Here is a 114004-nt window from a genome sequence, read left to right as displayed (position 1 = left end):
ATGTGCTGCAGCGGCTCTTGCGTCCCCTGCGGGTGTTCCGGCTCGACCCGGAGACGGCCGCGCTGGCGATCTCGCTCACCATCGCCATGGTGCCGGTGCTCGCGGGATTCCTGACTCAGGTGCGGGACGCGCAGCGCGCACGTGGCTTGCGACTCGGGCCGCGCGCGGCGCTGCCCCTGCTGGTACTGACACTCCGGCACGCGGATGACGTCGGTGACGCGCTCGCCGCCCGCGGGCTGGCGCGCTGAGCGCATGCACCGGCAGCTGACGCTCTGCGGGCACCGGCCGAGGTGACGTGACGATGAGCGCTCCGAGCCACAGCACGCTGGTGATCGCGGCCGTCACTGGGGTGGTGCCGGCGGCGAGCAGCACCACGACGCCAGCCACTCCCAGGACGACACCCGCTGCGGCTCGATCCGCGCGGACCGAGCCGTGGCGGACGCGCGACGCCTCTATGCGCGCCAGGGGCACGCTCAGCAGCGCCGTCAACGCCACCGCGACGGCGACCCACGCGGGACGGGTCAGCCACCACTCCGCTCCGCCCGGTGCGGGAAGGGCGCCGCCGGTCTGCTGAGCGAATAGCGCGAGAACACCGGCAAGGGCGAGCAGCACAGGCATGTGCCAGAGGTAGATGGTCATGGTGCGCTGCGATACGAACGCCGTGAAGGCTGCGAGCACGGGCCGCTCGGCGACGACGGCGATGCTCGACCGTACGAGCGAGAACAGCAGGGTGTGGGTCAGTCCGACCAGCAGCAGCGCCGTCGTCGGCGGGTTGAGGTTGGCGATCAGATCGGGGGAGTGGAAGCCGCTCTGGAACGACAGCACCAGGACGGCGACGGCAGCGGTCGCGGCCAGAGCCCGCGCCCGAGGCCCGATGCGGTCGATGCTGCCATCCGAGAGGAAGAACCCCAGCTGTTGCAGGGCCAACCAGACAAAGGCCATGTTGACCAGACCGACCGCAGTCTCGCCGGTGATGATGCGCACAGCATCCACCAGCACGGCCATCGCGGCGAGTGCGCCCAGGGCACCGGTCCGGTACCGGGCGTGCAGGCGCGCCATCAGCGGCAGCAGAGCCTGACATCCCAGGAACACGCCGAGGAACCACAGCGGCTGTGAGAAGCGGAAGCCCGCCACGCCGACGAGGTCATCTGCGACCCCGGCGTGGGTGAGCAACGCCAGGAGCACACCCGCCGTCGCGACCACGGCGAGTGCCGGACGCACCAGACGGTGCACACGCGCGGCGGCGAACGCGGCAGCCGACGTGGAGCGTCGACGCAATGCGGTGATGCCCGCGAATCCACCGATGACGAAGAACAGCGGCATCACCTGCAGTGCCCAACTCACTGGTACCAGCCAGGCGCCGCTCTCGGCCGCGTTCTCGAACACCGGCCCCTGCGCGGTGACCGTGACTCCGACCATGAGTGCGTGCAGGACGATCACGCCCAGCACGCACAGGCAGCGGACGAGATCGACCGCGGTGTCGCGGCCGGCAGCGGTGGTGGACATGGCGCCTCCTGGTCGATGTGCCAGGAGACTATGGAGCGGGTGGCGACGGGCGCATCACCTCATAGAGGCGGTTCACCCCCCTACCGGGGAGCCACTCACACAGCGGGCGAGACGAGACCCGCGTCGTAGGCGAAGATCACCGCCTGCACGCGGTCGCGCAGCGCCAGCTTCTGGAAGACCTTGCCGACGTGCGTTTTCACGGTCTGCTCGGCGATGAACAGCTCGGCGGCGATCTCGGCGTTCGACAGCCCCCGGCCGATCAGCGTGAGCACCTCGCGCTCGCGCTCGGTCAGCCCCGCCAGGGTCGGCCGCGCGACCGCGGGCCGGGGCCGACGCGCACCGAAATGCTCGATCATGCGGCGCGTCACGCTGGGGGCCAGCAGCGCATCACCGGCGGCGATGACCCGCACGGCGTGTACGAGTTCCTCGGGCAGCGCGTCCTTGAGCAGAAATCCACTGGCTCCGGCCTCCAGCGCGTCATACACGTAGTCGTCGATGTCGAACGTCGTGAGCATCAGAATGCGCGGCACCCGGGCGGCGGGATAGTCCGGGCCGAGGATCCGGCGCGTCGCGGCGATTCCGTCGAGCTCGGGCATCCGCACGTCCATCAGCACCACATCGGGTTCGAGACGCGCGCACAGCCGGGCCGCCTCGGCGCCGTCTGCGGCCTGGCCGACAACGTCGATGCCGTCATGTGCGTTCAGCAGCGCCGCGAAGCCGGCACGCACCATGCCCTGATCGTCGGCGATGAGAACACGGATCGTCACGAGAGCTCCACAGAGTCAGGGGTGGTGAGGGGAAGACGGGCATCGACGAGCCAGCCGCCGTCGGCGGTGGCCGATGCCTGAACAGTACCGCCCAGCACCGCCGCGCGTTCGCGCATGCCTCGAAGGCCGTGGCCGCTTCCAGCCGTCGGATGCGGTTGCGTTGCGCTCGCCGTGGGAGAGTCGGATGCCCGATTCGGCCCGCGATGCGCGCCTGGCGGCGCATTGCGCACGCGCAGGCGCAGGTCGCGGTCGTTGACCTCCAGGGAGATGGCGATGGGCGCGCCCGGGGCGTGTCGCAGCGCGTTGCTCAGTGCCTCCTGGGCGATGCGGAACGCCGCAAGACCGACGCCGGCGGGTGTTTCGTGCGAGCCGACGCGCTGCTCGAACGACACCGAGGCCCCCGAGCCGCGGATGCTGTCAATCAGCTCCGGGATGTCGGCGATGCCCTGTTGGGGCGAGAGCTCCGGTGCCCCCTCCTCGGTGCGCAGCACTCCGAGCAGCCGCCGCATCTCGGTCAGTGAGGTGCGGGCAGTCGCGGCGATGCCGTCGAATTCCTGCGCGGCGGCTTCGGGGAGGTCATCGACCCGGTATCGGGCGGTGGCTGCCTGCACCTGGATCACCGACATGCTGTGCGCCACGATGTCATGCAGTTCGCGGGCAATGCGCGTGCGCTCCTCGACCCGCAGCCGGCGTTCGTGCTCAGAGGCAGATACCGCGCGCTCGCGGTCGAGCTCCGCGCCCACCCGCAACCGTGCCGTGATGAGCAGGGTCAGCAGGTACACGCCGACGGCGGTGCATACTCCGACGATGAGGTTCGCGGACGCCGCCGCGGCCACCTGCGCAACCATGTCGGGGCTCAGGATGACGACCATCAGAGAGGTCGCCGCACCGACGATGAGCGGCAGGAAACCCATCCTCGCGCCGTGCTGTGCCGTTGCGACGGCCACCGCGCACAGCAGCGCGAGCATCGCGGGCACGGACCAGGGCCAAGGCGCATGCTGCACCAGCGTGGGCGATACCAGCAGCCCCAGACTCAGTTGTGCGACGACCATCATGACCGTGGCCAGTCGCGGACGGGTCAGCATGAGTAGCGGCGCCCCGCACATCCCCGCGCCGAGCAGGAACGACAGGGCGACGGGGGTTCCGTAGACCACGGACTGCAGCGGCACCAGCACGGCAAAAAGCGCCACGCACGCGACGGAGATCAACAGGATCGCGGCCTGGCGAAACGTGGGGCGACGAATGCGCACGAACATGTCCGTCATCCTGCCAGCCGCGAGGCGCGTTCGTCCTGAGGCGTCGGTACGGGAACGGGCTCGTCCTGATCGCGCGGCTTCGGGGCAGGCGCCTCGGCGTCGCCCGGGGCGCCCGCGGTGGCATCCGCAGCGCTCCGATCGAGCCGACGCCGTCGCGCGCGGCGTCGCAGCGCCGCCACCCGATCGACCATCACGCCGATCAGCAGGGCGATGGCGACGCCGAGCAATGCCGCCAGCAGCGGCTGGTCACGCACCCACGTTCCCGCGACCAGCCCGATCGTGATGCTGAAGACGCTCCAGCACAGCCCGGCGAGCGCCGACAGGGGCAGAAAGCGCCGCCACGGGTATCCGACAGCCCCGGCCGACATGTTCACCGCGACTCGGCCGACGGGCACGTACCGCGCCCCGAGCACGAGCACGGCCGCGGAGTGATCCATCGCACGTCGCGCGTGATCGAAGGTCGCGGCCACCCGAGGCCTGCGCATCCACCGGAACCGTCGCGTTCCCACGCGGCGGCCGACCCAGAACGCGATGTTGTCGCCGATCGTCGCCGCAGCCGCGGCGAGCAGGCACAGCGGCACCAGTGCGGTGGCATCCGTCATCGCCAGCACAGCCGCCGCCGCGACCAGCACGGACTCACTGGGCACCGGCGGGAAGAAGCCATCGATCACGGTCGCGACGAACAGCACCGGAAACAGCCACGGCGAGGCCACAGCCTGCGCAATGAGTTCGTTGATCAGATCCACGAGAGCACGCTATGGGGGTGGTGCCGCATCGCGCGTCGTCCGTTGGTAGCATCCGCATCCCTCTCGGGGATGAACCTGGTCATCGTCGGTGGGCGCATATACTGAGAGGCTGGCCGTTCGGCCGCCCTCCACCTTCAACGAATGGACCCTCCGCTGTGCTTGCCGTGCACGAACTCGAGATCCGCGTCGGAGCCCGTGTGCTCATGTCAGACGTGTCGTTCCGCGTCGCCGCCGGTGACAAGATCGGATTGGTCGGCCGCAACGGTGCCGGCAAGACCACGCTGACCAAGGTGCTCGCCGGAGACGTCCTCGCTTCCGAGGGCAAGGTCACCCGCTCGGGCGAGCTCGGCTACCTGCCACAGGATCCGCGCACCGGCGACCCCGAGATGCTCGCGCGTACGCGCATCCTCGATGCCCGCGGTCTGGGAACCATCCAGCTGGGCATCGCCCAGGCGTCGAACGACATGGCCTCCGATGACCCCAAGATCGCCGAGCGCGCCATGCGCAAGTTCGCCAACCTCACCGAGCGCTTCGAGGCGCTCGGTGGCTATGCGGCCGAGGCCGAGGCCGCGTCCATCGCGCACAACCTCTCGCTGCCCGACCGCATCCTCGACCAGCCGCTGAACACGCTCTCGGGCGGTCAGCGTCGTCGGATCGAGCTCGCGCGCATTCTGTTCTCGGATGCTGACACGATGATCCTCGACGAACCCACCAACCACCTCGACGCCGACAGTGTCGTGTGGCTGCGGGAGTTCTTGAAGAGCTACAAGGGCGGCCTGATCGTCATCAGCCACGATGTCGAACTCGTCGGCGAGACCGTCAACCGGGTGTTCTACCTCGATGCGAACCGCCAGGTCATCGACATGTACAACATGAACTGGAAGAACTACCTGCGCCAGCGCGTGGCCGATGAGGAGCGCCGTAAGAAGGAACGCGCCAACGCCGAGAAGAAGGCCACGCAACTGCAGCAGCAGGCAGCCCGCTTCGGCGCGAAGGCGTCGAAGGCTGCGGCCGCGCACCAGATGGTCGCGCGTGCCGAGAAGCTCCTGTCGGGCCTGGACGAGGTGCGTCAGGTCGACCGTGTCGCCAAGCTGCGGTTCCCGAAGCCCGCACCGTGTGGCAAGACTCCTCTGATGGCGTCCGGCCTGTCGAAATCGTACGGATCGCTCGAGATCTTCACCGACGTCGATCTCGCGATCGACCGCGGCTCAAAGGTCGTGGTGCTGGGACTCAACGGTGCCGGAAAGACGACCCTGCTGCGCATGCTGGCCGGAGTCGACCAGCCCGACACCGGCACGCTCGAACCGGGGCACGGGTTGAAGATCGGCTACTACGCCCAGGAGCATGAGAACCTCGACGTCGACCGCTCGGTGCTGGCGAACATGATGTCGGCGGCCCCCGACATCACCGAGACCGAAGCCCGCAAGGTGCTCGGATCGTTCCTGTTCACCGGCGACGACGTGCTCAAGCCCGCCGGGGTTCTCTCGGGTGGCGAGAAGACGCGACTGTCGCTGGCGACCCTGGTGGTCTCGTCGGCGAACATGCTGCTGCTCGACGAGCCCACGAACAACCTCGACCCCGCATCGCGTGAGGAGATCCTCGGCGCGCTGGCTCACTATGAGGGCGCCGTGGTGCTCGTATCGCACGACCCCGGGGCCGTGGAGTCGCTCAACCCCGAGCGCGTGCTGATCCTGCCCGACGGTGTCGAAGACATCTGGAGCCGCGAGTACCAGGAGCTCATCGAGCTCGCGTGATCGGCGTCAGCGGCGGGGGAGGATGAATGACTCCTTGTCGCGGATGTACGCCAGACGCTCTCCGGGATGCCGGTCTGCGAGCCGCCGTTTGAGCGCGCCATACGCCTCGCGATCAACCGGGTCGGCACGCAGGTGGTCGCGGAAGCCGAGGTAGTCCTGCCAGCCGCGCGACTGATACTCGAGGACGTGCACGTTGACGAGCCGGATCATCGGCTCCAGCTCGTAGCCGTACATGCGGTCGGGACGCACGTCCGTGGCATCGCCGCGCAGCAGCATCCCCAGTCCCGACAGCCACCCGTCGAGTGCGTCGGACGGCGTGCCGGGTCGCACACCGATTGCGATGTCCAGGATGGGTTTGGCCTCCAGCCCCGGAACCGACGTGGAACCGATGTGCTCAATGGACAGGACCTCGGTCGGCGCAGTGGATGCCAGCGCTTCGTGCACACCCCGGAATGCCCGTGCCCAGGCATCCGAAGCCGGAGCGACAGCGACGACGCCGCGCCGCAGCCCCAGGCCGGTGCCGGTGAGTGCGTCGGCGAGCCGCCGCGCGGGGTCGGAATGGGGCATCCATCCACGCTACCCGCGGGAGGGCGCGCTCAGCCTCGGACGGAGTCGAGCAGGGCGTCCTCGGCGTCGGCGTCGCGGTCGCGACGGCGACGTGGCTCCTGCTGGGGGATCTCACCGGCGTCTTCTTTCGCCCGCACGATCTCGATGCGGATGATGTAGCCGATGAAGGCGAAGCCCATGATCGCAAACAGGATCCACTGGATCGCGTACGACAGGTGGGGGCCGGGATCTTCGGTGGGCTTGTCGAATCCGCCCAGCCCGACCTCAGGTGCGGGGTCTTCCGAGACCAGTCGTCCGTAGGCCCCCGTGATCAGGTCGCCGTCGACGCGTTCGTCGATCGTCGGCAGATGGATGGTCGGCACCTGACCCTCGGGAGCGCCACGACCGGATGCCGGTAGCTGTTCACCCGGTCGAAGACGAACGATCACGGTGCTTTCACCGGCCGGGGGAGCGGGGACGGCATCCGGCCCCGGACCTTCACCGGGCCGGACCCAGCCGCGATCGACCAGGAAGAGCAGTCCGGACTGATCCTGGAACGGAACCAGCACCTCGAACGCGCTGGTTCCGCCGTGCGGGCGGTTGCGGGCCAGCAGCTGCTCGTCGGCGAGGTAGCGCCCGTTCAGCTCGACCGGCCGCCACTCATCAGCGGGGTCGAGTACACCGTCGGCGCCGATCAGATCAGACAACGGCACCGGGGCGGCGTCGTAGTTGTCCTCCACGAGCGCGATCTGCGTCGCGCGGGACTCGTTGCGGTCGAACTGCCACTGCGCCAGAAAGACGCATCCGATCGCGAAGGCGATCCCGACCAGCACATATGCGCCCCAACGCAGCAATTTCTGCCTCACGACGGCAGCCCTTCGCTGACCTCGACCGGAAATTCCCGAGTGCGCAGGTAGTCGCTGAGGAATCCGACGTGCTCATCGCATGCCGGCCAGATCTTGCGCCGATCCGCGTCATGGATGCGGGGATTGCGCCACACGATGTGGTGAGTGGCCGCTGCGCGGCAGTCGGCGCGAGCGCACTCGAGCTCCTCGGTCATCGATCCTCGTCTTTCGGGACATCGTCGCGGGCGGCGTCGGGCTGCTCGCGGATGGTGAACACGTCCTTCGCGTCGTCAGGATGCGGCTGGGGCATCGCCGACGTCGCCTCGATCTGCATCGTGGGTGATTCGACGTTCGACGGGGTGCTGTCACTCCCGGCGTTGGCGTAGACGACCGCGATGTACGGCAGGAAGATCGCGGCGGCGGCGAACACCCAGGTCCACCAGCCGAACGGCTGCACGAGGGCGATCAGCAGGAAGCAGATCGTGCGGATGCCCATGGTGAGCGCGTAGCGGCGCACACGGTGCTTCGCCTCGTCCTGCGGCGACTGCGGCAGGGAGGTGACAGAGGGGGCATGACGGACGCGTTTCACAGTGCTTCCAGCCTACGCCGCGCACGAGGGCGCGGGATCCGCGGCTGTGCGCGCACAGCGGCTGGCGGGCGCGACGGTGAGCGCGAATCGATCCCTCGGTAGGATGGCCTGCGTTCGTCCCCACAGTCTGGAGCCCGTACATGAGCGCTGATCGCGTCGTCCTCGTCACCGGTGGAAACCGCGGTATCGGCCGCGCCATCGCCGAACGTTTCGTCCGCGACGGCTACCGCGTCGCGGTGACCGCGCGCAGCGGCGAGGGGCCCGAGGGCACGCTCACTGTGCGCGCGGACGTGACGGATGCTGCCGCGATCGACGCCGCCTTCACCGAGGTGGAGGAGAAGCTGGGTCCCATCGAGATCGTGGTCGCCAACGCGGGGATCACCAAGGACACTCTGCTGATGCGTATGAGCGAGGACGACTTCGACAGTGTCGTCGCCACCAACCTCGGCGGCACGTTCCGGGTGGTCAAGCGTGCGTCGAAGGGGATGCTGCGCAAGCGCTTCGGCCGTGTGATCCTCATCTCCAGCGTCGTGGGTCTCTATGGCTCGGCCGGACAGGTCAACTACTCGGCGTCGAAGAGCGCACTCGTCGGCTTCGCCCGCTCGCTGACGCGCGAGCTGGGCGGGCGGGGGATCACCGCAAACGTCGTCGCCCCCGGCTTCATCGAGACCGACATGACTGCCGAGCTGCCCGAAGAGACGCAGAAGCAGTACAAGGCGAGCATCCCGGCGGGGCGCTTCGCCACCCCTGACGAGGTCGCCGGTGCGGTCGCCTGGCTCGCAGGTGACGACGCCGCGTACATCTCGGGTGCAGTGATCCCGGTCGACGGCGGCCTCGGCATGGGGCACTGATCCCGTTCAGTCGACTCCTACGGCATCGACGAGCAGTTCGGCGAGTCGTTGGGGCGCGGTGAACTGCGGCCAGTGACCCGAACCGATCCGCACGACGCGAGCGTGCGCGATCGAGCGGTACTCCTGACCGAACTCGCCCCATCCCTCGGACTCGGCGTCGAAGCGCGTCTGGTCGTACGCGCCCATAAGCAGCGTCACGGGAACGCCGTGCCTGCTCTCGCGCGTCAGCGGCAGGGGATCGGTCGGCACGCGCGCGGGCACGCTGTGGGTCAGCGGTAGCGTGCGTTCGCGCACGGTGTCGTCGAGATCGTAGACATCCTCGTCGGGAAAGAAATCCCAACCGGGGAACGGCACGACACCGTCGACGAGCGGGAACTCGCTGATGCTGCTGTCGGGCGCCGGGGGGACAGTGTCGACGAACACGACGTGCTGCACCTGCTCGGGACGGGCGTCGGCGGCGCCCCATACGACGTTGCCGCCGCCGGAGTGCCCGACGAGCACCACGGGGTGCTCGGCGGCGTCGATCTGCTCGACCACCGCCGCGACCCAATCGGCCATTCCGATGCCGGACGATTCCGGGGCTGGTGAGCCGACGCCCGGCATCGTGAGCGGGTGAGGGCGATGACCCGCAGCGCGCAGCGCCGGCAGCACCGGGGCCCATGAGGACGCGTCGAGCCACAGCCCGGGGACGAGGATGATGTCCATGCCCGTACGATACGACGCCCCGCCGACATCCGGCAGGGTCATCGCCGCGCAGCTGTATGCGCCCCGAGGTGTCAGGAAAGTAGTTGTGTCAGGGAAGCAGCTGAGTTAGGGAAGCAGCGGGATGACCTCGGAGAGATCCTGCGGCCCGACGACGAGCGCCGCCGCGGCGCGTACCGCGGGCTTGGCGTTGAACGCGAGGCCGAGGCCAGCCGTTGCCATCATGTGAAGATCGTTCGCGCCGTCGCCAATCGCGATCGTCGCATGCGGCGCGACGCCGAGTTCTGCCGCCCACGCCGTCAGCGATGCTGCCTTGGCGGCGGCATCCACGATCTCGCCCTCGACAGCACCGGTGAGCACGCCGTCATCGACCGCGAGGCGGTTCGCCCGCCACCGGTCCACGCCCAGCGCAGGCGCGACCTCGTCGAGGATCTCGTGGAATCCGCCCGATACGACGCCCACGACTCCGCCGCGCTGATGCACAGCATCCGTCAGTTCACGCACGCCGGGCGTCGGTTCGATGCGTGCGCGCACGCGCGCGAACGCCTCCACCGGAACTCCTCGCAGCGCGGCGACGCGCGAACGCAGGCTGTCGGCGAAGTCGACCTCGCCGCGCATCGCGGCCTCGGTGGCCGCCTGCACCTCGGCGCGGCGGCCCGCCTCGTCGGCGAGCAACTCGATCACCTCGTTGCGGATCAGTGTGGAGTCAGCATCGAGGACGACGAGAAAGCGCGCGGCGGTCACCCGTCGAGCGTACCGTCACCGCAAGACGCGGATGCCACCGCGTGACGCGCACCGTCACCGTGCGATGCGGATGCCCTTGCCGACCACCGTGATGCCGGACTCGGTCACTGTGAACCCGCGTTCGAGGTCGCGTTCGCGGTCCACTCCGACGGTGGCACCGTCTTCGAGCACGACGTTCTTGTCGAGCACGGCACGGTGCACCCGCGCGCCCGAGCCGATCTGCACCTGGTCGAGCAGCACCGAATCGGTGATCGTCGATCCTCCCAGCGCGACGCCGCCGACACCGACGACGCTGCGCTCCAGGTGGGTTCCCGAGAGCACCGAGCCCGCGGCGACGACCGAATCGATCGCGTTGCCGATGCGTCCGACCGCATCGCGTACGAACTTCGCCGGCGGAGTGTTCACGCTCTGTGTACGGATCGGCCACGCCGTGTTGTACAGGTTGAAGATCGGCAGCGTCGAGATCAGGTCCATGTGGGCATCGAAGTACGAATCGATCGTCCCGACGTCGCGCCAGTACGAACGGTCGCGCGGTGACGACCCCGGTACCTCGTTGCTCTTCATGTCGTAGTACCCGGCCTCGCCACGCTCGACGAAGTAGGGAATGATGTCGCCGCCCATATCGTGCCCCGAGGTCGCGGACTCGCCATCCGCCTCGACGGCGGCGATGAGGGCATCGGTGTTGAAGACGTAGTTGCCCATCGACACGAGCACCTCGTTGGGGGAATCGGTGAGCCCGACGGGATCGCTGGGCTTCTCGAGGAAGTCGCGGATCCGCCCGGTCTGCTCATCGGCGTCGATGACGCCGAACTGCGAGGCGAGCGCGAGGGGCTGTCGGATGCCCGCGACCGTCGCCGATGCTCCGGATGCCACGTGCGCGTCGACCATCTGCTGGAAGTCCATCCGGTAGACGTGGTCGGCGCCGATCACCACGACGATGTCGGGCTTCTCGTCCTGGACCAGATTCAGGCTCTGCAGGATGGCATCCGCCGACCCCGAGAACCAGCGCTTGCCCAGGCGCTGCTGCGCCGGTACCGAGGCGACGTACGAGTCCAGCAATGCCGACATTCGCCAGTTCTGCGAGATGTGCCGGTCGAGGCTGTGGGACTTGTACTGGGTCAGCACCACGACCTGGCGAAGCCCCGAGTTGATCAGATTCGAGATGGCGAAATCTATCAGTCGATATTGCCCGCCGAACGGCACTGCGGGCTTCGCCCGGTCCGCCGTCAACGGCATGAGTCGTTTGCCCTCGCCGCCCGCGAGGATGATCCCGAAAACCTTCTTGGGTGCCGACATGGCTCCACCATAGAGCGCCCAGGGGGCGTTGTACTAGCGTGCAGTCATGCGCGTCGACATCATCACCAAGGAGTACCCGCCGGAGATCTACGGAGGTGCGGGGGTCCACGTCGCCGAACTCGTCGCCGCGCTGCGTCGGAGCATCGACGTGCAGGTGCGCGCCTTCGGCGCCGAACGGGGCGAACCGGGTACCCACAGTTACCGCCCACCGGTCGAGCTGATCGCCGCCAACGCCGCGGTGCAGACCCTCGGCACCGACCTGACGATGGTCGGTGATATCGCCGGTGCCGACCTGGTGCACAGCCACACCTGGTACGCGAACTTCGCAGGTCACCTCGCCTCGCAGCTGCACGGGATCCCGCACGTGCTCACGGCACACAGCCTCGAGCCGCTGCGTCCGTGGAAGGCCGAGCAACTCGGCGGCGGGTATGCGGTCTCCAGCGGCATCGAGCGGCTCGCCTATGAGAACGCGGCCGCGATCGTCGCGGTCAGTGCCGGTATGCGCAACGACATCCTGCGCAGCTACCCGCAGGTCGATCCGGCCCGGGTGCGGGTGATCCACAACGGCATCGACGTCGAGCGCTGGCGGCCGGTCGACAACCCCGGCTTCCTGGCCGAGATCGGCATGGATCCGACGCGCCCCTCGGTGGTCTTCGTCGGGCGCATCACCCGGCAGAAGGGCCTGCCGTACCTGCTGCGCGCGGCGCAGCAGCTGCCGGCGGATGTGCAGCTGGTGCTGTGCGCCGGTGCGCCGGACACCCCCGAGATCATGGCCGAGGTGCAACAGGGGGTGCAGAAGCTGCAGAGCTCTCGCGACGGCGTGATCTGGATCGAACGGATGCTGCCGCGCGACGAACTGTCGGCGATTCTCACCGCCGCCACCGCGTTCGTGTGCCCCTCGATCTACGAGCCCCTCGGCATCGTCAACCTCGAAGCGATGGCCTGCGGCGCCGCCGTCGTCGGCACAGCCACCGGAGGCATTCCCGAGGTCGTCGACGATGGGGTCACGGGTCGTCTGGTGCCGATCGAGCAGGTGCAGGACGGCACCGGAACACCCATCGACCCCGATCGGTACGTCGCCGATCTGGCGGCGGCGCTCGCCGAGGTGACCGGCGACCCGCAGCGGGCCGCCGAGTACGGTGCAGCCGGCCGCGAGCGTGCACGCACGCAGTTCAGCTGGGGTGCGATCGCCGACACCACGCGTGCGCTGTACGAAGAGCTCACCTTCTGAGCCGATAGGCTGGACGACATGTCGAGCGCTTTTGAGTTCACCGATGTCGTCGTGCGCCGTGACGGGCGGAACATCGTCGATCACGTGACCTGGGAAGTGTCGGCCGATCAGCGTTGGGTCGTGCTCGGCCCGAACGGTGCGGGCAAGACGACCCTGCTGCAGCTGGCCGACACCCTGATGCACCCCACCTCGGGTACCGTGTCGATCCTCGATGAGACCCTGGGGCGCACCGACGTGTTCGAATTGCGTCCGCGGATCGGCTTCGCCTCGTCGGCCATGGCACGACGTATTCCGCGTGACGAGACGGTGCTGAACACCGTGATGACCGCGGCATACTCGGTCATGGGCCGCTGGAACGAGGCCTACGAGGGGATCGATGAGCGTCGGGCACGGCGCGTGCTCGCCGAGTGGCACCTCGAGCACCTCGCCGAGCGTCTCTTCGGTACGCTCAGCGACGGCGAGCAGAAGCGTGTGCAGATCGCCCGTGCGGTGATGACCGATCCTGAGCTGCTGTTGCTCGATGAGCCGACCGCGAGCCTCGATCTCGGGGCCCGTGAAGAGCTGTTGCACCTGCTCAGCGGGTACGCGGCATCGCCCATGACGCCGGCCATGGTCATGGTCACCCACCACGTCGAGGAGATCCCGGTCGGGTTCACCCACGTGCTGTTGCTGCGCGATGGCGCGGTCGTCGCGCAGGGGCCGATCGCCGAGACGCTCACGGCCGAGGCGCTGACCGAGGCATTCGGCATGCCGATCGTGTTGACGGCAGATGGCGGACGTTACTCCGCTCGCGCGGCATCCTGAGCCGATGGTTCATCACCGGGGCCAAGGACTGCTAAAATAGCTCCTTGGTGCAATCGCGCCACAGACTTCCCTCGTTCCTGGCAGAATCCAGGACACCAAGTAAGGAATCCCATGAAGACTGACATCCACCCCGAATACAAGGCCGTCGTGTTCCGCGATCTCGGCTCGGGCGACACCTTCCTCACCCGTTCGACCGTCACCAGCGACAAGACGATCGAGCTGGACGGCGTGGAGTACCCCGTCATCGACGTCGAGATCTCCTCGGCCTCGCACCCGTTCTACACGGGCAAGCAGCGCATCATGGACTCGGCCGGTCGTGTCGAGAAGTTCAACCAGCGCTTCAAGGGCTTCGGCGGCTCCAAGTAAGCCGCACCCTCGAAAGCCCCGCTTCGGCGGGGCTTTCGTCGTTTTCGAGGGTCAGTGACGGGTCCCGCATTCGTGGAGTGTGCCTTCAGATGTCGATGCGGATGCTGCCCTCGTGGATCGTCCACGGTGGGTCACCCGCTGCCGGCGCGGGTGCGGTGCGGCGCGTTTGACGGTCGCGCTCGGCGGCGGCCTCATGCGCGGTCGGGGAGAACACGGCGTCCAGGCCGCTGGTGAGTCCACCGGCGAGCCCACCGCCGGTGACGTACTTCTCTTCCAGAGGTCGTTCGGCGTACATCGTGATCAGACCAAATGTCCCGAGCGCGACGGGAACGCCAACCACCAGTGCGATGGTGCCCCATCCAAGCAGTGTCTCGATGACGCCGGGCTCCATTCTCCCAGCGTACGCCGGGGTGTGGGCGCGGGGTCAGCTTTCTCGCAGGGGCCAGCTGCCGTCCAGCTCTTCACTCGGGTCCAGGCGGCCGACCTTGATGAAGTACTCCGTCAGGCTCGCCGCCTGGTCGCGCGCCCATCCGATCTGCTGGGCGTGCAGCTCTGCCGCGGTTCCGGGCAGCGTGAACTCCCTGGCCAGCGCCAACGCGACGCGGCCCGCAGCCACAGCATCCGCCGCTGCCTCGTGGGCGTCGTCCAGCGGTACCGCATAGTGTTCGGCGACCACCGACAGTGTGCGCTTGCCGCGCCGGTAGCGGTCGTGGGCCTTGTCGATGACGAGCGGATCGATGACCGGCTGCGGTGCGGTCAGTTCGGGTAGACCGTGACGCCGGGCTTCGTGCGCCAGCAGCGAGAAATCGTACGACGCGTTGTATGCCACGATCGGCATACCCTGCGCGAACAGCATCGCCAGCGCTTCGGTGACCTCGGCGACGACCTCGCGCGCGGGACGCCCGTGCGCCCGCGCGTGCTCGGTCGTCACCCCGTGCACGGCGGCGGCGCCGTCGGGGATCGGGATGCCAGGATCGGCCAACCAGTCGCGTGCGGCGATCGGCGTGCCGTGGCGGTCGAGCACGCCGACGTGCGCCGTGACGATCCGATCGTGGGTGACATCGACGCCGGTCGTCTCGAGGTCGAACACGCCCACGCGGGTGAGCCAGGTCGGCGGAGGCGTCGTGGTGGTCATTCCTTCACGGTAGGGGAGGGCGCCGACAGTCCCGCGATTCCACGCCGAGCGCCCGCGATCCCTACACTGTGCTGGTGACGTGGACCGTTTGGCTGTCGCTGCTGGCGGCGTGCGTGGTGATCAGCTTCACTCCGGGTGCCGGGGCGATCAACACGATGAGCAATGCGCTCAATCAGGGATGGCGCCGTTCGATGTGGGGAGTGCTGGGTCAACAGGCGGCGCTGGTCGTGCACGTCGCGATCGTCGCGGCGGGTGTCGGTCTTCTTGTCTCGCGTTCTCCGTTCCTGTTCGAGGCGATCCGCTACGCCGGTGTCGCGTACCTGGTCTATCTCGGCATCCGCCTCATGATCGCGCGACCCGAGCCCGCGCCGGACCCCGACCGTCCCATCCCGAGGGAGCACGCCTGGTCGATCTTCCGCCGCGGGTTCTGGGTGAACCTGCTCAATCCGAAGGCGATCGTGTTCTTTCTCGCGTTCGTGCCGCAGTTCATCGATCTCGATCGCGATCCGCTGCCGCAGTACGTGATCCTGATCGGCACGGTCATCGTCGTCGACATCCTGGTGATGTGGTTCTTCTTCGCCGCGGCGGCCCGTCCGTTCCGGCGCTATACCCGTCAGCCGCGCGGACAGCGGGTGCTGAATGTGGTGTTTGGCCTGCTCTTCATCGTGGTCGCGGGTCTGCTGCTGATGGTGCACTGATGAGCCGGTCCGCTCGGCGCCGGGGGAGCGTGAGGGGCGTAGCTTAGATGTATGGAAACCTACGTGCTTGCCGGCGGTTGCTTCTGGTGCCTCGACGCCGCCTATCGTCCGCTCCGGGGCGTCCGTTCGGTCGTTTCGGGATACGTCGGCGGTGTCACGCCCTCTCCCTCCTACGAGCAGGTCTGCACCGGCACCACCGGCCACGCTGAGGCCGTCAAGGTGACGTTCGACCCGGAGGAGATTCCGGGCGAAGTCATCCTCGACGCGTTCTTCACGATGCATGACCCACGTCAGCTCAACCGCCAGGGAAACGACATCGGAACGCAGTACCGCAGCGCGATGTTCCCCGCCGATGACGCGCAGCGCGCATTGTTCGAGGCGGCCCGAGAGCGCGCGGCGACGATGTGGGACGCCGACCCGGTCACGACGATCGAGCCGCTCGGCGACTTCTACGACGCCGAGGAGTATCACCAGGACTTCTTCGCGAAGAATCCGACCCAGGGGTACTGCTTGGCCGTCGCCGTCCCGAAGGTGAACAAGGTGCGTGCGCGGTTCGCGCAGTACCTGCGCTGAGCTCACACAGCGGCGTTGTCCGCTTGTTCTCCACAGACTTCTGATCGACGTGAGTTCTCCACGACCCGTGGGAATCCCGCCTGGAGCGTCGGATGCCACCGTGCACGCTGTCATCAGCCGGGCCACGTCCCGGGAAGACAGAGGAGCAGGACATGGCGATGAGAAACGACGTCGTGACGATCACCGGGAACATCGGCAGCGAGCCGACGTACAACACCACGCGCAACGGTGACGCAGTGGTGAACTTCCGTGTGGGATCGAGCACGGGCTACTGGAACCGCGCGACAGGAGCGTGGGTGGACGAGGGGACGAGCTGGTACGCCGTGTCGGCGTTCCGCGCCCTCGCCGAGCACGCCCGGGCGTCGCTGCATCGGGGCGATCCGGTTGTCGTGACGGGTGCGCTGAAGATCCGTGAGTGGGAGAACGACACGCGCAAGGGCATCAGCGCCGACATCGTCGCCGAGGCGATCGGACACGACCTCAACCAGGGCACCAGTGCGTTCGTCCGACGGGCGCGGCCTGCCGCGAACACCGATCGACCGCAGCCCGAGGAGGTGGCTCCGCAGGAGGTCGATTCCCACGCCGACGTGGTGTCCGACGAGCACCTGGCGGCATGGGGCGAGCATGGTCTGCATGCGCCGGACGCCGGCGGCGTAGACGCTGACGCCGCCCACTCCGATCACTCGGAACCGGCGATGGCCTGAATGCGGCGACGCGGGTGCGCCGGCCCGTGTGCAGTGCGAGTCGGCGCATCGCGGAAGCGGTCGGTCACGTGAACGCGCCTAGACTTCAGAGCGTGCTCCGAGGGTCAACTGCTTCCGCCGCCCGTCCGCGACGTTCGGTCGTGTCGTTCGCGGTGAGCATCGTCGCGCTCAGCGGTCTTCTCGTCGGGTGCGGCGCTCTGCCCTGGCTGACCGCTTCCGAACCGGCACCGGTGGCGACTTCCGAGCCGAGCCCGCCCGTTGAGGGCGACGAGTCGGACGCTCAGGCGTCGCAGCCGATTCCGGACGGGACCGCCGCCGATAACCTGCCGCTGTTCGCGCAGGTCACGGCCCAGGTGTGGGCAAGCGAGCAGCGTTCGTCGGGGCGAGCGTACATCGACGCACTGGTGGCAGTCGGGTTCCTGCGCGAGCACATGCAGGTGACCGCTGACATGAGTACGGTCGGCAACCCCGCCGAGAGCCTGCAGTTCTCGGTCGCGTGGGGTGAAAGCGAGTGCCTCATCGGCCAGGTCGGGCCGTCCACAGGTGAACCGGTGACCGCGGTCATGCCGCAACTCGCCGAGGGGCGCTGCTTGATCGGGCAGACGCGGCCGATCGACTGGTGATCGCGTACCTCGGCTCTGCCGCGAGCGCCCGCGAAGACCGGTAGGCTGGAGAGTCGATCCTCCCGGGGGTCTTTTCCGCGTGCCTGCTGACAGAAGGAGAGCTGCTTCGTGGCCGAGTACATCTATTCCATGGTGCGAGCCCGCAAGGCTGTGGGCGACAAGCTCATCCTGGACGACGTGACCATGGCGTTCCTGCCCGGAGCGAAGATCGGCATGGTGGGCCCGAACGGTGCCGGTAAGTCGACGATCCTCAAGATCATGGCGGGCCTCGACACGCCCTCCAACGGTGAGGCCAAGCTCACCCCCGGCTTCAGCGTAGGCATCCTGATGCAGGAGCCCGAGCTCGACGAGACCAAGACCGTCATCGAGAACATTCAGGACGGCGTGGCCATCAAGGCCAAGGTCGACCGGTTCAACGAGATCTCGGCGCTGATGGCCGATCCCGACGCCGACTTCGACTCGCTGCTGGCCGAGATGGGTGTGCTGCAGGAAGAGATCGACGCCGCCGACGGCTGGGACCTCGACTCGCAGCTCGAGCAGGCGATGGATGCCCTGCGCACCCCGCCGGCGGACGCGCCGATCGGTCCGCTCTCGGGTGGTGAGAAGCGTCGCGTGGCGCTGGCGAAGCTGCTGTTGCAGAAGCCCGACCTCCTGCTGCTCGATGAGCCCACCAACCACCTCGACGCCGAGAGCGTGCTGTGGCTCGAGCAGCACCTCAAGGACTACAAGGGTGCCGTTATCGCGATCACCCACGACCGGTACTTCCTCGACAACGTGGCCGAATGGATCGCTGAGGTCGACCGCGGCCGCCTGATCGGCTACGAGGGCAACTACTCGACGTACCTGGAGAAGAAGGCCGAGCGCCTCGACATCCAGGGCAAGAAGGACGCCAAGCTCGCCAAGCGCCTCAAGGACGAGCTGGAGTGGGTCCGTTCCAGCGCGAAGGGCCGTCAGACGAAGTCGAAGGCACGTCTGGCCCGCTACGAAGAGATGGCGGCCGAGGCCGAGCGCACCCGCAAGCTTGATTTCGAAGAGATCCAGATCCCGGCAGGGCCGCGACTGGGCAACGTCGTCATCGAGGCGAAGAACCTGCAGAAGGGCTTCGGCGACCGCAAGCTGATCGACGGTTTGGGCTTCAGCCTGCCCCCGAACGGCATCGTCGGCGTCATCGGTCCCAACGGTGTCGGAAAGACGACCCTGTTCAAGACCATCGTCGGACTGGAGCCGCTCGACGGCGGCGACCTGAAGATCGGTGAGACGGTCAAGATCAGCTACGTCGACCAGTCGCGCGGCAACATCGACCCCAACAAGACGCTGTGGGAGGTCGTCTCGGACGGACTCGACTTCATCACCGTCGGCAAGACTGAGATCCCCTCGCGCGCCTACGTGTCGAAGTTCGGCTTCAAGGGACCGGACCAGCAGAAGAAGGCCGGCGTGCTCTCGGGTGGAGAGCGCAACCGACTGAACCTCGCGCTGACCCTCAAGGAGGGTGGCAACCTGCTGCTGCTCGACGAGCCGACCAACGACCTCGACGTCGAGACCCTCAGCTCGCTGGAGAACGCGTTGCTGGAGTTCCCCGGTTGCGCCGTGGTCATCACCCACGACCGGTGGTTCCTCGACCGCATTGCCACGCACATCCTCGCCTACGAGGGCACCGATGAGAACCCTGCTCAGTGGCACTGGTTCGAGGGCAACTTCGAGGCCTACGAGGCGAACAAGATCGAGCGCATGGGCCCCGAGGCTGCGCGCCCGCACCGCACGACCCACCGCAAGCTCACGCGCGACTGATCCCTCGCCCCACTCCGGGCATCGCTTCGCGCTCCCCGGAGCCTCGGGGGCGTGGGGCCCGCCGCCGACTGACGTTCTGAGAAAGCGAACCCCATGCGCCTGCACATTCCCATCCACCTGCGGTGGGGAGACCTCGACGCGTTCAACCACGTCAACAACACCTCCATGCTCAAGCTGCTCGAAGAGGCGCGCGTGCGCGCCTTCTGGCAGCCCGAGCCGGGGGAGCAGGCCCCCGACACCGCCGTACTCTCCACCGGGGTCGATCAGGGTGTGCTCACCCTGATCGCCCGGCAGGAGATCGAGTACCTCGCGCCGGTGCCGTACCAGCGGCGTCCGTTGGATGTCGAGATGTGGTTCGGCAAGCTCGGCGGTTCGAGCCTGCAGGTCTGCTATGACGTGTTCAGTCACGCCGAGAGCGACGAGCGCGTGTTGTACGCCCGGTCGACTGCGGTGATCGTGCTCGTGGATGCCGTCACCGGCCGTCCGGTGCGGCTGAGCCCTGAGATGCGCGCCGCGTGGGAGCCGTACGTCGGCGAGCCCATCGCGTACCAGCACCGCTGACACCGCCTGCACGGGCATGTGCTGGCGGCGGTGACTCAGTCGCTCTGCGGCACCCGCACCATGATCTCTTGCGCGACCGTCGCCACCAGTACGCCGTCACGGCTGTAGATGCGTCCCTGAGCGAGTCCGCGTCCGCCGCGCGCGTTGGGAGATGACTGCACGTAGAGCAGCCAATCGTCGGCTCGGCCGGGGCGGTGCCACCACATTGCGTGGTCGAGGCTCGCGACCTTCAGCCCCTTCAGATTCCAGCTGACGCCATGACGTCGCAGGATCGACTCCTGGATCGTCAAGTCGCTGAGGTACGCGAGCGCTGCCCGGTGCACACGTGGGTCATCGGGCAGCGGCGCGCGCATACGCACCCAGACCGCCTGCTGCGCCACGTGCGCCTGCGCCGCCTGCTGGTAGATGGGGCCCTCGACATGCCGGATGTCGACGGGGCGCACCCCGAGCAGTGCGCCGGCGTCGAGGATGGCATCGCTCGACTCGACGTCCTCGGGTGCCGGGATGCCGGTGGGCATGGGCTCGGCGTGCTCGATGCCGGGACCGGCGTCCTGGAACGAGGCGATCATCGAGAAGATCGGCAGACCGCCCTGGAACGCCTGCGCCCGCCGTGTCGAGAATGAGCGGCCGTCGTGAATGCGATCGACCGAGAACGTGATGCCCTGGGTGGCGTCGCCGGGGCGCAGGAAGTAGCCGTGCATCGAGTGGACCGCGCGCTCTTCGGGGAGCGTCCGTTCGGTCGCGATGAGTGATTGTGCCAGCACCTGACCGCCATACACGCGACCGGTCGGCATCGGCTGCGAGCTGCCGGTGAAGATGTCTTCCGTGGTGCGGGCACCGGACGAGGTCAGGTCGAGCACCGACAACAGCGCGTCGACGGATCTGCGGGCGGGCTCGTCGGCGGTCATCCGACTAGTTTAGAAGGAGTGACCAGACCTCTCGTTCTCTCCGATGCCGACACGGCACGTGATGTGCTGACCTTCGCCGGGCGCGCCGCCACGGCATCCGCGGAAGGAGTGCGCCTTCAGGCCGCCGACGGCATCCTCGTGGTGACGGCCGCCGCGCTGGCACCGCAGGGATTCCTCGATCAGACGCCGACGGTTCTGGCGATGCGCATCGTGCGTGCCGACCCCGAGCTGCGCTGCGACATCGTCGTCGACGAGCTCTCACCGGGAGCGTCGCCCGCCGAGCTCGCATTGCCCGAGACCGGCAGGGCGCCGGCTTGGGCGGGCGTCTCACCGCCGCGCGACGGCTGGGAGCTGATCGGAGAGCTGTCCGACCGCATCATCGGCGACCGCGCGCAGTGGGGCATTTCGGCCGTCGCTCGCGGCACCACACCGGGCGCCGGGGAGGACGCCGTGCGCGCGCTGCGTTCGCGGGTATGGGGAGAGCCCGATGAGGACCTCCTGGGCCTGCCGCGCGGTGTGGCCTTCGCCGCCCACGCGTTCGGGTTCATCGCCTCCGACCGCATGGGCACGGCCGTCACACGGGAGGGTGAGCAGGTGCGCGTCACGCGCTCGGGCCGCTGGACACGCCTGGCCTTCGCGCGCGGGCACATTCTCAGCCGAGGGCCGGCCGTGACGGGCCTGACCGCTGTCCGGGGGACCGGTACTGCGGTGGGAGCCTAACGCGAGGCCGCACGCCCCGCCTGCCGGCCCGAGAACAAGCATCCGCCCAGGAACGTTCCTTCCAGCGCGCGATAGCCGTGCACGCCGCCGCCACCGAAACCGGCGGCCTCGCCCGCCGCGTACAGGCCGGGGACCGGCACGCCATCGGCGCCGAGGGCGCGTCCCTCCAGGTCGGTCTCGATCCCGCCGAGCGATTTACGGGTCAGCACATGCAGGCGCACGGCGACCATCGGCCCGGCCGCGGGATCTTGCAGACGGTGCGGTGCCGCGGTGCGGATCAGCCGGTCGCCGCGATATCCGCGCATGGAGCGCAGCATGGCGATCTGGGCGTCTTTGGTGAAGTCGTTGTCGATCTCGCGGTCACGCGCCGTGACCTCGTCGCGCGCACGATCCACATCGAGGACGTCGCCACCGGGCGTTGATCGCATGCGAGCGAGCAACGCCTCGAGGTCGTCCTCGACGATGAAATCGGCGCCCTCGTCGAGGAACGCCCGCACCGGGCCGGTGGGCCCCTTCGCCAGCCGGGACTTCACCAGCAGCTTCAGATCCCGGCCGGTGAGGTCGGGGTTCTGCTCACTGCCCGAGAGCGCGAACTCCTTCTCGATCACCTTCAACGACGTGACGAACCAGGAGTGGTCGTGCCCGGTCGTGCGCAGGTGCGCGAGCGTGCCCAGCGTGTCGAAGCCCGGGTACAGCGGGACGGGCAGTCTGCGGCCGGTGGCATCGAGCCACAGCGAGGACGGACCGGGCAGGATGCGGATGCCATGGCCCGGCCACACCGGATCCCAGTTCTCGATCCCCTCGACGTAGTGCCACATCCGGTCACCATTGATCAGCCGTGCGCCTGCCGCGGACGATACCGCGTGCATCGAGCCGTCGACGTACGCCGGCACCCCGGTGAGCATGTGGGCGGGCGGCGTGCCCAGACGCGCGGGCCACGCGGCGCGCACCAGATCGTGATCGCCACCGATACCGCCGGATGCCACGATGGTGGCATCCGCTCGGATCACGAACTCACCCACCGGCTCGCGCGACGATGCGATCCCGCGCGGGGTGTCGCTCGGCGCGAGCACTGACCCGCGTGCGCCGACGACGGCGCCGCCGTCGACGAGCAACTCGGTGACGCGGTGGCGGGGGAGAACCGTCACCCTTCCAGCAGCCTCGCCCGCTTCGACAGCCGCCGCGAAGGGCGCGACGATGCCGGGGCCGGTTCCCCACGTGATGTGGAACCGTGGCACGGAGTTGCCGGGACCGATCGCTCCGCTCCCGCCGCGTTCGGCCCAGCCGACCACGGGGAACAACCCCACTCCGCGCTCGCGCAACCAGCTGCGTTTCTCGCCCGCGGCGAACTGCAGATAGGCCTCTGCCCAGCGCCGCGGCCATGCGTCCTCGGGGCGGTCGAACCCGGCGTTGCCGAACCAGTCCTGCCGTGCCAGATCCAGGGAATCCTTGATGCCCATGCGACGCTGCTCGGGTGAGTCGACCAGGAACAGCCCACCGAACGACCACCAGGCCTGCCCACCCAGGTCGACGCGCGCCTCCTGATCGATGATCGTCACGCGTCTGCCCGCGGCGATCGCCTCGCTGGCCGCGGTGAGGCCTGCCAGCCCCCATCCGATCACGAGTACATCGGTGGCTGGGGAACTGGCTGCAGTCATCTTCAGGTCTCCGTCGACTCCGTGGGGATGCGGTGCTCAAGCGTGGTCCGGCCCGCCGGGCCGCGTCCGATGCCGGATGGCTCGAACGTGTTCACCATGGCATACGCCGCCCGCTCCAGGTAGTCCCACAGCGTCGCTTCGTGTAGAGGCGACAACTTCACCTCGTCCAGAGCGGTGCGCATATGTGCGAGCCAGCGATCACGGGCATCCGGGTCGACGTGGAACGCCGCGTGCCGCATCCGCAACCGAGGATGCCCGCGTCGCTCGCCGTACGTCGTCGGCCCACCCCAGTACTGCTCCAGGAACATCGTGAGTCGTTCGGCGGCGGGGCCGAGGTCCTCTTCGGGGTACATCGGTTTGAGTACCGGATCGAGAGCGACCTCGCGGTAGAACACATCGACGATGCGTCGGAACGTGTCGTGGCCGCCGACTTCGTCGTAGAACGTCATTGCGTTTCGCCTTCCTGCGGAGTGGACTTCTTGCGACGCCAGATGCCGCGTTCGGCGACCGGCGGTACGCCGGTGATGGCGTTGGGGCGTGTCATCGGCGGGTTCGCTCCCCTTACGCGGCGGGCACTGTCGGGCCCCGTGACGGTGACCGCGGCCATGCTCGGTACAGCGACCTCCTGCGCCAGCAACGCGGTGCGCAACCGTCGGCGGAGTTCCTGCGAGACGTCGTCGCGGGCGTTTGCCCTGGTCTTCAGCACGACGCGCACCACCAGTGCGTCCCCGTCGATCGACTCCAGCCCCCAGACCTCGGGCGCCTCGATCACGCGGGTGCGCCACTTCGGGTCCTTCGCGAGCTCTTCGGCGGTGTGCAGCAGTGTCTGCTCGACCTGATCGAGATCGGCATCGGCGGCGACACCCAGGTCGACGATCGCGCGTGCCCAGCCCTGCGACATGTTGCCGATGCGGGTGACCTCGCCGTTGCGCACGTACCAGAGCGTGCCATTGACATCGCGCACCTGGGTGATGCGCACGCTGACATACTCGACGACGCCCGAGGCCAGGCCGAGATCGACGACGTCGCCGATGCCGATCTGATCCTCGGCGACGATGAACATGCCGTTGAGGACATCCTTGACGATGTTCTGGGCGCCGAAGCCGAGACCGGCACCGATAGCGGCCGTGATCAGCGTCAGCGAACCGAGGATGTCCTGATCGATGGCCCTGACGATCAGGATCAGGGCGACGATCACCAGAATCACGTTGACCATGTTCTGCAGGATCGTGCCGAGGGTGCGCGTGCGCTGCACCAGACGCATATCTGCCAGCGGTGAGCGTTCCAGCGCCACGGTGTCGGCGACGTCGGCTTTTGACTTGGCGTTGCTGACGATCCGATGAACGATGCGTCTGATCACCAGGCGCAGCACGAACGACAACGCGACGCAGATGGCGATGATGATCGCGATCTGCGCGAGCTTTCCGCCGATCGTGCTCAGCGCGGCAACGGACGACTCCCACAGATCGTTCCAGAAGCCCAGGTCGACGGGCGCCTCGGGGGCCGTCGTGAAGGGGAAGGGCAGCATGTCCCTGAGTCTAGTGAGGGGCTCTTTCCGCGCGCTGGACGCGGAAAGAGCCCCTCAGAGTCGATGTCAGCTGTCGGCGTCGCGCTTCTGCGCGGCGAGAGCACGCTCGACGTCGGCGAGGTTCTCGTGCACCAGTCGGCGCAGCGCGGGCGCGGCGTCCTGGTTGTCGGACAGCCACGCACGCGTGGCGTCACGCAGCTCGACGCTGGCGAGCGAGCGCGGGTACAGACCCACGACCAGGTAATCGGCGATCTGGTAGGTGCGGCCCTCCCAGATCGGCAGCAGCATGTCGAAGTACGGCTGGATGAAATCGCCGAGCACGTCGACACCCGAGGGGTGCACGAAGCCGAATGCCGTGGAGCGCACGATCGTGTTGGGCTGGTCGGCGTTGTCGATCAGCGACGCCCAGGCGGCCTTCTTGTCGGCCGTCGTCGGCAGGGTCGCGCGAGCCTGTGCGGCCAGTTCGGCGCCCTTGGACGTGTTGTCGGCGGCGAGGGCCGCATCGATCGTCGTGGCGTCGGTGGCGCCCGCCGCGGCCAGACCGATGAGCAGCTGCCATGAGAGGTCTGCGTCGACGTCGAGCCCCGGCAGGGTGTCCTCACCCGAGCGCAGGCGTCCGATGATGCCAGCGTGCTCGGCAGTGGTGGCGGAGTTCGCGAAGGCCATCACCAGCTGCAGCTGGCTGTCGCTGCCGGACTCTGCCTGCTGAGCAAGCGCCCACAGTCCGTCGGCCACCTTTTCACGGGCCGCCGAACGCGTGGCCGGGTCGACGTACGATCCAGCGGCGAGCTGCAACTGGGCGAGCGTGGTGCGCACCGTGGTCGATTCGCTCTCGCGGCCGATGTTGCCCAGGACGAGGTCGATGTAGTCTCGTGCCGCGGTCTCGGCGTCGCGGGTCTGATCCCAGGCGGCGCCCCACACGAGCGAGCGCGCGAGCGGGTCGCTGATGTCGGCGAGGTGCTCGATCGCCGTGGCCAGCGACTGCTCGTCGAGGCGGATCTTCGCGTAGGCGAGGTCCTTGTCGTTCAGCAGCACCATGGCCGGACGCTTGAGGCCCTGCAGCTCGGGGATCTCGGTGCGGTCACCGTCGATGTCGACCTCGACGTAGTGGCTGCGCACGAGCGCGCCGCCGTCGAGGTCGTAGAAGCCGATGCCGAGGCGGTGCGGTCGGATCGTCGGGTAGTCGGCCGGTGCCGTCTGGGTGACGGCGAAGCGCGTGATCGTGCCCGAGGCGTCCTCGGCGATGACCGGGCTGAGCGTGTTCACGCCGGCAGTCTCGAGCCACTTCTCGGCCCAGCCGGTCAGCTCGCGGCCGCTGGTCTGCTCGAGTTCGACGAGCAGGTCGCTGAGCTCGGTGTTGCCCCAGGAGTGCTTCTGGAAGTACTGCGACACACCGGCGAAGAACGCCTCGATGCCCACCCAGGCGGTGAGCTGCTTGAGTACGGAGCCGCCCTTGGCATAGGTGATGCCGTCGAAGTTGACCTGCACGTCCTGCAGATCATTGATCTCGGCGACGATCGGGTGCGTGGAGGGCAGCTGGTCCTGACGGTAGGCCCAGGTCTTCTCCATCGCGTTGAAGGTGGTCCACGCCTCAGTCCACTCCGTAGCCTCGGCCGTGGCGATGGTCGACGCCCACTCGGCGAACGACTCGTTCAGCCAGAGGTCGTTCCACCACTTCATCGTGACCAGGTCGCCGAACCACATGTGTGCCAGTTCGTGCAGGATCGTCACGACGCGACGCTCCTTGACGGCGTCGGTCACCTTGCTGCGGAAGACGTAGGTCTCGGTGAAGGTGACGGCGCCGGCGTTCTCCATCGCACCGGCGTTGAATTCCGGTACGAACAGCTGGTCGTACTTCTCGAACGGGTAGGCGACGCCGAACTTCTCCTCGAAGTAGGCGAAGCCCTGGCGGGTCTTGTCGAAGATGTAGTCGGCGTCGAGGTGCTCCCACAGGCTCTTGCGGCCGTACACGCCGAGCGGGATGACCTTGCCCGACGAGCTGGTCAGCTCGGAGAACGTGGACTCGTAGGGGCCCGCGACCAGCGCGGTGATGTACGACGAGATGCGCGGCGTCGGCTCGAAGCCCCACGTCGCGGTCGCCGGGTCGTCATGCACGATCGGCTCGGGGGTGGGTGAGTTCGACACGACCTTCCACGCCGACGGCGCGGTAACGGTGAACTGGAACGTCGCCTTGAGGTCGGGCTGCTCGAACACGGCGAAGACGCGGCGTGAGTCGGGCACCTCGAACTGCGAGTACAGGTAGACCTCGCCGTCGACCGGGTCGACGAAGCGGTGCAGACCCTCACCGGTGTTGGTGTACAGGCAGTCGGCGTCGACGATCAGCACGTTCTCGGCCTGCAGGTCGCCGAGGGCGATGCGCGAGTCGGCGAAGGCCTGGCCGGGGTCGATCTGCTCGCCGTTGAGCGTGATCTCGCGCACGTCCTTCGCGATCAGGTCGATGAAGGTGTAGCTTCCGGGGGTTGCGGTGAAGCGCACGACGCTGCGGGAGCCGAACACCTCGGCGCCCTTCGTGAGGTCGAGCGAGACCTCGTAAGACTGCGTGTCGATGACGGAACGGCGCTCCTGCGCCTCGCTACGAGTGAGGTTTTCTCCAGGCACTGCTGTTATCTCCCATGGGTGGAGGGGTGTCGGCGTGCGTCGGCACTGCTGGCGCCGACGGCAACCATGACAGCCTACGCCAGCGGCGTGGTTGCGCCAGTAGGGACGCTCGCGCGCGCCGGTGTTCCGCGCTGTTTCATAGGAGCGGGTGCCATCATGGCGCCCGTGAACTCCCCAGAATCGGATGCCGTTTCCCATGCGTCCCCGGCTGCGGCCGCGGGCGCTCCGCACATCGAGACCCCTGTCGCCTACGACGCGATCCTGCTCGCGGGCTTCGGCGGGCCGGAGGGTCAAGAGGATGTCATTCCCTTCCTGCGCAATGTGACGCGGGGGAGAGGCATTCCCGATGAGCGGTTGGAAGAGGTCGCGCACCACTACCGCGCGTTTGGCGGAATCAGCCCGATCAATGCGCAGAACCGATCGCTGAAGGCAGCGTTGGAAGCCGAGCTCGCGGCCCGTGCCATCGACCTTCCGGTGTACTGGGGCAACCGCAACTGGGCGCCTTATCTGGAGGACGCTGTCGCCGAGGCCGCAGGCAACGGGCACACCTCACTGATCGCGTTCGCGACGAGTGCCTACAGCTCGTTCTCGAGTTGCCGGCAGTACCGCGAGGACTTCTCGCGTGTGCTCGATGGCACCGAGTACGACGGTGTGGTCACGATCGACAAGATCCGCCCGTTCTTCGATCACCCCGGGTTCGTGCAGGCGTTCGTCGAGGGAGTCGACGATGCCGTCCGCGCGCGTCTGGATGAAGGCATCGCGGCCGAGGCGATTCACGTGCTGTTCTCGACGCACAGCATCCCCACCGCGGATGCCCAGCGCTCGGGGCCGCGCGATGTGGACTGGGGCGACGGCGGCGCATACGCCGCGCAGCACGAGGCGGTCGCCGCCTGGGTGATGGAGCAGGTGGCTCGGCTCACACCGGCCGCGGCGGATGTGCCGTGGGAGCTCGTCTACCAGTCGCGTTCCGGCCCGCCGACCCAGCCGTGGCTCGAACCGGATGTGTGCGATGTGATCTCCGAGCTCCCGCAGCGCGGTCGCAGTGCGGTCGTGGTCGTGCCGGTCGGGTTCATGAGCGACCACATGGAGGTGCTGTGGGATCTCGACACCGAGGCGAAGGAGGCCGCTGACGAGGCGGGACTGCTGTTCGCCCGTACGCCGACGCCCGGCGTCTCGCCGGCGTTCGTTGCGGGAATCGTCGACCTGGTGCAGGAGCGCCTGGAAGGCCGGCCGGCTGGCGAGCGCGCCCATGTCACGGGTCTTGGACCCTGGTACGACGTGTGTCGCCCCGGATGCTGTGAGAACATTCGGGCGGGCTTCAAGCCGGCTGCCGCCGGGCTCGCCCCGTAGGCGGTGGGAGAGTCCGGCGTACGTAGGATGGACGGTATGCGCATCCATATCGCCACCGACCACGCCGGACTCGACTTCTCGACCCGCCTGCAGCAGCACCTGAGCGCCGCTGGGCACGATGTGATCGACCACGGCCCGGTGGAGTACGACGCGCTCGATGACTATCCCTCATTCTGCATTCGTGCGGCGCAGGCCGTCATCGCCGATCAGTCGGCGGGTGTCGAGGCGCTCGGCGTGGTGTTCGGTGGATCCGGCAACGGTGAGCAGATCGCGGCGAACAAGGTGCAGGGCATCCGCGCCGCCCTGGTGTGGAACGAATCGACGGCGGAGCTGGCACGCGAGCACAATGACGCCAATGTCATCTCGATCGGCGCGCGCCAGCACACGTTCGACGAGGTGACGTCGTTCATCGATCTGTTCATCGCGACCCCGTTCACGGGTGATGAGCGCCACGTGCGACGCATCGGCCAGATCGCCGACTTCGAGAAGGACGGGTCGCTGCTGCCCGATCCTCGTCGAGGAGAGGCCGGCGCCGCCGACGGGCCGCGCGCCTGACATGCCTGAGGGGCATTCCGTCCATCGCATCGCTCGGCAGTTCAGCCGCAACTTCGTGAACCTGCCGGTGGGTGCGTCCAGCCCCCAGGGGCGATTCGCCGAGGGCGCGAGTGTGCTCGACGGTCGCGAGATGCTGCAGGCGATGGCCGTCGGCAAGCAGATGTTTCTCGAGTTCGAGGATGCCGTGTGGTTGCGGGTGCACCTGGGACTGTACGGAGCGTGGGACTTCGCCGGTGAGATCGTTGCGGATGCCACCATTGCATCGGCGAACGGCCGCATGGGGCAGACCAACCAGCGCGGCACCGAACTCGACGCGGAGCCGGCTGAGGACGCGATCTTCGACGACGCCGGTGAGAACTCGTTGCGATCCATCGGGGCTCCGCGCAAGGCCCGTGTGCATGTTCGCATGTCGGAGCAGACGCGTGGGCTCGCCGACGACGGCGACGAGTGGCCGCCGCCCGTGGTGGGACAAGTGCGGTTGCGCTTGCTGACGAAGAGCACCTGCGCCGACCTGCGTGGGCCGACGGCGTGCGTACTGCAGACCCCGGATGAGATGCTGGCGACGGTGGCCAAGCTCGGTCCCGACCCGCTGGTCGGTGACCCGGCCGAGGGAGAAGAGCGTTTCGTGCGCGTGGTGCGACGCAAGCCCACACCGATCGCCCTGCTGCTGATGGATCAGGCGGTGGTGAGCGGGATTGGCAACGTGTACCGCGCCGAGATGCTCTTCCGCGCGCGCCTGGACCCGCACACACCCGGGCGCGAGGTGCCCGAGGAGGTCGTGCGCGAACTGTGGCGCGATTGGGTGAGGCTGCTGGCGATCGGCGTCGAGACCGGCCAGATGATGACCATGGATGGTCTGACGGGCGATGACTACCGCGCCGCGATGGCGAGTCGTGACGACCGTCACTGGGTTTATCATCGGGCGGGCCTGCCCTGTCGGGTCTGCGGTACCGAGATCGCGCTGGAAGAGATCGGAGCGCGCAAGCTCTACTGGTGTCCGTCCTGTCAGCGGTGACGGGAACCTGATCGTCGTCTGTGAGTAGGCCTGGGCGTCGGCTGTGAATAGGATGGCGTCATCCACTCGCAACGACGCGTCAGGAGAATACATGGACCTGTCAGAAATCGAGGGTTTCCTCGGATGGCTCAGCGGTGTCATCTGGGGACCCTGGGTGCTCATCCCGCTGCTGCTCGGCACCGGGCTCTACCTCACCATCCGCCTGGGTGGCATCCAATTCCTGCGACTCGGCGCAGCACTGCGGCTGGGGCTCTTCACACGCCGCGACCCCGGAGCCGACGGCGACATCTCGCAGTTCCAGGCGCTGACGACCGCGCTGGCAGCGACGGTCGGCACCGGCAACATCGTCGGCGTGGCGACCGCGATCGGAATCGGTGGCCCCGGTGCGCTGTTCTGGATGTGGATCACTGGGCTCGTCGGTATGGCGTCGAAGTACTCCGAGTCGTTCTTGGGCGTGCGGTTCCGCACCACCGACTCCGCCGGCGAGAAGAACGGCGGTCCGCAGTACTACCTTGAGCGCGGCATCCCGAACGGCTTCGGCAAGTTCCTCGCGATCTTCTTCGCCGTCGCCGCCGTGATCGCCAGTTTCGGTATCGGCAACATGACGCAGGGCAACTCGATCTCGGCGAACCTCGAGAACAGCTTCAGCGTTCCCACCTGGGTGACCGGTCTGGCGTTGACGATCTTCGCGCTGCTGGTGCTGGTCGGCGGCATCAAGTCGATCGGTCGCGTGACCGCCGGACTCGTGCCCGTGATGATCATCTTCTATGTACTCGGCGCCCTGTACATCCTGATCGCCAACATCAGCGGTGTGCCCGCGGCGTTCGCGCAGATCTTCACCGATGCCTTCACCGGTACCAGCGCCGTCGGCGGCTTCGCCGGTTCGGCGATCATCATCGCGGTGCAGTTCGGTGTCGCGCGCGGTATCTTCTCGAACGAGTCGGGCATGGGGTCGGCGGCCATCGCGGCTGCGGCGGCGAAGACCAGCCACCCGGTGCGTCAGGGCCTCGTGTCGATGACGCAGACCTTCATCGACACGATCATCGTCGTCACCTTCACCGGCCTGGTCATCATCACCACCGGCGTGTGGAACATGACCGATCCTGAGACCGGTGAGCAGATGAGCCCCGCTCTGATGACGGGTGAGGCGTTCTCGCACGGTCTGCCGGGCGAGTGGGGGCACTACATCGTGACGGTCGGTCTCGTGCTGTTCGCGAGCTCGACGATCCTCGGATGGTCGTACTACGGCGAGCGCAGCATCGAGCGTCTGCTCGGGCGTCGCGCGGTGATCCCGTTCCGCATCATCTTCTCGCTCGTTGTGTTCATCGGCTGCACCGTGCAGCTCGGTGTCGTGTGGGCGTTCTCGGACGTGATGAACGGCCTGATGGCACTGCCGAACCTCATCGGCTTGCTGGTGCTGTCGGGGCTGGTGGCACGCGAGACGAAGAAGTATCTCGACAACGACCCGAAGCTGACGGCCACGCCCGAGCAGGTTGCGGCGTTCATGCAGGGCGATCCTTCGTACGAGAACTGGAAGACGCAGGCGATCCGGGTCGTCGGCGGCAAGTAGTCGGATCCCGATCGGTCGGGTCGGTCATAGGCTGGGACGGTGCGCCAGAATCCCAGTTTCGCTATGACCGACCCGACCGAGATCCGTCGGGTGATCCAGCGCCACCCGTGGGCGACGATCGTCAGTGACGGCGATGACGGGCTCGTCGCCTCGCATTACGCGATCCTTCTCGATGAGGACCGCGACGACCTGACGATCGTCGGTCATGTCGGGCGCCCGGACGACCTGATTCATGGGCTGGGTTCCCGCGAGCTGCTGGTGACGTTCCAGGGCCCGCACGGCTACATCTCGCCGGGCTGGTACGGCGATGTTGCGGGCGTGCCTACGTGGAACTTCGTCTCGGTGCATCTGAGTGGGGTCCCCGAGATCCTCTCGGACGAAGAGAACTTGCGGGTGCTGGAGCGCATGACCGCCCTGTTCGAGAGCCGCCTGGCGGATCCGCGCGGTATGTGGACGCCGCCCAACGATGAAGCGTACGTGCAGCGGCTGGCCGCGGGGACGGTGGGTTTCCGGCTCACACCCACGAAGGTTGTCGCTAAGCGAAAGCTCAGTCAGAACCGTCCGCCTGAGACGGTCGAGCGGGTGCTGGAGCAATTGGAGGGCGACGGGCCCTACGCAGACGCTGCGTTGGCAGCTGAGATGCGTCGGGCGCACATCGCGCGCGTGGAGCACCGTTCGTGACGGCGCGTGGCGACCGGATCGACGTCGTGCGTGCTGTGCGGCTGACCGGCCCCGCTGCGCTCGCGTTCGGCGACGAGCCCGTCGACCTGATGATCGAGCGCGGGCGCATCGCCGATATCGCCCCGACCGGTGACCTGGCGGCCCATGGCGTCGTGCTGGACGGCCACGGGAGCCGGGTGCTGCCCGGCTTGTGGGACCACCATGTGCACACGGTGCAGTGGGCGCTCGATGCGGAACGGGTGCAGCTCGGCGAGGTGCGAAGCGCTGCGGAGGCCGCCCGTCTGATGGGCGCGGCCGCGCCGCTGTCGGATGGTCGGGTCGTCGGAGCCGGCATGCGTGATGCGCTGTGGCTCGATGCGCCCTCGTTGGCGGTGATCGACGCGGCATGCGCCGACCGGCCGACCTACCTCATCAACATGGACGTGCACAGCGTCTGGCTCAACTCCGCTGCATTCCGCCGGGAGGGCTTCGCCCCGACACCCGACGGGATGCTGCGTGAAGAGGACGCGTTCGAGATCTCGCGCCGATTGAACACGGCAGATGACGCGATGGCGGATGCCGCCGTGCGCCGCGCCGGAGAGCGCGCCGCGAGCCGCGGAGTCACCGGCATCGTCGACTTCGACATGGCGTGGAACGCCGACGCGTGGCAGCGGCGGGCGGAGGCCGGATTCGATGCACACCGGGTGGAGTTCGCCTTCTACGCGGCCAACCTGCAGCGCGCGATCGACGCCGGGCTGCGCACGGGGAACATCCTCGGCGGTACCGATGATCTGGTGCACGTCGGGCCGCTCAAGCTCATCACGGACGGGTCGCTCGGCACCCGCACCGCGGCCTGCTCACATGCGTACGGTGACGACCCGCAGAACTTCGGGGAGTTCACGATCGACCCCGAGCAACTGCGCGACTATCTGACGACGGCGACCGGCGCCGGTATCGAGGTGGCCGTGCACGCCATCGGCGACCGTGCGGTGGCATCCGCCCTCGACGCGTTCACCTACACGCAGGCGCGCGGCACGATCGAGCATGCGCAGCTCGTGCGTCACGCCGATCTGGCGCGCTTCGCGCGACTGGGCGTCGTGGCGAGCGTGCAGCCGACGCACGCGGTCGATGACCGCGACCTCGTCGGCTCGCTGTGGCAGCACCAGAGCGCGATCAGCCATCCGGTCGCCTCGCTGTTGAGTGCGGATGTCGCGGTGCGATTCGGGTCGGATGCCCCCGTGGCACCGCTGGACCCGTGGGTCACGATCGCCGCCGCCGTGCACCGCACGGGGGACGAGCGCGCTCCGTGGCATCCCGAGGAACAGGTACCGATCGGGACGGCGTTGCGCGCCAGTAGTCGCCATGGCATGACGGACCTCGAGATCGGCGGCACCGCGGATCTCGTCATCTGCTCCGAGGACCCGCTGACGGCCGACCGGGAGAGCCTGCGTCGGATACCCGTCGCAGCCACGCTGCTGGGCGGACGCCTGACGCACCTGGGCTGAGGGGCGGCCCCAGAGACGCGAACGCCCGCCTCGTGGAACCACGAGGCGGGCGTCGGCGTCTGTGCGTGTCAGGCGGCGATGTGCGAGATGAGGAACCAGCGGTCCTTCTCCAGACCGCGCTGGATCTCGATCGCGACGTCCTGGCTGGTCAGATCGACCTCGTCGAGGCCCTCGACAGCGGCCTTGATCTCGACCAGGGCGGCATCGATGTCGGCGATCACTGCGCGGACGAGGTCGTCCGAGCCGGCGAATCCGGCCGAGACCTGCGTCGGCGCTGCCTTGGCGGCGACCGTCGCGACGCGGGCGTCGATGGGCAGGCCGAGGGCGACGATGCGCTCCGCGGCCGTGTCGGCGAAGTCCATCGCGTGCGCGACGAGCGTGTCGAGGAACTCGTGCACGCCGACGAAGTTCGCACCGCGCACGTGCCAGTGCGCCTGCTTGCCGTTGACCACGAGAGCCTGCATGCTGTGCACGATCGGCGACAGGAACTGGGCGGCTGCCGCTGCGACGGTGGGGTCGACGGCGGTGGCGGGGATGGTCTTCGAATCGGTCATCGTGTTCCTCCTGCGTGGGTTTCCGGTGTCCACTGAAGACAACGCTACTCACCCTGAACCATTCCGCAAGCAAGCCTAGGCAAGGCTTACACGCCTGTTCAGCCGCGGAATTCCGCGGTTCTGAGGGTAGTCTCACCTACATGACCATCTCAGCCGCAGCCTCCGTCATCGCTCTCGCCGACCGCACACCCGCCCTCGCCGACGATGCCTTCGTCGCTGACGGTGCGCGTATCGTCGGCGCGGTCACCCTGGGGTCGCGTGCCAGCGTCTGGTACAACGCCGTCCTGCGCGCCGACTCGGCACCGATCACGGTCGGCGCCGACAGCAATGTGCAAGACAACGTCTCTGTGCACGTCGACTCCGGGCATCCGGCCGCCATCGGCGACAACGTCTCCATCGGCCACAACGCCGTCGTGCACGGTTGCACGATCGGCGACGGATCACTGATCGGCATGGGAGCCGTCGTGCTCAGTGGCGCCGTGATCGGCAAAGGGTGCCTGATCGCCGGAGGAGCGGTCGTGCTCGGCGGCACGGAAGTGCCAGACGGTTCCCTGGTCGCCGGCGTGCCCGCAAAGGTGCGTCGTGCCCTGACTGACGACGAGCGCGCCGGGCTGATCCGCAACGCCGAGATCTATCTCACGCACACCACGACTCACGCCACCGCCGTCGCACCGCACTGACCGTCGGCACCGCTAGGCTGGAAGATCTCGGGGCGGTGGCCAAGCTGGTGAAGGCAGTGGGCTCATAACCCAACGATCGCGGGTTCAAGTCCCGCCCGCCCTACAAATCCCTCTGCTCGAGTTTTTGCTTTCGGCGTAATGGGTCCATTCGAGACTTGGCTATGCGCCTGCAACGTTCGTGTACGACCGCATCCGGGAAGAGGCAGTACAACGTCTGCCGCGGGGCTTCGTTGGATTTGATTCTCAGTGGAACCCGCGATGTGGAAGCGCAACAAGAGCGCGGCTGGCTGGATCACCGGCAAGCGCAACTGATTGACTGATAGAACAGACATATTCTTCTTGTCAAGAATATGTCTGTTCTGTAATGTGTAGCCATGGCGGAGATGACCAGACTGCAGTTCGACATCCTGACGGCTCTAGCGCCGTCTCGGCGGCACGGGTACGCGCTTATCGAAGAGGTTGAGCGGATGACCAGGCGGAGGCCTGGTGTGGCCACCATGTACGCGGCATTGAACAAGTTGGAGAGCGCGGGCCTTGTCGCCCCGGCTGGCGACGAGATCGTGGCCGGGCGCGTACGGCGCTATTTCATGCTCACTCCTTCTGGCGTCGATGCCCTCGCCGAAGAGGCGAGTCAGATGGCCACCAGGTCACAGATCGCGATGCGATCCCTTGGCTCGAGAGGGGCAACTGCATGAATCTCCCTTCCCGCACCGTGGAGATGCCCAACGATCGCGTCCTGCGGGACATGCTCGCCGATGCAGAACACGATCGCCCAGAGCGGGCGTGGAAGGAATCAATCATGGCTGCAACATTCAGGGTTCGCTGGGTGGTGCCCGTTGTCTTGGCGGTGCTGAGCGCTGTTGTATCGACCGTAGCTGTCGCCTTCATTGCAAGCCCCGGTTTCCGTGATGGTCCAGAATCGTACGCGCGCATCGCTCTTGTGGGGATTGTGCCGGCGCTCGCCATTCTTGCGGTAGCGTGCGCCGCGCAGGCATCGTCGCGCGTTTTGCATGTTCGATGGCTGGCCGTGCTGCTGGGCGTCCTCGGTGCGGTCGCCACCAGCTTCACGTCCGAGCTCTGGTATGCCGGAGTCGACGGCGCGTGGATCCCGAACCCAGCACTGCTGATCTCGCTAGGTGCGTCAGTTCTGCTGTACGGCGGTGCATTGGCCGTCTTGATCGCACCTGCGCTCAAGGGGATGCCTGCCGCACTCGCCATTACTGTTCTTGGGCTGATCGTCCTCGCCGGCGGGAGCTTCGCCGTGTTCTTCGTCTTTCCTATGTTCGCCACAGTGCTCGTTGCAGTGGCGGCTATCGTCACGGTGCTTCTGATGCGTCGTGGCGAGCAGCGAAAGGTGTTCGTGGCGTCGGTGTGAGGCACTGCTTGTCCTGTCTGGAGCCCGCGCTTCTGTGATTGAAGACCCTTGTCTCACTGATCTTCACACGACGGCTCACCCACGTCTAAGACGCAGACAAACCAACCGCAGCCTCTACGCTCCAGGGGGATCTGCTTTCGATAGAGGTCTTTCGAGAGCTGTGCTGTGACGGTTGAGCGATTGCTCTTAGGCTTCGGGCATGGAGCAACCTCAAGAACTTGGATCTCGTCGAGTTAGGACGGAAAACACTCAACTGCGGGATGCCGGTGGGGCGAGATCTTCGCGGATGGCGGCTGATATCAAGACGCTGCGTGGTCTTAGTCATCCCGTGCGGATGGCTCTCGTCGATGCACTCCTTTTGGGGCCGTTGTCCGCGACTGACGCCGGTGAGGCGATCGGCGAGAGCGCCACCACGTGCTCGTTTCATCTTCGCCAGCTTGCGAAGTACGGGATGGTGGAGGTTCACGAGACGGGGCCGGGCAGGCGCAGAACGTGGAAGCTCATCGAAAAGCGCTGGCGGGTACCATCAGCCGTGCTCCGCGATGAGAGCGACCCGGTCGGGATGTACGAGGCAGTCCTTGACCGTTTCTTGGAGCAGGCGAGGAGCGCCGTGCTCTCTCTTGCCTACATCGACTCGAGCTGGGACGAGGCCTCGACGACATCACGGTCCCCGTTCTACCTCACCAAACAAGAGCTGGCTGACTTCAGCGCACATCTGACTCGACTTGTGCAGGCGTACAAGTCAAAGGTAGGCGAGCGAACACAGAATCCGGAGCTGCGGCCCCGCGGCAGTCGCCCCATCGAGGTGATCCTGTTCGCTGTCCCGGCAGCGGAGGAACCCAGTGAGTAGGCCGATCGCGCGAGTCTTGCACAATCGGCCGTACCTCATCTTTCTGGGGTCTCATGCGGCCGGCTCCCTCGGGCGCTCGATGATGCTGCTCGGCGCGGGGATCTGGGTGCAGAAGCTCACGGGAAGCGATGCGGGCGCCGCGCTGACCATCCTGTTCGCGCTTCTGCCCACGCTACTTTCACCTCTTGCGGGAGCAATCGTCGACCGAGTCTCTCGCCGCAAAACGCTCATCCTGCTGAACTTTGCCAGCGCAGCTTGCGTGCTTCCCTTGCTCTTTGTCCATGAGCCCGATCAGGTAGCCATTATCTACGTCGTGCTATTCGTCAACGGTATGATCTCCATGGCGATTCAACCCGCGCAGTCCGCCCAGCTCGTAGAACTGTCCTCCACGGAGGAGCTGCCTGCGATGAACGGGCTGCTTCGAGCGACATTGGAGTCTCTCAAGCTCGGCTCTCCCGCACTTGGGGCAGGGTTGTTTGTCCTCGCAGGACCTCAGACCGTCGTTGTCGCCCAGATCTCCTGTTCTGCAACGGCTGCGATCCTGATCTCATTGCTCCCACGCACTCCAATAGACTCGCTCGGCAAGCGTGCCGAAGGTGGAGCACCGGCCGTGTTCGGCCGAACGTTCTTTGACGGCTTTGCGCTCATCTTTCGGGATCCAGCGCTCTTGCGCTTGAGCACGGTCAGTTGCGTCTTCATGGCCTCAGCCGGCGTCAGTGAGTCCATCCGCTGGTCCGTTGTCTCACAGGGACTCGACGCCGGCTCGGAGTGGATGGGAGTGCTCCAAGTGGTGATGGGCATAGGGTCGATCACATTCGGAGTGCTGTCGATGCGAATCGTTGCCCACCTCGGCTCTCTCAAAGCAGCGGCGTTCTCTCTTGCACTCTTTGCAATCGGAACAGGCGCATGGACATCGAGCGCAGCACCGGTCATCTACCTCGGAGCGATCTTGGTGGGAGGCGGCGTGGCTATGGTCGTCGTATCGTCACTGGTTCTGCTTCAATCAACTGCAGCCGCAAACGAGCAGGGGAGAGTCTTCTCAGCATTTGAGCTTCTGACGACGGGGCCGCAGCTAGCTAGCATCGCCCTCGGCGCCTACCTCATTACTGTGGTCGACTACAGACTCATCGCGCTTTCCCTTGCGCTGATCAGCGCAGCTCTAGCCCTTGCAACGAGCATGCCGCTTCGGAACCGAGCGAAGTCATCGCGCATCCAAGGACGGCTGCGTCGTCCACGCTGATGACGCCACGGATTCGGAGTCCTTGGACTTGGATGGAGACGTCATAGCACTCGTGTGCTCAGACAGAGAAAGAGGCCGACGTAGCTATTCACTCCGTCAATCACCGAGGAAGGGCGCCAGTATCGCGGGGTGGGCCGAAGGCGGCGATGGCAGGGGGAGACAGTCGTGGAGGACACGGTAGTCCGACGAGGGCCAACCGCGGTCCCATCCACGCGGGCAGGTGCGTGTGGCCAGGAGCCAGTTCTAGTGGCGCAAGCACATGAGGTAGGGACGCGCGATGGTGGAGCGGATCGCTGAGAGCGTGCGTGGATTCGTCGTGTTGGCTTCTGCCCCTAAGGCAAGAGCCCCGCGGCATGGTGTCCGCGGGGCTCCGTTCCTCTGAGGTTGGGACTACTTGCTGTCTTCGTCGACCCAGTCCATCGACTTCGTGACGGCCTTGCGCCAGTTGCGCAGTTGGCGGTCGCGTTCGTCGGTGTCCATGGCGGGCTCCCATCGACGGTCTTCCTGCCAGTTGGCGGAGAGGTCGTCGAGGCCCTTCCAGAAGCCGACCGCGAGTCCAGCCGCGTAGGCCGCGCCGAGTGCGGTGGTCTCCGCGACGACCGGGCGAACCACCGGAACGCCGAGCACGTCTGCCTGGAACTGCATGAGGGCGTTGTTGGCGACCATTCCGCCGTCGACCTTCAGCTCGGTGAGGTCAACGCCGGCGTCGGCGTTGACCGCGTCGAGGACATCCCGGGTCTGAAAGGCGACCGCTTCGAGGGCCGCACGGGCGATGTGATTCTTGTTGACGTAGCGCGTCAGTCCGACAATGGCGCCGCGCGCATCGGGGCGCCAGTAGGGGGCGAACAGGCCCGAGAACGCCGGAACGATGTACACACCACCGTTGTCGGGAACGCTGGCGGCCAGCTCTTCCACCTGAGGTGCTTCGTCGATGATGCCGAGCTGGTCGCGGAGCCACTGGATCAGAGATCCGGTGACAGCGATCGACCCTTCGAGCGCGTAGTGCGCCGGGGCGTCGCCGAGCTTGTAACCGACCGTGGTGAGGAGTCCGTTCTTGGAGTGAACGATCTCTTCTCCGGTGTTGAAGATCAGGAAGCAACCGGTGCCGTAGGTGTTCTTGGACTCACCGGCCTGGAAGGCGGCCTGTCCGAAGGTGGCTGCCTGCTGATCGCCGAGGATGCCCGAGATCGGCGTCTCACGCAGCAGGGACGAGTCTTCGGCGTAGCCATAGACCTCGGACGACGACTTGATCTCGGGCAGCATCGAGCGCGGAACCCCGAACACCTCGAGGATGTCGTCGCGCCATTGCAGCGTCTCGAGGTCCATGAAGAGCGTGCGCGAGGCGTTGGTCACATCGGTCGCGTGAACGCCGCCGTCGACGCCACCGGTGAGGTTCCACAGCACCCAGCAGTCCGTGGTGCCGAAGAGAAGGTCTCCGGCCTCGGCAGCCTCGCGGGCTCCTTCGACGTTCTCGAGGATCCAGGCGATCTTCGTGCCCGAGAAGTAGGTCGCCAACGGAAGTCCGACGACGTCCTTGAACCGGTCGGTTCCACCGTCAGCGGCAAGGCGGTCGACGATGTCCTGGGTGCGGGTGTCCTGCCAGACAATGGCGTTGTAGACCGGTACGCCGGTCTTCTTGTTCCACACCACTGCGGTCTCACGCTGGTTGGTGATGCCGACCGTGGCGATGTCGTGACGCGTGAGATCAGCCCGTGCGAGGGCGACCCCGATCACCTCCTGGACGTTGTGCCAGATCTCTGCCGCGTCGTGCTCGACCCAGCCCGCCTGGGGCATGATCTGCTCGTGTTCCTTCTGACCGACCGAGATGATCGAGCCGGCGCGATCGAAGATGATCGCACGACTGGACGTTGTGCCCTGGTCGATGGCGATGACGTACTTGGACATGGAGTTCCTTTCGATGTGGCGGCGCCTCTCTGCGTCGCCGTGTGGAGAGTTGGATCGGACTCGGCAAGTCTTGGCCGAGCAACTGTCGCGGCCCCACGCGGGGGCGTGAGGTTGGCTGGAGCACGGGGGTCGTCCTCCAGCCAACCTGAGGATTACAGGGAGAGTAGCGCGGGAGCGGCGAACGCGGCGATTGCACCACCGACGAGCGGCCCAACCACGGGGACCCATGCGTAGCCCCAGTCGCTTGCGCCCTTGCCCTTGATCGGCAGGATTGCGTGGGCGATGCGCGGACCGAGGTCGCGAGCGGGGTTGATGGCGTAGCCGGTCGGTCCACCGAGGGACGCACCGATACCGACGACGAGAAGCGCCACGGGCAGCGCGGTCAGCGGGCCGAGGCCGCCGGGCACGCCGACGTTGACGTCGCCGTAGTCCGCGAACGCGAGGATGACGAACACCAGCACGAACGTCGCGAGCACCTCGGTGAGGAAGTTGGCGCCGTAAGAGCGGATCGCCGGTCCGGTCGAGAAGACTCCGAGCTTGTTCGCCGCCTCCGGTTCCTCATCGAAGTGCTGCCTGTAAGCCACCCAGCACAGGATCGCGCCGATGATCGCGCCGACCATCTCAGCGGCGAAGGCGACGAAGAACATCGTCGTGTCGATCGTGCCCGCGATGAGCAGACCGATCCCGACGGCGGGGTTGAGGATTGCGCCGGAGTACGCCGAAACGAGAACACCCGCGAACACGGCGAGGCCCCAGCCCCAGTTCACCATCAAGAAGCCGCCGGCGTTGCCCTTCGTCTTGGCGAGGGCGACGTTCGCCACAACACCACAACCGAGCAGCACGAGCATGCCCGTGCCCACCATTTCGGATAGGAAGTACAGTCCGAGATTGACGTCCATAGCTGTCGTCATTGACCTTTCGAGTTTGACCTCCCCGATGCCGTCAGGGCACGTCGAAGAGGCAGAAAAATGAGTAGTGATGGAGCCCGCACGACGAGGCGCCGGTGTGAGCAACCGCTCACGCGGAGATGACCGCACCTCCCTTCGCTGGGGCGGCGCGATGCGCTTCGCCGCGGAGGGTGACCGTGCGGTCGCGGAACTGCTGTGCGGCGGAGCGTGTCGTCGTTGAATGCTCGTTCATTCCGGACCTTTCGAGACTGTTCTCGAAACCATGCCGCGCCGCTGCACAGAACCGCAATTCTGATGCACGAACGTGCACGACACGCCTTTGTGCGACGGTGCGGCGCCCGTTCGGCGCTGAACGCGCCGTCATTTCGACGCGGAACGGGCACATTCGTGCACCAGCTATCGCCACGCTCGCGGGCTTCGTCTGCGATGCGCGGACCGGGATCGAGCCTGGGTCGCAGGCGCCGGAACGGTGCGGATGATCATCGGAAGCGACGAGTGGGTATCTCGAGGGGTATTTTGCGGGATCAGCGCAGTACTGCACCGATATTTCGGTTGGATGGGAGGCGCTGTCGGAAATCGGGGGCGGGGATTCTCCCTGCTTGCGGGCTGGTCATCCGACGCGCGGTCTGCGTGAGAATGAAGAGGGAGCATCGTGTCTCGAATGTGGGGGACCCGTCCGGATCGATCCGGGCATGTCGGCGAGGAACGACGCACCAATCTGGTTCGTGCGCTCGCACAAGTCGTCGTCGGAACGCTCGTCGTCGGGATGACCTCGGCCGCGTCGTTCGCCGTCGCCTCGCCGGCTCGGGCCGCCGAGGATGCGCTTCCGGTCGTGACCTGCACCTCGGATCCCAACATCTTCAATACCGGCTACGACGCTGCGACCGGTGGCGCGCTGCCGGCCGGCGCCATGGACGCGAACTGGCAGGTCGCCGGCGGTGAGGAGGGCTTCTTCCACCCGGATGGCACCGTCCCGCCCTCGGCGACGTCATTGCCTCCGTCCGATGCGCTCTGGGCTGACGCTGAAGTCGGAAATGTCGTTCCGCACGCATGGGTACAGAGCCCGAGCGCCAACGCGCAGTGGATCAGCGCGAACTTCAACGGCGTTGGCGGGGGGAACCAGACACAGGGCAATGGCGACTGGTACTACCGATTCCAGTTCGCTCTCGACGACACGGTGAACCCCGACGCGTTCGCGCTCACGATGAAGTGGTTCGCCGACAACAGCGTCGCGGGTGTCTGGGTGAATGGCATTTCGCAGACGGGCGCGAACCTGCCCCAGAGCCCGACGAATCCCTACTTTCACCCCGGTTTCCGTGCGGGCAACGAAGCCACCACCGTGCTCGACAACAGCTGGCTGACCGGTGCGAACACGATCATCGTGCAGATCAAGAGCTACTGGACCGCCGAGGGCTTCAACGCCCAGGTCGTGCCGACTCCGCTCTGCGCGGACTGGGGCGACGCCCCCGACAGCTATGGAACAACCGTCGAGCAGGATGGCCCGAACCACGCGCTGCTGGACGGCCTCACCCTCGGCACCACGATCGACGCCGAACTCGACGGACGCCCCGGTCCCGGCGCCGATGGCGATGACACCACGGGTATCGCGGACGAGGACGGCCTCGTCGGCTCGGTCGGGGTCGTTCCCGGCGAGCCGACCGACGTCAGCCTCGTCGTGACGAACGACACCGACGAGGTGGCTACGCTCGCCGGCTGGATAGACCTCGACAACAGCGGCACGTTCGATTCGAGCGAGCTCGCGACGATCGGCATCCCCGCCGGCAGCGGCACGGCCGAGCACACCCTCACGTTCCCCGCGGGGGCACCCTCCGGCGAGACCTTCGCCCGCTTCCGCTTGTTCACCGGCGCCATCGCCGCTCCGCTGCCGAGCGGCTCCGCCGCCGCCGGAGAGGTCGAGGACTACCCGGTCGGCTTCGCAGACCGAGCCCTTGAGATCGAGAAGACCACGACTCAGACGACAACCAGTCGCCCGGGCGACGTGATCGAGTACACGATCACGGCGACGAACACGGGCACTGCGGCCTTCACCGCTCTCAACCCCGCCGTTGTGATTGACGACATCCGGGGCGTTCTCGATGACGCGGTGTACAACAATGACGCCACGGTGTCCGTTGCAGGCACACCGTCGTACCTCGATCCCGGCTTCCTGTCGTGGAGCGGGGCACTGCCGGCGGGTGCGTCGGTTGCCATCACCTATACGGTGACCCTTGCGGGCGGCGGCGACGGCATTGTGCGCAACGTCGCCTGGCAGCCCGAGACACCTCCGACCCCGGGAACACCGCCGACGGACGTCCCGACCTGTGACTCCACGGACGACGACGGCAACGACGAGGCGACCGGTGAGCGCTGCGCGGCCACCGAGAACCTTCTGCCGCGCCTCACAGTCGAGAAGTCGGCCGACACGGTTGATCTGCCGACGGACGGGACGAGCGTCACCTACGAGATCGTCGTGACGAACGAGGGCCCCGGTGCCTTCACCGATGCTCGCCCGGCGACCTTCGTCGATGATCTGTCGGCTGTACTCGATGACGCGGCGTACAACGCTGACGCCTCGGCGACGTCGGGCGACGTCTCGTTCTCGGCGCCCGAGCTCAGATGGGAAGGAGCACTCGGCGCCGGTGACTCAGCGACGATCAGATACACGGTGACGTACGATGCATCGGCGGGTGACAACGTGCTCGTCAACACCGTGTGCGTGCCCGAGAGCGATGCTCTCGACCCGGCTGCCGCGTGTGACGTCGTGCAGATCCCCGCAGCCGCGCTCGAGACGGGCAAGACGGTCGACCCGGCGAACGGTACGGCCGTCGTCGCGGGTCAGGAGCTCACATACACCCTGTCGTTCACCAACGTCGGCCAGGCTCCTGCAGCTGTCGACGCGCTCGACACACTCACCGATGTGCTCGACGATGCCGAGATGACCGCAGGGCCGATCGCCGATGACGGTCTGACTGCCGCACTCGCCGACGATGAGCTTGCGATCACAGGAGAGGTGCCGGTCGGTGAGACGCTGACGGTCCGCTACACCGTGACGGTCAAGGCGTTCGATGAGCAGGGCGACCACATGCTCAGCAACGTTCTCAGCACGGGTGACGGAACCTGCCCGCCCACCGGTTGCGAGACCACCGAGAACCCGGTGCGGCACTACGCAGTGTCGAAGGGTATCGCCGCGTCGACACCCGAGACCGTGAGTCCCGGCGACATCGTCACCTATACACTCACGATCACCAACGACGGCACCGCCGCCTACACCTCCGCCACCCCCGCGACGTTGAGCGATGATCTGTCGGCGGTGCTCGACGACGCGACTCTTTCCGGCACACCGACCGCCTCGGTCGTCGGCCAGCCCGGAACCGTTCTGCCGGCACCGGCTTTCACCACCCCGAACCTGAGCTGGTCGGGACCGATCGCCGTCGGCCAGACCGTCGCCATCGCATACTCGGTCACCGTGAACGATCCGCGCAGCGGCGATGGCTCGCTCAAGAACACGGTCATTCCGACCGGCCCCGGTGGCGAGTGCTCCGCGGGCGAGTGCAGCACCGTCACACCGCTCCAGTTCCACACGGTGACGAAGTCGTCGTCTGCGACGAGTGCGGTGCCCGGCGACACCGTCACCTACACGATCACCGTCGACAACGACAGTGCGGTCGACTACACGGCGGACGCCCCGGTATCGCTCACCGACGATCTGTCGGAGGTGCTCGACGATGCGACCTACAACGATGACGCGACGAACGGTGCGACGGTTGCGGGCAGCACTCTCTCGTGGGAGGGGGCACTCCCTGCGGGATCGCGGATCACCATCGTCTACTCGGTGACGATCAACGACCCGATGACCGGCGACGGCGTTCTCACCAACACGGTCGTCCCGGAGAGCCCCGGCGGCGCATGCCAGCCTGAGGCTTGCGACACGGTCACAGCGGTGCAGGCGTACACCGTGGTCAAGACGGCTTCAGCCGACACCGCAGAGCCCGGCGGCACGATCACCTACCGGGTGACGGTGACCAACACGGGCACCGTCGACTACACCCCCGAGAATCCGGCCTCGTTCGCCGATGATCTCTCCGCGGTGCTCGACGATGCGACCTACAACGACGACGCCGACAACGGTGCGATCTACGCCGAGCCGACGTTGTCCTGGTCGGGCGCGCTGGCAGCCGGAGACGCGATCACGATCACGTACTCGGTGACGGTCAATGCGCCGAACACCGGTGACAACGAGATCACGAACGCGGTCGTCCCGACCGGGATCGGCGGATCATGTGACGCAGCGGGTGGATGCTCGACAACCACCGATGTGCAGTCGTACACCGTTGCGAAGTCGGCGTCGGCGACGTCCGTCCAATTGGGCGGAACCATCACCTACACGGTGACGGTCGTCAATACTGGTGCGGTCGATTACACGGCCGCGGCTCCGGCATCCTTCACCGACGACCTCTCGGCGGTGCTCGACGACGCGACGTACAACGGCGACGCGACCAACGGCGCGACGATCACGAGCAACACGCTCGCGTGGTCGGGGGCGGTGGCGGTCGGCGAGTCGATCGACATCACGTATTCGGTGACCGTCAACGCCCCGAACAGCGGAGACAACGTGCTCACCAACGTTGTCTTCCCGACTGGTCCGGGCGGATCGTGCGACCCCGAAGAGGTGTGTGAGGCGATCACCCCGGTGCAGTCGTTCACCGTGACGAAAACCGCGGATGCCACCGACGTGACTCCCGGTGACACGGTGACGTACACGCTCGAGATCGTCAACACCGGCCAGACGGCCTACACGGCCGCCGATCCGGCGACCCTGACGGATGACCTGTCAGCGGTGCTCGACGACGCGACCTACAACGGCGACGCGACGGGCGGCGCCACATACACCGCACCCGAGCTGTCATGGGAAGGCGCACTGGCGGTCGGTGAGGCCGTCACCGTCACGTACTCCGTGACCGTCAACGATCCGATCACCGGGGACAGCCAGCTGAACAATGCTGTCGTCACCGAGAACGGTGGAAACTGCGCGTCCGGATCGACCGACCCGGCATGTGTCGAGAACGTGCCCTCGGGGTCGTTCACGGTCGCGAAGACGTCCTCGGCCGTCACCGCGCTGCCCGGCGACGTCATCGTCTACACGGTCACCGTCACCAACACCGGCGCGATCGCGTACACCGACGACGAGCCGGCTTCCTTCGACGACAACCTCGCGAACGTCCTCGACGACGCGACGTACAACGATGACGCCTCGAACGGAGCCACTGTCTCCGCTACGACGCTCGCCTGGGAGGGGCCGCTTGCCGTCGGCCAGACCATCGAGATCACCTACTCGGTCACCGTGAGTGAGCCGGGCGCAGCGGCCGGCGACCTCAATCTCGGCAACATCGTCGTCCCGACGTCTCCGGGTGGCGGGTGCGACCCCGAGAGCACGTGCACCACCGGAACTCGTATCGGTCAGTTCCAGGTCTCGAAGACCTCGTCGGGTTCTGGCGAGGTGATTGAGGGGGACGTGCTGACGTACACGATCAGCGTGGTCAACAACAGCGCCGTCGACTTCACCGACGCCGACCCCGCCTCGTTCAGCGATGACCTGTCGGCCGTGCTCGATGATGCGACATACAACGAGGACGCCACAGAGGGGGCGTCGGTCGATGCCGCGACACTCCGCTGGGAGGGGCCGCTCGCGGCCGGGTCCACGACGACGATCACCTACTCGGTGACTGTCAACGCGACTGGTGATGGCGATGGCATCCTGACGAATGCGGTCGTGCCTGGCAACGGCGGGACCTGTGTCGGCGAGTGCTCGACAGTGGATGCGCTGCGGGCCTACACGGCTTCGAAGACGTCCTCGGCCGCAGGAGAGGTGACCGAGGGGGATGTGGTCACGTATGCGATCACGCTCACGAACACCGGGGCTGTCGACTACACCGATGCGATGCCGGCGTCGTTCAGCGATGACCTGTCTGCGGTGCTGGATGATGCGTCGTACAACGACGATGCATCCGCCGGCGCGACCGTTGTCGGCGACGCGCTGACGTGGTCGGGTGCTCTCGCCACCGGAGCAACGGTCGAGATTAGCTACTCGGTGACCGTTCTCGCTGCCGGGAATGGCGACGGTGTGCTCACGAACGCGGTCGTTCCCACCGGTGTCGGCGGCGGCTGCGAGTCGGCGGAGGAATGCTCGACCACGGACAGGATTCGCTCCTTCACCGTCGACAAATTGGCCTCGAGCAGCACGGTCGGCAGCGGTCAGGTGCTCACCTACACGGTTGTCGTGACGAACACGGGTGCCCTGCCGTTCACGGCGGAGAACCCGGCCGAGTTGACCGATGATCTCTCCGACGTCCTCGATGATGCGTCGTACAACGGTGACGCATCCAACGGCGCGATGTACGCCGACCCGGTTCTTTCGTGGGCTCTGACGATCCCTGTAGAGGAGAGCGTCATCGTCACCTACTCAGTGACAGTCGCGGAAGAGCGCAGCGGAGATCTCCGGTTGGTCAATGCGGTAGTCCCGGGTGTCGGCGGTGCGTGCCTCGATGAGGGGTCGTGCACTACTGTCACTCCGGTGCGCGGTTACGTCGTCACCAAGACCGTCGACGCGACCTCGACGGGGCTCGGCCAGGTTGTGAGCTACACGATCGAGATCGAGAACACCGGAGCAGTCGATTACACCGAGGCGGCGCCCGCGTCGTTCGCCGACGACCTCTCTGAGGTGCTCGACGACGCGACCTACAACCACGACGCGACGGCCGGTGCGACCTACGCCGAGCCGGCGCTCAACTGGTCGGGTCCGCTCGCCGTCGGCGAGGTCGTCACGATCTCGTACAGCGTCACGGTCAACGAAGCCGCGTCCGGGGACCGGGAACTCGTCAACTCGGTCGTTCCCGGTGACGGACAGTCCTGTCTGGATGCCTGCCGGACGCTGACGGAGATAGATGTTCCTGGCGCACCGCCCCTGGCGACCACGGGCATGAATCCGTGGATCCTGGGTGGCGGGCTGGGGATCGCGGCGCTTGCGATCCTCGCCGGACTCTCTCTGCTCCTCGGTAGCCGCCGTCACAACACGACCGCATAATCGAGAAGCGAAAGGACAGGTGACGGGTGGAACCCGAAGGATCCACCCGTCACCGAATCCGTGACATGTCACTCACACATCTCCCAAGGGTCGTCTCCCGTGCGGCCGTACTCACATTCCTGCTCGCGATGCTCGGGTCGACCGGGATCGGTGCCGCCCACGCCGCGGCCGACGAGCAAGCCACGCCGAGCATCGCGGTGACGCTGACCAGCGGCGTGGAGTCCCTGGGCGCCGGGGACGAGCTCACCTACAGCGCTGAGATCACGAACCGGGGTGAGGCGCTGCAGGTGAGGGTGGTGCTGACCCCACCGGAGTTCGTGACGGTCGGATCTCTCGCTGGCGCTGAGGTCGAGGACAACGAGGTGACCTGGTCGCTCACGCTCGCCGCGGCAGAGGCGACGGCGATCGAGATCCCCGTGACAGTCGGCGACATTCCCGTCGGCGAGCGGCGTGCGACCGCGCTCTTGAGTGTCTACCTCGGTGATTCGACGCGCCCGCTCGTGCGCACTGCATCTGCTGACCTGATCGACGGCGTCGATGATGAGCAGACCGTCGCAAGCTCATGGCCGACCGTGCTGTTCTGGGGTGGCACCGGGCTGGCGGTCGTGCTCGCGATGGTCGCGATCGCGCTCATTCTGCTGCTGCGGCGGCGTCGCGCTGAGGTGCAGGTATAGGAAGGGTGCCGGGCGTAAGACAAGGGCTTGCTCATCGTGCTACTTTGCGAGGCGCGATCCTGACGTCACACTGATGAGATGAGTCGTGAGCAGAAGGCGGGACGAGCGACCGGATCAGCCCATGCAGGTCGCCGTGACGCGGCCGGTCTCATCCTGAGACGCGTCGCGCGCGGCTTCTTCCGCACGGCCGCGCCGGATGCCGCAGCCGGGCAGACTTTCTACGCGCTGCTCAGCATCGTGCCGACGCTCATCGCGGTGTTCTCACTGATCAGCCTGGCGGGCGACAAGGATGACGGTATGCGCGCGGCGCTGGATGCCGCACGCGAGATGTTGCCCCCGGATGTGTACGCCGGTATCGATGGCCCGCTGCAGGAGGCGGCGACCGCCGCGGGGTCGGGGTGGGTGCTCGTCTCGGCACTGGTGATCGCGTTGTGGTCGGTGGCACGCTACGTCACAGCGCTCGGACGGGCGATCAATCGCATCTACGGTGTGCCGGAAGGGCGGATGCCCTGGAAGGCCAAGCCTGTGCACCTGCTGGTGACGGCGGCGGTATTCGCGCTGGTGTCGGCCGCGGGCGGTGTCGCGGCGCTCAGCTGGCCTCTCGTGCAAACGCTCGGTCGCACCTTCGGTGTCGGCGACCTGGCACTCCAAACCTGGCGTTTCGCGCGGTGGCCCGTTCTCGTCCTGCTGGTGGTACTGATCATCGCGATTCTTTACTATTTCGCGCCCAACATCGCCCACGCGCACTTCCGGCTGGTGAGCGTGGGCGCGATCATCGCGGTGGCTGTGTTCGCTGTAGCATCCGCCGGTCTCGGTTTCTACGTCAGCAACTTCGCCGACTACGACCGCATCTACGGGTCGTTCGCCGGCGTGATCATCTTTCTGCTGTGGCTCTGGATCGGAAACATGGCGCTCCTACTCGGAGCGCTGTTCGACGCCGAACTGGAGCGCGTGCGCGAACTGCGCGCGGGGATTCCCGCGGAGCGCGACCTGCAGGTCGCGCTCCGCGATACCGAGCGGATCGAACGAGCCGCGGCCCGCGACGTCGAGGAGGAGCAGGCCGCCCGCCGTCTGCGACGCTCGCGCCGCTGACGGCCGCGCGGCGTCAGCGCACCGCGCGGCCGTCAGCGATGTCGATCAGACGTTGCAGCACGGGTCCCGAACGCAGCCCGTTGTGCTCGTGCTCGTTGGTCACCCACGGGTGCACACCGGGCAGCAGCCGTGCGGTCTCCATCGAGAACTCGTACGGCACGTAGACGTCATTCAGATACACAGCGGCAGCCCCGGTCACGCCCGACGCCGCAATCGCCTCCGCGTCGTAGATCTTCGGCCACTCGTGTTCAGCCAGACGCATGGCGACACCGCGCCAGGGCCGGAACGCCGGAACCGTCTCGGTCCACGAGCTCTGAATGTGCTCGCCGGTGAACAGAGTGGGGTCCTCATCGAAGGCGACGGGCGTCATGCGCTCTGCCGACCACCGCGTCGCCTGCCCCGAGGCGTAGCTGGACTCGTGGAACACGTAGTACAGCGGATTGCGGCCGCCGTACGGCATCGCCGCAGCGAGGTCGTAGCGGAACGCGTTCGTGCGCGGGTCGAGCTCGAGCAGTGACCACAGCGTCTGCCAGCCATCGTTGGTGCCCAGCGCCGAACCGACCGAGCGCAGCCGCGAGACCGAGACGATCTCGCCGTCGGGCAGCACGAGTTCGCCTGCGGCGGCGAGATCGACCAGCGCGCGCATCCGCTCGCGATGCTCGGGAAAGCGTCGGTAGTACTGCTCGGATGCTGTCTGCATCTTCTCGTAGCAGAGCGCGTACACCTCATCGGGGTGGCGGTCGATGGTGCTGAGCCCGCCGGTGATGAACACGCTCTGCAACGACGACGCATCGGTGGAGAGGTACGCCAGCGTCGTGAAGCCGCCGAATGACTGGCCGAGCAGGCTCCACCGCTCGATGCCCAGAGCCTCGCGCAGTGCTTCGGCGTCGCGCACGATCGAATCCGCGCGCAGGTGGGTCAGGTATTCGGCCGCGCGCTCATCGCCGAGCGACAGCAGGTCGTCGCTGACCGGCGTGGAGCGTCCGGTGCCGCGCTGATCGAGCATGACGACCCGGAAGTGCTGCAGCGCTGTGTCCAACCAGGCCGGCGCTGACGGTGCGTGAAACGGGCGAGGAGCCTCGTGCCCCGGACCACCCTGCAGGAAGACCAGGTGCGGCAGGTCCTCTCCGCCGGGGCGCGAGATCACTGCGGCGAACACCTCAAGAGTGCGCTCGTCATCGGCATCCGCCCATACCAGCGGAACCGTCAACCGATGCTCGGCGACGGTGAGATCCTGCATCCGGCGGACAGTTGTCTGAGCAGTGCGCATCACATCACGTTCCCTACGTAGGAGTACTTCACGAACACCTCGGCGGCGATACCGGACTCCTCCAGCACCCCCTGGAGTGCGGTCATCATGTAGTGGGAATCCCACCCCATGTACAAGTGGTGCGCGGCATCGAGCGAGTCCCACTGACCCTTCCACGCCATCTCGTCGTAGATCGGCCCGCCGTGCTTCGCGCTGTAGGCGAGCGCCGCGGACGGATCATCGGTCCATGCGCGTCGGAAGACACGGTTGAACAGGGCGCGCACATCCTTGATCTCCCAGTGCTCGCCCCGATACTCGCAGTAGTCGAACTCGCGCTCCCACCCCATCGGCCACCCGCGCCGCCGCACGGCATCGAGCACCGGGGTGAGTCCGTCGTCGTCGATCTCGGGCAGCGCCGGGCGTGCCCAGATCGTCACGAACTCGTCGATCAGGCGGACGGTGCGCGCCGTGATCGCCGCGGTATTCCAGCTCGCCACTGCGGCCAGCTCCCGCGTGGCGGGCACCGCACTGCGCGCATAGGCATCGTCGCGTTTGGTGGGGAACGAGGCACCGAACACGCGCTCGGTCAGCGCGGACTCCAGCAGCGTCAGGTTTCCCAGCGTCGGTGCGAGCGCACGATGGCTGTTCTGCTCGTCGTCGCTGTAGTCCTTCCACACCCGGGAACCGTCTCCGCTCCAGCCGTCGGCGGGGACCGCCGGCACGATGCTCTCGATGTCGTAGGCGTCGAGGTCATCGACCTGCTCGAGTCGGCCGAGCACGTACGCGGGGTGGGGGAGCTCCCCATACTTGAGCACGGCGCTCACGCGCTCATCCGACGGCGTGATGCGCGCGACGGCGCGCATCAGCTCATCGCGTCCCGTCTGACGGGCGCGGCACAACCGTGCGATGAGCCGGTCGGTCGGCAGGCCGACGATCGCGCGGCGCAGGAACATCGCCTGCGTCCACTCCAGCACCTCGATCAGCTCGTCGCGCGTGATCGCGCCGCGACGGTGGTCGCCGTACGCGCTCATCACGAGGGGGTACGTCGCCCGCCCGAAGGTGTTCAGATGGTGCAGATGACGGCGGATGCCGGCATCCGATTCGCCTTGCGGGTCCAGGAGGATGCCGTAGATCTCGGCATACTCGCGCCAGACGGTGGCATCCGCACGCAGACGCGCGGCGTCGAGTCGGGGGAACGAGCTGCGGAACGCGGCGTACACGCCGTGCTCGCCCGAGACGTCGATCTCGCGGCCGAGTGTCATCACCAGGAAGTGACGCCAGAACGCGCCGATGCTCTCACCGGTGGCCTGCTCGATGGGCAGCCAGAACTCCTGCTCGATGCTCAGCTGCTCGGCGTGGGAGAGGCCCATCAGGATGTAGTTGTGGATGAGCTCGTGGTCGCGCAGCGGCTGCCCGGTCGAGTTCAGGCTCTCGAAGATCTGCTGGGCGCTGGCGCTGGCGCCGAGCGTGATCGAGACGTGCTCGAGCTTCTGCAGACCACGCCAGATCACAGCTGCCTCATCGGCATGCACCTGACTGCGGAAGAAGGCGTAGTTATCGTCGAAGCGCGACTCGCGGTCGGCATCATCGCGCCGGTCGAGCACGACCGACTCGTACAACTCGGCCCAGGCGTGGTGCGGGCGCAACTTGGTGCGGGACGCGTCATCGGCGCGGACGAGGACGCGTTCGAGCTCGGCGGCCATCGCGGGATCACTGCCCTGCACCGCGTGGTGCAGCGCGGCGATCAGCAGCATGACCGTCGTGATGCGCTGCTGCCCGTCGATAAGGATCAGGTCGCCGCCCGAGGCGTCGCGGCCCGACAGGATGGAGCCGATGAAGTGCCGGTGCTCGTCATCTTGTGCGGCGACCGCACGGATGTCCGAGAGCAACTTCTCGCATCCGCCGATGTCCCAGCGGTACTGACGCTGATACACCGGGACGACGATGTTGGTCGTGGGAGCGGCGAGCCACTCGATGGTGCCGGTTGCGGTCGCTTCGACATTCGTCGCCGTTGCCATGACTGGGTGATTCCTCCGAGCGGCGGTGTGACGGAACCCGCCGCATCGAGTCTAGCCGTGGCCAGATTTTTCCTGGCCGGGCTCTGGGGAGTGTCCAGGGTGCGCAGGTAGGCTTGCCTAAGTAGGGCCTGTTAAAACGTGCTGGCCCGCTACGAAAGGACATGACTCAGATCATGGGATACATCAAGTCCGCAGCCCTTGAAGACAAGGGGTTCGTGATCCTCGACAGCTACGGCGCCGAGATGGACCCCAAGGAATGGCTCGACATCGAGTACGTCGACTGGAAGTCTTCCGGCGACACCCGCTTCGCCCCGCTCGCCAGCGCCAAGGGCGAGATCGAGTGCAACGGCTTCTGGAACCACAAGCCGCCGCGCACCGACAAGGACGGTGTCTGGATCGACTCGCAGACCGCGATCGCTCCGACCCTCACCGCACGCGCCCAGGAGCCCGGTGCGAACGTCGGCCGCTGCCGCATCATCGAGCTGCAGCCGACCCCGTACGGCGAGTGCCTGTACAACCTGCACCAGGACGACAACAACCGTCTGAACCCGGATGGTACCGGATGGGTCGTCCGCGGCTTCTTCAACCTCACCGACGACAAGGACAGCTACTTCGTCCTGCGTGAGAACCGCACCGACCCGAGCATCGAGTACCGGATCGCCCTGCCCGCCGGCGCCCAGCTGATCGTCGACACGCAGCGCCTGTGGCACGCCGCGACGCACAACGGTACCGAGCCGCGCTACTGCCTCATCACCTCGTGGGAGTCGGGCCCCGAGCTCGACGCCTACATTGAGAAGTACAACGGCACCGACCAGCACACCCAGGTCGAGGTCGCGCAGGACGTGCTCGAGGCGGGCTACGCCGAGCAGGCTCGCAAGGATGCCGCGCGCGCGGCCTACTACGCCGCGAAGGGCCAGCAGGTCAAGCTCGCGATGAGCGAGGCCTGAGCCTCTGAACGCCTGAGGATCCGGGCGGATCACATGCTTGTGATTCGCCCGGATCTGGGTGATAATCGCCGTACAACCACATAGTTCGCCGGATTCTCGGTTCAGGTCGTAGGGGAAGACGTACCTGATGAAACGGAGAGATCATGGCGACGGGATACGCACGCGGGGTGGTGTTCATCCACTCCGCACCACGCGCGCTTTGCCCGCACCTCGAATGGGCGGTCGGAGGCGCCATCGGGCGCGCCGTCAGCTTCGACTGGAGCGATCAGCCCGTGCAACAGGGTACGCGCCGCGCCGAGTTCCACTGGGACGGTCCGGTCGGTACGGGGGCTGCTCTCGCAACAGCCATCCGCGGGTGGGAGCATCTGCGCTTCGAGGTCTCAGAGGACCCCACGCCCGCCAATGACGGCGGACGCTGGCTGCACACGCCCGATCTGGGCATCCACTACGCGCAGACCGATGCGTCCGGCAACATCGTCATCGGCGAGGACCGCATCCGCTATGCGATGGAGATCGCCGCCGGCAGCGCGATCGAACTGCAACGTGAACTCGACGTCGCGCTGGGCTCGGCGTGGGACCAGGAACTGGAACCGTTCCGGCATGCCGGCGACGATGCACGCGTGGTCTGGCTGCACAAGGTCGGCTGAGTCGGATCATGAAAACCTGCGGAGGAGGCGCGAGTACCGGGGTCCGGTGAGTCGCTCCCGGAAGCCGAGAAAACGAATCCTCCGTGAGACGACTGAAGCCCCCTGCGGGGAAGCAGGGGGCTTCAGTCATGCGTGGCCGACTCAGTCGGCGCTGCGGAACGCGACAACGGCGTTGTGCCCGCCGAAGCCGAACGAGTTGCTGATCGCCAGCAGATCGCCGTCGCCGAGCGGCTGCGGTTCACCCGACAGCTTGAACGGCACAGCCGGGTCGGGCTCAGACATGTTGATGGTGGGCGGTGCGACCCGGTCGCGCAGGGCGAGCACCGTGTAGACGGCCTCCAGCGCGCCGGTACCACCCAGCAGATGGCCGGTCGATGCCTTGGTCGCCGAGACCGGGATCTCATCGATGCGGTCTCCGAAGACGCGCTTGAGAGCCTCGTACTCGTTGGGGTCGCCGACCGGGGTGGAGGTGGCGTGGGCGTTGATGTGCGCCACATCGTCGGCAGTCGCGCCGGCCTGAGCGAGCGCCTGCTCAACGGCGCGGGCAGCACCGGCGCCCTCCGGGTCGTTGCCGGTGATGTGATACGAGTCGGCCGTGACGCCGCCACCGACCAGGTAGGCGTAGATCTTCGCGCCGCGGGCCTTGGCGTGCTCCTCGGTCTCGAGGACCATGGCTGCACCGCCCTCGCCCATCACGAAGCCGTCGCGGTCAATCGCGCCAGGACGTGAGGCACCGGCGGGGTCGTCGTTGCGGCGCGAGAGCGCCTGGGCCGAAGCAAACGACGCCATCGTGATCGGGTGGATCGCCGACTCGGCGCCTCCGGCGATCACGACATCGGCCAAGCCGTCCTGCAGGTGCTCGTACGCGTTCACCAGCGACTCGGTGCTCGACGCGCACGCACTGACGACGGTGCGGGCGTACGCCTTCGCTCCGAAGTGCAGCGAGAGATTTCCGGCGCCCGCATTGGGCATCAGCATCGGCACCGTCAGCGGCATGACACGCCGCGGGCCGCGCTCGCGGAGGGTGTCCCAGGCGTCGAGCAGTGTCCACACGCCGCCGATGCCGGTCGCCCAGTCGATGCCGAGACGTTCGGGGGCCACGTCGGGCTCTCCGGCATCCGCCCATGCCTCACGCGCCGCGATCAGTGCGAACTGCGTGGACGGGTCGAGACGCTTGGCCTCGTGGCGCGGCAGGACCTCCTCGGGGCGCACGATGGCCTCAGCGGCGAACTTCACCGGGATCTCGTACTGGTCGACCCACTCGTGGGTCAGCGTCCGGGCACCGGGCTTTCCTGCGAGCAGGTTGGTCCAGTTCTCGGGGGCGGTGCCGCCCAACGCGGACGTGGCGCCGATACCGGTGACGACGATGCGCTTGGTCATGGGGGTCCTTCGTGAGGAGGGGAGGGATCAGGGAAGGAGGATGCCACGCCCCGCGGTCCGCGGGGGTGGCATCCGCAGGGTCTTACTCCTGGCCGGCGACGATGAAGTTGACGGCGTCGGCGACGGTCTTGAGGTTCTTGACCTCGTCGTCCGGGATGGTGACGCCGAACTTCTCCTCGGCGTTGACGACGATCGTCATCATCGAGATCGAGTCGATGTCGAGGTCGTCGGTGAACGACTTCTCCATCGCGACCTCGGATGCGTCGATGCCGGTCTCGTCGGTGACGAGCTCTGCAAGGCCAGCGAGGACCTCGTCGTTGGTGAGAGCCATGTTTCTTCCTCTTTCTCGGAGTGGTTTCGGAACCGGTGAACAGTCTAGGGAAAAGGGGCGCCCGGTCAGGGCAGCACGACGACCTGTGCGCCGAAGACGAGACCTGCGCCGAAGCCGATCTGCAGTGCCAACCCGCCGCTGAGCTCGGGGTGCTCCTCGAGTAGGCGGTGCGTCGCGAGCGGGATGGACGCGGCCGACGTGTTGCCCGTCGTCTCGATGTCGCGGGCGATGACGGTCGTCTCGGGGAGCTTCAGCTGCTTGGCGAACTCCTCGATGATCCGCAGATTCGCCTGGTGCGGGATGAAGGCGGCGAGGTCGGATGCCTCGATACCGGCCTTCTCGAGCGCTTCGCGCGCGGCCTTCGCCATCTCCCAGACGGCCCAGCGGAACACGCGCGGGCCCTCCTGGCGCAGCGTCGGCCATGGCGCGGTGCCATCGCGGAACTCCACGAGGGTGTGGTTCATGCCCACCAGGTCGGCCTTGGAGCCGTCCGACCCCCAGACGGTCGCCGAGATGCCCGGCGTCTCGCTGGGGCCGATCACGACAGCACCCGCGCCGTCGCCGAGCAGGAACGAGATGCTGCGGTCGGTGGGGTCGACGATGTCGGAGAGCTTCTCGGCACCGATGACGACCGCGTGGCGGGCCGTCCCGGTGCGGATCAGAGCATCGGCCTGGGCAACGGCGTACGCGTAACCGGCGCAGGCAGCGTTGATGTCGTAGGCGGCCGCCGGGGTGGCGCCGATCCGGTCTGCGACGATCGCCGCCACGGACGGCGTCTGCTTCGGGTTGCTGATCGTCGCCACGATCACGAGGTCGATCTCGGCGGGGTCGACGCCGGAGCGCTCGACCGCTTCGGCGGCGGCCGCCGCCGACAGGTCGACGGCCGATGTCTCGGCGATCGCGCGGGTGCGGGTGATGATGCCGGTGCGCTGGCGGATCCACTCGTCGCTGGAGTCGATCGGGCCGATCAAGTCGTCGTTGGGCACGGCGTTCTCGCCCCGGGCCGCGCCGACCGAGTAGATGCGGGTGTATGCGGGGCCCGATGGCGGGGCGGTGATGCCGGTCATGCTGCTGCTCCGTTCAGCAGCTCTGCAGCCGCATCGAGGTCTTCGGGGGTCTTGACCGCGACGTTGGGAACGCCGCGCAGTCCACGCTTGGCGAGGCCCACGAGCGCCCCGGCGGGTGCCAGCTCGATGAAGCCCGTGATGCCGGCCGCAGTGAACGACTCCATGCACAGGTCCCAGCGCACCGGGGACGAGACCTGGGTGACGAGCCGGTCGAGGGCGTCCTGGCCGGACGAGACGGCGGCGCCATCTCGGTTGGACCAGAGCGTGTGCGTCGGGTTCTGGGGTGTGACATCGTCAACCGCGGCGCGCAGGGTGTCTACGGCCGGGGCCATGTACGAGGTGTGGAACGCGCCGGCGACCTGCAGGGGCATGACCCGCACGCCGCGCGGTGCGCGCTCAGCCAGCTCGGCCAGCGCGGGAAGCTCGCCGGCGGCGACGATCTGGCCCGCCACGTTGTAGTTCGCGGGAGTCAGACCGAGCTCGGACAGCAGGGCGAGCACGACATCGGCGTCCCCGCCGAGCACAGCGCTCATGCCGGTCGGCGTCTGCGCGGCAGCATCCGCCATCGCCCGGCCCCGGATGCCCACCAGACGCATTGCGCTGTCTGCATCGATCACACCCGCCGCGTTCAGCGCCGCGATCTCGCCGACCGAGTGCCCCGCCAGACCATCGGCCGTGCGGCCCGCGCGCTCCACGAGCTGCGTCATGGCGACGATCGAGGCGGCGACGATCAGCGGTTGGGCGATGCGCGTGTCGCGGATGGTATCGGCATCCGACTCGGTGCCGTGCGCGATCAGGTCGACCTCCGCCGCCTCCGAGAAGGCAGCCAGCTGTGCGGGCACGCCATCGAGCTCCAACCACGGAGCGAGAAAACCGGGGGTCTGTGAGCCCTGTCCAGGGCAGGCGGCGACAATCACCCATCCAGTTTGCCAACGAATCGCGCGAGACGGTGGATGAACCATCACAAGAATCGACGCATCGATTGTGCGTGGCGCACAGATCCTTCGTGCGATCAGCGCCTCGTTCGTGTGATCAGCGCCGACGCGTCGTCGCGCGCCGCCGCGCGGGGTCGACGGCGCCGATGGATCCGAGGATCAGCGCTGTCTGCAGAATCAACGCCTCGCGCGGACCTGTCGCATCCCAGCCGATCACCTCGGTGACGCGCTTTAGTCGGTAGCGCACGGTGTTCGGATGCACGAACAGCTCGCGCGCCGTCGCCTCCAGCGACCGGCCGTTGTCGAGATAACTCCACAGCGTCGTCACGAGATCGGGGGAGTGCGCCTCAAGCGGGCGGAAGATCCGCTCGATCAGGGTCTGCTTCGCCAGCGTGTCTCCGGCCAGCGCGCGTTCGGGCAGCAGATCGTCGGCCTCGACAGGTCTGGGGGCTCCGCGCCACGCTCGGGCAACGGCGAAGCCGGCCAATGCCGCGCGAGCGCTCTGCCCGGCATCAACCAGAGCGGTGACGGGAGGGCCGAGCACGACGTACCCCGGACCGAACGACGGCTCCAGGCGCTGCGCGATCTCACTGAACGGCAGCTCGACCTCGTCGACCTCCTTGCCCGGCACACGGGCGCGACCGATCACGAGCACCAATCGGGAGCCCTGAACCCCGATCAACACATCGACCGAGAGCCGGCGCGCCGTGCGGCGCACCAGATCGACGTCGAACTGCGGCGGCGTCGTGCCGACGAGCACACATACCTCGCCATGACCGTGCCAACCGAGCGCGGCGATGCGGCTGGGTAACTCCTCATCGGCCTCGCCGGTGAGGATCGAGTCCACGACCAGCGCTTCGAGTCGGGCATCCCACAGGCCGCGGGCTTCGGCGGCGCGAGCGTACACGTCGGCCGAGGCAAAGGCGACATCGCGGGAGTACAGCAGGATCGCTTCGCGCAGATCCTCGCCGCGCCCGGCGACGCGCTCCTCAGTGACCTCGACGGTGACGCGGATCAGCTGCAGGGTCTGCTGCAGGCTCACGCTGCGCAGCAGCTCACGGGGAGCCGCGGCGAAGATATCGGCCGCGATCCACGGCGTCGACGTCGGGTCCTCGTACCACTGGATGAACGAGGTGATCCCGGCCTGGGCCACCAGCCCGACCGCAGAGCGGCGGGCCGGTGGCATGTCGGCGTACCAGGGAAGGGTGTCCTCGAGCCGCTTGATGGTGACCGTGGCGATATCGCCCGAGATCTTGCGCAACCAGGCGAGTGTGGCGGCCTTATCCATGGCCGGGTTCGAGGATCCGGTCACGTGTCAGCTCTCGCCGCCCGCGTTCCCGCTCGATCCGGCGTTCACATCGAACAGGCGGTACTTCGCGATCGCCTCGCCGACCCGGGCGCGATCGATCTTGCCCTCGTCGGCGAGCGCCTGCAGAGCGCGCACGACCATCGAGGGCCCGTCGATCTTGAAGTAGCGACGAGCCGCGGCGCGCGTGTCGGAGAACCCGAAGTCGTCGGCGCCCAGGGTGTAGTAGCTGCTGGGCACCCACGGGCGGATCTGGTCCTGCACGGCGTGCATGTAGTCGCTGACGGCGATGACCGGGCCCTCGGAACCCTGCAGCTTCTGCGTCACATACGCGGTGCGGGGCTCTTCGTCGGGGTGCAGGAAGTTGTGCTCGTCGACGGCGAGGCCGTCACGGCGCAGCTCGTTCCACGAGGTCACCGACCACACGTCCGAGACGACGCCCCAGTCCTGCTTGAGCAGCTGCTGGGCCTCAAACGCCCACGGCAGACCGACGCCCGAGGCGAGCAGCTGCGTGCGCGGACCCTCGCCCTCGCCGACGGAGACGCGGTGGATGCCGCGGATGATGCCGTCGACATCGACATCCTCGGGTTCGGCCGGCTGCACGAGCGGCTCGTTGTAGACGGTGATGTAGTACATCACGTTCGGGTCGGGGTGGTTGCCGCCGTACATGCGCTCCAGGCCCGAGCGCATGATGTGGGCGATCTCGTAGCCGTATGCCGGGTCGTACGACACCGTCGCCGGGTTGGACGACGCCAGCAACGGCGAGTGGCCGTCGGCGTGCTGCAGGCCCTCGCCGGTGAGCGTGGTGCGCCCGGCGGTGGCGCCGATGATGAAGCCGCGAGCCATCTGGTCGCCAGCGGCCCACTGGGCGTCGCCGGTGCGCTGGAAGCCGAACATCGAGTAGAAGATGTAGATCGGGATCAGCGGTTCGCCGTGCGTCGCGTACGAGGTTCCCGCCGCGGTGAACGCCGCGAGGGCCCCCGCCTCGTTGATGCCGACGTGCACGATCTGGCCCTGCGGGCTCTCCTTGTACGCCAGCAGCAGCTCGCGGTCGACCGAGGTGTACTGCTGGCCGTTCGGGTTGTAGATCTTCGCCGTCGGGAAGTATGCGTCCAGACCGAAGGTGCGGGCCTCGTCGGGGATGATCGGCACGATGCGGTGACCGAAGTCCTTCGACCGCAGCAGGTCCTTGAGCAGTCGGACGAACGCCATCGTCGTGGCGATCTCCTGCGTACCGGAGCCCTTCTTGGGCAGCGCGTAGGAGTTGTCTCCGGGCAGCGACAGCGGCACGTGCGTGGCGCGACGCTCGGGCAGGAAGCCACCGAGGTTCTTGCGGCGCTCGAGCATGTACTGGATCGTGTCGTCCTGCGCACCCGGGTGGTAGTACGGGGGCAGGTAGGGGTTCTCTTCGAGCTGCGCATCCGTGATCGGGATGTGCATGGTGTCGCGGAAGGTCTTGAGGTTCTCCAGCGTCATCTTCTTCATCTGGTGGGTCGCGTTGCGACCCTCGAAGTGCGGTCCGAGCCCGTAACCCTTGACGGTCTTGGCGAGGATGACGGTGGGCTGACCCTTGTGAGCCAGAGCGGCCTGGTACGCGGCGTACACCTTGCGGTAGTCGTGACCGCCGCGGCGCAGCTGCCACACCTGGTCGTCGCTGAGGTCCTTGACCAGGTTGAGCGCGCGCTCGTCCTTGCCGAAGAAGTGCTCACGCACGTAGGCACCCGACTCGGCCTTGTAGGTCTGGTAGTCGCCATCGGGCGTGGAGTTCATGATGTTCAGCAGCGCGCCCTCGGTGTCGCGGGCGAGCAGGTCGTCCCACTCCCGGCCCCAGACGACCTTGATGACGTTCCAGCCGGCGCCGCGGAAGAACGACTCCAGCTCCTGGACGATCTTGCCGTTTCCGCGCACCGGGCCGTCGAGGCGCTGCAGGTTGCAGTTGACGACGAACGTCAGGTTGTCGAGGCCCTCGTTGGCGGCGACCTGAAGCTGGCCGCGGCTCTCGATCTCGTCCATCTCGCCATCGCCGAGGAAGGCCCAGACGTGTGAGGCCGAGGTGTCCTTGATACCGCGGTTCTCGAGGTACTTGTTCGACATCGCCTGATAGATGGCGTTGATCGGACCCAGGCCCATCGACACCGTCGGGAACTGCCAGTACTCCGGCATCAGACGCGGGTGCGGGTACGACGACAGTGCGTGCGGCGCGCGCGACTTCTCCTGCCGGAACCCGTCGAGCTGCTGCTCGTCGAGGCGCCCCTCCAGGAACGACCGGGCGTAGATGCCGGGTGAGGCGTGGCCCTGGATGAAGATCTGGTCTCCGCCGCCCTCAGCGTCGGCACCGCGGAAGAAGTGGTTGAAGCCCACCTCGTACAGCGAGGCGGACGACGCATAGGTCGAGATGTGCCCACCCACACCGATGCCGGGGCGCTGCGCACGGTGCACGGTGACCGCCGCGTTCCAGCGGATCCAGCTGCGGTAACGACGCTCGACCTCTTCGTCACCGGGGAAGGTCGGCTCGTTCTCGGGGGCGATCGTGTTGATGTAGTCGGTGGTCGGAACCATCGGCACGCCGAGGTGCAGCTCCTTCGAGCGCTTCAGCAGGCTGAGCATGATCTCGCGGCCGCGGCCGTGCCCCTTGGCATCCACCAGCTCATCGAGCGACTGCTGCCACTCGCCGGTCTCCTCCGGGTCGCTGTCCAGTGGTGCCTGGGAGTACGGGTCCTGATCGTGAACAGTCACGGTGGAGCCTTTCGTCGATCTGGCAGGTCGTGCCAAGGAAACGGGGGAGCGACACGGGGAGCCTTGTCGGCTCGGCACAACGCGCGCTGTCCTCAGCCTATATCCGTTCGGGCGTACGACGACGCAACCGATCACCGATACACTGAACGGGTCAGGGCCTTTAGCTCAGCTGGTAGAGCGCCACGTTTACACCGTGGATGTCGTCGGTTCGATCCCGGCAGGGCCCACATCATCACCGGACTCCGCGTCGTTGTCGGAGGTCGCGTCATCGCCGGAAGCCGTGCCTGCGGCATCCGACGTCTTCGCGGTGGGGACCGCGTCACGATCCCCGGAGAGCCAGCGCGACCACGTTGCGCGCGGGTCGGACTCGAGCAGCAGCATGCGGCTGAACAGGGTCAGCGGGATCGACAGGATCGCACCCAGCGGGCCGATCACGAACGTCCAGAACACCACCGAGAAGAACGTGATCGTCAGGCTCAGCCCCACCGCGTCACTGACGAACTTCGGCTGGATCAGTACCTGCAGCGTGACGTTGACGATGCAGTAGATCGCGACCACACCGAGCATCAGCGGCCAGCCGCCGACCAGGAACGCGAGAATAGCCGGCGGCACGAGCCCGACGATGAAGCCGATGTTGGGGATGAAGTTCGTCACGAACGCGAGAACCGCCCAGACCACGGGCGCGGGCACCCCGAGCCACCACAGGGCGAGACCGTCGATGATCGCCACGATCGCTCCGAAGACGGCGTTGACGACGTAGTAGCGGCGGATGCCCGAGGTGAGGTTCGAGATGCGCGCCATGGTCGGCCCCTTGGCCGCACCGAACAGACGCGGGGCGTCGCGGTACCGCGATCCGTCGACGGCCATCATGATCACGTACGCGCAGACGAAGAACAGCGCCGTCGCGGTACCGAGCGTCGCGCTCCATGCGCTGCGGGCGATGCCCAGCAGCAGCGAGGGGTCCAGCAGTCCGGATGCGGCCTCCGCGAGACCCGCGCCGAGACCAGCCGTCTGCAGCAGGGCGATCAGCTCGTCGAGCGGCTGGGGCATCCCGGCGCTCGCGAGATCCTCGATCATGCGCACGAACTGCGCCCCGGCGATCCACAACAACAGGCCCATCAGCGCCAGAACGAGGTAGGCGAGGGCAATAACGGTGGTCGATGCCGCCCAACGCGGCCACCCGCGCCGCTCCAGCGGGCCCCGCACCGGCTCGCAGATGATCACGATGACCAGAGCGAGCGCGAGGGGCGTGATCAGATCCTGCGCCAGGTGCACGCCCACGAGCGTGACGGTCGCGGCTGCCAGCAGCAGAAGCACCCGCGTCGCGGGCGAGAGAATCGGTGCGGGGTCTTGTGCGGGGGTGGTCGTCACCTCGTCAGGGTAACGCCCTGCACTCGCCCGGGTGGGATGACGCGTCTCGCACGGCGATCGGATGCCCGCGAGAATGTGGGTATGCCGACTCGCTCCGTACGCCCCGACCTGCTGACTGTTGCGCGTTCGAGCGCCAATGAGGGCACGAGGGAGCGCGCACGAGAGGCCATCGGCCTGCAGATCTCGATCTTCGCCTTCGTACTCGTGGCGCTGATCGCCCTACCGGTCTTCGGCTTTCGGCCCGCACCCATCGCCGGAGCGGGCTCGCTCGGCCAGTTCGCCGCTGTCTCGGCGGCGGCCACCGCCGCCGTGGTGTTCGTGCTCGGACGGATCGTGGTGGCGGAACCGCAGAGACGCGAACGGCTAGCGGCGCTGGATCTCGTCGACGTCGCCGCGCTGGCCTTCGCACACGCGGTGATCGCGCTGCTGGGCTGGACGCTGGTGGCGGTGATTCTGGAGGCCGGACTCATCGGAGCGGTGGTCTTCCCCTTGCCGGTGCTGCTGCTTTCGGGTGCAGCGGCAGCGCTCACCGCTTATGTCGTCTTCGTCTCGGCCACCCACCTGGACCTCCAGCTGCTCGCCGTCGTGCTCGCCCTGTTCCTCGTGGTGGGAGTGCTCGCAAGCATGCTCACCGCGAGCGACCCGACGTGGTGGAAGGACAACCTCAGCGCCCTGGGTATGACCGATGACCTCTCGGCGCGCACGTTCAACCTGACGCTGATCATCGCGGGCATTCTGGTGACGACTCTCGCCCGCTACGCGACAAACGCGATTCCTGGGCAATCCGGGCGCGGAGTCGTCGCGGTGCGCACCTGCCTCATCATCGTGGGTGTTTTCCTCGGCATGGTGGGACTGTTCCCGGTGGATCAGTACTTCGCGCTGCACACGGGCGTGGCTTCGGGCATGGCCGTGGCCTTCGGTGTGCTGGTGGTCGGACTGAAATGGTGGCTACCCGGTGTGTCTCGCACGTTCCTGTCGATCGGCTACCTGTTCATCGCGGTGATCGTGCTGCACGCGGTGCTGTTCGCGACCGGCTACTACACGTTGACCGCCGTCGAGCTCGTCGCCGGTGTTGTCGTGTTCGCGTGGATCATCCTGCTGATCCGCACCGTGGCGGCTCTCGCACAGGATGCGAGCGCCGCCGATGCCGTGTCGGACGCGAGCGAGGCCGCGGAGCGAACCGCTTCGTGAGAGCCACCGGGCGTCGTGCTCTGGGCAGGACACGCGCTTCTGGGTAGGTTGTTCGCATGGCGCCTGCGCGGGGGAGTGTTCCGGTGGGATCGAACGTGCGATTCCGCGCCCCGATGCCTCGGCCTGAGAACGTGCGCCGCCCACGCGTCACCGCCACGATCGACGCGGCGCTCGCCCGCTACTCGTTCTGCATCGTGAGTGCGCCGAGCGGCTACGGCAAGACCACCGCAGTCGCTGAGTGGGGCGCGAACGCTGACCGGCTCGCCTGGCTCACGCTGAACGCGCTCGACGCGGATCCACGTCGCCTGGCGCGCGGCGTGCTCGACGCGCTGGCGGTCGCCACGGATGGGCGGGGCGGCGCGCCTTCGCATACGACCAGGTTCGATCCGCGTCGCGCCTACGCTGCCATCATCGACAGTCTGGAGTCTGCAGAGGGTGTCGTGCAGTTGGTGGTCGATGACGCGCATCGTGCCGGGGAAGCGTGGCGCGAGGGGCTGCTCGGGATGCTGTTGGAGCAGATGCCCGAGAAGCTGCGTATCGTGCTGGTCGGCACCACACTGCTCGAAGTCACCTCCGCTCGCGAACGGCTCATAGCACCCGACCTGTTCCTGTGCGCGGATGTGCTGCGGTTCACAGCGGACGAGATTGCTGAGCTGCACGCTGCCGGATCGCATACGCTCACCCCCGTCGCGATCCTGGAGGAGACGCAGGGATGGCCGATCGCCGTGTCGATGGTGATGATCGCCGGAGCACGGCCGGACTCGGACGCCACGTCGGCATCGGCCTTCCTCGCCGACTACGTGCGCGACTACGTGCTGGCTTCGTTGCCCCCTGCGTTGGCTCGGTTCATGCTCGATGCCAGCGTCTGCGCTGTTCTCGACGCAGACCTCGCGGCCAAGGTCACGGGCGAGGAGCATGCCGCGCGGTTGCTGGAGGAATGCGCGCGTCTCGGACTGTTCCTCGACAGGTTCGCGGTCCCCGAGGGCACGCGCTATCGGTGGCATGCGACCTTTTCGAAGACATGTTCATCGCTCCTCGCCGCCGAGGATCCCGCTCGGTTGGTCGAGCTCCACCGTCGAGCAGCCGCGCACCTGAGCCGCCCCGAGCCGATCACCGCGATATCGCACTCGATGCGCGCCACTGATATCGGCGCTGCACGCAGCACGCTTCTGGGGTGCTGGCTCGGCTTGAGCATGAACGGAAATGCGGCCGAGGTTGAGACCGCCGCGACGCGGATCATGATGCACCTGGCCGAGGATGCTGAGCTACTCCTGATCCGCGCATGCGCCACCGACATGCTCGGCGACCATCATTTGGCACACGACCTCTTCGTGCGCGGGCAGGCGCAGATCGCGACGTCCGGCGCGGCAGACGACGACGTCGTGCTCGACATCGCACGTCTCGTCATCTCGGATGAGCCCGAACGCGTGTCCGCTGCGCACGAACGGGTGCGCGAGAGGATGCTCGCGGGTGCGGCCGCCCCCGCACTCGCAGATCAGGTCGCCGTGAACACCCTCCTCGCATGGGCGGAGATCCGTCACCCCACCAATCCGGTGCTCCCGGCCGAGCACTTCGCGGCTGTGGCGAGGGAGATGCGGGGGCAGGAGCCGGATCTCTGGCCGCGTGCGCTCGGTGGAGTCGCCTTCGGACATATGTGGGCAGGACACCTGCGCCGGGCACGACATGTGCTTGACGAGATCAACGCCATGTCGGACTCGATCGATGCCAGTTCAGCGCGCGGCGGTCTCGATGTGAGCTCGATCATGGCGGAAGGACTCGTGGCCCACCTCTCCGGTGATCCCACGACGACCTCGCAGCTGTTCGCCGCGTTGACGGCGGGGGATGCCGACCCGTCGGTGGCATCCGTGGCGCGATTGATGCTCGCGTGCGCCGCCGCGGAGGGCGGCGACGTCGCGGCCTGCCGACGCGCCGCGATCGGAGCGCAGGAGATCCCGGTCGAGACCCTGCACGGTGTGCCGTGGGGTGTGATCCGGGAGACGGCCATAGCTGTGCTCGAAGAGGCCATCGGCAACCGCGATCGTGCACTGCGCATCGCGCGTCGACACGTGCGTCGCACGGACCTCCCGCTGGTCGCGCTCGCACTGTCCGGCGTGCTCCGTCGTGCGGAGGAGTACAGTGAGGCGCTCATCCAACTGCGCTCGCTGCGCACGTTCGCCGAGGTCTCGTACATCAAGGTCAGCACGCTCATCACAGCGGCGGTGATGAGAAGACACAACGGCGATCACGAGGCCGCGCACGATGTCTGTGAAGCTGCGCTCGCCGTGGCCGCATCCGAGGGCATCCGACTGCCGTTCGGAGTGCGGGAGACCGCCGTGCGCCGACTGCTCGGCGAGCATGTGCATCACGGAACCCAGTACGAGGACTTCATCAGCGAGTGCCTCGCGGACGACGCGGCTGGATCCGTTGCCGGGGTCTTGTCTGATCGGGAGCGAGAGGTGTACCGGCAATTGCAGACCTCGCGCACTCTGCCGGAGATCGCGCGGGAGCTTGGAGTCTCGGTCAACACCATCAAGACCCATCAACGCTCGATCTACCGCAAACTCGACGTGTCGTCGCGTCGCGACGCCGTGCGCGTCGGTCTCTGATCAGTTGCGGTGCGCCCCACCGTTGCGTTCACGCCACCGGCCGGCGTGATCGGAACGCACGCCGGCCGGGCACAGCGCCGGACACCGCCCTGGCCCGCGCTGCCTCCAGCACAAGGTCTGCGGCAGATACCGGGACCGGCCAGACGCCGATGAGCCGAGCACGCAGCGCGGTCGGCGGCCAATCCGCAGGCTGTGCAACGGCGGGATGTCCGACAAGGATGAGCGCCGCGGCAGCACCGATGCTCACATGCGCGCACAGCGTGGCAGCATCATCGACACCGATCATGCCCGGCACCGCGAGTGGGAGCCCCATCAGCGCGAGGTCGTCGTGGTCGACCTCGTAGAGGACGCCGCTGCTGATGGTGCGACGCCGCACGATGACCAAGTCCAGCAAGCGGATCCCGCCGCTGACCGCGCCACTCACGAGCGCGCGCAACAGAGCCGCATCGGGCCGTTCATCATCGACTCCGGCGAGCATCAGCGTGGTCTGTCCCAACGGCATGTCTCGGGTCTCCGTCCGCATCACAGAGCTCGCATCACAGGGTCCTGCGATGGTGACATCCCGTCCGAGCCAGACACGACTGCTGCTCACCCTGATCGGGCGACGCGACGATCCACGGTCTCACCCGCTGAGTAGCGTGAGGCGCGTGAGGCAGAAGAAGACCGCCGTCCCATCGCAACGCGCGCACGAGCGCCCCCGTGCATTGCGCTTCCTGCCCGCGCACCCTCTGCTGTCGGGGTTCACCGTCGCCGTGGGCGTCCTCCTGGCGATCGCGCTCGCCGCGACGATCGCCGGCATCTCGACGGTGCTGATCTCGATCTTTCTCGGACTGTTCCTCGCGCTCGGGCTGGATCCTGCCGTGCGCGCGCTGGAACGTCGCGGACTAACCAGACCTGTCGGGGTGACGATCGTCGCCGTGCTCTTCCTCGGGATCGTCGCGATCGTCGTCTTCCTCGTCGTTCCCGCGACCGTGCGGCAGATCTCAGCAGCAGTCAACGCGGCACCGCAGACGATCGCCGCCATGCAGCAGGCGGACTGGTATCTGAGTCTTGAACGCAGCCTGGGGGTCGACCTGGAGGCAGTCATCGCCGACGCGCTGCAGTCGTTCGCCTCGCTGAGTTCATTCCTCGCCATCTCGGGTGGCGTGCTGCGGGTCGGGTTCGGCGTCGTCGGCGCCGTCTCCAGCTTCATGATGGTGGTCGTCCTCACGCTCTACTTCGTCTCGTCGCTGCAGTCCATCAAGAACGCGCTCGCCGCTCTCGTCCCCTTCTACCGTCGAGACAGGTTCTCGCACCTGCTCGACGAGATCACCCGTTCGGTGGGAGGCGTCGTCGCCGGTGCCATCACGCTCTCGTCGCTCAACGCCGTCGTCGTACTGGTGCTGCAACTCGCGCTCGGTTCGTCGGCCCCCGTCGTGCTGGCGCTCGCCGCGTTCTTCATCACGCTCGTGCCGATGATCGGATCTGTGCTCTTCCTCGTGATCGGGAGCATCGCGACGCTGTTCGTCAGCCCCGTCGCCGCGGTGATCTTCGCGATCGCCTACCTCGCGTACATCCAAGTCGAGGCGTACGTGATCACCCCGCGCGTGATGGGCAGGGCGGTTGCCGTGCCCGGGGTGCTCGTGATCATCGGAGCGATGATCGGGGCGACGCTGATGGGTCTGCTCGGCGCTCTGGTGGCCATTCCGATCACGGCATCGGTGCTCATCATCATCCGCCAGGTCTGGATCCCGAGGCAGAACAGCCAGGTCACCGCTCCCGAGGACTGAGATCACCCGGCCAGGGTGATGCACGCCGTCCGTGGGGGCGACCGCGGTGCCAGCATGGCACCACGCACGTGATCGAGTCGGCGCGCGATGACCGTGGTAGAGAGGTGACGGGGTGCACAGACCACTGACCGGACTGACCTCGAAGAACCTCGTGCGCGAGATGCTCGCCGGCGTCACCCTGCTCGCGATCGCAATCCCGTTGAACATCGGCTATGCACAGATCGCGGGGCTACCGGCGACGGCGGGGCTGTATGCGCTGGTCGTGCCGACCATCGTGTACGCGGTCGTGGTGTCGTCGCGGCAACTGGTGGCGTCGCCCGATGCCGCGGCCGCAGCCCTGGTGGCGTCGTCGATCGGCGGTCTGGCGGCAGCCGGCTCCGAGGACTACCTGGCGATGGCGATGGCACAGGCGATCATCTGCGGCATCCTGTTCGTGCTGCTCGCCGTGTTCAAGCTGGGGTTCCTCGCGAACTTCCTGTCGAAGCCGATCCTGATCGGCTTCGTCGGTGGACTCGCACTCGACATTCTGGTCTCGCAGGTGGCGAAGATGCTCGGCATCTCGATCGACTCGGGCGGGGAGTTCGTCGACAAGTTGGTGGGCGTGATCGGCGGCCTCGGCAGTACGAATCTCTATGCACTCGCCATCTCGGGGTTCGCCGTCGTCGTGCTTCTGGCGGGCAAGCGATTCCTGAAGATGGTGCCGTGGGCCCTTGTCGTGATGGTTGCGGCGACCGTGGTGGTTCTGGTTGCCGATCTCGGCGACCGGGGCGTCGCCGTCCTCGGCGAGGTGCCCGCGGGTGCACCGCAGCTCACCTGGCCCATGCTCGACTGGCAGACCTGGTTGCTGCTGATCCCATCCGCGCTGGCACTGACGATGGTCACCACGGCAGAAGGTCTGCTCGTGTCGCGCTCGTACGGAGAGAAGCGGCACTATCGGACCTCGCCCAATCGCGACCTGCTCGCCTTCGGCGTCGCGAACGTGGCAGCGGGCGCGCAGGGCAGCTTCGCGGTCGGCTCATCGACAAGTCGAACCGCCGCTATGGACCAGGCGGGATCGCGCACGCAGTTGCCCTCGCTGGTACTCGCAGTCGGCACGCTGCTGCTGTTGCTCTTCGGTACCGGGCTACTGGAAGACATCCCGTCGCCGGCGATCGGCGCCATCGTCGGCGTGGCAATCCTGCCGCTGCTGGGATTCCGTGAGTTCCGCGCACTCTGGCACCAGGATCGTTTCGAGTTCAGCATCGGCGCGGTGTGCTTCCTGACCACGCTGTTCGTCGGTTCGATCGCCGGCATCCTCGTCGCCTTCGTGCTCGCCCTCGTCAACATCGCCAAGCGTGCGTCGAACCCCGCAATCGATGTGCTCGCCGCCGATGGTTCGCCCACGGCATCCCTTCTCGAGACCGCCGCAACCGGCGCGATGACGGCCCCCGGGGTCGTCGTGATCAGGATGGCCGCGCCGATGTTCTTCGCCAACGGCGACGCGTTCGCGGGAGCCGTACGCCGCGCCGTGCGCGCCCCCGGCGCGGGCGTCGTGCAGCACGTCGTGATCGATATGGAAGCGGTGACCGATGCAGACGTCACTGCCGCGGAGTCCTTTGAGGGGCTGACGGATTGGCTCCGATCCGAGGGCGTGATGCTGTCGTTCAGCCGGCTCCGGGCGGCCGCGCGCCCGCGCTTGGAGCGGCTCGGCATCCTCGCCGGCCAACACATCTTCGAGACCAACCGCGCGGCACTGGACGCCTTGCGCACCGATGACGCGCGAGATCAGCTCCGCGAACAGCAGTGAGACAGGAGAACCACATGAACGATTTCCGTTACGGACCCGTCGAGTTCTATCTGGTCGGGTTCGAAGGCGAAGGCCCCGACCCCGAGACGTTCCAGGCGCTACGAGATCTGCTCGCATCGGGTGCCGTGCGCCTGCTCGACTTCGTCCTGTTGACGAAGACCGCCGGTGGTGACGTCGAGACGCGCGATCTCGACGTCGACCAGGCAGACCTGCTCGGTGAAGCACACCCGCTCGCCGACGGACTGGCCGGTGAAGAGGACATCATGACGCTGGCCCAGCACGTGCCTGCCGGCACCTCGGCAGCCGTGGTCGTACTCGAGCTCGCCTTCGCCCGCACCTTGGCGGCGAAGCTGCAGGCGTCGGGCGGTGAGGTGCTGCGCACCGAGCGGGTCCCCGCCCCGGTCGTGAACGCGATGATCGACATTCTCGAACAGGAAGGTGAGTGAGATGCCATTGAGAAGAGTAGGTAGGCCCGGTCTGATCGGTCTGGCGGCTCGAACAGCCGTCGTCGCCGGTACCGCCAGCGCTGTGCAGGGCAGCGCCGCACGCAGACAGCAGGAGCGCGCCCAGCAGGAGCAGTATCAGGCTGCCGCGCAGCAGGCACAGATCGATGCCGCGGCGCAACAGGCCGCGGCACAGTACGCGCCGGCACCGGTGGCCCCCGCCCCGCAGGCCCCGGCCGCTGACGCGGGTGGCGATATGATCGCCAAGCTGCAGCAGCTGAGCGGGCTCCACGATGCGGGAGTGCTCTCAGACGACGAGTTCGCCGCAGCCAAGCAGAAGTTGCTGAGCTGACACGCCGCGAGGCGTCCGACCGGTCGTTCGCCTGGTCGGCGCCTTCGTGGATGCCGTCGCGCGGTCCGCACCGGAAAGAGGAGATCAGATGGGCGAGCTGGAAGATCTGAGAGCCAGGGTTGAACAACTCGAAAAGGAGAACGCGGGACTGCGGCGCCCGCGTCGGCGCCCTGCGGCGACGAGCATAGTCGCCGTCATCGCGCTGGTCCTGGGTGTGCTGCTCGCGCCCGTTGCCGCGGTCGGCACCTGGGCGCGCGTGCAGCTGGTGGACACGGATCGTTTCGTGGCCACGTTCGCGCCGCTGGCATCGGACCCTGACGTGCAGGACTTTGTCGCCGACCAGGTGAACGCAGCGATCCTCGACAACATCGACGTCGATGCCGTCGTCGAGGACGTCTTCGACGGCCTTCGGGGACTCGACCTGCCGCCGCGCGCGGAGTCGGCTCTGACGTTGCTACAGGCCCCCGCAGCCCGTGGAGTTGTTTCGCTTATCGACGGGGTCGTCCACGACCTGGTGGCTTCTGAACAGTTCGCCGTGATCTGGACGCAGTCGCTGCGGCTCGCCCATGAGCGGGCGGTCGCGATCATGCAGGACCAGCCCGGCACCGCGCTGCAGCTGACCGACGACGGCGTGCTGGCCATCGACCTCGGCGTTCTCGTGGCTCAGGTCAAGCAGACGCTCACCGATCGTGGGGTCGGTATCGCAGGGCTGATCCCGGTGATCGACCGCACCGTGCCTATTGCGCAGGCGGATGCCCTCGTGCTGGTGCGCACGGTGTATCAGATCGCCGTGTCGGTCGGGTTCTGGCTGCCATGGATCGTGTTCGGGCTGCTCGTGCTCGGCGTCGCACTCGCGAAGGACCGCACGCGTGCGCTGATGTGGACGTCGGCGTCGTTCGCGGCGATGTTCCTGCTGCTCGCGGCCGGGGTAGGAATCGGGCGGGGCTTCTTCGCCCGAGCCGTCGCACCGTCGACGATGACCTTTGACGCGGCCGATGCGCTGTTCGACGGCCTCACGGTGCTGTTGCGGTCGACGATCATGGCGCTCGCGTTCTTCGGTGTCGTGGTCGCGATCTGGGCCTGGTTCGCCGGGACGAGCCGCCCGGCCGTCGCTGTGCGCGGGTTGCTCGGCAGTGGATTCACCGCCGTGCGCTCGGCTGCCGAGCACCGAGGTCTCTCTACCGGCAGGTTCGGTGCGGCGGTGGAACGCTATCGCGGCGCGATCCTGGTGGCGGGACTGGTGATCGCACTGGTCGTGCTGATGATGGCGCGTCCGATCTCGTTCGCGACCGTGCTGTGGACGGCAACTGGATTCGGTGTGCTGCTGATCATCGTGGAACTGGTGCGCAGCGGAACACCGGAAGAGGACGGACCGGAAGGCGACGCGGTGGCTGACAGTGATGACACCGCGCACGCTGACGAGGACGAAACGGAATCGGAGCCCGTGCCCGGCGCGAAGATGGGCTGATCGATCGGAGTCGCGCATGATCGGCGCGGTGTGGCAGTTGATCCCGGTGGCGCTCGGGGTGATGGCGAGTCCGCTGGCCGTGCTGGGGCTGATCGGCATCCTGCTCTCGCGGCGTCCTCGTCGCAACGGCATCGCCTACCTGGCGGGGTGGATGCTGAGCATCGCCTTCCTGCTGACGGCGGGCATCCTGATGCTGGTGGCGGCCGGCGACATGGGGCCGTATCGCCAACCGGGTTGGGTGGCTGTGCTGCACTTCGTGATCGGCGCGATCTGCCTCGGCGGTGCGGGCTGGATCTATCTGCGCGCGCGACGGGTGATCGAGCTCGTCGCCGCGGCCCGCACTCCGGACGAGCTCGCGGCCGCGGCGCCGCAGCTTCCTCGTCTTGTTCGTAGCGTCGCCCGGTACACGCCACCACGGTCCTTCGGTCTGGGCGCGGCGATCTTCTTGAACCCGATGAACATCTCGCTGGTCGCCGCGGCGGCACTGGCGATCATTCACACCACACCCGGTGGCGGCGAACGAGTGATGCTCGGTCTGGGGTTCGTGGTCGCCGCGGCGGCGCCGGTCGCGGTTCCGGTGCTGATCGTGCTGTTTCGGCGCCAGCGCGCCGAACCGATGCTGCGCGGGCTGCGTCGGTGGATGCTGAAGCACAACGGCTATCTGAGCGCGGGGGTGCTCTCGATCGTGGGCGTGCTGCAGATCGTCAAGGCCGTGCAGGTCTGGGTGTGAGTGACGGGACCCGTCACAGCTCCTGGTGATGCGCGGGATCCGCGTCGAAGAGTCGCCCGTCGGGTCGCCCCAGCCCGGTGATGGCCTCGACTTCGCCGGGGGAGAGCACCACTGCGGCGGCGGCAAGGTTCGCCCGCTGATGGGCGGCTGACGAGGCCTTCGGGATCGAGACCGTGCCTCTCGCCGCATGCCACGCGAGCACGGTCTGTGCCGGCGTGATGCCATGCGCGGATGCGATGTCGACGATGACCGGTTCTGCGAGTAGTTCTCCGGCCCGCCCGAGGGGACTCCAGGCGACCGTGAGTATGCCGCGCTCGGCATGGAGCCGCACGGCGTCTTCCTGCGGGAAGTACGGGTGCACCTCGATCTGGTTCGTCACCGGCCGCACGCCGGACTCGCGCTCGATGCGATCCAGGTGCTCGGGGAGGAAGTTCGACACGCCGATCTGGCGGACGGTGCCGCGCTGTTGCGCGTCCACGAGCGCTTGCCACGCCTGCGCATACAGATCGCGCGCGGGGTTGGGCCAGTGGATCAGGTGCAGATCGGTGGCGTCGAGACCGAGCCGGTATCGGCTCTCTTCGATGCTCACGCGAGCACGGGCGCTCTCGTGGTGGCGGCCGGGCAGCTTGGTCGTGACGATGAGATCGGAGCGATCCACATCGGATGCTGCGATGCCGGCGCCGACGGCGCCTTCGTTCTCGTAGTTGAACGCCGAATCGATCAAGCGGTATCCGAGTGCGATCGCGGCGGTGACGGCTGCGGCACCCGCATCTCCGTTGAGGCGGTACGTGCCCAGGCCGATCGCCGGCATCCGGAAGCCGTTGTGGGCGGTGAAGAACGGGACCTCGGTCATGGGTGCTCCTTTCGGCGGGTTCGGTCAGCCTACGCGCCGAGCGGGAGAGCAGGATGCGACGATGGTCACATGTCGAAATCCTCGCTGCCCACCGACGATCAGCGTTGCCCGTGCACGAGCGGGAACCTCTTCGGTGCGTGTTGCGGCCCGGTGCTGAAGTCAGGTGAGGCTCCTGGTGCGCTGCGGTTGATGCGCTCTCGTTTCACGGCGTTCGCGATCGGCGATGCCGGTCATCTGCTGCGCACCTGGCATGCGAGCACACGCCCCGATGACCTCGAGCTGGATGACGACGTGCGCTGGTACCGTCTCGACATCCTCGATCAGCAGCGCGGCGGTCCATTCGATGTTGAGGGCGTGGTTGAGTTCGAGGCGTTTTATCGTCAGGGCGCCGAGCGCGGGTCGATGCGTGAGCGCAGCCGCTTCGTGCGTGAGGACGGCTCGTGGTTCTACGTCGACGGCATCGTCGCCAGCAGATAGATTTGACACTGTGAAGGCCACCCCTGAGAACCAGCGCACCCTGCTCGACATCGCCGACCTGGATCGTAAGATCGGCCAGGCGGAGCGGGCGAGCAAGACACCGGCGCAGGGCGCTCGCATCAATGAGCTCGCGGCGGTCCGCAAGCAGCAGCTGGGCGAACTCACGGCGCTGACCGGAACCCTCGACGACGCCCGTGCCGATCTGCGTCGGCTCGAGTCGGACGTCGCGTTGGCCGCACAGCGCCGCGACCGTGACGCCGAGCGTCTGGCGGCGGCGACCGACCCCAAGCAGGCGCAGGCGCTTGAGAACGAGATCGAGAGCCTCGGGCGCCGGATCAGTTCGCTCGAGGATGACGAGCTCGACGTGATGGGGCGAGTCGAAGAGGCACAGGCCGCCGTTGACGCACAGCAGGCGCTGATCGACCAGACGCAGTCCGAGGGTGCCCAGTTGACCGCCGCGGCCAAGGCCGAGATGGCGGCGGCCGCGACCGAGTGCGAGCATCTGTCGCGCGATCGTGCGGCATTGGCTGCGTCGGTTGCACCGGAGCTGCTCGCCGATTACGAACGGCGCGCATCTCGCGGCGTGGGTGTCGGTCTGCTGCGCCGGGGCGTCTGCGAGGGATGTCAGATGATGCTGGCCGGGACCGATCTGAACGAGGTGCGCCGCGCGGCTTCCGACGACGTCGTCTCGTGCCCCGAGTGCGGTGGCATCCTCGTGCGTACGGACGAGTCGGGGCTGTGATTCGACGCCACGCACGCGCCGTTCGACCGTGACGCGGTGATGTCGGATGCCCGGCAGACGTACCTGAGCCCCGATCCGGTGCATGCGGTCGTGGGGCGCGCACCGGACGGTGGATGGCAGATCGCGCTGTGCACTGAACAGAACCCGGATGCGCAACCCGAGCACGTCGCGGACACCGAACTCGTTGCGCGCGTCCGGCAGATCGAAGCGGAGCTCGCGCCGCGCTGGACGGTGCGCAGTCTGCGCTCCTTCGCGCCACGGCTCCTGGCCGCGGGTGTGCGCCCGCGACGAGCTCATGATCTGGTGCTGTGTCATGCGATCCTCCGCGACACGGCCGCGCTGAACGCGCCGTTGACGCCTTCGCCGCTGTGGATGCGTACCGACGAGGCGGAGAGCGAGACCGGCCAACCCGGCCTGTTCGACGTCGATCTCGGCGCACCCGCGCCGGCCGATCAATTCGATGCGGTGCACGCCCAATGGGTCGCCCAGCTCACGGCTCTGCGCACAAGCGCCGATGGCCGGTTGCGCCTGTTGTGCGCGGCGGAGTCCGCCGGTGCGCTGGTGGCAGAGGAGATGACCGCCGCCGGCCTGCCCTGGAGCGTCGACGTGCACGAGGGCATCCTGCACCAGCAGTTGGGGCCGCGGCCGATGCGCGGGGCGAGGCCCGCGCACATGGCGCGCCTCGCAACGGCGATCGGCGATCTTCTGGATGACCCGACACTCAACCCCGACAGTCCGCCTCGGCTGCTGCGCGCCCTGCATCGCGCCGGCGTGTTCGTCGAATCGACGTCGAAGTGGGAGCTGTCACAGATCGAGCACCCCGTGGTGGAACCGTTGCTGGAGTACAAGCGGCTGTCGCGGCTGTTCACTGCGAACGGGTGGGCGTGGTTGGACGAGTGGGTGCGTGATGGGCGCTTCCGACCCGTGTATCTCACCGGTGGCGTCGTCACGGGGCGGTGGGCTTCGGTGGGCGGGGGAGCGCTGCAGATCCCGCGCCTGCTGCGCCAGGCGGTGTCGGCCGACCCCGGATGGACACTCGTGGCGGCGGACGTGGCGCAGCTGGAGCCCCGCGTTCTGGCGGCGATGTCACGCGATACGGCCATGGCAGAGGCGGCCCGCGGCCGAGACCTGTACGAGGGTGTGGTGCGGTCCGGCGCCGTGGCCACGCGTGAGGAGGCGAAGTACGCCGTGCTGGGTGCGATGTACGGTGCCACGACGGGGGAGAGCGGCCGGCTGGTGCCCCGGCTGCGAAAGGTGTATCCGCGGGCCATGGGCCTTGTCGACGCGGCGGCTCACAGCGGCGAACAGGGCGGCGTGGTCAGCACGCTGCTGGGGCGCAGTTCGCCCCGCCCCGACGAGGGATGGCGCAGCGAGCAATCGCGCGCGAGCGCCCCTGACGCGGTCGGAGGGGATGAGTCCCGGGCGCGCAGTCGAGCGCGCGAGCGCGGCCGCTTCACCCGCAACTTCGTCGTGCAGGGCACCGCGGCCGAGTGGGCGCTGCTCTGGTTGGCAGAGATTCGGCATCGCCTCACCGCCCTGCCGACGGCATCCGCTCCCGCGCCCGACTCGGGCCCGGTGTTCGGCTCGCACGCGCATCTGGCGTTCTTCCTGCACGATGAGGTGATCGTGCATGCCCCGCGTGACCAGGCCGATGCCGTCGCAGGGGTATTGCGCGCCGCGGCCGACGCAGCGACGCGGCGGTTGTTCCCCGGATTCGACATCGACATCCCGTTGGACGTGCACATCGGCGCCGATGCGGCGAAGCACGCATAGCGCAGGCACGTAGAATCAGAGGGTGAGTGGGTCGGCCGGACGGTCGCGTGGCGCGAGAGCGCACCGAGGAACGTCCGGGCTCCACAGGGCAGGGCGGTGGGTAACACCCACCCGGAGCGATCCGCGAGACAGTGCCACAGAGAGAAGACCGCCCGTCGTGCCTGACGGCCGACGGGTAAGGGTGAAAGGGTGGTGTAAGAGACCACCGGGGGACGTGGTGACACATCCCGCCAGGTAAACCTCGCCCGGAGCAAGACCAGACAGAGGACGTTGACGCGGCCCGCCGAGTCCTCGGGTAGGTTGCTGGAACGGCACGGCAACGTGTCGTCGAGAGAGATGGCCGTCAAGGGAGCGAAGAACTCCTGAACAGAACCCGGCGTACAGGCCGGCCCACTCGCATCAACGGGAAAGGGACCGATCGGATGATCGGTCCCTTTCCCGTTGATGCGAGAGCGCTCAGTGCGCGGCGAGCGACGCGGCGCCGATGATGCCCGAGGCGTTGCGGTGCACGGCCGCGACGATGGGTGTGCGCAGGTCGAGCAACGGCAGGAACCTCTCGGGGTGTTTCGAGACGCCGCCGCCGACGACGAAAAGATCGGGGCTGAACAGGAACTCGACGTGGCGGTAGAACTCCTGCAGGCGAGCGGACCAGGCCTCCCACGACAGGTTCTCGCGCTCCATCGCGGAGTAGGCCGTCCAGCGCTCGATCGATTCGCCCTCGCGGTTGAGGTGTCCAAGCTCGGTGTTCGGGATGAGCACGCCGTCGTAGAGGAAAGCCGATCCGATGCCGGTGCCGAGCGTGGTCATGATCGTCAGGCCACGGGCATCCCGTGCCGCGCCGTGGCGCGCCTCTGCGACACCGGCTGCGTCGGCGTCGTTGACGAAGGTGATGTCGCGCCCCAGCCCCTGCTCGAAGAAGCGTTCGGCCTCGAAGTCCACCCATTCCTTGGCGATGTTCGCCGCGGACAGCGTCTTGCCGTACTTCACGATGGCGGGGAACGCGACGCCGAGCGGCAGGGTCGACTGGGCGACACCGAGCGTGTCCAGCACACCGCGGACGGTCTCGAGAACGTCCTGCGGGCGCGCGCCCTCAGGCGTGGGGACACGGACGCGGTCGGAATCGAGCGTGCCGGTCTGCAGGTTGACGATTCCCGCCTTGATGCCGGTGCCGCCGATGTCTACGCCGATTGCCTGTGCCATGAGGAATAGCCTAGCGATGCGCGGGTCTGCGATTAGGATCGTGACAAGATCCCGAACAAGGAGCTGAGATGTCCGACGGTGACGAGAAGTACTGGTACAACCTCAGAACCGGCGAGGTCGAGTTCGGCATGCAGTCGGCATCGGTCGACCGAGTGGGCCCCTTCGACACCGCCGACGAAGCCGCGCACGCGCCGGAACTCCTGCGTGAGCGCTCGAACGCCTGGGCCGAGGACGACGCCGCCGAGAGCGGCTGGGACGCGACGGGACCGGTGGGCGGGGCGTGAGCGTCGACAAGCAGCGCGACTTCGTTCTGCGCACCATCGAGGAACGCGGCGTCAAGTTCGTACGGTTGTGGTTCACCGACGTGATCGGCACGCTGAAGTCGGTGGCGATCGCACCGGCCGAGGTCGAGGGCGCCTTTGCCGAGGGGATCGGTTTCGACGGCTCCGCGATCGAGGGTCTTACCCGTACCTTCGAGTCCGACCTGCTCGCCCAGCCAGACCCGACCACGTTCCAGACGCTGCCCTGGCGCGGGGACATCGACCCCACCGCGCGGATGTTCTGCGATCTGACCACTCCCGATGGGCGACCAGCGGTGTCGGACCCGCGCAATGTGCTGCGCCGGGCGCTCGCGAAGGCGGCCGACGCGGGCTTCACCTTCTATACCCACCCTGAGATCGAGTTCTATCTGCTGAAGTCGTCGCAGCTGGGGCCGGACGGCCCCATCCCAGCAGACAACGCCGGCTACTTCGACAACGTCCCGGGGGGGACGGCGCACGACTTCCGTCGTAGCGCGGTGCGGATGCTGGAAGACCTGGGCATCTCGGTCGAGTACAGCCACCACGAGGGTGGACCGGGTCAGAACGAGATCGATCTGCGCTACGCCGACGCCCTGACGACCGCCGACAACATCATGACCTTCCGCACGGTGGTCAAGGAGGTGGCGATCGAGCAGGGCGTCTACGCGACGTTCATGCCCAAGCCGCTGAACGATCAGCCCGGCAGCGGCATGCACACGCACCTGTCGCTGTTCGAGGGCGATGCGAACGCCTTCTACGAGCCCGGCGCCGAGTACCAGCTCTCGCTGGTCGGCCGCCGGTTCGTTGCCGGCCTGCTGCGGCACGCGAACGAGATCGCCGCGGTCACGAATCAGTTCGTCAACTCGTACAAACGTCTCTGGGGCGGTGCTGAGGCGCCCAGCTTCGTCACGTGGGGGCACGCCAACCGTTCGGCACTCGTGCGGGTGCCGATGTACAAGCCCAACAAGTCGCAGTCCACGCGCGTGGAGTACCGCGGCCTGGACTCGGCGGCAAACCCGTACCTCGCGTTCGCGCTGATGCTTGCGGCGGGGTTGAAGGGCATCGAGAACGAGTATGAGCTGCCGCCCGAGGCGGAGGACAACGTCTGGTCGCTGAGCGATGCCGAACGGCGTGCCCTCGGCTACGAGCCGTTGCCCGCGAGTCTCGACCATGCACTGGAGTACATGCAGGACTCCGAGCTCGTCGCCGAGACGCTCGGTGAGCAGGTATTCAACTACGTGCTGCTGAACAAGCGCAAGGAGTGGGAGGCGTACCGCGGTCAGGTCACGCCGTTCGAGCTCAAGAGCAACCTCGGGCTGCTCTGAGTGCGGTCATGACGCGCCCTGATGCGTCGGTCTCGCTGTCCGCCCTGGCGAGACTGGGCTTTGTCGAGCTCGCGGCGGCGTCGGCGGAACTCACCGAGCTGTCCGAGCTGACGGGGCTGGAACGCACCGAGCTGGCCGACGGAATGTCCGCGGCCGATCCGGATGCCGCCGTGCACGGTCTGGTGGGGATCGCCCGCCGTGACCCGGATCGGGTCCGTGCAGTGCTGTCCGACTCGGAGGCTCGGACCGCGGCCTGGCGATTGTTCGGTGTCTCACGGGCTCTGGCAGAGTTCTTCGCGCGCCATCCGGAGCACCTCGACGGTAAAGCCCTGCGGCGCAGCGCGTTGCCCACCGCGGACGAGATGCGCGAGCGGATGCTGGCGGCTGTCGACGCCGGCGATGGCTTCGCCGCGGCGGTTGATCCCACGACGGCACTGCGGGTCGAGTATCGACGCTGCGTCGCCGAGATCGCGGCGGTCGATGCAGCATCCGAGGATCCGCTGTCGGTGATCGCGGACGTTTCGGCCGCCCTCGCGGATGCTGCCGGCGCGGCGCTCGAGGCCGCCCTCGCCGTCGCACGCACCCTTGTGCTCGACGCCGGTCGTTCCGGCGACCGCGGGGAGATCGCTGCCACACGCCTGGCGGTCATCGGCATGGGCAAGACCGGTGCGCTGGAACTGAACTACTGCAGCGACGTGGACGTGATCTTCGTCGCCGGCACCACTGACGATTCGGTCATCTCAGAAGGGCGTGCGATCGACATCGCCACGCGGCTGGCGCAGGAAGCGATGCGCGTGCTCTCGGCGTACGGCATCGAACCGCCGCTGTGGGAGGTCGATGCAGCACTGCGTCCAGAGGGCAAGCAGGGGGCGCTGGTGCGCTCGCTGGCCTCGCACCTGGCGTACTACGACCGATGGGCCAAGAGCTGGGAGTTCCAGGCGCTGCTGAAGGCACGGGCGATCGCGGGCGACACCGAGCTGGGGGCCGAGTACATCGCTGCCGTGCAGCCGAAGGTGTGGTCGAGCGCCGAGCGCGAGGACTTCGTCGAGAGCGTGCAGGGCATGCGCGAACGTGTCACCGACAACATCCCGCACGACCAGCTGCCGTATCAGCTCAAGCTCGGCCCGGGCGGTCTGCGCGACATCGAGTTCACGGTGCAGCTGCTGCAGCTCGTACACGGGTTGACCGATGAGACGCTGCGAACCAGGGGCACACTGGAGTCGCTGGATGCCCTGGTCGAGGGCGGGTACATCGGTCGCACGGAGGCGGCGTCGTTCGGTCATGAGTACCGGGTGCTGCGTCTGCTGGAGCACCGCCTGCAGCTACGAGATCTGACGCGCACGCACCTTCTGCCGGACGACGACGAGGGCATGCGACGGCTGGCGCGAGCGACCGGGCTCGCCGACAGCGCCTCCGGGCTGCGCCGGGCGTGGGAAGACCTGCGCCGCGAGGTGCGCGACCAGCACACCCGGTTGTTCTACCGCCCCTTGCTGGCGGCGGTCGCCTCGTTGCCGGCTGAAGAGCGGATGCTGTCCGAGCAGCAGGCCGGAAAGCGCCTGGCGGCCATCGGATTCCGCGACCCCGCCGGGGCGTTGCGCCACATCGCTGCGTTGACCTCGGGGCTCAGCCGCAAGGCCACGATTCAGAAGCATCTGATGCCGGTGATGCTGCGCTGGTTCGCCGAGGGAACCGATCCGGACTACGGTCTGATCGCGTTCCGCAGGATCAGCGAGAGACTGGGTGACACCCACTGGTTCCTGCGCATGCTGCGGGACTCGTCAGGGGCCGCGCAGCGACTCACCCGTGTGCTGTCCAGCTCGCGCTACGTGGGCGAGCTCATGGAGTGGATCCCCGAATCGGTGGCCTGGCTGGATGCACCCGCCGCCCTGCGCCCACGGGGAGGCACTGCTCTTGACGATGAGGCCAGGGCGATCCAGACCCGGCACGCCACGACCAAGGACGCCCTGCGCGCCGTGCGTGCGCTGCGCCGACGTGAGCTGCTGCGCACCGCCATGGGCGCCGTCCTGGAACAGGTCGGCGTCGACGAGATGGCCAGGGCACTCACCGAGATCACCGAGGCGACGATTCAGGCGGCGCTGCGTGCCGTACGACGCGAGGTCGTCCCCGCTGAAGACGACGCGATGGACTTCTCGATCATCGCGATGGGCCGTTTCGGGGGAGCGGAACTGGGGTTCGGCTCGGATGCTGACGTGCTGTTCATCTACGACGCGAACGGCATCGACCCGCAACGCGCGCAGCAGCACGCCGCGAAGATCGTCGCCGGGCTGCGCGAGCACCTCACCGACCACCGGCTCCCGCTCGATCTCGACGCCGACCTGCGACCCGAGGGACGCAACGGTCCGATCGTCCGCAGCATCGAGGCGTACACCCAGTACTACCGGCGGTGGTCGCTGTCGTGGGAGGCGCAGGCACTGCTGCGCGCCCGCGGTATCGCGGGCAGCCTCAAGCTGATCGCGAAGTTCACCGAGCTCGCCGACAGCATCCGCTATCCCGAGGCCATCTCGGAACAGGGCGTCCGTGAGATCAAACGGATCAAGGCTCGGGTGGAGGGGGAGCGGCTACCGCAGGGGGCCGACCCGCGTCGGCATCTCAAGCTGGGCCCGGGGACCCTCAGCGACGTCGAATGGATGGTGCAGGTGCTGCAGTTGCAGCACGGCCACCGCGTGCCGGATCTGCGCACCACGTCGACCATGCAGGCGCTGGACGCCGCCGTGCTGGCGGATCTGCTGCCGGTATCGGATGCAGAGCGACTGCGTGAGGCGTGGGTGCTGGCCAGTAGGCTCCGCTCGGCGATGACCCTGCTCACCGGACAGACCAGGGACGTGCTGCCGAGCGAGATCCGCGAGCTCGACGGCGTCGGGCGGTTGCTGGGATATCCTGATCGCGCCGCGACCCTGCTGGACGAGGACTACCTGCGCGTCACGCGCCGGGCGCGGCGGGTCTTCGAGAAGCAGTTCTACGGCTGAACACCGCACGAGGGGGCAGCAAATGGCACAGCGATGGGGCATCGTCTGGAATCCGACGAAGATCGATGAGGACGAGCTTCGCGCTGCTGTGGATGCCGCGTCGCCAGCGTATACCGAGATCCTCTGGTGGGAGACGACAGCCGATGATCCCGGTCGTGCGATGGCATCCGAGGCCGTCGATGCGGGGTGCGACGTCGTGATCGCCGTCGGTGGCGACGGCACGGTGCGCACGATCGCCGAAGTACTTGCCCAGGCGGGCGACGACGCACCGGCTCTCGGGATCGTGCCGCAGGGCACCGGCAACCTGCTCGCCCGCAATCTTGGGGTGCCGCTGGGCAGCGTGCCGAAGGCGCTCGACGTTGTCGCCGCCGGACGCGAGCGTCGCATCGACATGGGGTGGAGCACGGCCGACGAAGAGGAGACCGCCACGGGTTTCCTGGTGATGGTGGGCTTCGGGCTCGACGCCCACATGCTCTCAGAGACCGACGATGAGCTGAAGGACAAGGCCGGATGGCTCGCCTACGTCGAGGCGATGGGGCGCGCGGTCGCGGCCGCGCAGACCGTCGACTTCACCATCGCGATCGACGGTGGCGATGAGCAGACGCTCATCGGGCACACGCTGCTCATCGGCAACTGCGGCGCGATTCAGGGCGGCGTCACGCTGCTGCCGGACGCTGAGCCCGATGACGGCCGACTGGACCTCCTGCTGGTGAGCGCCGACAACGTCGCCCAGTGGGCGCAGACCCTGCGTACCGTCGTCTGGGATAACGGCATCCGACGTCTGCTGGGCGGTGGCGAAGATACCGTCAGCACCGACTCCGCCCAGCACCTCACCGGCGAGAGCATCGAGGTCACGTTGCCGGCCCCGGTTGCGTTCGAGATCGACGGGGAGGAAGCCGGCGAGGTGTCGCGTCTGCACGTGCGGGTGCAGTCCGCTGCCCTCCGCGTGCGCTGCTGACCCTCTGCAGTCCTTCTGCGCCCCTCTGAACGCGAGAAACCACTTCCCGATTGAGAAACACCGTGGTGCGTGGTTTCTCGGACGGGAAGTGGTTTCTCAGCGGGTGAGGTCAGACTCCGTAGTAGAGCTCGAACTCGTACGGGTGCGGACGCTGCGCCATCGGCAGGATCTCGTTGCTGTACTTGTAGTCGATCCAGGTCTCGATGAGGTCCTTGGTGAACACGCCACCCTCAAGCAGGAAGTCGTGATCGTTGCGCAGGGCCTCGAGCGAGTCGAGCAGCGAGTTGGGCACCTGCGGGATGTTGGCAGCCTCCTCAGGCGGCAACTCGTACAGGTCCTTGTCGATCGGCTCCATCGGCTCGATGCGGTTCTTGATGCCGTCCAGGCCCGCCATCATCTGCGCGGCGAACGCCAGGTACGGGTTGCTCGACGCGTCGGGAACACGGAACTCGATGCGCTTGGCCTTCGGGTTCGACCCGGTGAGCGGGATGCGCACGGCTGCCGAGCGGTTGCCCGCCGAGTACGCGAGGTTCACCGGCGCCTCGAAGTGCTTCACGAGACGGTGGTAGCTGTTCAGCGTCGGGTTGGTGAAGGCAAGCACAGCATCGGCGTGCTTGAGCAGCCCGCCGATGTACCAGCGTGCGATGTCACTGAGCTGCCCGTAGCCGGCCTCGTCGAAGAACAGCGGCTTTCCGTCGAGCCACAGCGACTGGTGGGTGTGCATACCCGAGCCGTTGTCGCCGAACAGCGGCTTCGGCATGAACGTGACCGTCTTGCCCCACTCCTCGGCCGTGTTCTTGACGATGTACTTGAACTTCAGCACGTCGTCCGCGGCACGCACCATCGTGTCGAAGCGATAGTTGATCTCGGCCTGGCCGGCCGTGCCGACCTCGTGGTGCGAGCGCTCCAGGATCAGACCTGCCGCGCCGAGACGCAGGCACATGTCGTCGCGGATGTCGGCCTGCTTGTCGACGGGGGAGACGGGGAAGTACCCGCCCTTGAACGGCGTCTTGTTGCCGAGGTTGCCGCCCTCTTCCTTGCGGCCCGAGTTCCAGGCGGCCTCGTCCGAGTCGACCGAGTAGAAGCTGCGGCCTGCGCTGACCTCGTAGCGCACCTCGTCGAAGATGTAGAACTCGGCTTCGGGGGCGAAGAACGCGGTGTCGGCGATGCCGGTGGATGCCAGGTACTGCTCGGCCTTCTTCGCGACCTGACGCGGGTCCTTCGCGTAGATGTCACCGGTGCGCGGGTTGTAGATGTCGAACACCATGATCAGCGTCTTCTCGGCCCGGAAGGGGTCGAGGTAGGCGGTGGTGACATCGGGGATCAGCTGCATGTCCGACTCGTGGATGCTCGCGAATCCGCGGATCGACGATCCATCGAACAGCTGGCCGTCACGGAAGAAGTCCTCGTCGACGGTTGAGGCGGGGATGTTGAAGTGCTGCTGCACTCCCGGAAGGTCGGTGAATCGGATGTCGAGGAACTTGACGTCGTTCTCCTCGATATAGCGGATGACCTCTGCGGGTTCTGTGAACATTGGCGACTCCTCATCGGGTTTGGTCCCTTGCAACCTTACGCAGATTATGCGGGCGGCGTTTCCCGGTCGTGTCTGTCGTGTTTCGAGCATGTTACGAGCGCTCGGTAGGCTGGAGGGGTGAATGAGTACCCCGGTGAACGACTCGGCCTGCCATCTACGGGGTCGGGCAGCATCGCCCGACCGGGGCGTCGCATCGGTGCTCTCGCCATCGATTACTTCGCCGCGACGATCATCGCCGTCGGCTTCTTCGGATACGACCAGTTCGCGCTTCCGGCGGAAGCGGGGCTCACCCAGTTCGCTCCGATGATGGTCTTCGCGGCGCTTCAGGTCGTGTTCATCCCCACGGCGGGCGGAAGCCCCGGGCACCGCATCCTCGGCATGCGCATCGTGCGTCTTGACGGTGCGTGGGTGGGGCTGTGGCGCCCGATTGTGCGCACCGTGCTGCTGGTGCTCGTGATCCCGGCGGTGATCTGGGACGCGGATCAGCGCGGCCTGCACGACAAGCTCGCCGGCACGGTGCTCATCCGGGCGTGACCGCCTAGGAGCGCCCCCGGTTGCGCCGGCGCGTCTCACGCGGAGCGCGTCCGCCGGCGAACGACCGTGCCGGGTCGACGACGAAGCCACGGCGCAGCGCCTCGCGCCCGATCAGCATCCGGAAGCCCATCTCATCGCGGTTGGTCAGCGTGACCTCCGCGTCGACGTCGATGCCGACCAGCCGCACCCGGAGTACGACGACGATGCGGTTCTCGGTGTGACCCGACGAACTGCGTACCGCGCGGCGATCGTGCACCGGGCACTCGTGCACGACGGCATCCGCATCGCTCTGCTGCCAGGGATGCACGCTGAAGCGCACCCAGGCGGCGTCGTCGCGCGTGAACTCGTGCACGTCGAACGCGTGGAGAGACGAGGTGCGCGCACCGGTGTCGATCTTCGCCTTGATCCACTCGACACCGAGATCCGGCAGCGCAACCCACTCGCGCCAGCCGGTCGTCGTGTTTGAATGAGAAGACCGTTTCACCCCTACATCCTGGCAGGAATTCATCTGTGAAGATCGCCGTACTCTCGCGCGCACCGCACTCGTACTCGACACAGCGCCTGCGGGCGGCCGCTCAGCAGCGCGGTCACAACGTCAAGGTGCTGAACACCCTGCGCTTCGCGATCGACCTCACCGGCGGCGCACCCGATCTGTTCTTCCGTGGCAAGCAGCTCAGTGAATACGATGCGATCCTGCCGCGTATCGGCAACTCGATCACCTACTTCGGCACTGCCGTCGTGCGGCAGTTCGAGCAGATGGACGTGTACACCCCGAACACCGCCAACGGCATCTCCAGCGCGCGCGACAAGCTGCGGGCGAATCAGATCCTCTCCCGGCACAACATCGCCATGCCGCCGACGGCGTTCGTGCGCAACCGGGCCGACGTGCGACCCGCGATCGAGCGCGTTGGCGGCGCGCCAGTCGTGATCAAGCTGCTCGAGGGCACGCAGGGCATCGGCGTGATCCTGGCGCCTCAGGTCAAGGTGGCTGAGGCGATCATCGAGACGCTGCACTCCACCAAACAGAACGTGCTGATCCAGAAGTTCATCGCCGAGAGCCGAGGGCGCGATATCCGCGCCCTGGTCGTCGGCGACCGGGTCGTGGCGGCCATGCGTCGGGTTGCGGACGGCGACGAGTTCCGCTCGAACGTCCATCGTGGCGGTCGTGTCGAGCCAGTCACGCTCGATCCCGCGTATGAGCAGACGGCTGTGCGCTCTGCGCAGATCATGGGTCTGCGCGTAGCCGGTGTTGACATGCTCGAAAGCGACGACGGCCCCCTGGTCATGGAGGTCAATTCCTCACCCGGCCTGCAGGGCATCGAGGCGGCGACCAACCTCGACGTCGCCGGCGCGATCATCGACTACATCGCGAATCAGGTCGCCTTCCCCGATATCGATGTCCGCCAGCGCCTGAGCGTGTCGACCGGCTACGGCGTCGCAGAACTGCTGATCCACTCCGGTGCCGAGCAGGTCGGCAAGGAGCTGGGTGAGCTGCGTCTGTGGGACCGCGACATCACGGTGCTGACGCTGCACCGCGGCGTCAGCGTGATCCCGAACCCACGTGAGCACCAGGTACTCGAAGCGGAGGACCGTCTGCTGTGCTTCGGCAAGCTGGAAGAGATGCGCTCGATGATCCCAGCCAAGAAGCGGCGGCGCCCCCGGGTGCGGCGTCTTCCGAAGGAACCGCTCGGCGAGTGAACGACGACGGCCCCGCGCTCATTGCGCGGGGCCGTCGTCGTGAAGTGGATTGCTGCGTGCTCAGCGCGGACGCTGGGCGCGCACGCGAGTGGGGTCGATGCCCTTCGGGATCGGCAGCGAGGTCAGCGACTGCGACACGGACTCGATACGGCGGATCACCGTGGCCATCGTGGCCTTGTCGATCGACTTGGGGATCTTCTTGATCCGCTTGGCGAGGTCGGCGATCGCGACCTCGTCCTCGGCATCGCCGTGGCCAACGTATAGAACGGTGATCGGAACGCCGTGGGCGACGCGCTGCGACTTCTGTCGCTCATCGTTGATCAGACGGGTGAGGCGACCACGAGTGCCCTCACCGATGATGACGATGCCGCCGCGGCCGATCACGCGGTAGACGGCTTCCTGCGTCTTCGGGTTGATCCCGACGGGAGTGTCGGATGCCTGCCAGCGCCGCCCGAGGCTCGTGCTGATGACGTGGCCGGTGGCACCGGGCATGCCATCGATCTTCTCGTACATGGCCGTGGTCGACAGCTTGGTCATCAGGATCATGGCGCCCAGGATGCCGAGCATCAGGCCGGTGATGCCCCACAGCACGAGCGAGAGGACCGTTCCGCCGCCGATGAGGAAGCCGAGGATGAGACCGACGAGCACACCGGCGATGAGGATGGCGATCTGCGCCCACGGCAACCAGCCGTACACTTCCCGGGTGAATCGGAACAGTGAGCGGATCTGGGAGAAGAAACCCGGACGCTTCTCGGTCGCGGGAGCACGCTTTGCCATGCCTACCAGCCTACCGAGTGTTCGTGCGGACAGTGTCCCTGCACAGGTCATCGATCGAATCGAGTTGTGCACAGCCTGCGGCAAGCAGCATCCGGAGGGAGGCGGATTGCGCTCTGATGGAGCGCATGCACAGCACGGATGACACGGCCGCACTGGTTCCGGGCACGCACCGCTGGGTGCGGCGGCTCGACACCCCGGACGCCGCCGTCGTCGGCGCTCTGGTCGCCGACGGCGATGCGCTGCGGGTCCAGGTTGCTGCCGATCTGGTGCCCGATGCCGTCTGGCTTTCTGCGGGCGCACAGCACGTCGCCGGCGTCGTCGACGTCGTCCGCCGTCGAGATGGACACGATGCGCTGCTGCCCTGGTGCATCGAGACGGTCGACGCGTTGCTCGCCCGCCGAGCGGTCGCCGAGCGCGGTTTGACGCCGGGTGAGACCGTCACGCTGGTCGGGAGTCTGTTGCGCGGCGTCGTCGAAGCCGAGCGTCTTGGCGAGCCGCTCGTCGGACGTTGGTGGCTCACGCAGGACGCCCGTCCCGTGTTCAGCCCCGGCGAAGGTGCGCACTGCGCCGCAGCGAGCGGCGAGATCATCGCACGCGTGCGCGACGCGTGCACCGACCGGGCCGTAGAGCGGACCCTGACCGAGATCCTCGCCGGGATCGAGGACCCCCGTATCGTCGCGCGCAACCTTGATCGCTGGGAGGGTGAGCTTGTCGAGCTGGCCGCGCCGCGTCCGCTGCAGCTCGAGGTGCATCCGCCCGAGCGCGCGAGTGAGATCCCCGTGCACCGTGCGCATCTTCCTGAGGACGCCGGGCACGTGCTCGCACAGCGCACGGCCGGCACGTTCGTGCAACAGCGATGGGAGCAACTGCTCGAGCAGCTGCGCGCCACGCGCACACGATTGCGCCCGCCATCGCCCCGGCAGCAGAGTGGCGGGCGGCGTCGGATGCTACTGATCGGCGCCGCGGCCGGAGCTGTGGTGCTGCTCGGTGGCCTCTTGTGGCCGACGGGCGGCGATGACACCGCAGCCATGGAAGGGGGCCCGAGTGTCGCGCAGACGCCTGCGGATGGCGGGTCGGACAAGGACTCCGGGGCGCGCGGCGAGCAGACACCGGAACCGGAAGGCACCGCGGAGGGGAGCGTTGACGATGAAGCTCCCGCTCAGGACGAGCAGCAGAGCGCCGATGAGGGCGCTGTCGGGGACGAACCCGTCAAGGCGGGGGGAGGAGAATCTGACACGGCGCCCGGCGGGGACGAGAGCCTTGAGCAGGTCGCGGCCCGCCTGATCAGCGACGTCGCCGGGTGCGCAGCCGACAACGATTCGGTGTGCGAACGTGCGATCGTCGGCGGCGCCGCCGAACTGGTACTGCAACGGCTGAGCCCGGTCGACCCGGACCGCGCGATCGTTCCCGTCGAGGACTACGGCGACATCGGCGTCGTGCGACTGGCTGCGAGCGGGGAGCATGGCGAGCAGATGCTCGTCATCGTTCGTCAGAACGACCGATGGCTGGTCCGCGACGTGTACGACGTCGCTGACCAGCCATCGGATGCGGGGTGAGCGGTGGCTCAGACCCCCAGGTTCGCGCTGAAGTCCGCAGCCTCGAGACGCGACTTCATCGCGCCGAGGAAGCGGGCCGCGTCGGCACCATCGATGATGCGGTGATCGTACGAGATCGCCAGGTACACGTACGAGCGCACGGCGATGGCGTCGACACCGTCGACGGTCACGACGCCGGGGCGCTTGAACACGACACCGGTGCCCAGGATCGCCGACTGCGGCAGGAACACCAGCGGGGTGTCGAACAGCGCACCGCGGGAGCCGGTGTTCGTCACGGTGAAGGTGCCACCGGCAAGCTCGTCGGGCTTGAGCTTGTTGTCGCGGGTGCGGGCGGCGAGATCGGCGATCTCAGAGGCCAGCTCGGCGATGTTCTTCGTGCCGGCGTCGCGGACGACCGGCGTCAGCAGGCCACGCTCGGTGTCGACCGCGATCGAGACGTTCTCGGTCTCGGGGTACACGATCTTGTCGCCGTCCACCGTCGCGTTGATGATCGGGAAGGCCTGGAGAGCCTCGGCCGCCGCGAGCGTGAAGAACGGCAGGAACGACAGCTTGTCGCCGGTCTTCTGCAGGAACTCGTCCTTCTTCGCCGTGCGGAACGCTGCCAGCGCGGTGACATCCACCTCGACGAACGTGGTCAGCTGGGCGGTCTGCTGCATCGAGGCGACAGCACGCTCGGCGACGACCTTGCGCAGGCGCGACATCGGCTGGGTCGTGCCGCGAAGCGGCGAGACCTCGAGCGGTGCGGGTGCCGGTGCAGCGGATGCTGCCGGAGCCTGCGACTTGGCCGCGGCGGCCTTGAGGACGTCTTCCTTGCGGATGCGTCCGCCGACGCCAGTGCCCGTGACGGTGGCCAGGTCAATACCCTGCTGCGTCGCCAGGCGGCGCACGAGTGGGGTCACGTACAGCGAGTCCGAACCCGAGTCCGCGGCCGGAGCCGCGGGGGCCGCCGGAGCAGGCGTTGCGGGCGTCGGAGCTGCCGCGGGGGCCGGGGCTGCCGCGGGGGCCGGGGCAGGTGCTGCAGGTGCCGGAACGGCAGCCGGGGCAGGTGCCGGAGCCGCGGCCGGAGCCGGAGCTTCAGCAGGTGCCGCGGGAGCGGCTGCCGCGGGTGCGGCTCCCGAACCGATGCGGGCCAGTACGGCGCCGACCTCGATGGTCTCGTCTTCGGCCGCGAGGATCTCCTGCAGCGTGCCGGCGACGGGCGACGGGATCTCGGTGTCGACCTTGTCGGTCGAGATCTCCAGCAGCGCCTCATCGACGGCGACGTCGTCGCCGACCTGCTTCAGCCAGCGGGTGACGGTGCCTTCGGTGACGCTCTCGCCCAGTTCGGGAAGAACGACGTCCACGGCATCGGACGAAGCCGCGGCCGGTGCCGGTGCAGCCGGAGCCTCAGCAGCCGGAGCCGGTGCCTCAGGGGCCGGTGCTTCTGCGGCCGGGGCCTCCTCGGCGGGCGCTGCAGCCTCGGGGGCTGCGTCGGCCTGACCGGCGCCGCTACCGTCACCGATGTGTGCGAGGACCGCACCCACCTCGACGGTGTCGTCCTCGGCGACCAGGATCTGCTCGATCACGCCGCTGACCGGAGAGGGAATCTCGGTGTCGACCTTGTCGGTCGAGATCTCGAGCAGGCCCTCATCCGCCTGCACGGTGTCGCCCACCTGCTTCAGCCATCGAGTGACCGTACCCTCGGTGACGCTCTCCCCGAGTGCGGGAAGGACCACGGGTGTGCTCATGACGGAGTCTCCTTCGGAAAAATCTGTGACGCGGTCAAGCTTAGTGACCTCAACGTCGGGATGTGTGGTTCAGAGCGCGTGCAGCGGCTTCCCGGCCAGAGCCAGGAATGCCTCACCGAGCGCTTCGCTCTGAGTCGGGTGCGCATGGATGAGAGGTGCGATGTCTTCGGGGTGCGCCTCCCACGCGACGGCCAACTGGCCCTCGGTGATCAGCTCGCCGACGCGGTCGCCGAGCAGGTGCACGCCCAGGACGGGGCCGTCCTTCTGTCGGACGACCTTGACGGTGCCGCCGGTGCCGATGATCTCGCTCTTGCCGTTGCCGGCGAGGTTGTAGTCGTACGCGACGACATCATCCGCACCGTACTGCGCGATCGCGGCCTCCTCGGTGATCCCCACCGACGCCACCTCGGGGCTGCAGTAGGTCACGCGGGGGATCTGCGACTCGGGCAGCGCGGGCACCTGCATGCCGGCGATGCGCTCAGCGACGGCGATGCCCTGCAGGAAACCCCGATGCGCGAGCTGAAGGCCGGGGACGATGTCTCCAACGGCCCAGACACCCGGCACGCCGGTGCGCAGCTGGTCGTCTACCGTCACGAACCCGCGGTCGAGCGAGATGCCGGCCTCTTCGAAGCCGAGCCCGGCCGTGGCCGGGCCGCGCCCGACGGCGACCAGCAGGTAGTCGGCCGTGAACGTCTTGCCGTCCTCCAGCGTCACCGTCACCTGATCGTCGGTCTGCTCAGCGCGCTCGAATCGCGTGCCCAGCGAGTACTTGATGCCGCGGCGGCGGAAGGCGCGCTCCAGCCCCTTGCTCAGGGCGATGTCCTCGTTGGGCACCAGGTGCGGCAGGGCCTCGATGATGGTCACCTCGGCGCCGAACGAGCGCCAGACGCTCGCGAACTCGACACCGATGACGCCGCCGCCGAGGATCACCACGCTGGCGGGCACCTCGTCGAGAGTCAGCGCCTGCTCGCTGGCGATGATGCGCCCGCCGATCTCGAGGCCCGGCAGTGTGCGGCTGTACGAGCCGGTGGCGAGCACGACGTCGGTGCCGACGTAGCGGTCGTCGCCGACCAGCACCGAACGGTCGGCATCGAGGCGTCCCTCACCCGGGACGACGGTGATGCCGCGTGCTTTGATGAGTCCTTCGAGACCTTTGAACTTCTTGGCCACGATGCCCTCGCGGTAGGCGCGCACACCGGCCGCATCGATCGACTCGAACGTGGCCGTCACACCGACCTTCGCGGCGGAGCGCACATGATCGGCGACCTCGGCCGAGTGCAGTAGAGCCTTGGTGGGGATGCAACCGCGGTGCAGGCAGGTGCCGCCGACCTTCTCCTTCTCGATCAGCGCCACCTTCTTCCCCAACTCGCTCGCGCGCAGGGCCGCGGCGTATCCGCCGCTGCCGCCGCCGAGGATGACGAGGTCGTACTCGTGGACAGCCATCAGGACTCCTTGGCAGATGCCTCGGCGAAGGCGATCAGTGCGCGCACCGCGGCACCGGTCGGCCCCTTCTCGGTGAAGCCGTAGGCCGAGCCCTTGTGCTCGCCCGAGCCGGCGATGTCGAGGTGCACCCACGGGATGCGCGGGGCGTCCTCGGCGTCGGAAACGCGTCCGATGAAGCGCTGCAGGAACAGGCCTGCGAACATCGAGCCACCAGAGCGGTCATTCATGTTCGCGTTGACCATGTCGGCGATCTGCGAGTCGAGCGACTCCTCCATGAACTCCGGCAGGGGCAGCGCCCAGGCCGGCTCACCGACGGCATCCGATGCGGCGAGGTATTCGGCGACCGTGTCGTCGGCGCCCATCACGCCGGTGTGGCGCATGCCCAGGGCGACGATGATCGCCCCCGTGAGGGTGGCGACGTCGATGATGACATCGGGGTTCTCACGGCTTGCGGCGACAAGACCGTCAGCAAGCACCAGGCGGCCTTCGGCGTCGGTATTCATCACCTCGACGGTCTGGCCGTCCAGCATCCGCAGCACGTCGCCGGGGCGCGTCGCGCGGCCCGAGGGCATGTTGTCGGCGATGCACATCCACGCGGTCACTCGCACCGGCAGCTTCAGCGCCGCGATCGCACGGATGGCCGCGAGGACGCTCGCGGCGCCGGCCATGTCGAACTTCATGCCGACCATGGCTGCTGCCGGCTTGAGCGAGAGACCACCGGTGTCGAACGTGATTCCCTTGCCGACCAGCGCGATGTGGCGCTCGGCGCCTGCGGGGGAGTAGTCCAGGCGCACCAGGCGCGGCGGGCGGTCCGAGCCGCGGCCGACTCCGAGGATTCCGCCGTAGCCGCCCTCGGCGAGCTGCTCCTCATCGAGCACCTGCACGTCGACCGGCAGGTCGGCGACCGCGTCGATCGCGGACTGCGCCAGCTGCGCGGGGCTCTGCCACTCGGCGGGCGTGTTGACCAGATCCTTGACGAGCGCGACCGACTCCGCCGCGGCGCGGGCCCGGTCCAGAGCGCCATCCGAGAGCTGCGCGGCGTGCAGCACGAGGGTCTCGGCGCGGGCCGGCTTCTTCTCGGAGCGGTAGTCGTCGAAGCGGTAGCCGCCCAGCAGGGCGCCCTCGGCGGCAGCATCCGCGAATGGCTCGATGTCGGAGGCGAGCCCGATCGAGACCGTCGCGAAACCGGTCAGGTTGCGCACCGCGGTCGCGACGGCGTCGCGCACGGATGCGGCGTCAGGGGTCCTTCCGGCGCTGACGACCGCGAGCGGAAGCGTCGTGACGGCGGGCAGGTGCACGCGCGTGTAGGCGGATGCGGTGCCCTTGTAGCCAATGGCGGAAAGCGTCTCCACGAGTCCCTCGTAGCCGGTCAGCGCATCGGTGGTGGCTGCCGGATCGGAGATGACGAGCACTGCGGCGTCTGCAGCGCTTCCGGGGAACGGATCGGACGTGTGCGAGATCACGGGAAGCGTCATGCCTCCATCCTAGGGATGCCCGTGGCCCGGTGGTCGAGGCGTGATGCGTGTTCGCTGTCAGCATCCGCATCGCCGACACCCTCGGCGTCCCGCCTCGTAGCATTGAGGCATGCCCTCTTCCGCTGATCTGTACGAGTCGATCGCCGGTGCACCCGATGTGCCGACGGGCCTTCCGCTGGTCATCCTGCTCACCGGATTCACCGATGCCGGTAGCGCTGTGTCCGGGCTGATCGAGCACCTGGATGCGACGGCCGACCCTCGTCCCGTGATCCGCTTCGACAACGATGTGCTGCTCGACTACCGCGCCCGACGCCCGGTGATCGTGTTCGATCAGGACCACCTGACCGAGTACCGCCCGGCGAAGCTCGAACTCTCGCTCGCGCACGATGCGCTCGGACAGCCGTTCCTGCTGCTCTCGGGGTACGAGCCCGATTTCGCGTGGAACGCTTTCACCGAGGCGGTCATCGACTTCGTCGACGCTTTCCAGGTGTCCACGGTGAGCTGGGTGCACTCGATCGCAATGCCTGTTCCGCACACGCGACCGCTGGGAGCGACCGTGAGCGGCAACCGTCACGACCTGATCGCCGCGCATTCTGTCTGGCGTCCGCGTACACAGGTGCCGGGAACGGCCGGGCACCTGCTGGAGTACCGTCTGATCGAGCACGAGCACCTGGTTGCCGGCTTCGTGTTGCTCGTGCCGCATTACCTGGCCGATACCGAGTACCCCGACACCGTGCTGGCCGCAGCCGACAAGGTGATGATCGGTGCCGGACTCGTGCTGCGCATGGACGACGTGCAGCAGCAGCGCGAAGAGTTCCTCGCGCGAGTGGGGGAGCAGGTCGAGGGCAGCGAGGAGTTGACGCAGATGGTGCACACTCTCGAGGGGCGCTATGACGCGTACATGGCGGGGCGTGAGGATGAGGCTGAGGAATCGTTCAACGAGCGCGACCTGCCCAGTGCCGACGAGCTGGCGGCCGAGCTGGAGCGTTATCTCGCCGATCGCCGACCCGGCGATGACGACAAACGATGAGTCGGATGTCGTCACCGGCGCGCGCCAGCCGTTGGTGTGTGTGATAATGGATAGCCGACCCGTTGTCAATGGCCGTTCTTATGAATCGGCTTGACAAGGGTCTTACTAGTGTCCGAAATGGCTCGGAGCGTGTGCACCGCTCCGTGAAAGGCGAAACGTGACTGCTGCCACGAGCAAGAAGACCCGGACGACCACGAAGAAGACCGTCGCCGCTGAGGCGGAGACCCCCGAGGTCGACGGGGCCGCCAGCGAATCCGCCGAGGCGCCCAAGCCCGCAACGAAGCGCGCTCCCGCAAAGAAGGCCCCGGCGAAGAAGGCGCCCGCAAAGCGCGCCAAGAAGGCCGACGAGCCCGAGGTCGACGACGAGGCCGCCGAGGTCGAGGAGCCCGAAGAGGAGGAGGGCGACAAGAAGCCCGCCTTCACCGAGCCGCTGCCCACCGGCGCGATCGTGATCTCGTCCAAGGATGAGGACGACGCACCCGTCTACTCGACGCAGATCACGGGTGCGACCGCCGACCCGGTCAAGGACTACCTGAAGCAGATCGGAAAGGTCGCGCTGCTGAACGCGGCCGAAGAGGTCGAGCTGGCGATGCGGATCGAGGCCGGTCTGTTCGCCGAAGAGAAGCTGTCGACGATGTCGGCGAAGGAGAAGACCAGTCAGCTGGGCCTTGACCTGCAGTGGGTCGCCCGCGACGGTCAGCGTGCCAAGAGCCACCTGCTCGGCGCCAACCTGCGTCTGGTCGTCTCGCTCGCCAAGCGGTACACCGGTCGAGGCATGCAGTTCCTCGACCTGATCCAGGAGGGAAACCTGGGTCTCATCCGCGCCGTCGAGAAGTTCGACTACACCAAGGGCTTCAAGTTCTCGACCTACGCCACATGGTGGATCCGCCAGGCGATCACGCGCGCGATGGCCGACCAGGCCCGCACGATCCGCATCCCCGTGCACATGGTCGAGGTCATCAACAAGCTGGCCCGCGTGCAGCGTCAGATGCTGCAGGACCTGGGCCGTGAGCCCACGCCCGAAGAGCTCTCCCGCGAGCTCGACATGACCCCCGAGAAGGTCGTGGAGGTGCAGAAGTACGGTCGCGAGCCGATCTCGCTGCACACCCCGCTCGGTGAGGACGGCGACAGCGAGTTCGGTGACCTGATCGAAGACACCGAGGCCGTCGTCCCGGCCGACGCCGTGGGCTTCACCATGCTGCAGCGCCAGCTCGAGCAGCTGCTCGACTCGCTGTCGGAGCGCGAGGCCGGTGTCATCCGCATGCGCTTCGGGCTCGGTGACGGTCAGCCCAAGACGCTCGACCAGATCGGCGACACCTTCGGCGTGACGCGTGAGCGCATCCGCCAGATCGAGTCGAAGACCATGGCCAAGCTGCGGCACCCGAGCCGCTCGCAGTCGCTGCGGGACTACCTCGAATGAGCTCGACGGCTCCCCAGGCGCGCTCAGCGGGTCTGCGGTACGTCTTTCCCGTGCTCGCCGGCAAGCTCGCGCGCTTCGCGACCCGGCTGCGCGGGGGCGGCTCCGCGTTCCCCGGTTACCTCACGAACCGGCTGGCGCCGACGCTTCTGCCCACGCTGGCGGATCAGTTCGCGTACGGCGTCGTCTTCGTACTCGGTTCGAACGGCAAGACGACCACCACGCACATGATCAGCGAGGTGTTGCGTGCGCACGGTCTGACCGTGTTCACCAACCCCACCGGGGCGAACCTGCCGCAGGGTGTGACGAGTGCGCTGCTCGCGGATGCCACGCTCACCGGCCGGATCAAGGCCGATGTCGCGGTGCTCGAGATCGATGAGGGCTTCGCGGCCGACCTGGCCGACCGCCTCTCGCCGTCGGTGATCCTGTCGCTGAATGTGCAGGTCGATCAGCTGTACCGCTTCTACGAGACCGAGCGCGTCGCCGACATGATGCTCGATGCCTCCACGCGCGCTTCGGCGCACGTGGTGGTCAACCGTGACGACCCGTATCTGTCGAAGATCGACGTCGACGCCATGCGCGCGCCGGTCACGTTCTTCGGCGTTGCGCCCGAGATCGTCGCCGCATCGGCGCACGGCCTCGCCAACGCCGTCGACACGCGCAGCGGCACGTCGGGCACCCTCGAACGCGATGCGTTCTCGGAGGTGCGCGAGGTGTCGGGCCGCGACATCGTCGTACGTGTGGGCGATGCGGATGCCCGCGTCACGCTTCCGGCACGGGGCCTGCACTATGCGGCGGATGCTGCCGCGGCTCTCGCCGTGGCATCCGGGGTTCTGGGCGATCGCTTCGACGGTGACCGCGCGGCGGCCGGCTTTGCCACCATGGCCCCGGCCTACGGGCGCGGAGAGGTCATCCCGCTGCGGCGCGACCCGAACGGCGAGCAGGTCGAGTTCGTGATGTTCAAGAACGGCCCGAGCATTCAGATGAACCTCGACGCGCTTGAGGGCACCCCCGAGCGCGCCCTGATCGCGATCGACGAGGGAACCCCCGACGTCTCGTGGCTCTATGACGTCGACTTCGCCGCTCTGCCTCGCGTGGATGTCGTCACTGGTGACAAGGCGTACCAGTTGGCTCTCGCGCTGGCCTACGCCGGCGTCGAGATCGGTACGGTTGAGCCCGACATGGAGAAGGCGGTCGAGATCATGCGCTCCTTCCCCGAGACCGAGGCCGGCAAGCAGATGTGGTTCGTCAACTACGAACTCATGATGATCGGTCGTCGCCTTCTCGGCCACGGCGATCAGGAGGTGGCGCGCCGATGACGCAGTTCACGATCGCACAGCTCTATCCCGCAGAGCTCGGTATCACGGGCGACCGGGGCAACGTGCGCGCCATCGAGCGCAGCGCCGCAGCCCGCGGGCTGAACCCGGTCACGGTGCTCGTCGGCCCGGGCGAGAGCCTGCCGGCCGACGTCGATGTCATCGTGATCGGCAACGGACCGCTCTCCGCACTGCGCGGCGTGCACGCCGACTTCGTCTCGCGCGTCGATGCACTGCGCGACTACGTGGCAGCGGAGGGAGTGCTCTTCGCTGTCGGCGGTTCGGCCGAGTTGCTCGGCTCGGGGATCGACCTCACCGACGGTGGCACGCTCGACGGGCTGGGCATCCTGCCCTACCGTGTCGCACGTACCCGCGACCGTCGCGTCGGGTACATCACCGTGCAGACCCCGGGAGTGCGCGTGGTCGGTTTCGAGGATCACGCCTCGGAGTGGACCCTGAGCGACCCCTCGCTCGCGTACGGAACCGTCACCGCGGGTCGTGGCAGCTTCGCGTCCGGCGAGGGGCGCGGCGAGATCGTCCGTCACCGCAACGCGTTCGCCGGAAACGTGCAGGGGCCGGTGCTGCCGCTCAACCCCGGTCTGGCCGATGTGCTCGTGACCGCCGCGGCGGAGCGTCGGGGGTTGGCACTGACGGATCCGCAGTCGGGTCCGCTCGACGAGTACGCGCACGAGGCGCGTGCCGCCATCGACCGCTTCATCCACGACAAGGGCTTCAAGACCATCCAGCTCTGACGCGCCACCGGAGGACGACATGGCCAGTAGCAGTGCTCCGCGCGTGATTCTCGATCGCCGAGCCCTGATGCGCAACGCCGGCGAATCCGTGCGCGACGCCGTCATCGACTTGCGCCATGACGCATACGGGCACGGCGTCGTCGAGGCCACCCGCATCGTGATGAGTGCCGGTGCCGCGAGTGTGCTGGTGGACGACGACGACATCGCCATGCTGGCGGGGTACGGCATCTCGGCGAGAGCAGAGGGCTCAGCGGACATCGGCCCGCACGAGCTGTTCGGCATCCCTGAGGGCTCAACGGTTGCGACGTCGTCGCCGGTGATGCGGCTGGAAGGGCACGTGCTCTCGACCAAACCGCTGCACGCGGGAGAGGCCGTGTCATACGGCTACACGCATCGGGCGGACCGTGACACCCGCGTGGCGCTCGTCACGGGCGGCTATGCGCAGGGTGTGCTACGGGCGCTCGGCAATCGTGTCTCGGTGCAGATCGGAGCGGATGTGCACCCGGTCGTCGGGCGGATCGCCATGGACGTGTGCGTCGTCGACCTCGAAGGCGGGGATGTGCCCGACGGCACGCCCGTCACCTTCTTCGGCGGAGACGGCCGGATGCGGGATGCCCTGTCGCACTGGGCTGCGGTGACGGGGCTCACAGCGTTGGAGATCGCCGTCGTGATCGGCCGACACGCACCCAGGGAGTGGAGCGCATGAGCAATCCCGTCCTCGAGATCTCACGCGACCGGTTCCGGCGCAACATCGCGGCGGTGCGCGCGCGACTGCAGCCCACCGAGCTGATGCTCGTCATGAAGGACGACGCCTACGGACACGGCCTGGACTGGTCGGTACCCGAGGCGGCGTCGGCGGGCGTGACATGGTTCGGCGGATACGACATCGACACCGCGCTGCGGATCAGGGCGCTCACCGATCGCCACGTCTACGCCTGGGCGACATCCGTGCCCGCCGAGATCGAAGCCGCCATCGTGGCGGGCATCCAGCTGGGAGTCGGGTCGGCCGCGTACCTGCGCGACGTCATCGCGGCGGCGCGGCGCACCGGCATCCGCGCCGACGTGCATCTCAAGATCGACACGGGTCTGCACCGCAATGGTTTCCGGCCGGATGAATGGCCGCAGGCCGTCGCCACCGCCCGCGAGGCAGAACACGACGGCGCCCTGCGCGTCGTCGGCGTGTGGAGCCACCTGGCAGAGGCGAGCGACGCCGAGGACGACGCAGCGCAGCGCGTGTTCGACGAAGCGGTGCGCCACCTCACCGAGGCGGGCGGTCGACCCGAGGTGCTGCATCTGACGGCGTCGGCCGCGTCGTGGTGGCGCCCTGAGCTGCGCGGATCGCTGAGCCGTATCGGCGCGTTCTGCTACGGCGTCCGCTCCGCCGACGGGCCTGTTCTCGACGGGATCTCACCCATCGCGAGGCTGGTGGCGACGGTCGACGCGGTGACGCCGGATGCCGTCATCGTGGGTGCCGGTGCCTTCCACGGACTGCCGTCGACGTTGCGGGGCACATTCGCGGGGACCCCGGGTGGGCCGCGGCGAATCCTGCGCATCGATGGCGGAAGCCTGCACCTCGAGCCGTGGGGTGGTGCCGAGCTCGGTCAGCGCGTGGTGGTCTTCGGACCCGGCGACGACGGAGAACAGGATGCTACGGCCCTCGCCGAGCACATCGACACGGTGGGCGAAGAGATCATCACCCGGCTGACGTCGGCCGTGCGTCGGATCATCACGGACTGATCCGTTCCGCCGGGGCGCCGCGTGATGTTCGGCGCCCGCGAGGGGCGCCGAACGGTTCAGGCCTCGATCAGTCGAGCGGTCTCGTCATGCCAGGTCGTGGCGACCGCGCGCAGCTTCTCCTCGTACTTGCGTCCGTGGTGCGCGCAGAACAGCAGCTCGGATCCGTTGACCTCCGCAGCGATGTACGCCTGTGCACCGCACGAGTCGCAACGGTCCGACGCGGTGAGGCGGTACTCGACGGTCTCTCGCTCAGTCGTAGCGTTCATCTCGTTGCCTCCTCGGGTATGGCGGGTAATCGTGCTCAATACAACCACGAGTCGCCTGGGGGAATGCCCGCCGACCGGCGTGTTTCGCTCAGCGCGTACGCCGTGATCGCGCGTGCGGAGCCCGGGGGAGTGTCGCGGTCCGCGGGTGTCGCCGCGCGAAATACAATTGAACATTGTGACCGCCGAGTATTCCGCCCATCATCTTCAGGTACTCGAGGGGCTCGAGGCCGTCCGCAAGCGCCCCGGAATGTACATCGGGTCGAACGGTTCGCCCGGCTTGATGCACTGCCTGTGGGAGATCATCGACAACTCCGTCGACGAGGCCGTCGCCGGCAACGGTGCGCGCATCGACGTGGTGCTGCACGATGACGGCAGCGTCGAGGTGCGCGACCGCGGACGTGGCGTGCCTACCGACATCGAGCCGCGCACGGGACTGACCGGCGTCGAGGTGGTCTACACGAAGCTGCACGCCGGTGGAAAGTTCGGCGGTGGTTCATATGCCGCCTCAGGAGGTCTGCACGGTGTCGGCGCCTCTGTCGTCAACGCGCTCTCGGAGCGGCTCGACGTCGAGGTCGACCGGGGCGGCAAGACCTACGCGATGTCGTTCCACCGCGGCGAGCCCGGGGTGTTCGCCGACGACGGCGAGCCGCGCCCCGATGCCCCGTTCACGCCGTTCGAGGAGCGCAGCGAACTGCGCGTCATCGGCAAGGCGCCGCGCGGCATCACCGGCACGCGGGTGCGCTACTGGGCCGATCGGCAGATCTTCACCAAGGACGCCACCTTCCAGCTGGGTGACCTCGAGACACGGGCGCGTCAGACGGCGTTCCTCGTGCCGGGGCTGGAGATCGTCGTGCGCGACGAACGCCCCACGGCGCGTCCGAGCGGGCAGGCTGCTGACGGCGCTGAGGTCGACGCAGGGCCGGTCGAGACGTCGTACCTCTACGAGGGCGGCATCTCGGAGTTCGTCGACTACCTGGCATCCGACGCCCCCGTCACCGACACGTGGCGCATTCAGGGCAGCGGCACTTTCACCGAGACGGTGCCCGTGCTTCAGGCCGATGGGCACATGAAGGCGACCGAGGTCGATCGCGAGTGCCAGGTCGACATCGCGCTGCGCTGGGGCACCGGCTACGAGACCACCGTCCGCTCGTTCGTGAACATCATCGCCACGCCCAAGGGCGGCACACATCAGCAGGGTTTCGAGCAGGAGCTGCTGAAGACGCTGCGCGCCCAGGTCGAGCAGAACGCACGACGACTCAAGGCGGGCAACGACAAGCTCGAGAAGGACGACGTGCTGGCGGGCCTCACGGCCGTGCTGACGGTCACTGTGCCCGAACCGCAGTTCGAGGGCCAGACGAAAGAGGTGCTCGGAACCCCGGCGGTACGCGCGATCGTCGCGAAGGTGGTGCGCACAGAGCTCGCGCAGCGCTTCACATCGACCAAGCGCGACGACAAGAGCCAGGCGTCGATGCTGCTCGACAAGATCGTCTCCGAGATGAAGGCACGCGTCTCGGCGCGCGCGCACAAAGAGACCCAGCGGCGCAAGACGGCGCTGGAGTCGTCGTCGCTACCCGCCAAGCTGGTCGACTGCCGCTCCAACGATGTCGCCCACAGCGAGCTGTTCATCGTCGAGGGTGATTCGGCGCTCGGCACCGCGCGTCACGCCCGAAACAGCGAGTTCCAGGCACTGCTACCGATCCGGGGCAAGATCCTCAACGTCCAGAAGGCCTCGGTCAGCGACATGCTGAGCAACGCCGAGTGCGCGGCGATCATCACCACGATCGGTGCGGGTTCGGGACGCTCGTTCGACATCGCCGGGGCCCGCTACGGAAAGATCATCCTGATGAGCGACGCCGATGTCGACGGCGCGCACATCCGTACGCTCCTGCTGACGCTCTTCTTCCGCTACATGCGTCCGCTGGTCGAGGCCGGCCGCGTGTACTCGGCCGTGCCGCCGCTGCACCGAGTGATCGTGATGAACCCCGGCTCGAAGCCGAACGAGACGATCTACACGTACTCCGAGGCCGAGCTGCAAGCGCTGCTGACCAAGCTCCGCAAGGCAGGCAAGCGCTGGCAGGACCCGATCCAGCGCTACAAGGGTCTGGGTGAGATGGACGCCGACCAGCTCGCCAACACCACGATGGATCGCGAAGGGCGCCTGTTGCGCCGCGTCACCATCGAGGACGCCGAGTCCGCGGACGCCGCGGTGCGCACCTTCGAACTGCTCATGGGCAGTGAAGTGGCTCCGCGACGCGAGTTCATCATGAGCTCCAGCGACCGTCTCAGCCGGGAAGCCATCGACGCGTGACCTGTGGCGCCGGTGTGTACCGGCGCCACATCCCGCGCGACGCGAGGTGGCGGGTCAGCCGATCGCGGTTCCCACGGCGCTGACGACAGCATCCAACGGCTGTCCGGATCCGTCGCGCTTCGCACCCGACGCGGGCAGCTGGCGCACGGCGCCGTCCGCCCCGATCGCACGGGGCTCGACGCCCACCCAGGCCAGCCGCAGACGATCTTCACCCTTCAAGAAGGCGTGTGCGCGCACACCACCGGTCGCGCGACCCTTGGCGGGGAACTCCGCGAACGCCGAGACCTTCGCACGCCCGGCATCCGCACCGGCGAGGGTGCCCTCGGCGCCCGACACGGTGACGACGACCGCTTCGTCGGGCGAGGAGACGACGCCGAACGAGAGCACTTCGGCGCCGGCACCGAGCTTGACACCGGCCATTCCGCCGGCCGCGGCGCCCTGCGGGCGCACGTTCGCGGCTGAGAAGTGCAGCAACTGCGCATCGGATGTGACGAACACGACCTCGGCGTCGTCGGATGCCGGGGCAGCGCCGACGACCGTGTCCTTCGGCTTGAGGCCGATGACCTCCAGCTCGGGGCGCACCGGCAGCGCAGACGGGACGAAGCGCTTGACCACGCCGTCCTTAGTGCCGAGCGCCACGGGGGTGTCATCATCGAAGCGGATGAGCGCGAGCACGCGCTCGGTGCGGTCGGTGAGCCCGAGGTAGTCCGAGATGCGCACGCCTGCGCCGAGCCCCACCGACGTGGCCGGCACAGCGGGGATGTCCACCGGAGTGAACCGTACGACGCGCCCGGTGCTCATCACCGCGCCGATCTCGCTGCGTGTCGTCGTCTCGACGCGGGCGATGATCGCGTCGTGCTTGCTGCGGCGCGCGGGTGTCGTGATCACGGCGCCCGGCTCGAGGTCGACGCGCACCGCGCGTCCCGTGGCGGACAGCAGCACGGTGGTGGGCGCGTCGGCGAACTGTAGCTCGATGGCGGACTTGCTCGAGCGCGCCTTCGGCGGGGCGGCGTTCAGCAGCAGAGTGCGGCGAGGGGTGCCGAAAGTCTCGGCGACGGCATCCAGCTCGTGCGCGACCTGTGCGCGGACCAGCGCCGGGTCGGCGAGCAGGGTCTCCAGCTCGGCGATCTCGGCAAGCAGCTTGTCGCGCTCCGCCTCGAGTTCGAGCCGCGAGAACTTGGTCAGACGACGCAGGCGCAGCTCGAGGATGTACTCGGCCTGCACCTCGTCGAGCTCGAACACCTGCTGCAGGCGGGCGCGCGCTGTCTCGGAGTCCTCGGACGAGCGGATCACCTGGATGACCTCGTCGATGTCGAGGATCGCCAGCAGCAGGCCACGCACCAGATGCAGGCGCTCGTTGCGCCGGGCGAGACGATAGCGGCTGCGCCGGGTGACGACCTCGATGCGGTGCTGCAGGTAGACGCGCAGCAGCTCCTTGAGTCCGAGCGTGCGCGGCTGCCCCTCGACCAGGGCGACGTTGTTGATCGAGAACGAGTCCTCGAGCGGTGTGAAGCGGAAGAGCTGCTCCAGGACCGCGGCCGGATCGAAGCCCGTCTTGATGGTGATCACCAGGCGCAGGCCGTGCTTGCGGTCGGTGAGGTCCTGCACGTCGCTGATGCCCTGGAGCTTCTTCGCGTTGACGGCATCCTTGAGCTTCTCGATCACCCGCTCCGGACCCACCTGGTAGGGCAGCTCGGTGACGACGATGCCGGTGCGGCGCGGTCCGAGGGATTCGATCGACGTCTTCGCCCGCAGCTTGAACGCACCGCGTCCGTTCTCGTACGCGTCTTTGACGCCGTCGAGCCCCATCAGGATGCCGCCCGACGGGAAGTCCGGTCCCGGCACGAACTCCATGAGGTCGGCCGTGGTGGCGTCCGGGTTCTCGAGCAGATGGGTGGCCGCTGCGACGACCTCGATGAGGTTGTGCGGCGCCATGTTCGTGGCCATGCCGACGGCGATGCCGCTGGCACCGTTCACGAGCAGGTTCGGGAAGGCAGCCGAGAGCACGGCCGGCTGCTGGAACTGCCCGTCGTAGTTGGGCACGAAGTCGACGACGTCCTCGTCGAGGCTCTCGGTCATCGCGAGAGCGGATGCTGCCAGACGGGCTTCGGTGTATCGGGATGCCGCCGGACCGTCATCCAGCGAACCGAAGTTGCCGTGCCCGTCGACGAGCGGCACGCGCAGCGCGAAGGACTGCGCGAGGCGGACCAGTGCGTCGTAGATCGCCGAGTCGCCGTGCGGGTGCAGCTTTCCCATCACCTCGCCGACGACGCGGGCGCTCTTGACATGCCCGCGCTCGGGGCGCAGCCCCATCTCGGCCATCTGGTACAGGATGCGCCGCTGCACGGGCTTCAGGCCATCTCGTGCGTCGGGAAGCGCGCGGGAGTAGATGACCGAGTAGGCGTATTCGAGGAACGAGCCCTGCATCTCCTGTGACAGATCGATGTCCTGGATGCGCTCCTGGACGGGCTCGGACGGCGGGGTCTTCGGCATGGGGTTCCTGCTGGTCGCTCGGGGCGGGGCTCGCGGCCATTGCGGCGGCGCGCGTCGGGAGGCCTGTGAAAGACTGGCCCGGATGTCTCTCATGCTACCGTCCGCCCTGGAAACACCGCGAAGCATCACCGGGGTGGCGCCGGGCCTCCTCGCCGCATTGCGCGGAGAGGGTGACGCGCTGCGGCCGGTGCGCTCGGCTGTGCTCGTCGTCGTCGATGGCCTCGGGGCGATCTCGCTGCGGGCCCACGCCGGGCACGCGCGCACGCTCAGCGCGGCAATGACGAAGAAGAGCGTCGGCGGCGCGGTCTTTCCCACCACCACCGCAGCGGCGCTGACCAGTCTGCTCACCGGGGTGGCTCCCGGCGAGCACGGCGTGGTCGGTTACCGCGTGCGGCATCCCGACAGTGACGTGCTCGTCAACCAACTGACCGAGTGGGAGGCGGCGGGTATCGATCCGCTGACCTGGCAGAGTGCGCCGACGGTGTTCGAGCGCGCTTCTGCGGCCGGGCATGCGGCATTCGCCGTGGGGCTCGCCGGTCACATGCACAGCGGGTTCTCGCGCGCCACGTTGCGTGGCGGACGTTTCGTGCCCGCAGGTGCGGCGGCCGATCGTGTCGCGCAGGCGTTCGAGCTGGCTGACACGCACGACGGCGCGTTCGTCTACTGCTATCTGCCCGATGTCGACAAGGCCGGGCACAAGTACGGCATCGACTCTGCCGAGTGGGTGGCCGCGCTCGAAGACGTCGACGCCGCTCTCTCACAGCGCGTGCCGGACGGTGTTGGCGTGCTGGTGACCGCCGACCACGGCATGGTCGATGTGCCCGCACATCGGCACCTGCTGCTCGATGCCGCGGGGGGCTGGCGCGATGGCATCCGCCACATCGGCGGTGAGCCGCGCATGCTGCACGTGTACACCGAACCGGATGCCGACCAGGCCGCCATTCTCGCGCGCTGGCGACGCGACCTGGAGGGCCTTGCCGACGTCGTCAGCAGGGCGGAGGCGATCGATGCGGGGTTGTTCGGACCCCGCGTGACGGATGCTGCGCGTGCACGCATCGGCGACCTGCTGGCGATCGCACGCGCGAACTACGCGCTGTACGACGCCGATGCCGAGGACCAGCGCGGTCGAGGCATGATCGGACAGCACGGTGCGCTCACGCCGGAGGAGTGGCGTGTGCCGTCGATTCGGCTCGGCGCGTTCGCGAGCTGATTCGCACCCCGGCGGGCGCGGCGTTCTAGTCGTCGGTGCGTGCGCCGAAGACGATCTCATCCCAGCTCGGCATCGCGTTTCGACGCTTGCGTCGACCGCCACCGGCATCACCGCTGTCGCCACGGGGCGCCGGCTTTCCCGACGTCGAGGGCTGCTCGGTGGGAGTCTCATCAGCCGGTTCCGGCTCGTTTTCGGCGCTGTCGAACAGCGCAATCGGCGCGGCTTCATCGCCGTCGTTGTCGTCGAGCAGCGGCGCGGACTCGCGCTGGCCACGGCGGCGCCGAAGCGCCTCGAGCAGATCTGCGGTCTCGGCGCTGGGCTGATGATCCTCGGGGGCACGTCGGGCAGCGGCCGCCTGGGCAGCGGCGCTGGAGTGCTCCGCCTCGACCGAAGCGTCGTCGGTGTGCTCGTCGGGCTTCGGCAGCAGGCGTGGGCCGAATGCGCCGGAGTCGAATCGGCTGTCGTCCTTGTACGGTGAGACGCGCTCGTCATCGACCGCGCGCAGGCGCGGGATCAGACCGTCCGGAAGTGATCCCTGTCGAGACAGCTGCACGGCTTCGGCATTCGAGGGCGACAATGTGCTGCGGCGCGGGTCGAACGCCCAGCGGGCGTCGTGCGCGACCTCGTTCGCGGTGAACTCGAGTTTGACGGTCCAACCGGACTCGTCCTTCCAGCTCACCCAGCGCTCGTCGGTCGCAGCGAGGTCGGCGAGCTTGTCGCGCACGGCAGTGCCGAACGTCGGCTGGGCGTCGGGCTCGACATCGCTGCCGATGAGCACGGGCACGGCGAGTGCCTGGCCGACGATGTGCTCGCGCTCGGCGAGCACGGGGCCCTCGAAGCGGGCCACATCCGATTCGCTGACGCCGAGCAGCGCCGCGACCTCTGCGGCGGACAGGCCGGCGCGGATATGCGCCTGGATATCGCGCGGACTCGCCGCGAGACGCGCGGCCGTGGGCTCGGCCTGGCGGGTGGCGCGACGTACTTCACGATGCAGCACGTCGTCGATGGGCAGCGCGAAGCGCTGTCCGGACTCAGTAGCAAGGACGAGGACCCCTGCTTCTGTTCCGACGATGGTGACGTTTTCCATGCCAATGCCCCTCTGGTGGGTAGGGGTTCATCGTGTCATGCGTGCCTGTGCGCACCCGGGAATAGCGCGGGCGCGCCGCGAGTTTGCCCGGGAGAGTGCACGAGCATTTGCGAAACGCTCCGCATTCGTGCAAACTATGGCCGCCGTACACCCGAAACGGCACCTCCCAACCCACCCCTCTTGTACCACGGAAGTGGAGACCCACCGCATGGCAACCGACTACGACGCACCCCGAAAGAGCGAAGACGACTCCGAGTCGATCGAAGCACTCAAGGAGCGTGTGCCGAACACCCAGCCCGGCGCTGGCGATGTCGAGGACTCGGACAACCCCACGGGGTTCGAGCTCCCCGGTGCGGACCTTTCAGATGTGGAGCTCGACGTCGTCGTGCTCCCGGCCCAGCAGGACGAGTTCACCTGCATGAGCTGCTTCCTCGTGAAGCACCGCTCGCAGCTCGACCACGAGGGCCCGGAAGGTCCCATCTGCAAGGAATGCGCCGCCTGAGGCACTTTTCCTTCGACCGACCGCGCCCCGGCCTGACTGGCCCAGGGGCGCGTTCTGTTTCCCGGGGTCTGCGGCCCGACCGCTGCCGAGACCGCCGGGCTCAGGCTGCGGCGCGCGCGTCTCGGATCGCCGCCGCGAGGCGGTCGGGAGTGCGCGTCGAGAGAGTCCAGCTGCGCATCGGGTCGGCCGGGTCGGTCACCGGCACCACGATGACGCCATCGATGCCGCCACGCAACAGGTGCCAGCCGTCGCGAGCGATGTCACGGGTGCGACGATCGCGCGCGTCATCGCCGACGAACTCCTCGGGCTCGCCCAACCAACGGGCGTCGATGTGTGCCCGCCCCGCGTGCAGAACAGTGCCGACCACCCGCAGCTTCGGTGAGAGCACGATGCTCAGTGAGACCAGGACCAGCGAGACCGCGGCACCCAGCAGGAGTGCGAACTCTGCCCCGACCGGCACGAACACCAGTGACACCATGGGGCCGGCCAGGGCGATCGTCACCAGCATCCACAAGCTCGGCGTCAGCCGTTCGCGGTAGGTCTCGCTCGTGGCACGTTCGGTGTTCTGCATTAGCCTCATGGGGTGACTCATTCCGTTGCTGTTCCCATTATCGCCGCGAACGTCCCGGCTTACGCCCACCCGGGGGATGCCGGCGCCGATCTCGTCTCGACCGAGGCCGTGCGGCTCGAACCGGGGGAGCGGGCGCTGGTGCCCACTGGCGTCCGCATCGCCCTGCCCGAAGGCTACGCGGCCTTCGTCGTGCCGCGCAGCGGACTTGCGGTGAAGCACGGCATCACGGTGGTCAACACTCCGGGCACCGTTGATGCCGGATACCGCGGCGAGATCAAGGTGACCCTGCTGAATACCGACAGCAAGCAGGCGTACGATGTGGCCGTCGGTGATCGGATCGCACAGCTGATCATCATGCCTGTCGTCCAGGCACGGTTCGAACCCGTCGAAGCCCTGCCGGACAGCGTCCGCGGCGCCGGAGGTTTCGGATCCACCGGCTATACCCAGGGAAAGAGCGAATGACTGAAGAGATCGAACCCACGCTGAAGTCCGCGCCGGCCGATCGTGCCGAGGCGGGTCCTTTTGACGACTCCGAGGCGAACCCCGTACGCCCGTACATCGACCTCGGCGGCATCAAGGTGCTTCCGCGTGAGGGACTGAACCTGCGTCTCGAGGTCGAGGAACAGAGCAAGCGCATCGTGGCCGTCGGGCTGGACTACGCCGGATCCACGTTGCAGGTGCAGCCCTTCGCCGCACCGCGCACCCGCGGACTGTGGGATGAGACCCGCGTGCAGCTGCGCGACCAGATCCGCAACCAGGGTGGACGCGTCGAGGAGCGCGAGGGGCCGCTGGGCAAAGAACTGCTCGCCGAGGTTCCGGCGACGGCGGCCGAGGGGACCGGTATGCGTCTGGCGCGCTTTGTGGGCGTCGACGGACCGCGATGGTTCCTGCGCGGCGTGATCGGTGGGGACGCGGCATCCGACCCCGCGGCCGCCGAGCAGGCCGAGGACCTCTTCCGATCCATCGTCGTGGTGCGCGGTGGCTCGCCGATGCCGCCGCGTGATCTCATCCCGCTGAAGATGCCGTCGACGCCGGGCGCCGCGTGACCGATCCGGGGCGCGACTCGAGCGATCCGCCGGCATCGAGCCGAGACGCCGAAGAGGCGGCCGCCGGCCTGACGCCCCCCGAGCCGTCCGCGGCCGAGATGATCGGCACGGCGCTGGGCTCGGCCGCGCGCCGCGCGGGCATCGACCCGGATACCGAGCAGACCACCGGCCACATGGTCTGGCAGGTCATCGGCGGCTGGCGCGGCGTCATGGAATCGGTGCTGCCTCTGCTGATCTTCGTCGTGACCTACACCACGACTCAGCAGCTGCTGCTGGCACTCGGACTCTCGGTGGGTATCGCGGCGGTCTTCGCGATCGTGCGCCTCGCGATGAAGTCACCGCCGGTGGCCGCCTTCTCGGGGCTGATCGCCGCCGTGATCGCCGCCGGGCTCCCGCTGTTCACCGGTCGCGCCGAGGACCAGTTCGTCATCGGGTTCATCACCAACATCGTGTACGGTCTGGCGTTCCTGGTGTCTGCGCTCGTGCGCTGGCCGATCATCGGAATCATCGTCGGTTTCCTCGTCGGCGAGGGCGTGGCCTGGCGACAGAACGCCCGCAAGCGCCGCACCTTCGCGTGGCTCTCCGCGGCGTGGGCGGGGCTCTTCCTGTTGCGTCTCGGATTTCAGCTGCCGTTCTATTTCGAAGGGGACGTGGCGACACTCGGCACCGTGAAGCTCATCATGGGGCTGCCGCTGTTCGCCGCGCTGCTTGCGACGACGTGGCTGGTGACACGCCGGCTCTACGTCGAGCGCGGCTAGCGGCTATCGGGTTCATGGTCTGCTAGATTTATCTTGATATCAAGATAAATTTCGGGCTTTCGGCGAGGGCTCCTGCGGCGCACACTGGTAAGGCACACCTTGCTAGCCGCGGCGCGTCCTCGGCGAGCAAGATGGAACCGCCTGTCGCTTCCATCAGATTCAGAAGGAGACGTATTCGTGTCCACGGTGAACAGCTTCGGTGCCAAGAGCACCCTGACGGTCGGCAGCACCGACTACGAGATCTTCCGCGTCGACACGGTCGCCGGTCACGAGAGACTCCCGTTCAGCCTGAAGGTTCTGCTCGAGAACCTGCTGCGCACCGAGGACGGCGCGAACGTCACCAAGGCGCAGATCGAGGCGCTCGGGTCGTGGGACGCCGCCGCTGAGCCGAACACCGAGATCCAGTTCTCGCCGGCCCGCGTGGTCATGCAGGACTTCACCGGTGTGCCCTGCATCGTCGACCTCGCCACCATGCGTGAGGCCGTCACCGCCCTGGGTGGCGACGCCAACAAGATCAACCCGCTCTCGCCCGCCGAGATGGTCATCGACCACTCGGTCATCGCCGACCTCTTCGGCAGCGAGAACGCCCTCGAGCGCAACGTTGAGATCGAGTACGAGCGCAACGGTGAGCGCTACCAGTTCCTGCGCTGGGGCCAGACGGCTTTCCAGGACTTCAAGGTCGTGCCCCCGGGCACCGGCATCGTCCACCAGGTCAACATCGAGCACCTCGCCAAGGTCATCTACGACCGCACCAACGGTGGCGTTCTGCAGGCCTACCCCGACACCTGCGTCGGCACCGACTCGCACACCACCATGGTCAACGGCCTCGGCGTGCTCGGTTGGGGCGTCGGCGGCATCGAGGCAGAGGCGGCCATGCTCGGCCAGCCCGTGTCGATGCTCATCCCGCGCGTGGTCGGCTTCAAGCTCACGGGCGAGATCCCCGCGGGCGTCACCGCCACCGATGTCGTCCTCACGATCACCGACATGCTGCGCCAGCACGGCGTGGTCGGCAAGTTCGTCGAGTTCTACGGCGCCGGTGTGGCCTCCGTTCCGCTGGCCAACCGTGCCACGATCGGAAACATGTCGCCCGAGTTCGGCTCGACGGCGGCCATCTTCCCGATCGACGACGTCACGCTCGACTACCTGCGCCTGACCGGTCGTACCGACGAGGCCGTCGCGCTCGTCGAGACCTACGCCAAGGAGCAGGGCCTCTGGCACGACGCGGCCAACGAGCCGGTCTACAGCGAGTACATGGAGCTCGACCTCAGCACCGTGGTGCCCTCGATCGC

Annotated in this window: 102 protein-coding genes, 2 tRNA genes, 1 other RNA gene and 1 pseudogene (2 of these 106 cut by a window edge); 63 read left to right on the top strand and 43 right to left on the bottom strand. The window is 67.5% G+C overall.

Annotated features, from left to right (window positions below):
* Positions 1 to 248, top strand: partial view of an energy-coupling factor transporter transmembrane component T family protein gene (locus ACLD0U_RS06905; protein ID WP_410340157.1) — the 3' portion only. Its footprint begins 349 nt before the window's first position; only the last 248 of its 597 coding nucleotides appear in the window; its start codon lies beyond the left edge, outside the window; its stop codon occupies positions 246 to 248.
* 223 nt (positions 249 to 471) lie between these two features.
* Here the strand turns inward: ACLD0U_RS06905 and ACLD0U_RS06900 are convergent.
* The 4 genes and pseudogenes from ACLD0U_RS06900 to ACLD0U_RS06885 form a co-directional block, all read right to left on the bottom strand.
* Positions 472 to 1506 (bottom strand): annotated as a pseudogene (locus ACLD0U_RS06900) (acyltransferase family protein); the annotation flags it as partial.
* Positions 1507 to 1601: 95 nt separating this feature from the next.
* Positions 1602 to 2273 (bottom strand): response regulator, encoded by a 672-nt coding sequence (locus tag ACLD0U_RS06895; protein ID WP_224817928.1) that lies wholly within the window; start codon positions 2271 to 2273, stop codon positions 1602 to 1604.
* Positions 2270 to 3538 carry a sensor histidine kinase gene (locus ACLD0U_RS06890; protein WP_410340156.1) on the bottom strand — a complete coding sequence of 423 codons (1269 nt, stop codon included), beginning with the start codon at positions 3536 to 3538 and terminating at the stop codon, positions 2270 to 2272. Before ACLD0U_RS06890 ends, ACLD0U_RS06895 begins: the two co-directional genes overlap by 4 nt.
* Positions 3535 to 4275 carry a DedA family protein gene (locus ACLD0U_RS06885; RefSeq protein WP_410340155.1) on the bottom strand — a complete coding sequence of 247 codons (741 nt, stop codon included), beginning with the start codon at positions 4273 to 4275 and terminating at the stop codon, positions 3535 to 3537. Before ACLD0U_RS06885 ends, ACLD0U_RS06890 begins: the two co-directional genes overlap by 4 nt.
* A gap of 155 nt (positions 4276 to 4430) precedes the next feature.
* Here ACLD0U_RS06885 and abc-f point away from each other — a divergent pair, with 155 nt between their 5' ends.
* Complete coding sequence (gene abc-f / locus ACLD0U_RS06880) at positions 4431 to 6029, top strand: ribosomal protection-like ABC-F family protein (RefSeq protein WP_410340154.1); 1599 nt, start codon at positions 4431 to 4433, stop codon at positions 6027 to 6029.
* A 6-nt stretch (positions 6030 to 6035) separates the two neighbouring features.
* Here the strand turns inward: abc-f and ACLD0U_RS06875 are convergent, their stop codons facing one another.
* From ACLD0U_RS06875 to ACLD0U_RS06860, 4 genes are read right to left on the bottom strand one after another with little or no spacing between them, the layout of a single operon-like run.
* Positions 6036 to 6596: a GrpB family protein gene (locus tag ACLD0U_RS06875; RefSeq protein ID WP_179410668.1), complete on the bottom strand. Its 561-nt coding sequence runs from the start codon at positions 6594 to 6596 to the stop codon at positions 6036 to 6038.
* A 29-nt stretch (positions 6597 to 6625) separates the two neighbouring features.
* Positions 6626 to 7441, bottom strand: a complete 816-nt coding sequence (locus ACLD0U_RS06870; protein WP_179410669.1) for an SURF1 family protein — start codon at positions 7439 to 7441, stop codon at positions 6626 to 6628.
* A complete protein-coding gene (locus ACLD0U_RS06865; protein WP_179410670.1) occupies positions 7438 to 7635 on the bottom strand; it encodes a hypothetical protein in 198 nt (65 codons plus the stop codon). The genes ACLD0U_RS06870 and ACLD0U_RS06865 overlap by 4 nt, the downstream gene beginning before the upstream one ends.
* Positions 7632 to 8009, bottom strand: coding sequence for a DUF3099 domain-containing protein (locus tag ACLD0U_RS06860; protein ID WP_179410671.1), 378 nt, complete (start codon positions 8007 to 8009; stop codon positions 7632 to 7634). The genes ACLD0U_RS06865 and ACLD0U_RS06860 overlap by 4 nt, the downstream gene beginning before the upstream one ends.
* A gap of 140 nt (positions 8010 to 8149) precedes the next feature.
* Between ACLD0U_RS06860 and ACLD0U_RS06855 the strand changes: the two genes are divergently transcribed.
* Positions 8150 to 8860: a beta-ketoacyl-ACP reductase gene (locus ACLD0U_RS06855; RefSeq protein WP_179410672.1), complete on the top strand. Its 711-nt coding sequence runs from the start codon at positions 8150 to 8152 to the stop codon at positions 8858 to 8860.
* 6 nt (positions 8861 to 8866) lie between these two features.
* On the opposite strand, the gene ACLD0U_RS06850 is transcribed toward ACLD0U_RS06855, so the two are convergent.
* The 3 genes from ACLD0U_RS06850 to glgC all read right to left on the bottom strand — a co-directional run bounded on the left by ACLD0U_RS06850 (position 8867) and on the right by glgC (position 11602).
* Complete coding sequence (locus ACLD0U_RS06850) at positions 8867 to 9565, bottom strand: alpha/beta fold hydrolase (RefSeq protein ID WP_179410673.1); 699 nt, start codon at positions 9563 to 9565, stop codon at positions 8867 to 8869.
* 105 nt (positions 9566 to 9670) lie between these two features.
* Positions 9671 to 10306: a phosphoserine phosphatase SerB gene (gene serB / locus ACLD0U_RS06845; protein WP_179410674.1), complete on the bottom strand. Its 636-nt coding sequence runs from the start codon at positions 10304 to 10306 to the stop codon at positions 9671 to 9673.
* 54 nt (positions 10307 to 10360) lie between these two features.
* Positions 10361 to 11602 carry a glucose-1-phosphate adenylyltransferase gene (gene glgC / locus ACLD0U_RS06840; RefSeq protein WP_274367029.1) on the bottom strand — a complete coding sequence of 414 codons (1242 nt, stop codon included), beginning with the start codon at positions 11600 to 11602 and terminating at the stop codon, positions 10361 to 10363.
* A gap of 46 nt (positions 11603 to 11648) precedes the next feature.
* Between glgC and glgA the strand changes: the two genes are divergently transcribed.
* The 3 genes from glgA (at position 11649) to ACLD0U_RS06825 (ending at position 14003) form a co-directional block, all read left to right on the top strand.
* Positions 11649 to 12833 carry a glycogen synthase gene (gene glgA / locus ACLD0U_RS06835; protein WP_410340153.1) on the top strand — a complete coding sequence of 395 codons (1185 nt, stop codon included), beginning with the start codon at positions 11649 to 11651 and terminating at the stop codon, positions 12831 to 12833.
* Between the two features lie 18 nt (positions 12834 to 12851).
* Positions 12852 to 13637 (top strand): ABC transporter ATP-binding protein, encoded by a 786-nt coding sequence (locus ACLD0U_RS06830; RefSeq protein ID WP_410340152.1) that lies wholly within the window; start codon positions 12852 to 12854, stop codon positions 13635 to 13637.
* Between the two features lie 111 nt (positions 13638 to 13748).
* The gene (locus ACLD0U_RS06825) at positions 13749 to 14003 is read left to right on the top strand and encodes a type B 50S ribosomal protein L31 (protein WP_179410678.1); all 255 of its coding nucleotides are present in this window, start codon (positions 13749 to 13751) and stop codon (positions 14001 to 14003) included.
* An 85-nt stretch (positions 14004 to 14088) separates the two neighbouring features.
* Here the strand turns inward: ACLD0U_RS06825 and ACLD0U_RS06820 are convergent, their stop codons facing one another.
* A complete protein-coding gene (locus ACLD0U_RS06820) occupies positions 14089 to 14394 on the bottom strand; it encodes a hypothetical protein (RefSeq protein WP_179410679.1) in 306 nt (101 codons plus the stop codon).
* A 33-nt stretch (positions 14395 to 14427) separates the two neighbouring features.
* Positions 14428 to 15138: an exonuclease domain-containing protein gene (locus tag ACLD0U_RS06815; RefSeq protein ID WP_179410680.1), complete on the bottom strand. Its 711-nt coding sequence runs from the start codon at positions 15136 to 15138 to the stop codon at positions 14428 to 14430.
* A 74-nt stretch (positions 15139 to 15212) separates the two neighbouring features.
* Here ACLD0U_RS06815 and ACLD0U_RS06810 point away from each other — a divergent pair, with 74 nt between their 5' ends.
* From ACLD0U_RS06810 to ACLD0U_RS06785, 6 genes are all read left to right on the top strand, one after another.
* On the top strand, positions 15213 to 15836 hold the full coding sequence (locus ACLD0U_RS06810; RefSeq protein ID WP_179410681.1) for a LysE family transporter: 624 nt from the start codon (positions 15213 to 15215) through the stop codon (positions 15834 to 15836).
* Positions 15837 to 15887: 51 nt separating this feature from the next.
* A complete protein-coding gene (gene msrA / locus ACLD0U_RS06805; protein ID WP_179410682.1) occupies positions 15888 to 16409 on the top strand; it encodes a peptide-methionine (S)-S-oxide reductase MsrA in 522 nt (173 codons plus the stop codon).
* A gap of 152 nt (positions 16410 to 16561) precedes the next feature.
* The gene (locus tag ACLD0U_RS06800; protein ID WP_179410683.1) at positions 16562 to 17113 is read left to right on the top strand and encodes a single-stranded DNA-binding protein; all 552 of its coding nucleotides are present in this window, start codon (positions 16562 to 16564) and stop codon (positions 17111 to 17113) included.
* 92 nt (positions 17114 to 17205) lie between these two features.
* The gene (locus tag ACLD0U_RS06795; protein ID WP_410340151.1) at positions 17206 to 17736 is read left to right on the top strand and encodes a DUF6993 domain-containing protein; all 531 of its coding nucleotides are present in this window, start codon (positions 17206 to 17208) and stop codon (positions 17734 to 17736) included.
* A 108-nt stretch (positions 17737 to 17844) separates the two neighbouring features.
* Entirely contained in the window at positions 17845 to 19524 is a 1680-nt protein-coding gene (gene ettA / locus ACLD0U_RS06790; RefSeq protein WP_179410684.1) for an energy-dependent translational throttle protein EttA, read from the top strand.
* A 93-nt stretch (positions 19525 to 19617) separates the two neighbouring features.
* Positions 19618 to 20085 (top strand): acyl-CoA thioesterase, encoded by a 468-nt coding sequence (locus tag ACLD0U_RS06785; RefSeq protein WP_179410685.1) that lies wholly within the window; start codon positions 19618 to 19620, stop codon positions 20083 to 20085.
* Between the two features lie 35 nt (positions 20086 to 20120).
* Here ACLD0U_RS06785 and ACLD0U_RS06780 read toward each other — a convergent pair whose 3' ends face one another.
* A complete protein-coding gene (locus ACLD0U_RS06780; RefSeq protein ID WP_179410686.1) occupies positions 20121 to 20993 on the bottom strand; it encodes an acyl-CoA thioesterase in 873 nt (290 codons plus the stop codon).
* An 18-nt stretch (positions 20994 to 21011) separates the two neighbouring features.
* On the opposite strand from ACLD0U_RS06780, the gene ACLD0U_RS06775 reads away from it, so the two are divergent.
* Entirely contained in the window at positions 21012 to 21713 is a 702-nt protein-coding gene (locus ACLD0U_RS06775; protein WP_410340150.1) for a hypothetical protein, read from the top strand.
* Here the strand turns inward: ACLD0U_RS06775 and ACLD0U_RS06770 are convergent.
* From ACLD0U_RS06770 to pepN, 4 genes are all read right to left on the bottom strand, one after another.
* Positions 21710 to 23371, bottom strand: a complete 1662-nt coding sequence (locus ACLD0U_RS06770; protein WP_410340149.1) for an FAD-binding dehydrogenase — start codon at positions 23369 to 23371, stop codon at positions 21710 to 21712. The two genes, ACLD0U_RS06775 and ACLD0U_RS06770, sit on opposite strands and share 4 nt — an antisense overlap.
* Positions 23372 to 23373: 2 nt before the next feature.
* Entirely contained in the window at positions 23374 to 23820 is a 447-nt protein-coding gene (locus tag ACLD0U_RS06765; RefSeq protein WP_179410689.1) for a globin, read from the bottom strand.
* On the bottom strand, positions 23817 to 24899 hold the full coding sequence (locus ACLD0U_RS06760; protein ID WP_410340148.1) for a mechanosensitive ion channel family protein: 1083 nt from the start codon (positions 24897 to 24899) through the stop codon (positions 23817 to 23819). Before ACLD0U_RS06760 ends, ACLD0U_RS06765 begins: the two co-directional genes overlap by 4 nt.
* A gap of 66 nt (positions 24900 to 24965) precedes the next feature.
* Complete coding sequence (pepN, locus tag ACLD0U_RS06755) at positions 24966 to 27518, bottom strand: aminopeptidase N (protein WP_206820430.1); 2553 nt, start codon at positions 27516 to 27518, stop codon at positions 24966 to 24968.
* Between the two features lie 156 nt (positions 27519 to 27674).
* Here pepN and ACLD0U_RS06750 point away from each other — a divergent pair, with 156 nt between their 5' ends.
* The 6 genes from ACLD0U_RS06750 to ACLD0U_RS06725 all read left to right on the top strand — a co-directional run bounded on the left by ACLD0U_RS06750 (position 27675) and on the right by ACLD0U_RS06725 (position 34173).
* Positions 27675 to 28868: a ferrochelatase gene (locus ACLD0U_RS06750; protein ID WP_206823935.1), complete on the top strand. Its 1194-nt coding sequence runs from the start codon at positions 27675 to 27677 to the stop codon at positions 28866 to 28868.
* A gap of 36 nt (positions 28869 to 28904) precedes the next feature.
* On the top strand, positions 28905 to 29423 hold the full coding sequence (locus ACLD0U_RS06745; protein WP_206549706.1) for a ribose-5-phosphate isomerase: 519 nt from the start codon (positions 28905 to 28907) through the stop codon (positions 29421 to 29423).
* 1 nt (position 29424) lies between these two features.
* Complete coding sequence (locus ACLD0U_RS06740) at positions 29425 to 30438, top strand: Fpg/Nei family DNA glycosylase (RefSeq protein ID WP_179410694.1); 1014 nt, start codon at positions 29425 to 29427, stop codon at positions 30436 to 30438.
* Between the two features lie 91 nt (positions 30439 to 30529).
* A complete protein-coding gene (locus ACLD0U_RS06735; protein WP_179410695.1) occupies positions 30530 to 32008 on the top strand; it encodes an alanine/glycine:cation symporter family protein in 1479 nt (492 codons plus the stop codon).
* 39 nt (positions 32009 to 32047) lie between these two features.
* Positions 32048 to 32689, top strand: coding sequence for an FMN-binding negative transcriptional regulator (locus ACLD0U_RS06730; protein ID WP_224817907.1), 642 nt, complete (start codon positions 32048 to 32050; stop codon positions 32687 to 32689).
* Positions 32686 to 34173 carry an amidohydrolase gene (locus tag ACLD0U_RS06725; RefSeq protein ID WP_410340147.1) on the top strand — a complete coding sequence of 496 codons (1488 nt, stop codon included), beginning with the start codon at positions 32686 to 32688 and terminating at the stop codon, positions 34171 to 34173. Before ACLD0U_RS06730 ends, ACLD0U_RS06725 begins: the two co-directional genes overlap by 4 nt.
* A gap of 68 nt (positions 34174 to 34241) precedes the next feature.
* On the opposite strand, the gene ACLD0U_RS06720 is transcribed toward ACLD0U_RS06725, so the two are convergent.
* On the bottom strand, positions 34242 to 34727 hold the full coding sequence (locus ACLD0U_RS06720) for a Dps family protein (RefSeq protein WP_179410697.1): 486 nt from the start codon (positions 34725 to 34727) through the stop codon (positions 34242 to 34244).
* Positions 34728 to 34867: 140 nt separating this feature from the next.
* Between ACLD0U_RS06720 and ACLD0U_RS06715 the strand changes: the two genes are divergently transcribed.
* The 6 genes from ACLD0U_RS06715 (at position 34868) to ACLD0U_RS06690 (ending at position 38872) form a co-directional block, all read left to right on the top strand.
* Positions 34868 to 35407 (top strand): gamma carbonic anhydrase family protein, encoded by a 540-nt coding sequence (locus tag ACLD0U_RS06715; RefSeq protein ID WP_410340146.1) that lies wholly within the window; start codon positions 34868 to 34870, stop codon positions 35405 to 35407.
* A gap of 29 nt (positions 35408 to 35436) precedes the next feature.
* A tRNA-Ile gene (locus ACLD0U_RS06710) sits at positions 35437 to 35510 on the top strand.
* Between the two features lie 271 nt (positions 35511 to 35781).
* Positions 35782 to 36102, top strand: coding sequence for a PadR family transcriptional regulator (locus ACLD0U_RS06705; RefSeq protein WP_410340145.1), 321 nt, complete (start codon positions 35782 to 35784; stop codon positions 36100 to 36102).
* Complete coding sequence (locus ACLD0U_RS06700; protein WP_410340144.1) at positions 36099 to 36782, top strand: hypothetical protein; 684 nt, start codon at positions 36099 to 36101, stop codon at positions 36780 to 36782. Before ACLD0U_RS06705 ends, ACLD0U_RS06700 begins: the two co-directional genes overlap by 4 nt.
* 199 nt (positions 36783 to 36981) lie before the next feature.
* Positions 36982 to 37632: a winged helix-turn-helix domain-containing protein gene (locus ACLD0U_RS06695; protein WP_410340143.1), complete on the top strand. Its 651-nt coding sequence runs from the start codon at positions 36982 to 36984 to the stop codon at positions 37630 to 37632.
* A complete protein-coding gene (locus ACLD0U_RS06690; protein WP_410340142.1) occupies positions 37625 to 38872 on the top strand; it encodes an MFS transporter in 1248 nt (415 codons plus the stop codon). Before ACLD0U_RS06695 ends, ACLD0U_RS06690 begins: the two co-directional genes overlap by 8 nt.
* Positions 38873 to 39262: 390 nt before the next feature.
* On the opposite strand, the gene glpK is transcribed toward ACLD0U_RS06690, so the two are convergent.
* On the bottom strand, positions 39263 to 40777 hold the full coding sequence (glpK, locus tag ACLD0U_RS06685) for a glycerol kinase GlpK (protein ID WP_179410699.1): 1515 nt from the start codon (positions 40775 to 40777) through the stop codon (positions 39263 to 39265).
* A gap of 152 nt (positions 40778 to 40929) precedes the next feature.
* Positions 40930 to 41688 carry an MIP/aquaporin family protein gene (locus tag ACLD0U_RS06680; protein WP_410340141.1) on the bottom strand — a complete coding sequence of 253 codons (759 nt, stop codon included), beginning with the start codon at positions 41686 to 41688 and terminating at the stop codon, positions 40930 to 40932.
* Between the two features lie 658 nt (positions 41689 to 42346).
* On the opposite strand from ACLD0U_RS06680, the gene ACLD0U_RS06675 reads away from it, so the two are divergent.
* The 3 genes from ACLD0U_RS06675 (at position 42347) to ACLD0U_RS06665 (ending at position 50532) form a co-directional block, all read left to right on the top strand.
* Entirely contained in the window at positions 42347 to 48766 is a 6420-nt protein-coding gene (locus ACLD0U_RS06675; protein WP_410340276.1) for a GEVED domain-containing protein, read from the top strand.
* Between the two features lie 65 nt (positions 48767 to 48831).
* On the top strand, positions 48832 to 49440 hold the full coding sequence (locus ACLD0U_RS06670) for a hypothetical protein (protein WP_410340140.1): 609 nt from the start codon (positions 48832 to 48834) through the stop codon (positions 49438 to 49440).
* Positions 49441 to 49518: 78 nt separating this feature from the next.
* Entirely contained in the window at positions 49519 to 50532 is a 1014-nt protein-coding gene (locus tag ACLD0U_RS06665; protein WP_410340139.1) for a YihY/virulence factor BrkB family protein, read from the top strand.
* A gap of 13 nt (positions 50533 to 50545) precedes the next feature.
* Here the strand turns inward: ACLD0U_RS06665 and ACLD0U_RS06660 are convergent, their stop codons facing one another.
* Both ACLD0U_RS06660 and ACLD0U_RS06655 read right to left on the bottom strand, forming a co-directional pair.
* Complete coding sequence (locus ACLD0U_RS06660) at positions 50546 to 51772, bottom strand: alpha/beta fold hydrolase (protein WP_242522213.1); 1227 nt, start codon at positions 51770 to 51772, stop codon at positions 50546 to 50548.
* A gap of 29 nt (positions 51773 to 51801) precedes the next feature.
* Positions 51802 to 53799 (bottom strand): DUF262 domain-containing protein, encoded by a 1998-nt coding sequence (locus tag ACLD0U_RS06655; RefSeq protein ID WP_410340138.1) that lies wholly within the window; start codon positions 53797 to 53799, stop codon positions 51802 to 51804.
* A 173-nt stretch (positions 53800 to 53972) separates the two neighbouring features.
* Here ACLD0U_RS06655 and ACLD0U_RS06650 point away from each other — a divergent pair, with 173 nt between their 5' ends.
* Both ACLD0U_RS06650 and ACLD0U_RS06645 read left to right on the top strand, forming a co-directional pair.
* Positions 53973 to 54746, top strand: a complete 774-nt coding sequence (locus ACLD0U_RS06650; protein ID WP_179411835.1) for a hypothetical protein — start codon at positions 53973 to 53975, stop codon at positions 54744 to 54746.
* A 143-nt stretch (positions 54747 to 54889) separates the two neighbouring features.
* On the top strand, positions 54890 to 55393 hold the full coding sequence (locus ACLD0U_RS06645) for a DUF3145 domain-containing protein (RefSeq protein WP_179410705.1): 504 nt from the start codon (positions 54890 to 54892) through the stop codon (positions 55391 to 55393).
* A gap of 141 nt (positions 55394 to 55534) precedes the next feature.
* Here ACLD0U_RS06645 and ACLD0U_RS06640 read toward each other — a convergent pair whose 3' ends face one another.
* The 6 genes from ACLD0U_RS06640 to aceE form a co-directional block, all read right to left on the bottom strand.
* On the bottom strand, positions 55535 to 56773 hold the full coding sequence (locus ACLD0U_RS06640; RefSeq protein ID WP_179410706.1) for a beta-ketoacyl-[acyl-carrier-protein] synthase family protein: 1239 nt from the start codon (positions 56771 to 56773) through the stop codon (positions 55535 to 55537).
* An 82-nt stretch (positions 56774 to 56855) separates the two neighbouring features.
* On the bottom strand, positions 56856 to 57104 hold the full coding sequence (locus tag ACLD0U_RS06635; RefSeq protein WP_087130211.1) for an acyl carrier protein: 249 nt from the start codon (positions 57102 to 57104) through the stop codon (positions 56856 to 56858).
* 65 nt (positions 57105 to 57169) lie between these two features.
* The gene (locus ACLD0U_RS06630; protein ID WP_410340137.1) at positions 57170 to 58171 is read right to left on the bottom strand and encodes a beta-ketoacyl-ACP synthase III; all 1002 of its coding nucleotides are present in this window, start codon (positions 58169 to 58171) and stop codon (positions 57170 to 57172) included.
* The gene (locus ACLD0U_RS06625; RefSeq protein ID WP_410340136.1) at positions 58168 to 59088 is read right to left on the bottom strand and encodes an ACP S-malonyltransferase; all 921 of its coding nucleotides are present in this window, start codon (positions 59086 to 59088) and stop codon (positions 58168 to 58170) included. The genes ACLD0U_RS06630 and ACLD0U_RS06625 overlap by 4 nt, the downstream gene beginning before the upstream one ends.
* Positions 59089 to 59203: 115 nt before the next feature.
* Complete coding sequence (locus tag ACLD0U_RS06620; protein WP_179411836.1) at positions 59204 to 60394, bottom strand: PucR family transcriptional regulator; 1191 nt, start codon at positions 60392 to 60394, stop codon at positions 59204 to 59206.
* A gap of 27 nt (positions 60395 to 60421) precedes the next feature.
* Entirely contained in the window at positions 60422 to 63148 is a 2727-nt protein-coding gene (gene aceE / locus ACLD0U_RS06615) for a pyruvate dehydrogenase (acetyl-transferring), homodimeric type (protein ID WP_410340135.1), read from the bottom strand.
* A 154-nt stretch (positions 63149 to 63302) separates the two neighbouring features.
* Here aceE and ACLD0U_RS06610 point away from each other — a divergent pair.
* Positions 63303 to 63375 (top strand) — tRNA-Val (locus tag ACLD0U_RS06610).
* On the opposite strand, the gene ACLD0U_RS06605 is transcribed toward ACLD0U_RS06610, so the two are convergent.
* Positions 63335 to 64465 (bottom strand): AI-2E family transporter, encoded by a 1131-nt coding sequence (locus ACLD0U_RS06605; protein ID WP_206824310.1) that lies wholly within the window; start codon positions 64463 to 64465, stop codon positions 63335 to 63337. The genes ACLD0U_RS06610 and ACLD0U_RS06605 overlap by 41 nt on opposite strands.
* A gap of 135 nt (positions 64466 to 64600) precedes the next feature.
* Here ACLD0U_RS06605 and ACLD0U_RS06600 point away from each other — a divergent pair, with 135 nt between their 5' ends.
* Together ACLD0U_RS06600 and ACLD0U_RS06595 are read left to right on the top strand one after the other, a co-directional pair.
* On the top strand, positions 64601 to 65710 hold the full coding sequence (locus tag ACLD0U_RS06600) for a DUF998 domain-containing protein (protein WP_179410710.1): 1110 nt from the start codon (positions 64601 to 64603) through the stop codon (positions 65708 to 65710).
* Between the two features lie 131 nt (positions 65711 to 65841).
* A complete protein-coding gene (locus tag ACLD0U_RS06595) occupies positions 65842 to 68316 on the top strand; it encodes a LuxR C-terminal-related transcriptional regulator (protein ID WP_410340134.1) in 2475 nt (824 codons plus the stop codon).
* A gap of 28 nt (positions 68317 to 68344) precedes the next feature.
* Here ACLD0U_RS06595 and ACLD0U_RS06590 read toward each other — a convergent pair whose 3' ends face one another.
* The gene (locus ACLD0U_RS06590; protein WP_410340133.1) at positions 68345 to 68818 is read right to left on the bottom strand and encodes a DUF6325 family protein; all 474 of its coding nucleotides are present in this window, start codon (positions 68816 to 68818) and stop codon (positions 68345 to 68347) included.
* Positions 68819 to 68963: 145 nt separating this feature from the next.
* Here ACLD0U_RS06590 and ACLD0U_RS06585 point away from each other — a divergent pair, with 145 nt between their 5' ends.
* The 6 genes from ACLD0U_RS06585 (at position 68964) to ACLD0U_RS06560 (ending at position 74864) form a co-directional block, all read left to right on the top strand.
* The gene (locus tag ACLD0U_RS06585) at positions 68964 to 70085 is read left to right on the top strand and encodes an AI-2E family transporter (protein WP_410340132.1); all 1122 of its coding nucleotides are present in this window, start codon (positions 68964 to 68966) and stop codon (positions 70083 to 70085) included.
* Between the two features lie 112 nt (positions 70086 to 70197).
* Positions 70198 to 71871, top strand: a complete 1674-nt coding sequence (locus ACLD0U_RS06580) for a SulP family inorganic anion transporter (protein WP_410340131.1) — start codon at positions 70198 to 70200, stop codon at positions 71869 to 71871.
* A gap of 14 nt (positions 71872 to 71885) precedes the next feature.
* Entirely contained in the window at positions 71886 to 72317 is a 432-nt protein-coding gene (locus tag ACLD0U_RS06575; RefSeq protein WP_179410714.1) for a DUF6325 family protein, read from the top strand.
* Position 72318: 1 nt separating this feature from the next.
* Complete coding sequence (locus ACLD0U_RS06570; RefSeq protein ID WP_206820443.1) at positions 72319 to 72666, top strand: SHOCT domain-containing protein; 348 nt, start codon at positions 72319 to 72321, stop codon at positions 72664 to 72666.
* A gap of 88 nt (positions 72667 to 72754) precedes the next feature.
* Positions 72755 to 74134, top strand: a complete 1380-nt coding sequence (locus ACLD0U_RS06565) for a hypothetical protein (RefSeq protein WP_410340130.1) — start codon at positions 72755 to 72757, stop codon at positions 74132 to 74134.
* A gap of 16 nt (positions 74135 to 74150) precedes the next feature.
* Complete coding sequence (locus ACLD0U_RS06560) at positions 74151 to 74864, top strand: GAP family protein (RefSeq protein WP_410340129.1); 714 nt, start codon at positions 74151 to 74153, stop codon at positions 74862 to 74864.
* A 13-nt stretch (positions 74865 to 74877) separates the two neighbouring features.
* Here ACLD0U_RS06560 and ACLD0U_RS06555 read toward each other — a convergent pair whose 3' ends face one another.
* Positions 74878 to 75717 carry an aldo/keto reductase gene (locus ACLD0U_RS06555; RefSeq protein ID WP_206549784.1) on the bottom strand — a complete coding sequence of 280 codons (840 nt, stop codon included), beginning with the start codon at positions 75715 to 75717 and terminating at the stop codon, positions 74878 to 74880.
* A gap of 69 nt (positions 75718 to 75786) precedes the next feature.
* Between ACLD0U_RS06555 and ACLD0U_RS06550 the strand changes: the two genes are divergently transcribed.
* The 4 genes from ACLD0U_RS06550 to rnpB all read left to right on the top strand — a co-directional run bounded on the left by ACLD0U_RS06550 (position 75787) and on the right by rnpB (position 79106).
* A complete protein-coding gene (locus ACLD0U_RS06550) occupies positions 75787 to 76194 on the top strand; it encodes a YchJ family protein (RefSeq protein WP_179410719.1) in 408 nt (135 codons plus the stop codon).
* Between the two features lie 10 nt (positions 76195 to 76204).
* The gene (locus ACLD0U_RS06545) at positions 76205 to 76936 is read left to right on the top strand and encodes a zinc ribbon domain-containing protein (protein ID WP_179410720.1); all 732 of its coding nucleotides are present in this window, start codon (positions 76205 to 76207) and stop codon (positions 76934 to 76936) included.
* Positions 76937 to 76975: 39 nt separating this feature from the next.
* Positions 76976 to 78709: a bifunctional 3'-5' exonuclease/DNA polymerase gene (locus tag ACLD0U_RS06540; protein ID WP_410340275.1), complete on the top strand. Its 1734-nt coding sequence runs from the start codon at positions 76976 to 76978 to the stop codon at positions 78707 to 78709.
* Positions 78710 to 78736: 27 nt separating this feature from the next.
* Positions 78737 to 79106, top strand: an RNA gene (rnpB, locus tag ACLD0U_RS06535) — RNase P RNA component class A.
* A gap of 59 nt (positions 79107 to 79165) precedes the next feature.
* Here the strand turns inward: rnpB and ppgK are convergent.
* The gene (gene ppgK / locus ACLD0U_RS06530) at positions 79166 to 79909 is read right to left on the bottom strand and encodes a polyphosphate--glucose phosphotransferase (RefSeq protein WP_206549786.1); all 744 of its coding nucleotides are present in this window, start codon (positions 79907 to 79909) and stop codon (positions 79166 to 79168) included.
* A gap of 68 nt (positions 79910 to 79977) precedes the next feature.
* Here ppgK and ACLD0U_RS06525 point away from each other — a divergent pair, with 68 nt between their 5' ends.
* The 4 genes from ACLD0U_RS06525 to ACLD0U_RS06510 are packed head-to-tail and all read left to right on the top strand — an operon-like array spanning position 79978 to position 85478.
* Positions 79978 to 80193, top strand: coding sequence for an SPOR domain-containing protein (locus tag ACLD0U_RS06525; protein ID WP_179410722.1), 216 nt, complete (start codon positions 79978 to 79980; stop codon positions 80191 to 80193).
* Positions 80190 to 81533 carry a glutamine synthetase family protein gene (locus tag ACLD0U_RS06520; protein ID WP_179410723.1) on the top strand — a complete coding sequence of 448 codons (1344 nt, stop codon included), beginning with the start codon at positions 80190 to 80192 and terminating at the stop codon, positions 81531 to 81533. The genes ACLD0U_RS06525 and ACLD0U_RS06520 overlap by 4 nt, the downstream gene beginning before the upstream one ends.
* Before the next feature lie 8 nt (positions 81534 to 81541).
* Positions 81542 to 84520 carry a bifunctional [glutamine synthetase] adenylyltransferase/[glutamine synthetase]-adenylyl-L-tyrosine phosphorylase gene (locus ACLD0U_RS06515; protein ID WP_410340128.1) on the top strand — a complete coding sequence of 993 codons (2979 nt, stop codon included), beginning with the start codon at positions 81542 to 81544 and terminating at the stop codon, positions 84518 to 84520.
* Between the two features lie 22 nt (positions 84521 to 84542).
* Positions 84543 to 85478, top strand: a complete 936-nt coding sequence (locus tag ACLD0U_RS06510; protein WP_410340127.1) for a diacylglycerol/lipid kinase family protein — start codon at positions 84543 to 84545, stop codon at positions 85476 to 85478.
* Between the two features lie 109 nt (positions 85479 to 85587).
* On the opposite strand, the gene glnA is transcribed toward ACLD0U_RS06510, so the two are convergent.
* Positions 85588 to 87012 carry a type I glutamate--ammonia ligase gene (glnA, locus tag ACLD0U_RS06505; RefSeq protein WP_410340126.1) on the bottom strand — a complete coding sequence of 475 codons (1425 nt, stop codon included), beginning with the start codon at positions 87010 to 87012 and terminating at the stop codon, positions 85588 to 85590.
* A 117-nt stretch (positions 87013 to 87129) separates the two neighbouring features.
* On the opposite strand from glnA, the gene ACLD0U_RS06500 reads away from it, so the two are divergent.
* On the top strand, positions 87130 to 87546 hold the full coding sequence (locus ACLD0U_RS06500) for an RDD family protein (RefSeq protein ID WP_410340125.1): 417 nt from the start codon (positions 87130 to 87132) through the stop codon (positions 87544 to 87546).
* Between the two features lie 4 nt (positions 87547 to 87550).
* Here the strand turns inward: ACLD0U_RS06500 and ACLD0U_RS06495 are convergent, their stop codons facing one another.
* Entirely contained in the window at positions 87551 to 88030 is a 480-nt protein-coding gene (locus tag ACLD0U_RS06495; RefSeq protein WP_224817890.1) for an ATP-dependent zinc protease, read from the bottom strand.
* A gap of 26 nt (positions 88031 to 88056) precedes the next feature.
* On the opposite strand from ACLD0U_RS06495, the gene ACLD0U_RS06490 reads away from it, so the two are divergent.
* Positions 88057 to 89244: a RimK family alpha-L-glutamate ligase gene (locus ACLD0U_RS06490; protein WP_179410729.1), complete on the top strand. Its 1188-nt coding sequence runs from the start codon at positions 88057 to 88059 to the stop codon at positions 89242 to 89244.
* 60 nt (positions 89245 to 89304) lie between these two features.
* Here the strand turns inward: ACLD0U_RS06490 and ACLD0U_RS06485 are convergent, their stop codons facing one another.
* A complete protein-coding gene (locus ACLD0U_RS06485) occupies positions 89305 to 90021 on the bottom strand; it encodes a DUF4191 family protein (protein ID WP_179410730.1) in 717 nt (238 codons plus the stop codon).
* Between the two features lie 125 nt (positions 90022 to 90146).
* On the opposite strand from ACLD0U_RS06485, the gene ACLD0U_RS06480 reads away from it, so the two are divergent.
* On the top strand, positions 90147 to 91577 hold the full coding sequence (locus ACLD0U_RS06480) for a hypothetical protein (RefSeq protein ID WP_410340124.1): 1431 nt from the start codon (positions 90147 to 90149) through the stop codon (positions 91575 to 91577).
* An 8-nt stretch (positions 91578 to 91585) separates the two neighbouring features.
* Here ACLD0U_RS06480 and sucB read toward each other — a convergent pair whose 3' ends face one another.
* The 3 genes from sucB to ACLD0U_RS06465 all read right to left on the bottom strand — a co-directional run bounded on the left by sucB (position 91586) and on the right by ACLD0U_RS06465 (position 96222).
* Entirely contained in the window at positions 91586 to 93304 is a 1719-nt protein-coding gene (gene sucB, locus ACLD0U_RS06475; RefSeq protein ID WP_410340123.1) for a 2-oxoglutarate dehydrogenase, E2 component, dihydrolipoamide succinyltransferase, read from the bottom strand.
* Positions 93305 to 93373: 69 nt separating this feature from the next.
* A complete protein-coding gene (gene lpdA / locus ACLD0U_RS06470) occupies positions 93374 to 94747 on the bottom strand; it encodes a dihydrolipoyl dehydrogenase (RefSeq protein WP_410340122.1) in 1374 nt (457 codons plus the stop codon).
* On the bottom strand, positions 94747 to 96222 hold the full coding sequence (locus ACLD0U_RS06465) for a leucyl aminopeptidase (protein ID WP_410340121.1): 1476 nt from the start codon (positions 96220 to 96222) through the stop codon (positions 94747 to 94749). The genes lpdA and ACLD0U_RS06465 overlap by 1 nt, the downstream gene beginning before the upstream one ends.
* Positions 96223 to 96331: 109 nt before the next feature.
* On the opposite strand from ACLD0U_RS06465, the gene ACLD0U_RS06460 reads away from it, so the two are divergent.
* The 6 genes from ACLD0U_RS06460 (at position 96332) to ACLD0U_RS06435 (ending at position 102474) form a co-directional block, all read left to right on the top strand.
* Positions 96332 to 97252, top strand: coding sequence for a proteasome assembly chaperone family protein (locus ACLD0U_RS06460; RefSeq protein ID WP_179410735.1), 921 nt, complete (start codon positions 96332 to 96334; stop codon positions 97250 to 97252).
* Between the two features lie 157 nt (positions 97253 to 97409).
* On the top strand, positions 97410 to 98672 hold the full coding sequence (locus ACLD0U_RS06455; RefSeq protein ID WP_206549794.1) for an RNA polymerase sigma factor: 1263 nt from the start codon (positions 97410 to 97412) through the stop codon (positions 98670 to 98672).
* Positions 98669 to 99988, top strand: a complete 1320-nt coding sequence (locus ACLD0U_RS06450; RefSeq protein ID WP_410340120.1) for a MurT ligase domain-containing protein — start codon at positions 98669 to 98671, stop codon at positions 99986 to 99988. The genes ACLD0U_RS06455 and ACLD0U_RS06450 overlap by 4 nt, the downstream gene beginning before the upstream one ends.
* The gene (locus ACLD0U_RS06445; protein ID WP_410340119.1) at positions 99985 to 100737 is read left to right on the top strand and encodes a type 1 glutamine amidotransferase; all 753 of its coding nucleotides are present in this window, start codon (positions 99985 to 99987) and stop codon (positions 100735 to 100737) included. Before ACLD0U_RS06450 ends, ACLD0U_RS06445 begins: the two co-directional genes overlap by 4 nt.
* A gap of 19 nt (positions 100738 to 100756) precedes the next feature.
* Positions 100757 to 101443, top strand: coding sequence for an alanine racemase C-terminal domain-containing protein (locus ACLD0U_RS06440; protein ID WP_410340118.1), 687 nt, complete (start codon positions 100757 to 100759; stop codon positions 101441 to 101443).
* Complete coding sequence (locus ACLD0U_RS06435) at positions 101440 to 102474, top strand: alanine racemase (protein WP_410340117.1); 1035 nt, start codon at positions 101440 to 101442, stop codon at positions 102472 to 102474. Before ACLD0U_RS06440 ends, ACLD0U_RS06435 begins: the two co-directional genes overlap by 4 nt.
* Before the next feature lie 56 nt (positions 102475 to 102530).
* Here the strand turns inward: ACLD0U_RS06435 and ACLD0U_RS06430 are convergent, their stop codons facing one another.
* Positions 102531 to 102740 (bottom strand): hypothetical protein, encoded by a 210-nt coding sequence (locus ACLD0U_RS06430; protein ID WP_179410740.1) that lies wholly within the window; start codon positions 102738 to 102740, stop codon positions 102531 to 102533.
* A 175-nt stretch (positions 102741 to 102915) separates the two neighbouring features.
* On the opposite strand from ACLD0U_RS06430, the gene ACLD0U_RS06425 reads away from it, so the two are divergent.
* The gene (locus ACLD0U_RS06425) at positions 102916 to 105048 is read left to right on the top strand and encodes a type IIA DNA topoisomerase subunit B (RefSeq protein WP_410340116.1); all 2133 of its coding nucleotides are present in this window, start codon (positions 102916 to 102918) and stop codon (positions 105046 to 105048) included.
* A gap of 54 nt (positions 105049 to 105102) precedes the next feature.
* Here ACLD0U_RS06425 and ACLD0U_RS06420 read toward each other — a convergent pair whose 3' ends face one another.
* Positions 105103 to 107541: a DNA topoisomerase (ATP-hydrolyzing) subunit A gene (locus ACLD0U_RS06420; RefSeq protein WP_206820477.1), complete on the bottom strand. Its 2439-nt coding sequence runs from the start codon at positions 107539 to 107541 to the stop codon at positions 105103 to 105105.
* A gap of 133 nt (positions 107542 to 107674) precedes the next feature.
* On the opposite strand from ACLD0U_RS06420, the gene ACLD0U_RS06415 reads away from it, so the two are divergent.
* Positions 107675 to 108751, top strand: coding sequence for an alkaline phosphatase family protein (locus tag ACLD0U_RS06415; RefSeq protein ID WP_206824303.1), 1077 nt, complete (start codon positions 107675 to 107677; stop codon positions 108749 to 108751).
* A 25-nt stretch (positions 108752 to 108776) separates the two neighbouring features.
* Here ACLD0U_RS06415 and sepH read toward each other — a convergent pair whose 3' ends face one another.
* Positions 108777 to 109838 carry a septation protein SepH gene (gene sepH, locus ACLD0U_RS06410; protein ID WP_274366977.1) on the bottom strand — a complete coding sequence of 354 codons (1062 nt, stop codon included), beginning with the start codon at positions 109836 to 109838 and terminating at the stop codon, positions 108777 to 108779.
* Between the two features lie 208 nt (positions 109839 to 110046).
* On the opposite strand from sepH, the gene ACLD0U_RS06405 reads away from it, so the two are divergent.
* Positions 110047 to 110340 carry a DUF4193 domain-containing protein gene (locus ACLD0U_RS06405; protein WP_179410744.1) on the top strand — a complete coding sequence of 98 codons (294 nt, stop codon included), beginning with the start codon at positions 110047 to 110049 and terminating at the stop codon, positions 110338 to 110340.
* Between the two features lie 100 nt (positions 110341 to 110440).
* On the opposite strand, the gene ACLD0U_RS06400 is transcribed toward ACLD0U_RS06405, so the two are convergent.
* Positions 110441 to 110920 (bottom strand): DUF3093 family protein, encoded by a 480-nt coding sequence (locus tag ACLD0U_RS06400; RefSeq protein ID WP_224817878.1) that lies wholly within the window; start codon positions 110918 to 110920, stop codon positions 110441 to 110443.
* Between the two features lie 3 nt (positions 110921 to 110923).
* On the opposite strand from ACLD0U_RS06400, the gene dut reads away from it, so the two are divergent.
* The 4 genes from dut to acnA form a co-directional block, all read left to right on the top strand.
* Positions 110924 to 111373, top strand: coding sequence for a dUTP diphosphatase (gene dut / locus ACLD0U_RS06395; RefSeq protein ID WP_410340115.1), 450 nt, complete (start codon positions 110924 to 110926; stop codon positions 111371 to 111373).
* On the top strand, positions 111370 to 111957 hold the full coding sequence (locus ACLD0U_RS06390; RefSeq protein WP_179410746.1) for a DUF3710 domain-containing protein: 588 nt from the start codon (positions 111370 to 111372) through the stop codon (positions 111955 to 111957). Before dut ends, ACLD0U_RS06390 begins: the two co-directional genes overlap by 4 nt.
* Complete coding sequence (locus tag ACLD0U_RS06385) at positions 111954 to 112715, top strand: DUF3159 domain-containing protein (RefSeq protein WP_347401185.1); 762 nt, start codon at positions 111954 to 111956, stop codon at positions 112713 to 112715. Before ACLD0U_RS06390 ends, ACLD0U_RS06385 begins: the two co-directional genes overlap by 4 nt.
* 177 nt (positions 112716 to 112892) lie before the next feature.
* Positions 112893 to 114004, top strand: the 5' portion of a protein-coding gene (acnA, locus tag ACLD0U_RS06380; protein ID WP_206820481.1) for an aconitate hydratase AcnA. It continues 1723 nt past the right edge of the window; the window shows 1112 of its 2835 coding nt (coding positions 1-1112); it begins with the start codon at positions 112893 to 112895; the stop codon falls past the right edge of the window.

The organism is Microbacterium sp. 2216-1, assembly GCF_046507855.1.
Classification (GTDB): Bacteria; Actinomycetota; Actinomycetes; order Actinomycetales; family Microbacteriaceae; genus Microbacterium; species Microbacterium esteraromaticum_C.
This window is presented reverse-complemented; position numbering and strand designations above follow the sequence as displayed.

Excerpts from the sequence above, each read along its gene's own strand:
- ACLD0U_RS06890 (WP_410340156.1), bottom strand. The coding sequence starts at position 3,538 with ATGACGGACATGTTCGTGCGCATTCGTCGCCCCACGTTTCGCCAGGCC.
- ACLD0U_RS06875 (WP_179410668.1), bottom strand. The coding sequence starts at position 6,596 with ATGCCCCATTCCGACCCCGCGCGGCGGCTCGCCGACGCACTCACCGGC.
- ACLD0U_RS06865 (WP_179410670.1), bottom strand. The coding sequence starts at position 7,635 with ATGACCGAGGAGCTCGAGTGCGCTCGCGCCGACTGCCGCGCAGCGGCC.
- ACLD0U_RS06855 (WP_179410672.1), top strand. The coding sequence starts at position 8,150 with ATGAGCGCTGATCGCGTCGTCCTCGTCACCGGTGGAAACCGCGGTATC.
- ACLD0U_RS06850 (WP_179410673.1), bottom strand. The coding sequence starts at position 9,565 with ATGGACATCATCCTCGTCCCCGGGCTGTGGCTCGACGCGTCCTCATGG.
- glgC (WP_274367029.1), bottom strand. The coding sequence starts at position 11,602 with ATGTCGGCACCCAAGAAGGTTTTCGGGATCATCCTCGCGGGCGGCGAG.
- glgA (WP_410340153.1), top strand. The coding sequence starts at position 11,649 with ATGCGCGTCGACATCATCACCAAGGAGTACCCGCCGGAGATCTACGGA.
- ACLD0U_RS06830 (WP_410340152.1), top strand. The coding sequence starts at position 12,852 with ATGTCGAGCGCTTTTGAGTTCACCGATGTCGTCGTGCGCCGTGACGGG.
- ACLD0U_RS06825 (WP_179410678.1), top strand. The coding sequence starts at position 13,749 with ATGAAGACTGACATCCACCCCGAATACAAGGCCGTCGTGTTCCGCGAT.
- ACLD0U_RS06820 (WP_179410679.1), bottom strand. The coding sequence starts at position 14,394 with ATGGAGCCCGGCGTCATCGAGACACTGCTTGGATGGGGCACCATCGCA.
- ACLD0U_RS06815 (WP_179410680.1), bottom strand. The coding sequence starts at position 15,138 with ATGACCACCACGACGCCTCCGCCGACCTGGCTCACCCGCGTGGGCGTG.
- msrA (WP_179410682.1), top strand. The coding sequence starts at position 15,888 with ATGGAAACCTACGTGCTTGCCGGCGGTTGCTTCTGGTGCCTCGACGCC.
- ACLD0U_RS06800 (WP_179410683.1), top strand. The coding sequence starts at position 16,562 with ATGGCGATGAGAAACGACGTCGTGACGATCACCGGGAACATCGGCAGC.
- ACLD0U_RS06785 (WP_179410685.1), top strand. The coding sequence starts at position 19,618 with ATGCGCCTGCACATTCCCATCCACCTGCGGTGGGGAGACCTCGACGCG.
- ACLD0U_RS06780 (WP_179410686.1), bottom strand. The coding sequence starts at position 20,993 with ATGACCGCCGACGAGCCCGCCCGCAGATCCGTCGACGCGCTGTTGTCG.
- ACLD0U_RS06770 (WP_410340149.1), bottom strand. The coding sequence starts at position 23,371 with ATGACTGCAGCCAGTTCCCCAGCCACCGATGTACTCGTGATCGGATGG.
- ACLD0U_RS06765 (WP_179410689.1), bottom strand. The coding sequence starts at position 23,820 with ATGACGTTCTACGACGAAGTCGGCGGCCACGACACGTTCCGACGCATC.
- ACLD0U_RS06760 (WP_410340148.1), bottom strand. The coding sequence starts at position 24,899 with ATGCTGCCCTTCCCCTTCACGACGGCCCCCGAGGCGCCCGTCGACCTG.
- ACLD0U_RS06750 (WP_206823935.1), top strand. The coding sequence starts at position 27,675 with ATGGCGCCCGTGAACTCCCCAGAATCGGATGCCGTTTCCCATGCGTCC.
- ACLD0U_RS06745 (WP_206549706.1), top strand. The coding sequence starts at position 28,905 with ATGCGCATCCATATCGCCACCGACCACGCCGGACTCGACTTCTCGACC.
- ACLD0U_RS06740 (WP_179410694.1), top strand. The coding sequence starts at position 29,425 with ATGCCTGAGGGGCATTCCGTCCATCGCATCGCTCGGCAGTTCAGCCGC.
- ACLD0U_RS06735 (WP_179410695.1), top strand. The coding sequence starts at position 30,530 with ATGGACCTGTCAGAAATCGAGGGTTTCCTCGGATGGCTCAGCGGTGTC.
- ACLD0U_RS06720 (WP_179410697.1), bottom strand. The coding sequence starts at position 34,727 with ATGACCGATTCGAAGACCATCCCCGCCACCGCCGTCGACCCCACCGTC.
- ACLD0U_RS06715 (WP_410340146.1), top strand. The coding sequence starts at position 34,868 with ATGACCATCTCAGCCGCAGCCTCCGTCATCGCTCTCGCCGACCGCACA.
- ACLD0U_RS06705 (WP_410340145.1), top strand. The coding sequence starts at position 35,782 with ATGGCGGAGATGACCAGACTGCAGTTCGACATCCTGACGGCTCTAGCG.
- ACLD0U_RS06700 (WP_410340144.1), top strand. The coding sequence starts at position 36,099 with ATGAATCTCCCTTCCCGCACCGTGGAGATGCCCAACGATCGCGTCCTG.
- ACLD0U_RS06695 (WP_410340143.1), top strand. The coding sequence starts at position 36,982 with ATGGAGCAACCTCAAGAACTTGGATCTCGTCGAGTTAGGACGGAAAAC.
- glpK (WP_179410699.1), bottom strand. The coding sequence starts at position 40,777 with ATGTCCAAGTACGTCATCGCCATCGACCAGGGCACAACGTCCAGTCGT.
- ACLD0U_RS06680 (WP_410340141.1), bottom strand. The coding sequence starts at position 41,688 with ATGACGACAGCTATGGACGTCAATCTCGGACTGTACTTCCTATCCGAA.
- ACLD0U_RS06675 (WP_410340276.1), top strand. The coding sequence starts at position 42,347 with ATGTGGGGGACCCGTCCGGATCGATCCGGGCATGTCGGCGAGGAACGA.
- ACLD0U_RS06670 (WP_410340140.1), top strand. The coding sequence starts at position 48,832 with ATGTCACTCACACATCTCCCAAGGGTCGTCTCCCGTGCGGCCGTACTC.
- ACLD0U_RS06665 (WP_410340139.1), top strand. The coding sequence starts at position 49,519 with ATGAGTCGTGAGCAGAAGGCGGGACGAGCGACCGGATCAGCCCATGCA.
- ACLD0U_RS06660 (WP_242522213.1), bottom strand. The coding sequence starts at position 51,772 with ATGCAGGATCTCACCGTCGCCGAGCATCGGTTGACGGTTCCGCTGGTA.
- ACLD0U_RS06655 (WP_410340138.1), bottom strand. The coding sequence starts at position 53,799 with ATGGCAACGGCGACGAATGTCGAAGCGACCGCAACCGGCACCATCGAG.
- ACLD0U_RS06650 (WP_179411835.1), top strand. The coding sequence starts at position 53,973 with ATGGGATACATCAAGTCCGCAGCCCTTGAAGACAAGGGGTTCGTGATC.
- ACLD0U_RS06645 (WP_179410705.1), top strand. The coding sequence starts at position 54,890 with ATGGCGACGGGATACGCACGCGGGGTGGTGTTCATCCACTCCGCACCA.
- ACLD0U_RS06640 (WP_179410706.1), bottom strand. The coding sequence starts at position 56,773 with ATGACCAAGCGCATCGTCGTCACCGGTATCGGCGCCACGTCCGCGTTG.
- ACLD0U_RS06635 (WP_087130211.1), bottom strand. The coding sequence starts at position 57,104 with ATGGCTCTCACCAACGACGAGGTCCTCGCTGGCCTTGCAGAGCTCGTC.
- ACLD0U_RS06630 (WP_410340137.1), bottom strand. The coding sequence starts at position 58,171 with ATGACCGGCATCACCGCCCCGCCATCGGGCCCCGCATACACCCGCATC.
- ACLD0U_RS06620 (WP_179411836.1), bottom strand. The coding sequence starts at position 60,394 with ATGGATAAGGCCGCCACACTCGCCTGGTTGCGCAAGATCTCGGGCGAT.
- ACLD0U_RS06600 (WP_179410710.1), top strand. The coding sequence starts at position 64,601 with ATGCCGACTCGCTCCGTACGCCCCGACCTGCTGACTGTTGCGCGTTCG.
- ACLD0U_RS06590 (WP_410340133.1), bottom strand. The coding sequence starts at position 68,818 with ATGCCGTTGGGACAGACCACGCTGATGCTCGCCGGAGTCGATGATGAA.
- ACLD0U_RS06575 (WP_179410714.1), top strand. The coding sequence starts at position 71,886 with ATGAACGATTTCCGTTACGGACCCGTCGAGTTCTATCTGGTCGGGTTC.
- ACLD0U_RS06570 (WP_206820443.1), top strand. The coding sequence starts at position 72,319 with ATGCCATTGAGAAGAGTAGGTAGGCCCGGTCTGATCGGTCTGGCGGCT.
- ACLD0U_RS06565 (WP_410340130.1), top strand. The coding sequence starts at position 72,755 with ATGGGCGAGCTGGAAGATCTGAGAGCCAGGGTTGAACAACTCGAAAAG.
- ACLD0U_RS06560 (WP_410340129.1), top strand. The coding sequence starts at position 74,151 with ATGATCGGCGCGGTGTGGCAGTTGATCCCGGTGGCGCTCGGGGTGATG.
- ACLD0U_RS06555 (WP_206549784.1), bottom strand. The coding sequence starts at position 75,717 with ATGACCGAGGTCCCGTTCTTCACCGCCCACAACGGCTTCCGGATGCCG.
- ACLD0U_RS06550 (WP_179410719.1), top strand. The coding sequence starts at position 75,787 with ATGTCGAAATCCTCGCTGCCCACCGACGATCAGCGTTGCCCGTGCACG.
- ACLD0U_RS06540 (WP_410340275.1), top strand. The coding sequence starts at position 76,976 with ATGTCGGATGCCCGGCAGACGTACCTGAGCCCCGATCCGGTGCATGCG.
- ppgK (WP_206549786.1), bottom strand. The coding sequence starts at position 79,909 with ATGGCACAGGCAATCGGCGTAGACATCGGCGGCACCGGCATCAAGGCG.
- ACLD0U_RS06525 (WP_179410722.1), top strand. The coding sequence starts at position 79,978 with ATGTCCGACGGTGACGAGAAGTACTGGTACAACCTCAGAACCGGCGAG.
- ACLD0U_RS06515 (WP_410340128.1), top strand. The coding sequence starts at position 81,542 with ATGACGCGCCCTGATGCGTCGGTCTCGCTGTCCGCCCTGGCGAGACTG.
- ACLD0U_RS06510 (WP_410340127.1), top strand. The coding sequence starts at position 84,543 with ATGGCACAGCGATGGGGCATCGTCTGGAATCCGACGAAGATCGATGAG.
- glnA (WP_410340126.1), bottom strand. The coding sequence starts at position 87,012 with ATGTTCACAGAACCCGCAGAGGTCATCCGCTATATCGAGGAGAACGAC.
- ACLD0U_RS06485 (WP_179410730.1), bottom strand. The coding sequence starts at position 90,021 with ATGGCAAAGCGTGCTCCCGCGACCGAGAAGCGTCCGGGTTTCTTCTCC.
- ACLD0U_RS06480 (WP_410340124.1), top strand. The coding sequence starts at position 90,147 with ATGCACAGCACGGATGACACGGCCGCACTGGTTCCGGGCACGCACCGC.
- sucB (WP_410340123.1), bottom strand. The coding sequence starts at position 93,304 with ATGAGCACACCCGTGGTCCTTCCCGCACTCGGGGAGAGCGTCACCGAG.
- lpdA (WP_410340122.1), bottom strand. The coding sequence starts at position 94,747 with ATGGCTGTCCACGAGTACGACCTCGTCATCCTCGGCGGCGGCAGCGGC.
- ACLD0U_RS06465 (WP_410340121.1), bottom strand. The coding sequence starts at position 96,222 with ATGACGCTTCCCGTGATCTCGCACACGTCCGATCCGTTCCCCGGAAGC.
- ACLD0U_RS06460 (WP_179410735.1), top strand. The coding sequence starts at position 96,332 with ATGCCCTCTTCCGCTGATCTGTACGAGTCGATCGCCGGTGCACCCGAT.
- ACLD0U_RS06450 (WP_410340120.1), top strand. The coding sequence starts at position 98,669 with ATGAGCTCGACGGCTCCCCAGGCGCGCTCAGCGGGTCTGCGGTACGTC.
- ACLD0U_RS06445 (WP_410340119.1), top strand. The coding sequence starts at position 99,985 with ATGACGCAGTTCACGATCGCACAGCTCTATCCCGCAGAGCTCGGTATC.
- ACLD0U_RS06440 (WP_410340118.1), top strand. The coding sequence starts at position 100,757 with ATGGCCAGTAGCAGTGCTCCGCGCGTGATTCTCGATCGCCGAGCCCTG.
- ACLD0U_RS06435 (WP_410340117.1), top strand. The coding sequence starts at position 101,440 with ATGAGCAATCCCGTCCTCGAGATCTCACGCGACCGGTTCCGGCGCAAC.
- ACLD0U_RS06430 (WP_179410740.1), bottom strand. The coding sequence starts at position 102,740 with ATGAACGCTACGACTGAGCGAGAGACCGTCGAGTACCGCCTCACCGCG.
- ACLD0U_RS06420 (WP_206820477.1), bottom strand. The coding sequence starts at position 107,541 with ATGCCGAAGACCCCGCCGTCCGAGCCCGTCCAGGAGCGCATCCAGGAC.
- sepH (WP_274366977.1), bottom strand. The coding sequence starts at position 109,838 with ATGGAAAACGTCACCATCGTCGGAACAGAAGCAGGGGTCCTCGTCCTT.
- ACLD0U_RS06405 (WP_179410744.1), top strand. The coding sequence starts at position 110,047 with ATGGCAACCGACTACGACGCACCCCGAAAGAGCGAAGACGACTCCGAG.
- ACLD0U_RS06400 (WP_224817878.1), bottom strand. The coding sequence starts at position 110,920 with ATGAGGCTAATGCAGAACACCGAACGTGCCACGAGCGAGACCTACCGC.
- ACLD0U_RS06390 (WP_179410746.1), top strand. The coding sequence starts at position 111,370 with ATGACTGAAGAGATCGAACCCACGCTGAAGTCCGCGCCGGCCGATCGT.